We start from the raw sequence: 112846 nt of genomic DNA, 5'->3' as shown, positions 1-112846 counted from the left end.
CGCCCGGGCAGTCGACGAACTCGGACGGATCGACATCGCGATCGCCAACGCCGGCGTCTCGGTCGCCGAAGGACTCACCGGGCTCACCGAGGCCATGTGGAACGAAGTGATCGGCACCAACCTGACCGGCGTCTTCAACACCGTCGCGGCAGTCGCCCCGGTGATGGCGACCAACGGCTACGGACGGATCGTCACCGTCAGCTCCATGATGGGCCGGTCCGCCGCCCCCGGCATGGCCGCCTACAGCGCCAGCAAGTGGGGAGTCATCGGCCTGAGCAAGAGCGCCGCACTCGAACTGGCCGGTACAGGTGTCACCGTCAACGTGATCGCTCCCGGCAACATCTCGACGCCGATGGTCCACAACGAGCCGCTCTACAAGAGGATGCGCCCCGATCTGGAGGCGCCCACGCGCGACGACGTCGCTCCAGTGTTCGCCTCGCTCCACGCCCAGCCGGTTCCGTTCATCGAACCCGAAGAGGTGACCCGCGTGGTCCTCTTCCTCGCCGACGAGCTGTCCTCGCACATCACCGGCACCGTGGTGCCGATCGACGCGGGCGCCGCCGCCCGCGTCTCCTCCTGACCACTAGGGCGTCAGCTCCCTCCCGAGCCCCCACAGGAGTTCCCATGATGAAGAGACTCGCTCTATTTGCGGCAGCCGCGTTCGTCGTCACCTCGGCGTCGACGTGCCTGCCTGCCGTCGGCGACGCGACGCCCGGCGACGCGGGCCGCCTGCTCACGCAGCGGCCGCTGACCACCGCTGCGGCGCTCCCGAGCGCCGCATTCACCCGAGTCGTCACCTACACCTCGACCGGTGCGCAAGGACAACCGATCGTCGTGTCCGGCATCGTGGCCGTCCCACGCGGGAAGGCTCCACGCGGTGGCTGGCCGACGATCAGCTGGGCGCACGGAACCACCGGGTACGCCGATGTGTGCGCACCGTCGCGAGACACCGCGACCGGACCGAGCCACGCCTATCTCGGTCCGGTGACCGGCGTCCTCGACACCTGGATCGCACGCGGATACGCCGTCGTGGCCACGGACTATGAAGGGCTCGGAACTCCCGGCGGGCACCCGTACATCAACGGAACGAGCGAGGCCAACACCGTCGCGGACATCGTCAAAGCGGCGCAATCGGTCGACCGCCGAATCGGCAGGGAGTGGATCGTTGCAGGCCACAGCCAAGGCGGACAGGCCGCGCTGTTCACCGCACAGCAAGGCGATGCACGACAGCCGTCTCTGCAGCTCAAGGGCGCGATCGCCCTCGCACCGGGCGGCGTCGGCCTCAGCCAGACCGTCGACTTCGTTCGGTCCGCGCAGCCGGGCGCGGAAGCCGCCGAATCGTTCCTACCGCTGATCGTGCTGGGCGCGAACGCCGCGCGCCCATCCGTCAATCCGTCGGCCATCTTCTCCGACGACATGGCGCCCATGGTCGATGCGGCTCGAGCGTCCTCATGCCTCACCCAACTGCGCGGCATGCCTGCGGTCGCACCCGCCAAGGTGTTTCGACCGGGTGCCGAGTTCACTGCGCTCAGCACGTATCTGAACAGCCAGGATCCGTCGCGCACGACACCGCGTGTACCGGTGCTCATCGCTCAGGGCACCGCCGACACACTCGTCGGCAAGGCGGGCACGGACGGTCTGGTGTCGACTCTGTGCGGTCGCAAGGCATCCGTCGACTATCGGATCTACAACGGCGCCGATCACCGCGCAGTCGTCACCGACTCGGTGACGGACGCGCAGACGTTCGGCGATCAGGTGATCAAGGGTTCGGCTCCGGTCGGTACCTGCTGACTGATCCGCTCGCGTCTTGAACTCCTTCGGTCGAGTGCCGGGCATGGCCGGTCGCCGCGCCGTCGGTCCGTCTCGCCGGTAGCATTGACGCCGACCGCGAACGACAGACGGAGAGGTAGTGCCGAGCAAACGGAACACGCAGGAGCCGACGCTGACCGGCGGCCACCACGAACTCGATCCGTACCTGCCGCGGACCGGCAACCTCGGGTACCGCATCTCGCGCTACGCACTGGTGCTCGACTACCGAGTGTCGAGCAATCGCCTCGCCGGAGTCGCGACGATCACCGCGACGTCGTACCAGCGCCTGACCCGTTTCACGTTCGACCTCGCGACATCGCTGCGCGTCGATCGCGTGACGGTCAACGGCGCCCGCGTCCGGTTCTCGCACCGCACCGGGAAGCTGTCGGTGACCCCGAGCGAACCGATCCCGCCGGGCGGGGCGATGACCGTCGTGGTGCGCTACAACGGAAACCCGCGACCGATTCGCAGTCAGTGGGGCACGGTGGGATGGGAAGAACTCGACGACGGGGCCCTGTGCGCGAACCAACCGAACGGCGCGTCGTCATGGTTCCCGTGCGACGACCATCCTGAGGCGAAGGCCCCGTTCCACATCGAGATCACCACCGACAGTCCTTACTACGCCCTCGCGAACGGCCGACTCGTGTCGAAGCAGCGCCGCGCCGCGATGACGACATGGGTGTACGACCAGGTGGAACCGATGTCGACGTATCTCGCGTCCATCCAGATCGGCCAGTACGAGCGGCGTGAATTGTCTGCGGGCGACGTCGCCGTCCACGCTCTTTTCCCGAAGCGCCTCTCGTCGAACTTCGACGTCAGTTTTGCGCGTCAGGTGAAGATGGTCGACGCGTTCACCGAGATGTTCGGGCCGTACCCGTTCGCCCAGTACACCGCCGTCGTGACCGACGACGAACTCGACATCCCGCTGGAGGCCCAGAGCTTCTCGACTTTCGGCGCCAACCACTGCGACGGCACCCTCGACCACGAGCGGCTCATCGCACACGAACTCGCCCATCAGTGGTTCGGCAACTCTGTCACGTGTGCGCGCTGGCAGGACATCTGGCTGCACGAGGGTTTCGCCTGCTACTCGGAGTGGCTCTGGAGTCAGCACAGCGGGGGTCGCTCGGCCGACGAGTGGGCCCGTCACTACTACGAGAAGCTGCGACAGACTCGGTTCACCACACCGCTTGCCGACCCCGGACCTGCGCAGATGTTCGACGATTGGCTGTACAAACGTGGCGCCATCACTCTGCATGCGCTCCGCCTGCGCATCGGCGACGGCGACTTCTTCGCGCTGTTGCACCGGTGGACGGACAAGTACCGCTACCGCACGGCGACAACAGAGGACTTCGTCGCACTCGCGTCGACGTTCACCGCGGCTCCACTCGGTGACATCTGGCGCGACTGGCTGTACACGGTCGAACTGCCGCCGTTCCCGACGCTCCGGCCGCACGCCTGACGTCGGTGAACGTTGGCGACGTTTTCCGTCGTAGTACCGGAAATCGTCTCCGACGTTGCGGCACGAGAATGCTCAGCCGACGTCACCCGGTGAGACTAGAACCTTGACCTCGGTGTTTCGCCCGGTGCCCAGAAGATGCTCGAGTCCCTGCGACACGACGTCGTCGAGTGCGATCCGACCGGTGATGAGCGGCCGCGGATCGAGGACTCCCGAGGTGACCGCATCGATGACCTCGGCGAAATCGTCAGCGGTGTACGCCATAGAGCCGATCAGCTTCTTCTCCGAGACCATGTACTCCTGCAGATTGACCTGAACCGTGTCGTGGAACATGGCCACGACCACCGAGGTTCCACCTGGCCGCAACGCCCGCAGAGCGGTGTCGTAGGTGGGCTGCCCCACCCCAGACGCGTCGAACGACACGTCTACGCCTCCGTCGGCGTTGAGCCGAGCGACGACGTCGTCGACCGTCGGATCGTGCACCACCGCACCCATGTCGGCAGCGAGGCGTCCACGGGCCGCGCTCGGTTCGCTGACGTGGATCGTCGAGACGCCGCGGGCTTTGAGGCACGCCACCAGCCCCAGCCCGACGGGGCCCGCACCGATCACCAGCGCACTCGAACCTTCGGCCGCAGCGGACTTCTTCACCGCGTGCCACGCCACCGCCGTCGACTCGATCATCGCGGCGACCTCCGCGCCGAGTTCTTCCGGAACTGGATACGCCGCATCACGCCCGGCGACGACGTACTCGCTGAATCCACCTCCGCCACCGGAGACGCCGATGAACCCGCCATTCTCACAGAGATTCACCTCGCCCCTCGAACACGCCGCGCACGTCCCGTCGAACACATTCGGACGGATCGCGACCAACGTGCCGGCCGGAAGGTCGTCGACTCCGTCACCGACGGCGACGACGCGTCCAGCGAACTCGTGGCCCAACGCGTGCGGCCCCTGAGTGCAGAGCAGCGGATGGACGAAGTCGCTCGGGATCGGCGAGTACTCGAACAGCGACAGGTCACTTCCGCAGATGCCTGCACATTCGACGCGGATCTTGACCTGACCGGGGCCCGGCTCCGGTTCGGGGACATCGACGACACGCGCGTCGTGCGCTCCGTACAGCAACAATGACTTCATGGCGGGAACCTCCTCGTCGAACGACCGTTGAGGGGATTCTGGCCGGTGGGCGATCGGCGCGGCGCCCGCTGTCCCACTGAGCAGTCACCGCGCGGGGAAGTCAGCGGAAAGTGGGGAGCAGACCGTCGAGGGCGGCCTGAGCGAGAGAGGGCGCAGCGACGTCTTTCGCCGAGAGTTCGTACTCGAGCGGGGTGCCGTCGCGGCCGACCGTCGGCCACTCGATACCCAGATCGGGATCGAGTGGGTTCACCCCGTGTTCGGCGGTCGGGTTGTAGCCGGTGGAACACAGATAGGTGACCGTGGAGCCGTCGGCCAGCGAGCAGAAACCGTGACCGAGCCCTTCTGACAGGTACACGGCCTTGCGGTCGACGTCGTCGAGCAGCACGGCGTCCCACCGTCCGAAGGTGGGCGAGCCGACGCGGATGTCGACGATCACGTCGAGGATGGCGCCGACGCTGCACGTCACGTACTTCGCCTGCCCCGGCGGGACGTCGGCGAAGTGAATGCCGCGCAGCACTCCCGCCGCCGAAACCGACGTGTTGACCTGGGCGAGTTCAAAACGGTGGCCGATCAGGTCGGAAAGGACGTCAGCTTTGAACGCCTCGAGGAACACCCCGCGGTCGTCACCGTGCAGGACCGGCGTGAACTCCCACGCACCCGCGATCGACAGTTCGCGAACTTTCACGTCTACAGCTCCCGTCCACGGTCGAGCAGGTCGTACAGGTACGCGCCGTACCCCGATTTCACGAGTGCCTCGGCGCGGGCGCGCAGGTGAGCGTCGTCGATGTAGCCGAGTCGCCACGCGATCTCCTCGGGAACGGCGATCTTCAGACCCTGTCGTTCCTCGACGGTGCGGACGAAATTCCCGGCGTCGAGCAGGGAGTCGAAGGTGCCGGTGTCGAGCCAGGCCGTCCCACGCGGCAGGACCGTCACGTTCAGCTTGCCGCGCCGCAGGTACTCGGCGTTGACGTCGGTGATCTCGTACTCGCCGCGCGCCGACGGCTCGAGACCGCGTGCGATGTCGACGACGTCGTTGTCGTAGAAGTACAGGCCGGGCACCGCGTACCGCGACTTCGGTTCGGTCGGCTTCTCCTCCAGGGAGATCGCCGTTCCGTCGGCGTCGAACTCGACGACCCCGTACGCCGTCGGATCGGCGACGCGGTAGGCGAAGATCGCTCCGCCGTCGACGTCCCCGAACCCCTGCAGGCGGCTGCCCAGTCCGGGGCCGTAGAAGATGTTGTCACCGAGGACCAGTGCCGCCGTGTCGTCGCCGATGTGATCGGCACCGAGGACGAACGCCTGCGCGAGGCCTTTCGGCTCGGGCTGCACCGTGTACGTGATGCGCACGCCGAACTGCGATCCGTCGCCGAGCAGGTACTGGAATGACGCACTGTCGTGCGGAGTGGTCACGACGAGGATGTCGCGCACCCCGGCGAGCATCAGGGTCGACAGCGGGTAGTAGATCATCGGCTTGTCGTAGACCGGCACGAGCTGCTTGCTGACGCCCTGCGTGATCGGGTGCAGACGCGACCCGGTGCCACCGGCGAGGATGATTCCGCGCATGGTCCAACCCTATCGGTACAGTTGAAGCACTATTCGAAGCCACACTTTACGGAGATCCTTCATGCGTGTTCTGGTGACCGGCGGGGCCGGGTTCATCGGAGCGAACTTCGTCCTCCGCACCCTCGCGACCCAGCCAGACGTCGAAGTGACAGTCCTCGACAAGTTCACCTATGCCGCGAATCCATCGACCCTCGCACCTGTCGCCGACCGCGTCCGGGTGGTGCGCGGCGACATCGCCGACGCGGCCGTGGTCGATCCGCTGATCGCCGAGACGGACCTCGTCGTCAACTTCGCGGCCGAGTCGCACAACGACAACTCGCTCGCCGACCCGTCGTCGTTCGTCCAGACCAACCTGGTCGGGACGTACACGCTCTTGGAATCGGTTCGACGCCACGGTGTCCGACTGCACCATGTCAGCACCGACGAGGTGTACGGCGACCTCGACCTCGGCGATCCCGCTCGCTTCACCGAAGAGACCGCATACAACCCGTCCAGCCCGTACAGCTCCACCAAAGCGGGCAGCGATCTGCTGGTCCGCGCCTGGGTCCGATCGTTCGGCATCACCGCGACCATCTCCAACTGCTCCAACAACTACGGCCCGTACCAGCACGTGGAGAAGTTCATCCCTCGGCAGATCACCAACGTGCTGACCGGCGTGCGGCCCAAGCTGTACGGCGACGGCCGCAACGTCCGCGACTGGATCCACGTGGACGACCACAACGACGCCGTCTGGACCGTCATCGACCGCGGCGTCTCCGGTGAGACGTACCTGATCGGCGCCGACGGCGAAGTCGACAACCGGACCGTCGTCGAAGCGATCCTCGAAGCGCTCGGGCAGCCCCGCGACGCATTCGACTTCGTCACCGACCGCGCAGGCCACGACCGCCGATACGCCATCGACTCCACTCGGCTGCGCACCGAACTCGGATGGACACCCGCCTACACCGACTTCTCGGCGGGCCTCGCCGCGACCGTCGACTGGTACCGGACACACAGCGACTGGTGGGCGGGCGTCAAGGACGGCGTGGAACGCTCGTACGCAGAGACCCAACAGACCATCGACCCCGAAGGAGCACGATGAGAGTCCTCGTCACCGGAGGCGCAGGTTACATCGGCTCCCACACCGTCCTGCAGCTTCTCGCCGCAGGCCACGACGTGGTGATCGCCGACGACTTCAGCAATGCCAAGCCCAGCATCATCTCGCGGCTGGTGTCCCTGTCCGGGAAACCCGTCACCGTGTACACGGTCGATCTGACCGACGAGGAGGCCACCGACGGTCTGTTCGCGTCCGAGGACATCGACGCCGTGATCCACTTCGCCGGCTTCAAGGCCGTGGGAGAGTCGGTCGCCAAGCCGATCTCCTACTACCGCAACAACATCGACACCGCGCTGTCGGTGCTGCAGGCGATGGACCGTCACGGTGTCCGGACGTTCGTATTCTCCTCGTCGGCCACCGTGTACGGCGAGAATCCGATCTGTGAGCGCACCGAGGACATGCCGACGTCGGCCACCAATCCGTACGGGTGGACCAAGGTGATGATCGAGCAGATTCTGCGCGACGTGGCAGTCGCGGACGACTCTTGGCGCATCGCACTGCTCCGCTACTTCAACCCGGTGGGTGCACACCCGAGCGGCGAGATCGGTGAAGATCCCAACGGTCTGCCCAACAACCTGATGCCGTTCGTCTCGCAGGTCGCCGTCGGACGGCGCGAGAAGCTGTCAGTGTTCGGCGACGACTACGACACTCCCGACGGCACCGGGGTGCGCGACTACATCCACGTCGAAGACCTCGCGTCCGGCCATCTCGCGGCTCTCGACACGATCGCGGCCGGCGACGATCCGCTCTCGGTGTGGAACCTCGGCAGCGGGTCGGCCGTTTCCGTGCTCGACGTGGTCAACGCGTTCTCTCGCGCCAGCGGACGGGACATCCCCTACGAGATCGTTCCGCGCCGACCGGGCGATCTCCCCGCCTACTGGGCCGATCCTTCCAAGGCCAACGACGAGCTCGGCTGGAAAGCGATCCGCACGATCGACGACATGTGCGCCGACACCTGGCGGTGGCAGTCGAAGAACCCCAACGGCTTCCCCGACGCCTGACGCCTCCACTGCTCCTTGAGCGCCTTTCGACTCACAAGCTCGCTCAAGGAGCAGTAGGACCGAAGCTCGCTCACGGAGCAGCGGGGCGGGCCGAAGGTCAGGCCTCCACCGACTCCAACTCGACCGCGGTCTCACGTGGGCGGACGGTGTGCGGGCCTGCGATCGAGGTGCGGTTGCCGATCACCACGACGACCACTGCGAGAAGCGCCATGGCGACCCCGAAGCCGAACATCTCCGGATAGTCGATCGACGGGAACGTCGACGCGACGGCAGCCATCGCAGCCGGTGACGCGAAGCCCAGATAGGTCAGGCTGTAGAACACCGCAGTCAGTCCGGCGAGCTCACTCGGCCGGGCGATTCGCTGGACTTCGAGAAGACCGGCGATCAGCGCCATCCCGTAGCCGCATCCGAGAACCGCCGCCGCGATCAGCGCGAGAGGGATCGACAGCGTCGTGTAGGCCGCGGCGGCGAGTGCCAGACCGACGACCACGAAGCTCAACGCGATCACCATGATCCGCGGTGATCCGGGCTTGTCGAAGCGCTTGCCGAGGGTCTGGATGCCGAAGCCTGCGGCGAGGCCGACGACGCAGCAGAGCCCGGCGAACGCTATGGACCAGCTCGACGTCTTCTCCGTCATGAACGCCGGGATCACTGCGTACGCGACCGCACACGCACCGAACACCCACGGCGCGACGGGAGCGACCATCACCCAGAACCGGGGGTGCTTCGCCGACCGGATCGACAGATCCTCCCGCAGCGTCCGTCCGGAGTCCTGGGCGGCGCGTGATTCAGGAGCACGCAGCAGAGCCGCGAACGCGACCACGGCGAGTGCGATGTTGACCGCGTACGACAGCTGGTTCGGCCACGGCGCCCACTGCGCCAGGATCGCCGCCAGACCTGCGCCGATGCCGAATCCCGAAGTCAGCGACAGTGCGGCGCGCCGTGCGCCCGCGGCGGCTGTCGCACCGTCACGGTCGGACAGTTCTTTGATCCAGCTGCCGCCGACGGCCATCGCGAGGCCGAGCGCGATCCCGCTGAGCACCCGACCGACGGCGAGGAGAGCAACCGAGTGCGCTCCGAATGCCAGCAGCAGCGATCCGGCCGCTGCGATCACCGGGGACGGGAGCATCAGCGGGCGGCGTCCGAGCCGGTCCGACAACGGTCCGCCGATCAGCAGCGCGGGGACGATGCCGAGCACGTAGGTGAACAGGAGCAGGTCGACCGCGACAGCCGACATGTCCGACGTCGTGCGATACATGACGAGGAGCGGAGTGAACTCGTTGCCTCCCCAGGCCGCGGCGAAGACGGCGAGCGAGACCGCGGGCCAGCCGGTGATGCGTGATCGGCTCATCGGAGTCCTCCTGGAAGGTCGTGGACGGTCGACAGGTGCGTGATGAGGAGTTCGGTGAACGCTTCCGGGTCGGTGATCGCTTCCGCCAGACGAGCGTGGTCGTCGAGGATGGTGTCAGCGACGGCGGCCCCTGCCTGCAGTCGGCTCGCCGTCATGCGGCGGTGTCGCTCTCTGAGAGAGACGTAGACCTCGCTGAGGATCGCGTTCCCGCCGGCGGCGACGATCAGCTGGTGGAACTCCGCGTCGAGACGAGCGAACTCCGCCGTGTCCGACCTGCTCACGTCCGCGTGCTGCGCGAGATTGTCGCGCAGGCGTTCGCTGAGCTGGGCCAGTTCAGCAGGCCGACCGGCAACCGACCGTGCGGCGTGGGATTCGATCGCGACGCGCGCGTCGAGCACATCGCGCGCCTCCCGATCACCGATCGGCACGATGAGCGCCCCGCGTTTCGGATACAGGCGCATCCAGCCTTCAGCTGATAGACGGAGGAACGCCTCTCGAACCGGAGTACGACTGACGGCGCACCGCTCGGCGATCTCGCCCTCACTGATGAGCTCGCCTCCGGCCAGACCTCCGGTGAGGATCAGCTCCTTCACGTCGGCGTACACCCGATCCGCTGCTGAATACGTCATAGATACAAGATAGATCCTTGCGTCGTGTGTTGAAAGTTCTTAGACGGCTGGTGGTGCTCCGGTGTGCAGCGGGGCGCCGCCGACCATTGAGGAACTTCCAACACGCGACACCAGCTCACGCGGACTCCCGCCACGTGGCACCTGACCGGGCACAGCGACGTCATCGGTGACAGAATCATCGGAACCATCACCGATGTAGACCACATCACTCGTCGAGTTGCGTCCGGTCGAGGCCGGACGTCTAGGAGAAGTTCGTGACCAACACCGCACCCGGGCAGCCCACACCGATCACCGACGACGAGATCTTCCGCGCACACGAGGGCGGGAAGCTGTCCGTCGAACTCAGTGCGCCCATCGACACTCAGCGCGCACTCTCGATCGCCTACACGCCGGGCGTCGCTCAGGTCTCGCGCGCTATCGCGAAGGACGCGGCTCTGGTCGAGGAGTACACGTGGACCAAGCGACTGGTCGCAGTCGTCTCCGACGGGACGGCAGTCCTCGGGCTCGGCGACATCGGCCCACGCGCCTCGCTCCCGGTGATGGAGGGCAAGTCGGCCCTGTTCCGCACCTTTGCGGGACTCAATTCGATCCCGATCGTCCTGGACACCACCGATCCCGACGAGATCGTCGAGACGCTGATCCGTCTCCGCCCCAGCTTCGGCGCCGTGAATCTCGAAGACATCTCGGCACCGCGCTGCTTCGAGATCGAACGTCGGGTCATCGAGGCACTCGACTGCCCGGTGATGCACGACGACCAGCACGGCACCGCGATCGTCGTTCTCGCCGCACTGAAGGGCGCCCTCACGCACCTCGACAAGGACATCACCACCCTGAAGGTCGTGATCTCGGGGGCAGGCGCAGCCGGTGTGGCATGCGCGAACATCCTGCGCGCCGCGGGCGTCCCCGACATCGTGGTGCTCGACTCGAAGGGTGTCGTCGGCACCCACCGCACCGACCTCAACGAGTTCAAGACCGACCTCGCGGCGTGGAGCAATCCGCGCGCCCTCACCGGCGGCGCCGCTGAGGCGCTGAACGGCGCCGACATGTTCCTCGGAGTCTCGGCCGGACTCATCGGCGAGGCCTTCATCGCGACGATGAACGACGATGCGATCGTCTTCGCGCTGTCGAACCCCGATCCGGAGATCCACCCGGATGTCGCAGCAAAGCACGCCGCCGTCGTCGCCACCGGCCGCAGCGACTTCCCGAACCAGATCAACAACGTCCTCGCCTTCCCCGGCGTGTTCGCGGGCGCCCTCGACGCTGACGCACGACGCATCACCGAGGGCATGAAGCTGGCCGCCGCGGATGCGATCTTCGGCGTCGTCGGCGACGATCTCGCCGCCGACCACATCGTCCCGAGCCCGCTCGACCCGCGAGTGGCCCCCGCCGTCGCCAAGGCCGTCGCCGACGCAGCTCGCGCCGAGGGCGTCACCAAGTAATCTCCTCGCGCTCCACAGTCCCGGCCGGGCACAATGGCGGTCATGGGACTGTGGAGCGGCACCGACCTCGATCTGCCCGGATATCTGCGGCGCATCGGTTTTGACGGCGAGCCGTCGCCGACCTTGGAGACCCTCGAACGCCTTCACCGGCTTCACACGACGTCGATCCCGTTCGAGAACCTCGAGATCATCCTCGGACGCGGAATCCCCCTCGATCTGGAGTCGGTTCAACAGAAGCTCGTCCAGTCCGAACGTGGAGGCTACTGCTTCGAGCATGTCGGCCTGTTCGCCGCCGCGTTGGAACGGCTCGGATTCACTTTCACTCCGATCATCGGCCGAGTCTCGCTCGGTGCCGACTGGACGAGTCGTCCCGCCACCCACGCGCTGGTCGTCGTGGAGATCAGCGGCACCCGCTACCTGTGCGACGTCGGTTTCGGTCGAGGCCCCCTCGGCCCCATCGAACTGCGGGACGGGGTACAGACCGATCAAGACGGCTGGCGCTTCCGGCTGTCCTCCGATCCGATCGGCGATCTGTTCGGCACCGACCGGTGGACACTGTGGCAGCACGACGAGAAGTGGATCGACCGCCACGTCTTCACGCTGGCGCCGCAGACGCCGATCGACTACCGCGTCGGCAACCATTTCGTGTCGACGTCACCGCGATCACCGTTTGTGGCACGGCCGTTCATTCAGCAATTCACCGCCGCCGAGCACCACACTCTCGACGGCGACACGCTGACCACCGTCCGGCCCGACGGCCCTTCCGCGTCGTTCAGCGTTCCAGCGCCCGAGGTTCGCGATGTCCTCGCCGAAACCTTCGGCATCACGCTGACCTCCGACGACGCGGCGGCGCTCGTCGAGATCGAGGCGGCACGCCGGTCGTCGAGCGACGAGTGACGACCCCGTTTTGCTCCTGAGCCCATCGACTCGGTAGCATCGTCTCCGCTGCCTGTCACAGGCGGCACGCCGCCTTAGCTCAGTCGGTAGAGCGAGTCACTCGTAATGACTAGGTCAGGAGTTCGATTCTCCTAGGCGGCTCTCTACGACGCAGGCCAGACACCGCTTCTGGCCTGCGTCGCTTGCATTTAGGCGTCTCGGACGCACGCCACCGCCGCACGTCGTTCGGCTTCGCCGGCAGGAAGCACGACTGCGAGAACTAGCCTCCCCAGACCCAAGTAAGCGCCGACCCCTCATTGAAGGGCCGGAGCTTACTCATTGTCGTACTCGAACAGAGGCAGCCGCGACTCTGCGGTGTGACGGCCGAGCCACTGTCTACGGCGTCATCAGCCCACCGGGCATCTCGTCATCGTCGCGGCGGATCACCGTCGGCACTGTGGACGGCGTCGAGAGCTACGGCGTTGTGCTGGCGTCCACCGTGGGGCCGCCGTGGAGCTCGACATCGATCATGGTGGCGAGCGTACTGCGACTCCACACTCACCGCCTGAATGCCGGAAATGGACCGCAATGAACCAAACGGACCGTGGTCCGTGTCCGGACCGGACAAATGGAAACATAGCCTGAACTGGCCGTTTGCCGAGCATTTCCGGCCGTAGTTTGCCAGCGGGTTGCCTGAGGCGTGGAATCACCTGCGGGAGCACAACGCTTCCACCGCGCACCGGATCTGTAGTGAGTATCGCCGGTTCGGGAGCGGTTGTTACACAGGCTGATTGGCCTGTTCCGACTTTGGGGGTCACCTATGTTGCGTCGTATCGCGACACCACTCGTCCTTGCCGTCATCGCCGTGTTCGCGTTGGCCTCAAGTTTGCTCGCCGGACCTGCTGATGCCCGGACCCATCACACGCGTGAAGGCGTCGACATCACCCTCACCGCATCCAAGCTCCGGGCGAAGAAAATCCCCGCGCTGGACTCCTCACCGTTCTCCGGCGAAGCACTGCTCTCCTCGGACGTGCACGCGGCCGTCCGCAACATCGACGGCAAGACTGTTCGGGCGACAGTGGAGGTCGGCTACCAGATCGGCTACCCCGTCTCCGTCGCGCCCAACGGCGTGAAGGTCACCGCCCACACCCCCGAACTGAAGTTGACCGGTGGACTGAACGCCAAACTCGCCCCGAATGTCACCATCTCCGGCGGCGGCGGCGGAGGCTCCATCGGCGAGATCGGCGCCGAGCTGGGTGCTGAGGCGACCGTGATCCCGTCCGCGGATCTCGAGTTCGAAGTCGGCGCAGGCAAGATCACCACCGTCACCCTCGCTGAGATCGCCCTAACTCAGCCGACTGCCGACATCGTCCTGTCCGGCATCGAACTCAACACCACCAACGCCCTCGGACCCATCAGCGTCCGCCCCTACGCCAAAATCAGCGTCACCACCGACACCGGCGTCTACGTCTACTACGACCACGGCCCCACCAGCCGCATCTGACCCGGAACGACACCATGACAACGAACCATTCCCGCGGCCGCGAGCGGCACGACCGGGGAACGCTCCTGGCGGGCCTGATCACGCTCACTGCACTCGCAGCAGCAGTCCTGCTCGCGATCTCACTCGCACCGGCCTCCGCCGAAACCCCGGCCGAGCGCTGCAAACGCGAGACCACCGCCTACAACAACGCGTGGAAGAACTCCTGGGCCGCATCACACCCAGGCGAGAAACCCAGCGACGCTCCTAGACCACCCGTGCCCTACAAGTGCGGCAGCAACAACGACGGACCACCGCCGACCGTACAGCCGACGACAACTACACCGGAAGCGCCCACAGGAACAACCGCACCAGAATCGACAGTACCCAGCGACAGTTCGGGCCCAGATCTCAACAATCCGACCGACCGCCGTGACATCCAACACCCCGGAGTGGGACAGCCGACCATCGGTTCGGGCAGCGATACCTCTAGGACGCAGCCACAGACAACATCAGTTCCAGTCTCTCCGAAACGAAAGCAGCCATCAACGACCGTCGGTCAGCAGTCGCAAACAAAACGCGACCCCTCAGCGTCAGCAGATCCTTTGTCCAACGTCAACTTCAGAAACGGCCCCAAGTCCCCCGGGGACGGGCTTCGCCACAACGCGGATGACCCTCACGGGAAATGGTACGGCGGCTGCGAAGAAGGCTATCACCGGAACAATGGCGGCTTGGGGAACTGCTACCCCGACTACGACTACAACGTGATCGATGTGCAGGCCATGGGCAGACAACGCGGTGCCGCTTTGGTTTCATGCAGCTACGGCGTCAACCCGTGCACGATCGGCAAGTCAGTAACATTGACTTCGACAAAGAGCTGGGAAGTCGGCGGCGAGCTTGGCGGAGAAGTCGGCAATGATGTGGGCGCCAAGGCAAGCGCCCAAATATCGGCCAAGTATGGGCAGTCTATGTCCCAGGAAGTCCAGTACTCCAGCTCAATGGGGCTCGATACCAGCAAACTGAAACCTGGGCAACGAATGGTCGGGTACTCCATGTACAATAAGTACCTCGTTACCGTGCAGAAGTATCACACAGAGAGCAAGACGGTGGAATCGACAAAGCAGTATATCGTCTTAATCCCTATCGATGGCCTCGATGCCGATGTGGAAGGCGTGTAGCCATGAGGAGAACCGTTCTGCTCTCTTTGTCTGCGGTCGCCCTGATTGCGGTTGCACTTATCACCACGTTGTACTTCACACGAACCGCGGAGCCTAACCCACCTGCGGCCGAACCCCTTCCCTCGCGCGTTCAGGGCGAAACCGTCACAGGACTCGACCTCGTAGGTTTGCCTCCCTCCACCGCAGAGGCTCGCCTGGGGTATCCAAAAAATGATCCTTTTGGCTCACCCCCGAGAATCATTGGCCAAGACCCTTCGGTCAACTTGAATGCGCCGACTATTGTCACTGCAGTCTGCATGAACCCGAAAAGCGAATCTGAGAGATCGTCTGGCACTGTTGTCTTCGAGGTTGCGAACCCCCAACAGATTAGCGAGAACGACCTCGCTCTACTAAAGAAGTTCACTTATGAGTCACGTCGGCAGCACATTAAGGACGCGACTGGCTGTGAAAGTGACGTGATCGGCGTGTTTGTGCCAGGCGAGAGATAATCAATACTCTGGCACAAGTTGAGGCAGTCGAATAGACGATCAACCGCCCCAACACCCATACGCAGGAAAGGCGCCCCACCCTCCGAAGAGGTTGGGGCGCTTTTCAGTTCACGACAGCGGCGAGACGCTACTGATCCTCCGAGTGATGCTTCGCCGCGATCGCATCCTGACGATCCAGACGGACTGCGAGCTCGTCGAGCCGAGCCGCGAGCGCCTGATCACCCGCACGCCGCGCGACGCGATCCTCACGGACCTCTGCACCGATCATCTCGACGAGCGCTTTTGACCTCGCCGACGGCGTCGGACACGTCGTCGAGGTCCCACCGCATCGGCCGCTGATGCGAGTTGACCGTCGACTCCCAGATCTCCCGGATCGTCTTCGCCTGCTCCTCGACCTGCTTCGCCGTCTCTTCGTGCCGGACACTGCCCTTTCGGGCGATCACGATCGCGGTGATGCCGGTGACTGCCGCCGCGATCAACGCTGCGCCGTTGTCGATGAGTCGAGCAACGAGATCAAAGACGCTGTCAGCCTGGGCCTGCTCCGCAGCCCACACCGACCACGCGCCGGTCACTCGCGGTCCTTGCTGAGGGTCGGGGTGTGCCACGCGGCCACTGTCGAACCACCCGACCGCAGATCAGACGGTATAGTCACCGCCGATCACATCCACCGATGTCCGCACGCGAACAGCCGACTGCCTGACGAGCGGTCCTCGCCCGCGACGACATCGCCTGAGAAAGCCGGAACCATGAGGCCACTTCACGCGATCACCGCCGTCGGTGCAGCCCTTGTGCTTGCACTCTCCGCTTGCGGCACCGAGCAAGAGGCCGCGCCGGCCTTGAGCACCACGGCGCAAGCAGACGCCTCCGGCACCGAGAACGCATTGCGAGCGCGGCTCGACGACGTCTATCGCATCGTCATCCAGGGCGGGCAGTGGGCCAAGGGATACGACTACCTGTCCCCTCGCTGCCAGACGAAGCACAACCGCACCGACGTCGAAGCAGCACTCAAGGCCGAATACGGCCCCGAGTCCGGCCGCGACTTCTCGGGCGAGCCCACGTATGTCATCACCGTGGACGGCAACTCCGCGTCAGTCGTGACACGGGCATCGGATGGCAAGGGCTCGAACGCACCTAAGACCTGGACCTTCGTAGACGGACAGTGGTCGAACGACAGCTGCTGACACCGGACCGCACTCGACGACAGTCGGCCGCTCGGACGATTTCTGGCGAGTACGGACCACAACCAGGACAAGTAGCGGACCGTCGAAGGCATGAGTGTGCGTGAGACGGTCCTCCGAAATCCGAAGCGTTCGGCAGTGATCGGCGTCGGCGGCTTGATAGCACTGCTCGGATCGTGCGGGATCGGCGCAGCGGTGAGCAGCCCCGCGCCGATGGCCAGCCCACCGACGACGATCACACAGACCGAGGTTCTCACGGAGACGACGACTGTCACCGCGACTCCGACAACGTCCGAGCAGCCAGTGAAGCGGACGACCACACGGAAGCCGCGAAAGCCGAGGACGACAACGGAGGAGTCGCCCCGCGTGCGCGCGGCAGTCCCTCGTCGGACCCGAACACCACGACCGGCCCCGACAACCGAGTCGGACGCTTCGTACGCCAACTGCGGTGAAGCTCGAGCAGCGGGCGCGGCGCCGCTTCTCCAAGGCCAACCCGGATATCGCAGCAAACTCGACCGCGACGGCGACGGAGTCGCGTGCGAGTAGCCCCAAGACTCGAAGGTTGACACTTTTCCTCGTATGTCTCATTATCAACACATGTTGATGGATTCGTCGCAGGGCTATTCACTCCGCTCCGATGACACGTGGCGGGACCCGTTCACGATGTACTCACGCCTGCGGGCAGACGACCCCGTCCACAATGTGGTTCCCGCCGATCGGCCGTCCGACGACTTCTGGGTGTTGACCCGCCACGCTGATGTGATGGCGGCAGCAAAGGACTGGCAGACGTTCTCGTCCGCGCAGGGACTGACCGTGACGTACGGCGAACTACAGAAGATCGGGCTCGCCGACAACCCTCCGATGGTGATGCAGGACCCGCCGGTGCACACCGACTTCCGCAAGCTGGTGTCGCGCGGGTTCACTCCGCGCCAGGTCGTGACGCTTGAACCGCTCGTGCGCGACTTCGTGGTCGAGCGAATCGAACGCCTCCGCGCCGAAGGCTCCGGCGACATCGCCGCGGAACTGTTCAAACCGCTGCCGAGCATGGTCGTCGCCCACTACCTCGGTGTGCCGGAAGAAGACCGCGCGCGATTCGATGCGTGGACCGACGCGATCGTCGCCGCCAACCCCGGTGCCGATCTCGGTGCAGCGATGACCTCGGCCGCCGACGCCGTCCTCGAACTCACGTCGTACTTCGCCGAACTCATCGAACACCGCCGCAAGCACCCAGGGGACGACACCGTCTCCCACCTCGTCGACGCGGGAATCGCCACCGACTCGGCGGGCCTGCTGTCGGTGCTCGCGTTCGCATTCACGATGGTCGCAGGCGGCAACGACACGACCACCGGCATGCTCGGCGGTTCGGCAGCCCTGCTCACCGAGCATCGAGACCAACGTCAGATCCTGATCGACGAACCCAACCTCATCGGAACAGCGGTGACCGAACTGTTGCGCCTCACCTCACCGGTACAGGGACTCGCGCGGACCACGACACGCGACGTCGACTACCCCACAGCGACGATCCCCGCGGGCCGAAAGGTCCTGCTCTGCTACGCCTCCGCCAATCGCGACGAGCGTCTCCACGGTCCGGACGCCGACCAACTCGACGTCCGGCGAGATCCGCCCGGCCTGCTCACCTTCAGCCACGGCTCGCATCATTGCCTCGGCGCGGCGGCCGCTCGCATGCAGGCCACCGTCGCTCTCACTGAGCTCTTGCATCGCTGCCCAGACTTCGAGGTGGATGTGGACGGGATCGTCTGGGCGCCGGGCAACTACGTGCGTCGTCCGTTGTCAGTACCCTTCACCGCATGACCTCCGAGTGGACCGGCGCACGACGCTCCGCCGCGCGTGACCGCATCCTGCAGGTGGCTGCCGAACAGTTCGCCGAGCACGGGGGCGACGTGTCGATGTCGGACATCGCAGCAGCGGCCGGCTGTTCGCGCGCGACGCTGTATCGGCATTTCGACAGCCGGACCGCCCTGCAGCTGGCGTACATCGCACAGGTCGCGGGGGAGATCTCCTCAACGATCGAGACCCGCTTGGCAGGCATCGACGACCGAAATGAACGAATCACCGAGGCAGTCTTGATCGCTCTCGCCGAGGTCCGCTCCGATCCCGCGCTGACCGCCTGGTTCACTTCTGCGGGCGCCGGGCTGACCAGTGAGCTCGCGCTGTCGTCGGACTCCGTCGGGGCGATCACGACGGCGTTCACGCAGGATCCGATCGCTGCGGCGTGGATCGTCCGCGTGATCGTCTCACTGCTGATCGTCCCCTCCTCGGAAGACGAGGAGAGGACGATGATTCAGCGTTTTGTGACACCGACGCTCCGCACGGATTCAGCAGCGTCACCCGGCGTCGCCAATAGCTAGCGCTGTCAGCCGAACAGCGCCCCGAGATCCGGGAGCGCACCGTCGACGCTGCCGAACACATCTGACGATCCGTTGCTTCCCGGAGTCTCGGGTGTCGTTCCGCCTCCCGTTCCCGACTGCCCTTCACCCACTCCGAACGCGACTGCGTCGATGTCTTCGAACGTTGTGTCCGATTCGGCCGACGCCAGTACACACGATGCCGCGACCGTGTACGCCGCGGCGGCAGGCGACGGTACGACGAGACTTGCGGTGGCGGTGTGCCCCGCGTCGACCAATGTCGGTGAGCCGTAGGTGATCGCGGGTGCGAGCCCGATCGCTGTCACGTCAGCCTGGATATCCGCCATCTCGGCAGCATCCGCGCCGATCGCACGCATGGAGATCGTCGCGACCTGCTTGGCCTTGTCGAGTTCGGAGATCGCCAGGACGTCGGCTTTACAGACGATCTTCCGCGGCTTCGAATTCGTGAACGTCACCTTCACTGTCGTCTCGTCCAACGACGCCGTGGTCGCATGCGCCCCACCCGACTGCCACGCGTTCGCTTCACCCGTCCCGATCACGAGTGAGGCGGTGAGTGCCGAACCGCATACGAGTGCTGCGGCGAGGCTGGTGCGTGTTGTCATGATTTCTCCTCTACGAGAGTCACCGCTCCTCGGGGCGGAACAGCGACGATCACGACAAGGTGACCACCCCGCAGCACCCTTCGCCAGCGGTCTCGTTGGAATTGAACTGGGTGGTTGACCCCATTTCCGGTGTCTTTGTCCACATAACTGATGAACGACCGGCTGTCAGACAGACCCCGCCGCGGCAAGGCCCACGGCACACGCACCGACCGACCCGCCGAGAGTCAGCACTGCGTACACGAGCCCCCGCCGACCGCCGGTGCGGACGGTCTCCAGGACCGAAGTCGAGAACGTCGTGTACCCGCCGAGGAACCCTGTGCCGATCACCGTCTGCCAGTCGTGATCGGCGCCGTGGAACATCACCATGCCCGCGATCAATCCCATGGCGAGCGAACCCGTCACGTTGATGGCGAAGGTGGGGCCGGGGAAGGCTCCCGGCCACCGACGGCGACAGGCGTCGTCGACGAGGAACCTCAGCACGGCGCCGACCGCACCGGCGAAAAAGGTGAGTATCGGGATCATGCGTGATCACCGGCTATGCGCACGCTGCGGCGTGCCGCCCACACGCCTGCCGCGGCGGCCAGCACACCGACGATCACGCTGACGAGGGCGTAGACGACCGCGATCGCAGGATGCCCGTCCTTGCCCAGCAGGCTGATCTCCAGCGAGAACGCGCTGTAGGTGGTGAATGCTCCGCAGAATCCGGTGCCCGCGGTCAGCCTGATCCGGCGATGCCGCCCGACGTCCGGGCCGCGTCGCACCAGCCCCTCGAGCAGCGCACCGAGCACAAACGCACCGACGATGTTGACCAGGAACGTCCCCACCGGCCACTGCCCCGAGTGTGCGGGCCACTGCTCCTCGGCAGCCCACCGCGCTGCAGTTCCGACCACGCCGCCCGCGAAAACCGACAAGATGTCGCCGACACCTGGTCGGCTGCGCTGCCCGGTCACTCAGCCAGACTACGGGCGATCCGACCTATAGTTGACAGGACATCGACCACACCGGCCCGAGGAGCCCGCCATGTCTGAGTTCATCGACAAGATCAAGCACAAGGTGGAAGAGATCTCCGCAGCGGTCGACAACGAGCTCACCGTCCTCGAGGGCGCGGGCGGCGACGACATCCTGGCCGACCACGACGACAAGCCTACAGAGAACGCCTAGGAGAAGCCCTAGCGGCGGGTGGCGAGTTGGTCGCCGAGTTTGACGACCATCGCGCCGACCGCGAACTTCGGCTTCACGTTCATCTCCAGCACTTCGCGGCATTCCAGCACTGCTTCGATGCAGCGTAGAAGCTTGTCGGGCGTGGCGTAGTCGGCCATGGGCGCCACCACGTCGTGCTCCTTGTCGGGGTGCATCAGCGTGACGCGCGCCCCCAGGGAGACGGCGAGCGCATCGCGGAACAGTGCCGCCAGGTCGACGAGCGCCCGGTCCAGAACGTCACGCATCATGCGGGTCCGTCGCGACTTCTGCTGCTTCTCCAACTCCTTGACCGCGCCCGCGGTCCCTCGAGGCGGCCGCGCCGTGCCTTTGCCGGTTCCGCCGGCCCCCAGCGCCGTCATGAGTTCTTCTGTTTCGGCCGCGTCGATCTCGTCGCTGATCGCTGCCGCCGCTTCAGCCGCTGTCTTCACCAACTTGTCGGCCGCAGAGTACGCCGTCGAATCCCGAGTAGCCGCGCGGGCAAGGCTCAACGCCTGATCGCGCTGCGCACGTGCGATCGGATCGGTCGCGAGTCGCTTCGCCCGGCCGACGTGTCCGCCGGACACCGACGCCGCCCACCGCGCGGGTTCGGCGTCGATGCCGTCCCGTTCCATCAGAACACGTGCGATCTCACTGCTCGTCGGCGCGGTCAGCGCGACGTGCCTGCACCTGGATCGAAGGGTGATCGCGATGTCGTCCGGGGACACCGACGGCGCGCACAGCAGGAAGATCGTGCGGTCCGGCGGCTCTTCCACCGCCTTGAGCAGCGCGTTGGCACCCTGTTCGGTGAGACGATCAGCGTCTTCGACAACCACGATCTGCCACCGGCCGGTGGTCGGGCGTCGCGCGGCCATCGAGACGATCTCACGGATCTGCTTGACCGAGATCGTCAGACCGTCGGGAACGATGTGGCGGACGTCGCCGTGCGATCCAGACATGACCGTCGTGCACGCCCGGCACTCACCGCAGCCCACCACGTCCGACTGGCACTGCAGGGCGGCGGCGAACGCGGTCGCAGCGATCGACCTGCCACTGCCTGCGGGTCCGGTGAACAGCCAGGAGTGGGTCATCGACTCGCGGACGCCCACCGGGAGTTCGTCGACCGGGTCGCCCTCGAACATCGAGACTGCTCCGTCTGCGGCCTCCTCCAGACGTGCCGCGACCAGGCGCGCAGACGTTGCCGCGGCTCGGAGTTCAGCGGCGAGGGTGTCCTGCCCGATCAATCGATCAAAGACATTTGTCACACCGGCAAGCCTAATCCCCAGTTCAGACGACCGATGACCCGCAACCCGTTTAACAATTGCAAGCACCCCGGTACCGTGGACTCGTGGTAGCAAGACGGTTCGGCCTCGCCAAGCCGGCGCAGACCCTGCGCTGGCTGGCACACACGCCCTGGCCTGTCCTTGCCCTCGATCTCCTTCGAGCCAATCTCGTCGGCGCACTCTTCACGTTCGCTTTCCTGCGATTCGGCATGCCACCCGCGGACGCCTTCTCCATCGGCGACGCCGACGCCTACAACCAGATTGCGTTCGCGATCTACCTCGTCGTCGCCGTCCTCGTCGGCATGTACGCCACGGTGGCGCTCAGCATGCCGGTCCTGATATGGCATCGTCGCAGGTCACGGCTCGACGACGCGGCGGCTCGCAAACGAGCTCTCCAGTTGCCGAGCCTCCTGACCCTGACCACACTCGGCCTGTGGACGGTCGGCGGCATCTTCCTCTCGATCATCAACTGGCGCACCACCTCGGCCAAGGACGCGATTCTGGTCGCGTTGGCGAGCCTTGTCGGAGCCCTGGTGACCGGCGTTCTGTCGTTCATGCAGTCTGAGCGCGTCCTGCGTCCCATCACGGTGACCGCGATGGCTAACGATCCTGACTCCACCAACGCGCCCGGCATCACCGCCCGCATCTCGGTGTTCTGGGCGGTGACCGTCGGCGTTCCGATGCTGGTGATCGGCGCCCTCATCGTCCTGCAGCACTACCACTTCATCGACACCGATCCGAGCGGTCTGCTGCGGCCGATCCTGTGGCTGGCCGGCGCGTCGATCGTGTTCGGTCTCCTTGCGATCTCCCGCCTCGTCGGGTCGATCACCGACCCCATCAAACAGCTCCGGGTGGCGTTGGCGCAGGTCCGCGCCGGCAACCTGAACGTGGCAGTCAAGGTGTACGACGGCAACGACCTCGGCGCACTGCAGTCGGGTTTCAACGAGATGGTGTCCGACCTTCGGGAGCGCCAGGAACTGCGGAACCTGTTCGGCCGCTACGTCGGCGAGGACGTCGCCCGCCGCGCCATCGAGACGGGAACTGAGCTCGGCGGCGAGGAGCGCTACGTCGGCGTGCTGTTCGTGGACATCGTCGGCTCGACGCGCCTGGCGGTGAACCGCCCGCCGCGCGAGGTGGTGATGCTCCTCAACGAGTTCTTCCAGATCGTCGTCGAGGTGGTCGGCCGTCACGGCGGGTTCGTCAACAAGTTCCAGGGCGACGCTGCTCTCGCGATCTTCGGTGCGCCTTTGGATCAGGACGACTTCGCGGGGGCCGCTCTCGCCGCCGCCCGTGACCTGCGTGTCCAGCTCGACAAGCGTCTCGGCGACGTCGACATGGGCATCGGCGTCTCCGCGGGCAAGGCAGTCGCCGGCCACATCGGCGCCGAGGAGCGTCTCGAGTACACGGTGATCGGCGACCCGGTGAACGAAGCCGCCCGCCTCACCGAACTGGCCAAGGATGAGCAGACACGCGTCCTCGGATCGGCGCGAGCCGTCTTTCTCGCCGGCGACGACGAGGCCGCCCACTGGGCCATCGGCGAAGGCGTCGAACTCCGCGGTCGAGGCATCGAGACCCTCCTGGCCCGCCCCGACATCGACGTCACGACGCCCACTGTTCCTGAAGCCTGAGTCCGGTTCACAGCAAGAGATGCTGAGGACACCCGGATCGGCCCCCGAACGCTGCTTCCAGCGACATCCGCTCCCCGAAGAAGCAATCCGCTCCCGTCGGCTACATCCGCTCCCTTCCCGGAGGGAGCGGATGTAGCCGAGAGGAGCGGATGTCGACGAAGGGAGCGGATGGAGGCCACCCGCTGTCGTCCCCAGCGTCTTTGACGAAAGGCCGCGGTGGGAAGCTAAGCCTCCGGAGCCGCCTTCTTGGCAGCTGTCTTCTTAGCCGCCGTCGTCTTCTTGGACGCGGTGGTCTTCTTCGCCGCGGTCGTCTTCTTCGCCGCGGTCGTCTTCTTAGCCGCCGTGGTCTTCTTGGCGGCAGTCTTCTTCGCCGTCGTCTTCTTGGCGGTCTTCTTGGCAGCCTTCTTCGCCGGCCCGCGGGCGCGGCGGTCGGCGAGCAACTCCATCGCCCGTTCCGGGGTGATGGTGGCGACTTCGTCGCCCTTTCGGAGGCTGGCGTTCGTCTCGCCGTCGGTCACGTACGGGCCGAAGCGGCCGTCCTTGATGACCATGGGTGCGCCGCTGACGTCGTCGTTCTTGCCGAGTTCACGCAGCGGCGGAGCTGCTGCGGCCCGGCCGCGGCGCTTGGGTTCGGCGTAGATCTTGATCGCCTCGTCAAGCGTCACGTCGAAGAGCTGGGCTTCGCTGGTCAGCGACCGGGAGTCGGTGCCCTTCTTCAGGTACGGGCCGTAGCGGCCGTTCTGCGCGGTGATCTCCTCGTTCGTCGCGGGGTCGACGCCGACCACACGCGGCAGGGACAGCAGTTTGAGTGCGTCCTCGAGCGTGACGGATGCGATGTCCATCGTCTTGAACAGCGAACCGGTGCGCGGCTTGGGCGCAGCCTTCTTGGCGGCTTTCTTCGCCGTCTTCTTGGCGACCTTCTTAGCTGTCGAGGTGACGGTCGCGACACTGCCGGACGGAACCTCGTCGAGGGCGACGACGGCGTCGCCGGTCGGGAGGTCACCTCCGTCACGCGGGGTGGGCCCTGCCGGGATCGTCGGGACGGGTGCGCCGTCGTCAGGCTCCTCGTCGTCGGGGAGGATCTCGGTGACGTACGGGCCGAAGCGGCCCTCCTTGGCGACGATGCGGTGCCCGGTCACCGGGTCGACGCCCAGTTCCCGTCCGTCCTGAGGCGTCTCGAAGAGCTTCTCGGCGACGGCGAGGGTCAGCTCGTCGGGCGTCATGTCGGCGGGCAGGTTCGCGCGCTGCAGATCGGGTTCGGCATCCGGACCTGCGACGTTGCGTTCCAAGTACGGTCCGTACCGGCCGACGCGGACGAACACCGGACGGCCTTCGGAATCGTCGAACAGCTTGATCGAGTTCACTTCGCGAGCGTCGATGCCCTCGAGGTTCACACCGACGAGCTTCTTGAGGCCACCGAGGCGGGCGATCGCGCCCGCGGCGTCCTCGTCCTTCGACGCGCCCTCTTCGTCACCGAAGTAGAACTCGGTGAGCCAGCGGGTGCGGTCTTCCTGGCCGGATGCGATCTGGTCGAGGTCGTCTTCCAGTGAGGCAGTGAAGTCGTAGTCGACGAGACTGTTGAAGTAGCTCTCGAGCAGTCCGACGACGGCGAACGCCACCCACGACGGGACGAGGGCGTTGCCCTTCTTCACCACGTAGCCGCGGTCCTGGATGGTTCCGATGATCGACGCGTACGTCGACGGACGGCCGATGCCGAGCTCTTCGAGGACCTTGACCAGCGACGCTTCGGTGTAGCGGGCGGGCGGGTTGGTCGAGTGTCCGTCGGCGACGAGCGAGGTCGCAGTGAGCGACTGACCTTCAACGAGGTTCGGGAGTCGGCTCTCGGCGTCGTCCGCCTGGCCGCCCGCGAGCTCGTCGACGGTCTCGACGTACGCCGACAGGAAGCCGGGGAACGTGATGGTGCGGCCGGACGATGCGAACGTGACTTGCTCGCCGGTCGACGCTCGTCCACCGATCTTGAGGCTCATCGTGGTGCCCTTGGCGTCTGCCATCTGCGATGCGACGGTACGCTGCCAGATCAGCTCATAGAGGCGGAACTCGTCGGTGTCGAGCGCCGAAGCCACCTGTCCGGGGGTGCGGAAGGTCTCGCCCGCCGGGCGGATCGCCTCGTGCGCCTCCTGCGCGTTCTTCACCTTGCGGTTGTACTGACGCGGGGTGGCGTGCACGAACTTGTCGCCGTACAGGTCGCGGGCCTGCGCGCGGGCGGCGGTGATGGCCGACTCCGACAGCGTGGTCGAGTCGGTACGCATGTACGTGATGTAGCCGTTCTCATACAGCCGCTGCGCGATGCGCATGGTGCGGTCGGACGTGAAGCGGAGTTTCCGGCCGGCCTCCTGCTGGAGGGTCGACGTCATGAACGGCGCGTACGGCCGACGGGTGTACGGCTTCTCCTCCACCGACGTGACCGCGAGCGCGGCGCCGTCGAGGGCGGCGGACAGCGCGTTGGCGCGGGCGCCGTCGAGCACCGTGACGCCGGAGGCCTTCTTCAGCTTGCCGTCGGACCCGAAGTCGCGGCCGGTGGCCACACGGTCGTCGTTGATGTTGACCAGTCGCGAACTGAAGGTGCGCGGCGCGGCGTTCTCGCCTGCGTCCATCGTGGCGGCGATGTCCCAGTAGTCGGCCGACACGAACGCCATGCGCTCGCGTTCGCGCTCGACGATGATGCGCGTCGCGACCGACTGCACGCGGCCTGCCGACAGCTTCGGCATGACCTTCTTCCACAGGACCGGCGACACCTCATAGCCGTACAGGCGGTCGAGGATGCGGCGGGTCTCCTGCGCGTCGACCATCGGCATGTCGAGTTCGCGCGGGTTCTCGGCGGCGGCGAGGATCGCCGACTCGGTGATCTCGTGGAACACCATCCGCTTGACGGGGATCTTCGGCTTCAGGGTCTCGAGGAGGTGCCATGCGATGGCCTCCCCCTCGCGGTCACCGTCCGTCGCGAGGTAGAGCTCGTCGACGTCGCGCATCAGCGCACGCAGCTCCGACACTGTCGACTTCTTGTCGGCGGAGACGACGTACAGCGGCTCGAAGCGGTCGTCGACGTTGACGCCGAGCCTGGCCCACGGCTGCCCCTTGTACTTCGCGGGCACATCAGCCGCGCCACGAGGCAGATCGCGGATGTGTCCACGCGAGGACTCGACGACGTAGTTCGATCCGAGGTATCCCTGGATCTTGCGTGCCTTGGTCGGGGACTCCACGATCACGAGTCGCCGGACGGCGGAGGACGCACTGCCTTTGGTGGCCACACCGTGCCCTTCGTTCTGAAGAAAAGTTTCGCTGTTCGAATGCCGTTGTACCTTATATACGGGGTGTTCTGCACTCCACCCCGCCTAACGGGTCGAAGGTCACGATTGTTCCCGAGGGCGCGCGGGAGCAGTACAGCAGTCCGAAGCCTCACCTCGCTGTGGAGGCCGGACAGCCGCGTGCCCATCAACTCGACGCATACGTCGTAAATCCCATCGAACTCAACGACTCCGAGATTCTCGACATCCCAGAAGACGTTGTCCACCTGCTGATCACGAACTACAAACGCTGGTACCCGATCGGAAGTCCGGCTTTAGGGACAACGCGGATCGCCCACGAAGTCTTTTTGCACCTCAACGAGGTCGCCGCATTCGAATTTGCGATAGCCGAGGCCGACACCCCGGACGATCGTGCCAAACTCGAGCGGATCGCCGCCCGCTTCGCTTCCTCCGGGCTCGCGTAATCCGGAACTCACATTCAGCCCTCCGGCCACACCCCGCCCGGAGCTTCGAGGGGAACCCCGCCGACGGTCTCAGCGAGGCGAGAGAGTCGCTTGTGTCCCGACACCCGCAGGGCGGGGTTGTTTCCGCGGACGCCGACGAGGGTCGGGGCTATGCCGACGCGCATGAGCGACGTCGCGAGCGGAGCGTGTGTGTCGGGGGCGCTGGGGTCGAGCCCGAGGACGTAGTGGACGCCGTCGAAGCGTCCCGCCGAGAGCACCCAGAGGCGTAATGCGCGTGGACTGGGCGTCCACCCTTCCGGAACCGCTTTCACCGCGCCAGAGGACCAGCGGCGGTGCAGTGCGGTGATCCGGGGGTTGGCCTCGGTGCGGGCGATCGGCGATCCCTCTTCCGATGTGAGGGTTTCGGCGTCGAGTCCGGTCGCCATGATGTCGGCGGCGATCTCGTCTGCCCGCCACTGCTCGTGGACGACGACGGATACACGCGCGCCGAGCGACGTGTGGACCGACTGTCCTTGTGCCGCAAGGAGACCCGCAAGATCGTCGATCACAGGATCTTCCGTGTCTGCGGAGAACAACGACATCTGGCTCACACCGTTGATCTTATAGTGCAGAACGCACAACTCCCGGCCCCGCCGAAGCGGAACCGGGAGTTGTGTCTAAGTGTCTGGTGTCGCCCCGAGGGGCGGGTCAAATCAGACTGCGCGAACGCCGGTGGCCTGCGGGCCCTTGGTGCCCTGGCCGACCTCGAACTCCACGCGCTGGTTCTCTTCGAGGGTTTTGAAGCCGTTGCCCTGGATCTCCGAGTAATGAACGAACACGTCGTCATTGCCCTCGTCAGGCGCGATGAAGCCGAAGCCCTTCTCCGCGTTGAACCACTTCACAGTGCCCTGTGCCATTTACTGCATTCCTAACTTTTGCTTCCCGTCACGGAACGTCCCGACGGGGGCCTGTTCCGACCGCCATACCTCAACTAGCCCCGCCTATTGGCGATGGAACCGACTGCAAGTACCACGCTCGCAACTACCTTCGCCATCGAAGCGAAGTGTGCGACCAGGACTAGCTAATCACGTTTCGGGGCGGCGCGATACTTTTAGCGCACGACGATCGAGAAGAACCTGGAGCGAGGACGATGCAACACGCGACGTACGGCAGCGAACTGCTCGGTCGCACCCTCGCCGGAACACCGTCCGACGAAACGTCGCCCCTCACTCACATGGCCGTGATCCCCACGCGGACAGCACAATTCGACGAGTGGCCGGAATGGGTCCATCCGCAGGTCCGGGAGGCGTTCGTCGAGCGCGGCGTCCGGACGCCGTGGCGTCACCAGATCGCCGCGGCGAATCATGCGCGCGAGGGACGCCACGTGTGCGTCTGCACCGGCACCGCGTCGGGCAAGTCACTCGCCTACCAGTTGCCGATCCTCACCACGTTCGCCGAGGATCCCAACGCGACTGCGCTCTACCTGTCCCCCACAAAGGCGCTCGGCAGCGATCAGCTGCGGGCGACGGCCCAATTGATCACCGGACGGCCGGCCTTCGCACACCTGCAGCCGTGCGCGTACGACGGCGACACCGACTCCGAGCTGCGCCAGTGGGCGCGACAGCATTCACGGTGGATCTTCACCAACCCCGACATGCTGCACGTCGGCATCTGTTCGTCGCACCCCAAGTGGCGGCAGTTCTTCAGCAAGCTCAAGTACATCGTCGTAGACGAATGCCACCACTATCGCGGTGTGTTCGGGTCGCACACCGCGCTGGTCCTGCAACGCACACTGCGCATCGCTCGACGCTACGGTGCGAACCCCGTCGTGATCGGAGCGTCGGCGACGGTGTCGAATCCCGCGCAGGCGCTGTCGCGGCTCATCGGCGAGGAAGTCGTCGCCGTCACGGACGACACCTCGCCGCACGGCGAGCGCACCGTCGCCATGTGGGAGCCGGGATTCCTCGAGGGCTCCGGCGGAGAGGATCCGACGACCGGCGAGAACGGCGCACCTATCCGGCGCGCCGCGGGCGCTGAGGCGGCGCGTCTGCTCGCCGATTTCGTCATCGAAGGCGCCCGCACCCTGTGCTTCGTACGGTCTCGCCGTGGGGTCGAGGTGACGGCGGTCAAGGCCAAGCAGTTGCTTGCGGAGTCGGCGCCCGAACTCGTCGATCGCGTAGCCGCGTATCGCGCCGGCTACCTCGCCGACGATCGCCGCAAGCTGGAACGCGCGCTGTCCGACGGGGAACTGCTCGGCGTCGCCACCACCAACGCTCTTGAACTCGGGGTCGACATCAGCGGGCTCGACGCCGTCGTCGTCGCAGGATACCCGGGGACAGTCGCATCGTTCTGGCAGCAGGCCGGGCGCGCCGGACGACGTGGCGAAGGGTCGCTTGTAGTGATGATCGCGCGCGACGATCCGCTCGACACGTACCTCGTCCACCATCCCGAAGCTCTACTGGAGCGGCCCGTCGAGGCGACGGTCACGGACCCGACCAACCCGTACGTCCTCGGCCCACACCTGCTGTGCGCCGCAACCGAGTTCCCGATCAGCCCTGACGAAGCCGAGGCGTGGCACGCTGTCGACGTGATCGACGAACTCGTCGCCGGCGGGCAGCTCAAGCGACGGAAAGCCGGGTGGTACCCCGCGCCCGGCCTGGATCCCCACGGCGACATCGACATCCGCGGCGGCATCGGCGGCCAAGTGCTGATCGTCGACGCGACAACCTCCCGCCTCCTCGGGACCGTCGACTCCTCGCGTGCGAAGACGTCCGTCTTCCCCGGTGCCGTCTATCTGCATCAGGGCGAGAGCTTTGTGGTCGACGAACTCGACCTCGACGACGGCCTCGCTCTGGCTCACCCTGAGGAACCGGACTGGACCACGTCTCCGCGCGAGGTGAGCGACGTGGTGATCGACCGGGTCGTCGAGCAGCGCTCGTTCGGACCGTTGACCGTCGCCTTCGTCGAGGTGACCGTGACGAGCCAGGTGGTCGGCTTCCTCCGGAAGGCACTGTCGGGCGAGATCCTCGACCAGGTGGCGCTCGACCTACCGGAGGAGAGCCTTCCGACGAGAGCCGTCATGTACACCCTCGAGCCGGACACCATGGTCGACGCCGGGATCGCACCCGACAAGTTCCCCGGCGCGCTTCACGCCGCCGAACACGCGGCCATCGGCATGCTCGGGCTGGTCGCGACGTGCGACCGCTGGGACATCGGCGGACTGTCGACCGACGTGCATCCGCAGACCGCACTGCCCACGGTGTTCGTATACGACGGCTTCCCCGGAGGCGCAGGATTCGCCGAGCGCGGCTATCACGCGTTCGCAGATTGGATCTCCGCGACCGATGTCGCAGTCTCCTCCTGCACATGCGACTTCGGCTGCCCGTCGTGTGTGCAATCGCCAAAGTGCGGCAACGGAAACGAACCGCTCGACAAAGAACACGCCATCAAGCTCCTCCGCCTTCTCGGGCGGTTGTACGGGAGTTGACGGTCAACCGCGCGTATCCAACGTTCGGGTGTGAACGGCGTCGATCATCACCTTGTCGCTCGTCGCGATCGTCAGACCACGCCGGGCGGCCTGGGCAACGATCATCCGGTCGAACGGATCTCGATGATCCCAGTCCAGCTTGCCCGCGAGGATGGCATCGCTCGCGTCGACCGGCAGATCAACAGAGGACATCGCCGCGAGCGTCTCCGGCCATGTCGCAAGCAGGGGGCCGGCATCCAGTTTTCCCAACCTGGCCTTCGTCGCCACTTCCCAGGCAGACGCAGACGACACGTAGACCTCCGTCGCCGGATCACTGATCACGGCCAGCGCCGCGCTGTTCAGCCTGCTCGGCTCGGTCAATAACCACAGCAGCGCGTTCGTGTCGAGCAGGATCGATGTCACGCGTCGCCCTCCCACGCACCGAGTTCACTGTCGGGCAGCGGAGCATCGAAATCGTCGGGCACGACCATCCCCGGGAACTGCCCGAACTGCCGCGTTGTAGGAGTGACAGGCGACAAAACAGCGACCGGCCTGCCGTGGTTCGTGATCGTCACAGGAACACCCGTCCGCTCGACTTCGGCGAGCACAGCGTTCAGTCGCGCCTTCGCATCGGTGCTGCTCATCACGTTCATTCTCCAATCGTACCCATGAAATGACTATTGCCAATAGTCAATTTTCGCCCAGGCTTCACTCCTCCACCGGCCCCGCACGGGCCGCAGCGACCGCGTCCCGAACCCCGAGCCCACCGAGCCGAACCGAGACCGCAACTCGAAGGACGACGTCCTGTCCGTCCACCGTGCACGACGTGATCCGCGGGCGGCCGTCCGCCGAGGCGAGCAGCTCCGTCGCGGCGGCGCACCCGTCGTCGCCGAGAACGTGAGCAGACGCTGCGGCGAGTGCTCCGAGGTCGGCCGCACTCTGCGCCCGATGGCGCGCCACCACGGCCGCTCCGACGAACAGCACCCCGACAAGCACACTTGCGAGAGCCGCGATTACCGCTGCACCGGTGATCGTGGAGAAGCCCTCGTCATTCCGCCGACGCATCGGCAGCACCCGCAGGCTCAACGGCTGCGACAGCCCGCGCCGACACCGTCAGCATCGGGACCAGTGGAACATCAGCCGACACCGTGACGGTGACCGTCTCCCCCGACGTCACCACCGCGACGGACGCACCTCGGGGAGCGACTCGGCGCCCGACTGATTCAGCCGCCGCATCGCCTGCCGCGGTGAGCCTGGCGACTTCACGCGCGGCGTCCGTGCACCGGATCTGCGTCGCCACCCCCGCGACCGCACCGATCCCCACAAGCAGGAACACGGCTATCGCCGCCAACGCGAAGGCCGCCTCGACAGTCACCATTCCGCGCTCGTCGACGAACAGACGACTCAGCACGTCAACCGACCGATGTGCTGAGCGCTTTCGAGATGATCCCGGTCAGCGCGGTGACGACGTTGTCGCCGGTCACGACCGTGTACAGGATCGCCCCGAACGCCGCGGCCGCGATCGTTCCGATTGCGTATTCGGCGGTCGACATCCCCTCCTCATCGGCGATCAACCGGCCCCCGAGCAGCTTCGCCTCGGTGATCCACCCAGTACCTCGATGTGTTCCCATGTCTCCCCCTGCGATCGTCAGACTCGCTGGTCGAGCCCTTCATAGGTGAAGACGCGCAGAGCGTGGATCCGGTTCCATCGATTTCCACAGCAGTTAGGCGTGAGACCATCAGGTGCGTGGCTGACGCATTCGACGCCTTGATCAAGATCGGGACTGAAGCCGACGTCTCGGGGTGGGACTTCTCCTGGCTCGCAGGCCGCGCTACCGAGGAACGTCCCGAATGGCGGTACGCCGTCCAACTCGCCGAACGGCTCGGCAGGGCATCGGCCTCGCTCGATATCCAGACTGGAGGAGGCGAGGTCCTCGCCGAGGCCGCTGTCTTTCCACCGACGGCGGTAGCGACCGAGTCGTGGCCGCCGAACATCGACAAAGCCACCCGACTGCTGCATCCGCGCGGGGTGGCCGTCGTCGCCGACGCCGACGAGCCACCACTGCCCTTCGCGAGCGAAGCCTTCGACCTTGTCACCAGCCGCCACCCCGCTACCGTGTGGTGGGACGAGATCGCCCGTGTCCTTCGACCGGGCGGCACATACTTCGCCCAGCATGTGGGGCCGGCGAGCGCCTTCGAACTCATCGAGTTCTTCCTCGGTCCCCAACCTCAAGCGCGGCGCGGACGTCACCCCGACGACGAAGCGGACGCGGCGAGAGGAGCCGGACTGGAAGTCGTCGATCTGCGCACCACCAGCCTCCGCATCGAGATCAACGACGTCGCGGCCGTCGTGTATCTGCTGCGCAAGGTGGTCTGGTGGGTTCCGGGGTTCACCGTCGAGAAGTACCGCGACCGCCTACTCGACATGCACCAGCAGATCGAGCGCAGCGGTCCATTCATCGCCCATTCGACGCGCAATCTCATCGAGGCACGGCGGCCGTAGCCCGACGACACCACCGACGGGCCTACCGACGGATCCTGAACAGGCAACGCACGGTGTCGGTTCGGTTCCACCCGCTGTCCACAGGCCCTCAGACCGAGCCCAGCATCCCCGACGCCAGGCCGATCACCACCGGCACGATGCCGAGGCACACGAACGCCGGCAAGAAGCACACCCCGAGTGGCCCGCTGACCTTCACACCGGCCCTCTCTGCCGCCTCCAATGCCCGATCCGCCTCAACCCGCCGCATCTGGCCGGCGAGGTCGGCGACGCCGTCGGCCAATGACGCCCCCGCCCGCGACGCACGCCTCGCCAACGACGCGAGGTCGGCGAACGACGGGTCGTCCGTTCCCCGCTCGAATGTCCACGCCGCCTCAGGATCCGCTCCCAACGCGAGCAGTTCCGCGGCCCGCAGCATCGGTACTGCGACGGCGACGGGAGCACCGTCAGCCGCGATCTCGGCTGCGGACGACACCGGCAGTCCGCTCCGAAGGCAGACCGCGAACATGTCGTAGGCGGCCGCCGTGTCGAACGGATCGGGTCGCAACCGTCCACGACCCAGCCACCGGGCTTCGCGGACCGATCGTGGCCGCTCGACGACTCTCGCCAAGGTCCAGTCCGCGCCCGGCCAGATCCACAGAGCGGCGCAGATGCACACCGCGATCGGCAGAATCACCGCACCACCTTCTCGGTGATGGCGACTGTCCACCAGACGCCCGCGACGGCCAAGCCAGTACCGATGACCAGCAGGATTCCACCGACGCCCGGACGCAGGAGAACAGCCAACGGCTCAGCGCCCATCGCCTGCCCCAGCGCAACTCCGAGCAGCGGCAGCATCGCCAACACGGTCGCCGTAGCCCGCGGCCCGGCCAGCCCCGCTCGCGTGCGTGACGCATGTTCGGCGCGAACTGCGAGATCGGCGCGCAGCGACTGCATCAGGTCGATCATCGGCAGACCCCTGCCGGCCGACGCAGCCCACGCCGCAGCGAGACGGTCCAACCCCGCGGCGCCGTCGACCGGATCACCACCGAGTTCGGCTCGGGCGGCCATCCTCGCCAGCTCGCTCCCGACGTCGGACGGCCCATCTCTCGAGAGCTCGTCCGACGCCGATCGACAAGCGTGCACGATCGGCGCCCCAACGGACATCTCCGCGATCATCACCGACAACGCTCGGCGTACCTGCGAATCACGAACGTCCTGTGCGGCACGGCGGACCGACCGGCGGCGCACGCCGATCACCGTGGCGGCGACCAATGCCGTCGCGACCGCCGGGGCCGCACCGACGGCCAGCCCGATGAGCAGCGGCGATACCCCCACCGCCCACATCGGATCGACCGCACGGACATCGATTGAGAGGCCCCGCTGCCCCGGCAGTCGCCGCAAGACAGCGGGTCGAGGCCACAACAGCACCACTGCGCCTGCCGCCGCAAGCAGCGGCCCGAGACTCATCGGACACGCCGCCGATCGAGTATCGCGTCCAACTTGTCGCGAGCATCGGTGAAACCGGAGTCCCGCGACCACACGGTTGCAATGGAAGCGAGACCATCGTCTCCGCGATCGAGGACGCCGATCTCCGCGATCCCGCGCCGACCGCACGCGTCACGCCCCAGTCCCAGCACCACTTGGATCGCCGCAGCCAATTGACTGTGCAGCGCGATCCGGTCCATCCCGCCGAGAGCCGCGAGCGCTTCCATCCGAGCCGGGACCTCTGACGTCGAGTTCGCGTGCAGCGTGCCTCCGCACCCGTCGTGGCCGGTGTTCAAGGCGACGAGCAGGTCGATCACCTCCGCCCCTCGGACCTCGCCGACGATGATTCGATCAGGTCGCATCCGGAGCGCTTGGCGTACCAGCGTCCGCACCGGCACATCTCCCACCCCTTCGACATTCGCTGTACGCGCCACGAGTCGGACGACGTGCGGATGTTGTGGTTCGAGCTCCGACGCGTCTTCCACGGTGATGATCCGTTCGTCTGGACCGCACTCGCCGAGCAGTGCGTTCAACAGCGTCGTCTTGCCGGTACCCGTGCCGCCGACGATCAGGAACGCGAGGCGGCCGACCACGATGCGCCTGAGCACGTCAACAATCTTCGGGTCGATCGCGCCGGCCGCGGCAAGTGCGTCGAAAGTCTGCGTCGCGCTGCGCAGCACCCGCAGCGAGATGCAGGTCCCGTCGATGGCGAGGGGCGGGATCACCGCGTGCAGGCGGACAGCGATCCCCCGACGACCGACACCGGACAGCTGCCCGTCCACCCACGGCTGCGCGTCGTCGAGCCGACGACCCGCACCGAGCGCGAGTCTGCCCGCGAGGCGACGGACCGAGGCCTCGTCGTCGAAGCGAACGTCGGTGAGCTCAAGCCCGTCACCACGATCCGCCCAGACCGCGGACGGACCCACAACCAGCACGTCGGTCACGGCAGGCTCCGCGAGCAGTCCCTCGAGACGACCGGCGCCGACCATCTCAGTCTGCAGGTAACGCAGTACGTCGAGCAGATCGGTGTCGCCGAGCAAGCCACCCGATTCGGCGCGGATGGCGTCGGCGATCACCGACGGATCGAGGTCTGACGTCTGCCCGGCGAGCCGTTCCCTCACCCGATCGAGCAGATCGGCACGTGCGGCCGTCATCGCCGGGCACCGACCGTCAGGCGATCGCACACGTCGCGCGCCGCCGTTGTCAGCGGTCCTCGGCGACGCAACCGCAGCCCCGACGCTTCACACCGCGCTGAGAGGGACCGTTCCGGCCGGTAGCCGCCGAGAAGCGGAATCCCCACCGCATCGGCGACGTCGCGTGCACGCAGTCCTCCCGGCGACGGCCCCCGAACAACGAGCACTGCGTCACGATCGCCGACCATCCGGGCAGCCGTCCGACGTGTCGCCGCCACCGCATGCACCGACGCCGTCGTCACGACCACGATGAAGTCTGCCGTGTCGATCAGCCCCGACGCCGACAGGCCCGGTTCGCGTCCGACGTCGGCGACAACCACGTCACCTGCTGTTCGGCCTGCATCGACGACGGCGAGAACCGTGTCCGGCCGCAGCGGTGACACGTCGTCGCGGGCAGGCCCGATCACGCTCACGCGGCCCACACGAGGGAGTGCCGCCCGCAGTGCGGGTCCGCTGATCGCACCGGTCTCGCCGGTCACGTCCGCCCATCGGAGCCCCGACTTCTCCTCGACCCCGAGAAGAAGGTCGGCGCCTGCGCCCGCCTGATCGGCGTCGATGAGCAGCACGTCGTCGGTCGCACCTGCCGTCAAGGCGACCGCGGCCGCCAGTGTGGAGGCTCCGGCTCCGCCGTGCCCGCCGACCACCGCGACGGCACCCGCCGGCCTGCGAACCGGGCGGCGAAACTCCGACAACGCGCTCACCAGGGCCGGCTCCTCGTCTGGCAGCACAAATCCGCCCTGCGCACCCAGCGCCATCCCCAGCTGCCAGCCTCGCTGATCGTCTCCGGCGCCGACCACCACGAGCCCGGGTCGCCGCGGTGGACGCAGCGTGGTCAGCGCCTCCAGCGACTCGGCGTCCGCGGCGACGGCCGTCGCCCTGAGCCAGTCGTGTCGGCACGACGACGGTTCGCCGATCACCACCGCGTACCCGGTCGCGGCAGCGCACCGGGCCACATCCGGATGGAGGACGGGATCGGTCAGAACCAGCAGCACATCACTCATGGCCGACATCGTCGACCCGATGTCAGAAAAGCGGAAGTGCGTTATCCACAGGCTTGCGCCATGTCGGCGGGCGATGCTCGGTGCGTCATTTCGACACCTCTCCTCGGCTGGCGCCTCGGTGAGGGCTCAATGAGCAGTTAGGAATCACTTAGGCGAACTGCGCACGACGTGCTTCTGGACTTTGCCGGTCGCGGTCTTGGGCAGGGCGTCGACGATCTCGATGGTCTTGGGCGTCTTGAATCCCGCAAGACGTTCCTTGGCCCATTCGATGAGCTCGTCCGCGTCGACGACGGCGTCGGGCACGGTGACGATCACCGCGGTCACGGCTTCGCCCCACCGTTCGTGCGGACGTCCGACGACGGCCGCCTCAGCGACGGCGGGATGCCCGAGCAGCACTCGCTCCACCTCGACGGAGCTGACATTCTCTCCACCGGATTTGATGATGTCCTTGGATCTGTCGGTGAACCAGACGACGGCCTCGTCGTCGAGGTGTCCGATGTCGCCGCCGTGGAACCATCCGTGCGCGAACGCCTCGGTGTTCGCGTCGGCGTTGTTCCAGTACCCCTCCATGAGCTGTGGACTGCGATAGACGATCTCGCCGGTCGCATCGGCGGCCAGCAGCCCGCCGTCCGCGCCCATGATCGCGACGTCCGTCGACACTGTCGCCGGGCCCCACGACTCGTCCTTGACGCCCTGATGTCCGTTCCACTGAAGTTCCGACGCCGGGGTGGTCTCGGTCTGGCCCGAGCCGAGGATGATCGCGGCGTCCGGGAACCGGGCACGCACGCCGGCCAGCACCTGCTGCGCCATCGGAGCCATCGCGTACAGACCCGTGATCAGCGACGACGTGTTCTCGTCCGTCAGCGCGGGCTGCGCGACAAGCGCCGCCCACATCATCGGAAGGAGAGTCACATGGGTCACGCGGTGGTCGACGAAGGTCTGCGCGAGCGCTGCCGGGTCGAACCCGCGCAGCAGTACCGCGGTGCCGCCGACGAGCAGCGTCGGGAGCATCAGCGCGTCGAGCGCTGTCACGTGGAACAGCGGCAGCACGATCGGTTGCACGGGGTGCGCCACGTCGGGCCGCAGTCCCAGCCCGAGCGCCGACGACAACGCCCCGATGTGCACCGCGACGTGACTGGTCAACACACCTTTCGGCCGCGAAGTGGTGCCCGACGTGTACAGGCAGTGGACGATGTCGCGGTCGTCGACAACGGTCTCGACGACAGACGTGTCGTCGGAGACCACGGCGTCCCACGGGACGGTCGGAACACCCGCGATCTCCGAGGGCGCCTCACCGACCACGACAACCTCGGTCACCTCGGCGGGGCCGTCGGCGAAGGCACCGGCCAAGACGGGTACGAAGGCGGCTTCGCTGATTACCGCACGGACTCCGCTGTCCGCGAGTTGATACGCCACGTCGGACGGCGAGATGGCCAGGTTCAACGGCATCGCGGTGACGCCGATCTTGGCGAGCGCGAACAACGCCACCGGAAACTGCCAGCGATTCTGCAACTGAAGTGCCACGGCGTCGCCCCGGACCAGGCCCCGCTCGATGAGCCCACGCGCCAACGCGTTCGACCTGGCCTCCAACTCTCGGTAGCTCACCGTCACGTCGCCGTCGACGACCGCGGGGCGATCGCCGAACTGGCGGGCGGCGCGGGTGGGAAGGTCGCCGATGCACACGCGGTGCGTCAGATTGATTGTCAGTTCGTCGACGCCCGACAGGTCGGGGCGCATGCCCGCCACGTCAGGACTGTCCGGTGAACGGCGGCACGAACACGCACGGCACCTTCACCGGATGCTCCGGATCGAGGGCGTTCAACGCGAAGTAGGCCGCCCGTCGCGAACCTGCGATCGCGAGGTGATCGCTGAAGTCCTTCGAGCAGGTGTCCTGAACGACGATGTTCGTGACGTCTTCGCCCTTGCGACCGACCACGTAGCCCGCGGTGAACGGAACCACCAGCTCGTCGAACTTGGTCATGATGTTGGTGTACGAGACGCCCTTGACGTACGGGCTTCCGCCCTTCCAGATCTTCTTGTTGAACGGAGAGCCGGGCAGCATCGCTCCACAGCCGATGCACATCGGCATCGGTACTGCGCCGATCGCTTCCCCGAGCTTGTTCATCACCGGATTGAGCGATCCGGTGCCGCGCCACAGCGGCGCCAGCGAGACGTACTTGGTGACCTTCGACGCGCCGCCGTAGTACTTCAGGTAGTACGTCGGCATGTACGTGCCCTGCGAGTGCCCGATGAGGTCGACGGTCTTCGCACCGGTCGCCTTCAGCACTCGGTTGACGAACTTCGCCAGCTGCGCGGCGCTTACCTGCTGAAAGTCCATTCCTCCGACCGCGGTGAACGGCCACGGCCAGCCCTTGAGCGCACCGTAGGTGAGCGCGAAGACGCAGTAGCCGCGATTCTTCAGCATCGGGACGTACGCGCCCCAGTTGGTGGTCTTGGCGCCGCCGGTGCCGTGCACCAGGACGACGGGCCGAGGGTGTGCAGCGGTCGGCTTGCAGGAGAAGTCGTTCGATCCCGGCAACGATGATCCGGGGTGCTGCAGCTCCTGCGGGATGCCGCCGAAGAAGTTGAAATTCTCCGGCAGCTTCTTCGCCTCGGCGGCACCCGGGGCGACCAGCGCGGTCACACACAACAGTGCGGCGCACACGGCGACCGCCAGACGTCCTGCAAATCTCATTCTTGAGACCTTCCCCCTGGCCGCACACAAGCGACCTAGCGATTGCTTGGTTAGAGCGAAGGTACACGTGTCCCGCGACAAGGGGAAGAGGATGAACGTGCGGCGAAAAGGCCGTAGAAAGAAGACGACCCCGACCAGGGGGGAGGAGGTCGGGGTCATCAGCGTTTCAGCCCCGGGGGGTCGGGCTGAAAGCCTCCGGCATTGCCGGACACTCTTGAATTTACACGCGCCCGCGCGAAGATTGCAACACCAACTATCTTTCATTTCTGTTCCGTGGATCACACCGCGCCCGTCACCTCTCCCCCGTACTATGCGACCGTGACCACGGCACAGCCGAACCGGATAGCCGCGTTCTTCGACCTCGACAAGACAGTGATCGCACGGTCGAGCGCCCTCGCCTTCACCCGCCCGTTCTACGACGGTGGGCTCCTGACCCGACGGGCGATGCTCCGATCCGCGGTCGCCCAACTCCAGTTCCTGCTCGCGAATGCCGACGAGAGTCACGTCGACAAGCTGCGCAAGCACGTCACCGACATGTGCACCGGCTGGGACGCCGCGCAGGTCAAGGCCATCGTCGCCGAGACCCTCGACGACGTGGTGCGCCCAGTCGTCTTCCCCGAAGCGCTCGAACTGATCGCCCAGCACAAAGCCGCCGGACACGACATCGTGCTGATCTCCGCATCGGGCATCGAGATGGTGGAGCCGATCGGCGAACTGCTCGGCGTCGACATCGTTCGCGCCAGCCGCATGCGGATCGTCGACGGGCACTATTCCGGCGACCTCGACTTCTATTGCTACGGCGACGAGAAGGCCGTCGCCGTCGCGGAACTCGCCGCAGACAAGGGCTACGACCTCACGAAGTCGTACTCGTACTCGGATTCGATCACCGACCTCCCCATGCTTGAGGCCGTTGGACACCCCGCAGTGGTCAATCCCGACAAACCATTGCGGCAACACGCCGAAGCGAACGACTGGGAGATCCTCGACTTCGACATCCCGTCCGCGGCCGCACATCGGCCGAGCCCCTCGACTGTCGGACGAACCGCTCTGTGCGCCACGGGAATCGGCGCCATCGCCGCCGCCGCGGTGCTCTACCAGCGACATCACTCGCGTCATTCGGCCGATCGAGCCGCCTGAAAGTTCTTTTGCGAAACGCTTGCAGTGATCCGCATCACAGCGTAGAAAAGGGGTACGGAATCGCAGACGGCAAAGCTCAGGCCAGCAGAGAAGGCCTGATCCCCCGGAAACGATTCCCAGCACGGACGGCTAGCACCCACGCGGAGCACGCCGCATTGGCACAAGCGTTGTGCGCCTGCGACACCGTCGGCATCATTCGTGACCATCCCGCCAGAGAAGTACTCAGCCTGGGAACCACGTCGAGATTCCAGCGGCCACCCGCCGAGGCGACCCCACAACCCACCCAGCACGCTTGGTAACTTGCGTCCGTGCTTGCGGGCGACACCCCTTGATCCGGATCTTCACCGGAAGGGATGTCGCCCGCATTTATGTGGTTTCGACTGCGCTCAACCAGCGACGGGTTTCGACTGCGCTCAACCGACGACGAAACCGGCGAGTCCTCCCCGTTCAGCCGGCAGCGGCGTCGGCGATCGACTTGGCTTCGGCCGCGCCGGCCTCCATCGCCTCACAGCACAGGACGATCCAGGCGCCGATCGCGCCGGCATCGCCGGTCCCGAAGAGCGCAGACAACTCCCGGTAGTCGCCGGTCCGCCGGAGCCACGTCACCTCGGGGACACCGAGCAGGTGCGGATCCAGGCCGGTCGCCGCCGACACGAGCCGCGATGCACCACGCGCGACAACACCATTGCCCTCGGTGAACGGCGCGAGCGACAGCAGTTCACCGTGCACGACCGCAGCGAGTACGGGTGCGGGGACCGTGGACTGCCCGGTGATCAGTTGGCCGAGGAAGTCCAGACGCTGCGCGATGTGCGGTTCCGTCCGCGGTCGCCCAAGCAGTGCTGCGTCGTCGACGAGGCCCGCAGCGGCAAGTGTGTGGAGGCGCGCCAACGCCTGGGCCGGCGCTCGACGGAACACGGCACCGAGTTGGTCGATGCCGTCGGCGTCCAACGCCTGCGCGACGCGGATCGCGCCGTCGGTGATCGGGTCGTCGAACTGCGCATCTCGCTGCAGTTCCACACTTCCGCCTTCGATCGCCGCCGACGATCGGCCTGCCCGCCACGACGCCTCGCGCGACGTCTTGTCCCAGCCGCGGAGGTTGTACCGGTGACGGTGGACGGCGCTCAGCGCGTCGCGCGCCGACTCTGCGGCATCGCGGACGTCGGGCAGCTCGAGGAGCGGGGCCAGGGGATCAGCACTCACCCCGGCCACGATAGTCGCGGGTCCACCTGTCGCGTCACAGCGACCGTTCATCGCGTGGACCGGGCCGTGAGACGTACCGCTACTCGCATGCAACGTCAGGTGACTACCCTCACAGTGTGAGCTGATCCGGCGTGTGCGAATCGCCGACATTCGAGATTGGAAAGGCAACGACGATGACTGAAGCCAGCAAGGTGTACCCGCCCTCAGACGACTTCGCCGCGAACGCCAACGCGACCGCCGAGATGTACACCAGGGCGGATGCGGACCCCGATGAGTTCTGGGCGGAACAGGCGCGTCGGCTCGACTGGGCGAAGCCGTTCGAGCAGGTCCTGGACTGGTCGAACGCACCGTTCGCGAAGTGGTTCGTCGGAGGCGAGCTGAACGTCTCGGTGAACTGCGTCGACCGCCACGTCGCCGCGGGCAAGGGTGATCGCGTCGCCATCCACTGGATCGGCGAGCCGATCGACGACACCCGCGACATGACGTACAGCCAGCTCAAGGACGAGGTCTCGCGCGCAGCGAACTACCTGTCGTCGATCGGCCTGCAGGCGGGCGACCGCGTCGCGATCTACATGCCGATGGTCCCCGAGGCGATCATCTCGATGCTCGCGTGCGCGCGCCTCGGCCTCACCCACTCCGTGGTGTTCGCAGGCTTCTCGGCCGCGGCACTCCGCTCGCGTGTCGACGACGCCGAGGCGAAGGTCGTCATCACCACCGACGGACAGTTCCGCCGCGGTCAGCCTGCGCCGCTGAAGGAAGCCGTCGACGAGGCCCTCGGCACCGGAGCCGACGCCGCGCCGTCCATCGAGAAGGTCATCGTCGTCCGTCGCACCAACCACGATCCGGATCTCAACTGGGTGGAGGGTCGCGACGTCTGGTGGGAGGACACCGTCGGCGAGGCGTCGCCGAACCACGAGCCGGAGTCGTTCGACGCCGAACATCCCCTGTTCCTGCTCTACACCTCGGGCACCACCGGCAAGCCGAAGGGCATCGTCCACTCCTCGGGCGGCTACCTGACGCAGGCGTCGTACACCTTCCACAACGTGTTCGACCACAAAGAGGGCCGGGACGTCTTCTGGTGCGGCGCCGACATCGGCTGGGTGACCGGCCACAGCTACCTCGTGTACGGCCCGCTCTCCAACGGCGCCACCGAGGTGATCTACGAGGGCACCCCGAACTCGCCTAACGAGCACCGTCACTTCCAGATCATCGAGAAGTACGGCGTCACCACCTACTACATCGCGCCGACCCTGATCCGCACGTTCATGAAGTGGGGCCGTGAAGTGCCCGACGCCCACGACCTCTCATCGCTCCGCCTGCTCGGCAGCGTCGGCGAGCCGATCAACCCGGAAGCGTGGCGCTGGTACAACGACGTGATCGGCGGCGGACGCTGCCCGATCGTCGACACCTGGTGGCAGACCGAGACCGGCGGCATCATGATCTCGCCGCTGCCCGGCGTCACCGCCACCAAGCCGGGTTCGGCGATGCGTCCCCTGCCGGGCATCAGCGCAAACATCGTCGACGACAACGCCAACCCGGTCGGCGCGGGCGAGCAGGGCTATCTGGTCCTCGATCGTCCGTGGCCGGGCATGCTGCGCGGCATCTGGGGCGACCCGGAGCGTTTCAAGGAGACCTACTGGTCGCGTTTCGAAGACCAGGGCTGGTACTTCGCGGGCGACGGCGCGCGGTACGACGAGGACGGAGCGCTCTGGGTGCTGGGCCGAGTCGACGACGTGATGAACGTGTCGGGCCATCGGATCTCGACGTCCGAGGTCGAATCCGCACTCGTCGCCCATCCCGCCGTCGCAGAGGCCGCCGTGATCGGCGCGGCCGATGAGACGACCGGTCAGGGCATCGTCGCGTTCGTCATCCTGATGGGCGGCATCGAAAACACCGGCGACGCGCTGATCGCCGAGATGCGTCAGCAGGTGGCCGTCGACATCTCGCCGATCGCGAAGCCTCGCGAGATCAACATCGTCCCCGAGCTCCCGAAGACCCGTTCGGGCAAGATCATGCGTCGGCTTCTCAAGGACGTCGCGGAAGGACGCGAACTCGGCGACACCTCGACGCTCGTCGACCCGTCGGTGTTCGAGGCGATTCGCGCCAAGAGGGCCTGACACATCTGAACGAGGCATCCCACGACAAACGAGGCACGCATGCGTGCCTCGTTTGTCGTTGAGCGCCTCGTGTGGCCGCGGTCAGCCCGCGACGGCGTGGATGACCGGGGCGCGCACGATCACGTCGGGGCATTCCGGATCGAACCAGCGGTCGATGCGCGCCCAGTGGACCGGGTGCAGCATGTACTGACCGACGACGGCGTCGACATCGGTGAACCACTGCTCCCACACGTGAGTCCAGTCCGGACCGTCCTCCACACGGCTCAATCGCCACGCGAGGATCGACGAGATGTGAGTCGGCATGTCGAGCGTCTCCCGCTCGAAACGCGCGACGACGTCCGGTGCGGTGCCAGGCTCCACCCGCAGAAGCAGCGCACGGTAGACGCCCGCCGTCGGATCGGCCACCCGCGATCCTGCAGACCCGCCGTCGAAGTCGGCGCCGTCGACCCGCAACACGGCGCCGTCCTCGGCGATCACCGTGTCGGTCGCGGCGCGGACTGCCGAGTCGGCAGTGCATCGAAGAAGCACGTCACCCGCCCGCAACGACGACCGGTGCGTCGGCTGGACCACTGCCGCGGGATCTGAGCCGACAACACCGCGCAGTCGCCGAACGACGTCGGCCGCGTCGTCCGGACGATGGAGGTGGATCAGGCGGAGCATCTCAGACATCGCACAGCTCCGCCACGTCGTAGACCGACGACTCCATCGTCCGTGTCCGGTGGACGACGAGGTCGGCCACCGAGTCCCACCACCGAGCGGGCGCGTCGTCGTGGCGGGCAGCGAGCGCGCTCGACCACCAACCGGCCGCTCCGTCGACTGCCCATGTCACGGTGAGGATGTTCGAATCGTCGGCGAGGAACAACGGAGGCGACAGCGTCATCCGGTCGAGCCTCAACCCACGATCGCGGGCCCCCGGCATGTACGTGCTCTGGTACTCGTCGACGAACTCGCGAGCGCGACCGGCGGCGATCTCGACTCGGTCGACTATGTAGACGTCAATGGTGCTCACTCGACGCACCGTAAGCGCGAGCGGACCCTCGAATCGGTCGCCGTTCTCATTCACCGGGACGTCGGTGAGAAACACTGCGACGTGCCCTGGTCGGCATCGACGGGCAGGCATGGCAACATGAAGTCCGACCAACGTACAGCTTGAGGGAGAATTCGTGAGCGGCAATCAGGACACCTGGCCTCCGCAGCCCGCAGACGCCCCGCGCGTGCCGTCGATTCCGTTGTCGGACGCCAACCTCGGCGCTGACGGCGAACCGACGATCGGCAACCTCGTCAAGGATGCGACGGCCAGTGCGTCGACGCTGTTCCGCGCCGAACTCGCCCTCGCGAAGTCGGAGCTCGTCACCGAGGCCAAGAAGGCGGGTGCGGGCAGCGGCCTGATCATCGGCGCCGCGGTCCTGCTGCTGTACGCGAGCCTGTTCTTCTTCGTCTTCCTCGGCTTCCTGCTCGACGTGTGGCTCCCGACGTGGGCGGCGTTCGGCATCGTGTTCCTGCTGCTCCTGATCGTGTCGATCGCCGCGATCGGCGTGGGCTACATCCTGTTCAAGAAGCTGAAGGCTCCGGAGAAGACGATCGAGTCGCTGAACTCGATCGCCGAGGTCATCCCGGGTCGCCCGGCGTCGACCGGTGGTGTCGCGCACCCGCAGATCCCGCCGGCCCGCGACCCGATGGCTCGCTGACCACCGGCGACCAATCAGCGTGACGTCACCTCCCCCGGATCCGACGGAGGTCCGCTTCGACGGGCCGTGGCAGCATTTCGACGTGCGTGCAGGCGGTCTGCGCTTTCACGCCGTCGAGAGCGAGCAGTCGGTCGCCGACCGTCCTCTCGTCCTGCTGCTGCACGGCTTCGGCGAGTTCTGGTGGACGTGGCGGCATCAACTCCCCGCACTCACCGCTGCCGGATACCGCGCGGTGGCAGTGGATCTGCGCGGCTACGGCGACACCGACAAGCCTCCGCGCGGCTACGACGGCTGGACGCTGGCAGGCGACACGCATGCTCTCATCCGAGCCCTCGGGCACTCGTCGGCATCGCTCGTCGGGCACGCCGACGGAGGTCTGGTGTGCTGGGCGACGGCGACCCTCCATCCGCGGGCAGTCGACCGAGTGGTTGTGCTGTCCTCTCCGCACCCTCGTGCACTCAGGCAGGGCGCCCTGTTCAACTCGGAGGAGCGGACGGCGTTCCTCGCACCGTTCCTGCACAACCAGCTCCCGCGCATCGGTGAACGTCGCCTCACGCGGGGCGACGGCGCATTCGTCGAGGAGTACTTCACCGAACGCTCCGGGCGAGCGTGGCGGGAGACGCCCGACTTCGCCGAAGCGATCACGCGCAACCGACTCGCGATCCAGATCCCCGGCGTCGCCCACTGCAGTCTGGAATATCGCCGTTGGGCGTTCCGCTCGCAGTTCCGCCCTGACGGTTGGCGGTTCATGGAACTGATGAACAAGCGGCTCGATCACCCGTTCCTCGCCCTCCGCGGCCGCGAGGACGACTACATCCTCGACTCCCTCATGGCGCAGAGCCGCGAATGGTCACGCGACTTCGACTACCGCGTCATCAGCGGCGCCGGGCACTTCCTCCACCAGGAAGCACCGAGCGCGGTGAACGCCGCGATCCTGGGGCACCTCGACCGCTGAGCCCACTGAAAGAAACCTACTTCGCGGTCACGCACTTCTGTGTGCTGACGGCGGCGGTCCGGCCCTTCGCCGCGGCGAGGTCCTGCTGAACCTGGGACGCGGTGAGGGCGAAGCCGGTGTCGTCCGCGGGGTCCTGCGAGGCGCCGAAGACGAGGCCCAGCACCTTGCCGTCGTCGGTGATCATCGGGCCGCCCGAGTTTCCGGAGCGGATGAGGCCACGCATCGTGTACACCTCGCGCTGCACCGGCTTGGGACTCTGATAGATGTCCGGGCCGTTGAGGTTCACCACGTTCCGGACGCGGACCGGAGTGATCGTGTACGGGCCGTTCTCCGGGAACCCGAGAACGATCGCGTCGTCGGACGTCGACGCCTGATCCGCGGCGAAATCAAGCAACGGCGCCCGCAGGTTCGGGACGTCGAGGATCGCGACGTCTGTCCGGTAGTTGAACCAGACGACGGTCGCGTCGAGATGCCTGCCACGGGCCGTCTCGACGGACACTTCGTCGGTTCCGGCGACGACATGCGCATTGGTCATGATCCGGTTCGGTCCGACGACGAACCCACTGCCCTCCAACGACTGTCCGCAGCTCCGTGCGACGCCGGTGATCTTGATGACGCTCGGCCGCACCTGCCGGACGATCGGGAGTTCGGCGAGTTGTTGGTCCGGCTCGTCGACGTTGGAGACCTTCGTCGCGCCGAAGGGGCCGATGACTTCCTTGATCCCGGAGGAGTCGATGAGCTCGGTCAGTTCGTCCGGCACGTTCCGCATCCACTGCGGAGCGACGTCGTCGACGGCTTGCACGATGCGCGAGTCGTCGACGGCCTGAGAGATCCTCGGCTGATCGGCGCCCCGCAGCGGGAACGACAGCAGCCACGCGGCCACCAGGATCGCCACTACCTGCAGCACCGATCCGACGCCGCTGTCGATTCGACGGAGCGTCGGTGAATGGATGCTGCTGCGGGCCGCCCGGCCGAGCACCATGCCCGACAGTTCGCCCACCACGATGAGGCCGATGATCAACAGGACCCCGACCGCGAGGCGCAGCCGCCCGTCGTCGAACTGTTTGATCACGAGCGGTGCGAGGAGCACCCCGGCGACCGCGCCGATCAGGACTCCGGCGAACGCGAGAGCCGACGCCGCGGCGCCCTGGCGGTATCCGCTGAACGCGGCCAGGAGCGCGATCGCGACGATGACGAGGTCTACCCAGACGGACCCGCTCACTGCGGCGACTCCGGGACGTCAGCGGTCGCGAATCCCGACTCCTGGCGGTTACTCGTCGCGGCGATCATCTTCTCGAGCGGCCGGACGTCGTTCTTGTCCCAGGGCACTTCCCAGCCCGCGGCCTCGGCTATCGCTGCGATGATTCCGCCGGTGAATCCCCACACCAGCATGCCGTCGAGCAGAAAGGCCGGGCCGCGGTACACGTTGCCGCCCATGAACGACCTGCTCACCTGGAAGCGGTTCTCGGGCTTGAGCAGTTCGCGGAGGTTCACTCGAGTGACGCGAGCGGTCTCACCCTCGTCCACCACGCGGACCGGAGTCGGCGACGACCAGTGCGCGAGCACCGGTGTCACTTCGAAGCCGGACGGTACCGGGAACGTCGGCAACGACGCGAGAACGTCGACGCCCTGCGGTATCAGCCCCGTCTCCTCGTAGGCTTCGCGCATCGCGGTGCCGACCGGGAAATCGTCTCCGGGATCACGGCTGCCGCCGGGGAACGCGATCTGACCGCTGTGGGTGCGCAGCGTCGCCGCACGTTCGGTCAGCAGGACATCCGCGTCGGCGGGCACACCTCCGGGGTGGTCTGCGGCGGCGTCGAACGACCCGCCGAACAGCACGAGCACCGACGCCGCACGCGAACTTCGGAGCGCGGCCACCCATTTGGAGCGATCACCACCACGATTGAGAACCGACTCGTTGACTGCGCCGACATCGTCGGTGATCGCCCGCATCCACTCGGGAACCGCAGCGCGGTCGACCAGTGGACCGGGCGTGTACTCGGGTCCTCGGCGGCTCACGAAGCAGCCCCAAGGTCGACGCCCAACTGCTCGCGGACGGCCCCGGTCAGATCTTCGTAGGTCTCGAACACACGCGGCAGCACGGCCGCGACGGATCCGTCGGCACGAATGAACACCGTCGACGGGAACACGCGTGGCGCCTTCACTGCCTGCGCGATCGAGCCCTGTGGATCGGTGACGACCGGCAAGTGGACTCCGACCTCTTGAAGGAACTTGAGCACGAAGTACGGCTTGTCTCCGCCCTCGCGTGCGTGAACTGCGAGCACGTTCAGCTTGTCACCCGAGGCCGCCGACAGTCGGTCGAACAGGGGAAGCTCTCGACGGCACGGCAGGCACCACACCGCCCACATGTTGATGACCAGTGGTTTTCCGGCCGTCGCAGCACCGACGTCGATCGTCGAGCCGTCGCCCATGCACGGCACGGTCACGCCTGCCAGCGGTCCGGTCGCCGCCGCACCGGCGCCTGCGGGACACGGGTTCAGCGCCGCGTCGCGCCGGGCCGCGTCGATCTCGCTCTGTGCCACCGTCTGGTCGGTGATGCCGGACGGCGGGCTGCTCGGCGCTGCGGGCGACGCCGGTTCGTCGGTCCCCCGCGGCCACAGCGCGACGACCAGGGCGATCGTCACGATGATGAACGCGATCATCGCCCGCATGCCGGGCAGCGCAAACGTCTTCTTCAGGGTGTCCATCGTGCTCATTCGGTGATACCCGCCAATGCGAGGAGATGGTCGGTCTCCGGGCCTTTCACGAGTGCGGCCGCCTTGACCGGATCGACCTGCCCCTCGCCGAACGACGGGCAGTCCTTCGCAAGCAGGCAGACGCCGCAGGCGGGAGTCCTCGCGTGGCACACCCGGCGCCCGTGGAAGATGATGCGGTGCGACAGGTCAGTCCACTCCTTGCGCGGGATCAACTCCCCGACGACCTTCTCGACCTTCACCGGATCGGTCTCCTGAGTCCAGTCCCATCGGCGGACGAGACGGCCGAAGTGCGTGTCGACGGTGATCCCGGGGACACCGAACGCGTTGCCCAACACCACATTCGCTGTCTTCCGTCCGAATCCGGGAAGCGTGACGAGCTCTTTCAGGGTGCCGGGCACCTCACCGTCGAACCTGTCGACGAGCGCCTGCCCCAGGCCGATGATCGAGTTGGCCTTGTTTCGGTAGAAGCCCGTCGAGCGGATCATCTCCTCCAGTTCCGTCCGGTCGGCGCTCGCATACGAGAACGCGTCCGGGTACCGACGGAAGAGAGCGGGCGTCACCTGGTTGACGCGGACGTCTGTGCACTGCGCCGACAGGATCGTCGCCACGGACAGCTCCAGCGGAGTGGTGAAGTCGAGTTCGCAGTACACGTGCGGAAACGCCTCTTGCAGAGTCCTGTTCATCCGACGTGCTCGTCGGACCAGGCCCAGCGGGGTCTCCGGCTTACGTCTGCTCACAACAACCCAGGTTAGCGGCCGCACCGCCGATGCGACGATGCGGTAACAACTCGGTGACGACCGGCGTTCTGGTTTCCCAGCGCACCGCAGGTTCGTGTTGACTGGCCTGCATGCAAGGACTGGCAGCTCTTCTGTTCCCTCCGGTGCTGATGTTCTTCGCACTGGCGATGGAGCGGGTTCAGACCGGGCTCGACCGACTGTCAGTCGGACGCGCCCACGTCGAGGAGTTCCTGGAGACCGCGGACGAGACCGATGTCGGCAACCTTGCGAAGGACGGACTGCCCGCTGCACTCGACGAACTGCGGCAGCGTCGCAGCAACGATGTGGGCGGGGAACCGGTCCTGCCGGCCGATTCTGACGCACGAACGCGCGCCAGCTGACCACAAAACGCGTAGTTTTCGGACATTTCACCCTCGTGTGAATGCCTCGTACACGCGTGATCAATTCAACAACTATGATTTTGACCGTAGTGTTGAACTTCGAGCGCACGTTCGGAACAAGAGAGGTTCTTTAGGTGGAAGAGATACTCGCCAGGGCAGGTATTTTCCAGGGGGTCGAGCCCACAGCCGTTGCTGCACTCTCCAAGGAGTTGCAGCCGGTCGAGTTCCCTCGCGGCCATGTGATCTTCCACGAGGGGGAACCGGGAGATCGGCTGTACATCATCCTCAGCGGAAAGGTGAAGCTCGGACGTCGATCGCCTGACGGCCGCGAGAACCTGCTGACGATCATGGGGCCGTCCGACATGTTCGGCGAGCTGTCGATCTTCGACCCCGGTCCTCGCACGTCGTCGGCGACCACCGTCACCGAGGTCCGGGCCGTCTCCATGGACCGCGACGCGCTGCGCAAGTGGATCAAGGACCGCCCGGAGATCGCTGAGCAGCTGCTCCGCGTCCTAGCCCGTCGCCTGCGTCGTACCAACAACAACCTCGCGGACCTCATCTTCACCGACGTCCCCGGTCGTGTCGCGAAGCAGCTCCTGCAGCTCGCTCAGCGTTTCGGCACGCAGGAGGGCGGAGCCCTCCGCGTGACGCACGATCTGACGCAGGAGGAGATCGCTCAGCTGGTCGGCGCATCGCGCGAGACCGTGAACAAGGCTCTCGCCGACTTCGCACAGCGCGGCTGGCTCCGCCTCGAAGGCAAGAGCGTTCTCATCGCCGACTCCGAGCGCCTCGCACGACGCGCACGCTAGTCGACCGACTCCCCTCGCTCCTTGAGCGAGAGGGCCTCTCCTGCTCCTTGAGCGCCCTTCGTCTCGCTGCGCTCGCTCAGGACCCGCGCAGCGAGTCGAAAGGTCCGGTCCCTGACACACATGTCCGGGGCCGGGCCTTCGTCGTAGAAACCCTTTCGACTCGCAAGCTCGCTCAAGGAGCAGCGGGGGCGCGCTCTGGAGCAGGCAGCTAGAGGGTGCGGAGGTACTCCAGCTGGGTCTTCACCGACATGCGGGCGGCGGGCCACAGCTTCTTGTCGACGTCGGCGTAGACCTTCTTGACGATCTTCATCGGCTTCGCGTCGTGCGCGGAGACGTCGAGAGCGTCGAGCGCCCTGCGGATCTGGTCGAGTCGTTCCTCGCGGTGCTGTTTGTAGAACCTTGCGACCGGCCCCAGTTCGGCGTGATCGGGACCGTGGCCGGGCAACATCACGGCGTCCGACGCCTCGACGATCAGACGATTGAGCGAATTGAAGTAGTCCGCGAGGGTGCCGTCCCGCGGGTCCAGGACCGTGGTGCCGCTGCCGAGCACGGTGTCGCCGGTGACGATCGCCTTCTGGCCGTTGTGCTCCACGAGGAAGCTCGTCGAGTCCGCCGTGTGCCCCGGCGTGTGGATCACCGTGATCCGAAGACCTGCGGCCTCGATCACCTCGCGGTCTTTGAGACGCGAGGCGCCCTTCGAGAACTCGTCCGAGTACGCCCGGCTCGGCGCTCCGGACATGGTGCGGAAACGCTTCAACGCACCCACATGATCATGATGACGATGCGTGAACAGCGTCAGCTCCACCTCACCGGCGACGCCGAGCACCGTCTCGAGGTGCTTGCGGTGCTTCTTCGGGCCCGGATCGACGACGACTGCCGTCGACGATCCGGGTGCACGCAGAACCCAGGTGTTCGTGCCGTCGAGCTCCATCAGCCCGGGGTTGTGGCACAGCACGACCGACGCGAACGGTGTCACTTCACGAACCGTCTCGTAGGCGGGGTGCACCGGAGTGCTCACGTCGGTCATGGAGATCAGCGCACCTGGACGATCAGTTCCACTTCGACCGGAGCACCGAGCGGAAGTTCCGCGACACCGACGGCCGAGCGGGCGTGGACACCTGCGTCGCCGAAGATCTCACCGATCAGGTCGGACGCGCCGTTGATCACGCCGGGCTGACCGGTGAAGCCGTTCGCCGAGGCGACGAAGCCGACCAGTTTCACCACGCGGACAATGTTGTCGAGACCTGCCACCGAATCGACGGCGGCCAGAGCGTTGAGGGCACACTGACGCGCTGCGGCGTTGGCCTGGTTCGGACGAACCACTCCCTCGGCGCCTTCGGACACCTTGCCGACGACGTCGAGCTTGCCGTCGACGACGGGCAACTGACCCGACGTGTAGACCAAGTCGCCGACACGCAGTGCCGGGGTGTAGCTGCCGACCGGCGCGACCACGGCGGGCAGGGTGATGCCGAGTTCGGCGAGACGATCCGACCACTGTCCCATGACACTCAGCCCTTCGGACGCTTCAAGTAGGCGACGTGCTGTTCACCGGTGGGGCCGGGCAGGACGCTGACCAGTTCCCATCCGTCTGCTCCCCACTGATCGAGGATCTGCTTCGTCGCGTGTGTCAGCAGCGGAACGGTGACGTATTCCCAGGCGGTAGGTGCGCTCATGACGCTCACCTTATCGGTTAGCGAACGCCTCTGTTGCCGCGGTCGATAAGGTGAACCCTGTGGTCGAGAATCAGATGACGGACGCCGGAAGGGCGTGGCCGCCCGCGGCACGCGACGCCAGGCTGCATTTCGTGTCCGGCAAGGGTGGAACCGGCAAGACGACTGTCGCCGCGGCATTGGCGTTGGCATTGGCCGCCAAGGGGCAGCGCGTGCTGCTCGTGGAGTGTGAGGAACGTCAGGGCATCGCCCAACTCTTCGACAGTGCTCCCCTGCCGCCGGTCGACACTCAAGTCGCATCGCTGGAGGGCGGCGGCTCGGTGTGGGGGCTTGCACTGGAGATCGAGTACGCGCTGCTCGAGTACCTCGACATGTTCTACAACCTCGGATTCGCCGGTCGCGCGATCAAGCGGGTCGGCGCGATCGACTTCGTGACCACCGTCGCGCCCGGCCTGCGCGACGTGGTGATCACCGGAAAGATCAAGGAACGTGTGATCGCCGTCGACAAGAAAGGGCACCGCCTCTACGACTCGATCGTCGTCGACTCCCCTCCGACCGGCCGTATCGGCAACTTCCTCGACGTGACATCGGCGATGGCCGATCTCGCGAAGACCGGCCCCATTCGCAATCAGAGCGACGGCGTCGTCCGGCTGCTGCACTCGTCCGACACCGCCGTCCACCTCTGCACGCTCCTCGAAGCCATGCCGATCCAGGAGACCGTCGAGGCGATCGACGAACTCCGAGGTAAGGGCCTCCCGGTCGGGTCGGTCCTGGTGAATCGCGTGGAGCCGGCGCACCTTCCCGAAGAGATGCTCGACGAGATCGCCGAGGGCACCATCGACGCCGACCGCATCCGCGAGTCGATCACCGGCGCCGGTGTGAACCTCACCGACGCCGACCTCGCCGGACTGCTCACCGAGACAATCCAGTACGCGTCGCGCCTGCAGGCACAACACATCGCACGCTCCGAACTCGACGACGTCGACGTCCCCCAGATCGAACTGCCGACAGTGGAAGAAGGCATCGACCTCGGCGGCCTCTACGAACTCGCCGACGTCCTGAAGAAAGCGGGAGTCTGATGCCCGACCTGAAGATGGGCGCGGTCCTCGCCGACCCGACCACCCGCGTTGTGATCTGCTGCGGCTCCGGCGGAGTCGGCAAGACGACGACCGCTGCGGCGATGGCCCTGCACGCCGCCGAACAGGGCCGCACGGTCGCGGTCCTCACGATCGACCCGGCGCGGCGTCTCGCGCAGTCGTTGGGCGTGAGCGAGCTGACGAACGAACCGCAGCCGGTGCCCGTGTCGCCGGAGTCGAAGGGCACGTTGGACGCGATGATGCTCGACATGCGCCGGACCTTCGACGACATGGTGGTGGAGCACTCGACTCCCGAACGTGCCGAAGCGATCATGAACAACGCGTTCTATCAGACGGTGGCGTCGTCATTCTCCGGCACGCAGGAGTACATGGCGATGGAGAAGCTGGGCCGGCTGCTCGACGAGAACCGCTGGGACCTCATCGTCGTCGACACTCCCCCGTCGCGGAACGCCCTCGACTTCCTCGACGCGCCCCAACGGTTGAGCTCGTTCCTCTCCGGACGCCTGATGAAGATGCTCGTCGGCGGCGGGCGCGGGGTCGGCCGTGTCGTGACGGGCGCGATGAGCATGGCCATGCGCGGCATCTCGACGATAGTCGGCGGCGACATCCTGCGCGACGTCGCGATGTTCGTGCAGTCCCTCGATTCGATGTTCGGAGGCTTCTCCGAAAGAGCAGCCCGCACGTACGACCTTCTGAAACGACCCGGCACCCAGTTCGTGGTGGTGGCAGCGCCCGAGCCGGACGCGCTGCGTGAGGCGTCGTTCTTCGTGGACCGCCTGTCGAAAGACACCATGCCGCTCGCCGGTCTCATCGCCAACCGCACGCACCCGAATCTGACCTCGTTGTCGACCCCTGCGACAGCGGCCGCACTCGAGACCGTCGACGACGACCTGACCCGCGGAGTGCTCCAGGTGCATGTCGATCGCGCGGCGACCGCAAAGCGCGAGCTGCACCTGCTGCAGCGGTTCACCTCGTCACACCCCAGCGTCCCGATCGTCGGGGTGCCTGCCCTTCCGTTCGAGGTCGCCGACTCCGACGCGCTGCGGGCCGTCGCCGAGCAGATCGTGAGCCGAGGCTAATTCGTACCAATGAATATTGTTATATAACTCTCTTTGGCTCCGAGAACTGACCAATACCCCTCTCCCGTACTAGTACGCTGATGCGACCGCGCCCAGCGGCGACCGGTACGAAAGGGGATCCATGAGCAGCCTGTTCGACCCACGAGCCCTGCTCGGCTCCGCCGTGTCCATCACTCGGACCGCACTCAGTTATGCGGAGTGGACCGAAGAACAGTTCCTGGCGCTCGCCAGAGCCGGACTCGACGCGATCGACCCCGATTCGCCTGCCGCCGACGACGCACCCGCGGAGAAGACGGTCAAGGCCGAACCGCAGCGTGCCGCACTGGAACCCGCCCCTGCGCAGCAGCTCACCGAACGAATGAACGGCCTGCTCGACCAGGCCCTCAACCAGGGCACCGCCGCCAGCAGACTGGAACTGTTCACCCGCATTCTCGGTCAACTCGTCGCCGACGAAGCTCGGATCGTCGGCGCACTGTCCGACGGCACGGTGTCACCGCTGATCAACGTGATCAGTCGAACATCGTCGCGCTCACCAGTGCTGGAGAACGCCGCGTTGATCGGCCGGACGGCGAATCTCGCGCTGCCCGAGATGGTCCCCGCATACGTCACGAACCTGCTCAATCTCGGGTTGCTCGAGGTGGGGCCGGAAGATCCCGACCTGAAGGTCGACTACGAGGTCCTGGCAGCCGAGACGATGGTGCTCAAGGCCATCAGATCGTCGTCGGTGGGACCTGTCGGACCGCGCGTCGAACGGCGGACCCTGCGGCTGTCGTCACTGGGCATGGACCTGTGGACCACCGCGATGGCAGACGGCGACTGAGATGACGACACACGTCGTGGCCATTCAGACGTGGAGCGAGATCACCCACGACTTCGGTCTGAACTGGCTGATCTACCTGTCGATGCCGATCATCGCGGCGTTCGTCGGCTGGAGCACCAAGATCGTGGCGCTCGAGATGATCTTCAAGCCGATCGAGTTCCGCGGCGTCGGCCCCATCGGCTGGCAGGGCATCGTCCCACGTCGGGCCGGCAAAGTCGGCGCGACGACGATCCAACTTCTGACGTCCAATCTGCTGCGTCCCGAGGAACTGCTGGAACGCTTCGACGCTCAGGAAGCCGTCGAGGCGATCCGCGAGCCGTTGACGTCGACCATCGAGGAGATCACTCGCGACATCGCCGAACAGGTTCGGCCGGGCCTGTGGGACAGTCTGCCGTCCGCCGCGCGCCGCGCTGTTCACTCGCGGATTCAGCAGCAGGCGCCCGTCGTCGTCGAGAAGCTGTTCGACGAGATGCGGGCAGACATCTCGCGGTACCTCGACCTGCAATACCTGGCGGTCACGACTCTGGTCCGCAACAAGGAGAAGCTGAACACCCTCCTCAAGACGGTCACGTCGGATGCGATGAGCTTCGTCCGTCGCTCGGGGATCTACTTCGGGTTCGGCATCGGCCTGGTGCAGATGGTCGCGTGGGCCCTGTTCCAAAACCCGTGGATCATGCCGATCTTCGGATTCAGCGTCGGCTTCATCAGCGACTACATCGCGCTGAACATGCTCTTCCGGCCTCAGCTCCCGAAGAAGTACCTCGGCTTCATCCGCTTCCAGGGCCTGCTTCACGCACAGCGCGACAAGATCACCCGCGACTACGCGAAGATCCTCGCCGAGGATCTGTTCTCGCCGGAGAACCTCATCCAGGGAATCCTCGAGGGTCCGGGCTCGGACAAGCTGTTCGCACTCGTCGCGCGTGAGTTGGAGTCGGCGATCGATTCTCAAGTGTCGTTGGCCAAGCCGCTGGTGAGCCTCACGGTCGGCACGCAGAAGTACCGGGAGCTCAAAGACAAAGTGGTCGTCGACGTCCTCGCGCACGTTCCCGACACTCTCGCTCACGCCAACGACTACGCACTCACCACCATCGACCTGGAGAACACCATCGTCGAGAAGATGAGCGAACTGACCGAAGCCGAGTACGAGTCGATCATGCGCCCGGTCTTCAAGGACGACGAACCGCTGATGATCGCGATCGGAGCTATACTCGGCGGACTGGTCGGCGAACTCCAGGTCCAGCTGATCGAACTGTTCGCGCGTCACTGACAGGCGAACACGCGGCAGATGCACGCGAGCCCGGCGATCTGATCGCCGGGCTCGTCACATCACATCTTGTCGGGGACTGCGCCGATCCGCTGGCGGCGGCGCTGAGCGTCGAAGAACTCCGCCCACGAGGTGACCTCGGGATGCTGGCGGAGCAGAGCGCGACGCTGGCGCTCTGTCATTCCTCCCCAGACGCCGAACTCGACACGGTTGTCGAGCGCGTCCGCGCCGCACTCCATCTGGACCGGGCAGTGCCGGCAGATGGTTGCGGCTTTGCGCTGGGCGGCCCCTCGAACGAAGAGGTCGTCCGGATTACCGCCGCGACAGCGCGCCTGCGATACCCAGGTAAGGCGTGTTTCCGAATCTCCGGAGGACAACGGCGCCAAAGTCATTGCGCGATCCCACCTTTCACAAACCCATCGACACGGACCGACGCTCGACCCGCGCATAAGATCTCAAGCTGAGCGTCACCCTGCATTTGTGCGCATTGTGGGGTAGCTCACGTCCATCACCCTATTGAGACGCCCATCGCAAATCAAGTCGAGCCGCCAATGGCCCGGTAAGGCGCAGATCCCGCAGGTCGCTACCCGGGTGTACTCGACAGCACACGTATCCTGGCGACCGTGCGGAAGACAACGAACCTGGCCGGCCTCGCGGTCGCCTGCGTCATGGCGGGCGTCCTGCTTGCGGGCCTCCTGTTTCCAGTCGTCGGCGGAATCGGCGTCCTGACCAATCGAGCTGCGGCGACGATGGAGAATAGTTCCTCGGAACTGCTGAACGGCACCCTGCCGGAGGTCACCACCGTGACCGACTCGACTGGCAAGCCGATCGCGCAGCTCTTCGATCAGTACCGCTATCAGGTCGGGTACAACGACATCTCGCAGGACATGATCCGCGCGATCATCTCCATCGAGGATCGACGATTCCTCGAACACGACGGCGTCGACTGGCGCGGCACCATCCGAGCGGCGCTGAAGAACTCGGCGTCCGGCGACGTCCAGCAGGGCGCGTCCACTCTCGATCAGCAGTACATCAAGAACTATCAACTGCTCGTCCTCGCCCGCACCGAGGCCGAACGCCAAGCAGCGATCGAGACCACGCCCGCCCGTAAGCTCCGCGAAGTCCGTATGGCGTTGACACTCGAGCAGACGCTCATCGACCAGGCCAAACGCGACCGTGGGCTGGACGACGCCGCAGCCAAGCAGGACGCGAAGAAGCAGATCATCACGCGGTACCTGAACGTCGTCCCGTTCGGAAACAACGCCTACGGCATCGAGGCAGCCGCCCAGACCTATTTCGGCCACTCTGCCAAAGAACTGACGGTCGAGCAGGCCGCGATGCTCGCCGGCATGGTCCAGTCGAGCTCAGGCCTCAATCCCTACACCGATCCGAAGGCGACAACCGCCCGACGAAATCTGGTGCTGGACACCATGATCGACAACTTCCCAGAGCGCAGGGCCGAACTGACGGCGGCCAAGGAGAAGCCGCTTGGAGTGCTTCGCGAGCCACGTACGCCGACGCAGGGATGCATCGCCGCCGACAACGCCGGATTCTTCTGCGACTACGTCCTGCAGTACCTCGCGGACAACGGAATCTCTCGCCAGCAGGTGATGCGCGGCGGGTACCTGATCCGCACCACGCTCGACCCCGCGGTCCAGGCGTCGGCCCTGCGCGCGGCACAGGCACAGGCCGATCCGCACACCGAGGGCATCGCCAACGTGATGAGCATCGTCCGCCCGGGCAAGCAGTCGCACGACGTGGTCTCGATGGTGTCGAGCCGAAACTACGGCCTGGACGCGAAGAAGGATCAGACCGTCCAGCCCCAGCCGTTCTCGATGGTCGGCGACGGCGCCGGTTCGGTGTTCAAGCTGTTCACCACGGCGGCCGCGATGGAGAAGGGACTCGGAACCAGCGCAGTACTGCCCGTTCCGTCGAGCGTCTCGGTCTTCGGGATGGGCAACAGCAACGGCGCCAACGGTTGCCCCGCGAACGCCTACTGCGTCAAGAACGCCGGCGCGTACGCCCCACAGGCGTCGGTGACGCAGGCGCTCGCGACGTCGCCGAACACGACGTTCGTCCAACTCCTGCAGCAGGTCGGAGTGAAGCCCGCGGTCGACATGGCGGTCCGACTCGGTCTGCGGTCGTACAACTCTCCAGGAACGTCGGGCAACGGTGACCAGTCGCTGGCCGATTACATCAAGAAGGGCAACTTCGGTTCGTTCACCCTCGGCCCTTTCGCAGTGAACGCGCTCGAACTGTCGAATGTGGCGGCGACGCTGGCGTCCGGCGGCACCTGGTGCCCGCCGAATCCGATCGTCTCCATTCAGCAGGCCAAGCGCGACCAGTACGGCAACCGGGTGATGGACGAGAACGGCAAGCCGGCCCTGACCGCCGTTCCGTTCACCGCCCCCAAGTGCGAACAGGTCGTGGAGGCCGGGCTCGCGAACACCTTGGCCAACGCGATGAGCGAGGACGACCGCGGTATCGGCACGTCAGCACAGGCCGCACGCTCGACCGGATGGAACCTTCCGCTGTCGGGCAAGACCGGAACAACGGAGGCGCACCGCTCGGCAGCGTTCCTCGGTTTCACCAACCAGATGGCCGCAGCATCGTATGTCTACAACGACGGACCGACGCCTGCCGGAATCTGCACCGCGCCGCTGCGCCAGTGCTACGACGGCGACGTGTACGGCGGCTATGAACCGGCCCGCACGTGGATGAACGCGATCCTGCCGATCGCGCAGAAGTTCGGACCTGTCGCGATGCCGCCTGTCGACCCGCAGTTCGTTGCAGGTTCCGACCGCGGCCGGATTCCACAGGTGAGCGGCCTGCCGGTGAGCCAAGCGACCGCCCGCCTGCAGGAGGCCGGCTTCAAGGTGAACGAGCTCGAAGTCGACAGCGGACGCCCGAAGGGCACCGTCGTGTTCACCGCACCGTCCGACAGCGCGATGCCCGGCAGCACGATCGCCGTCTACGTGAGCAACGGCCGTGGGCCGTCCACGGGGCCGCGCGGACGCAACGGCGAGAAGATGATCGAGAAGACTGTCGAGGTGCCCGGCGTCGGGCCGGTCGTGATCGAGGTCCCCGACGAGTGAGCTAGGACTGACGAGGCACGCCCCGGCAGACGGCGCGCGTATCGTGGACGCATGCTCCCCGGTTCCGATTCCTCGTCCCGCGTGGCCCGTCTCGCCGCGGGTGCGGCAGGCGCCGCCGCCGCAGGCCTCGTCTATTCGACAGTGATCGAGCGCAACGCGTTCGCTCTCCGTCATGTGACTGCGCCGATCCTCGAACCGGGATCGTCGTCATTGCGGGTGTTGCACATCAGCGACATCCACATGATGCCGAATCAGCACCTCAAGCAGGCGTGGATCTCCGAGCTCGACTCGCTCGAACCCGACCTCGTCGTCAACACCGGCGACAATCTCGCACACCCGAACGCGGTGCCGGCGGTCGTCCAGTCGCTCGGCGGACTCCTGTCGCGACCCGGGCTCTTCGTGTTCGGGTCGAACGACTACTTCGGCCCCAAACCGAAGAATCCGTTCAAGTACTTCAAGAAGGATCACAAGCGCACACACGGAGAGCCGCTGCCGTGGCAGGACCTCCGTGCGGCGTTCACCGAACGGGGATGGCTCGACGCGACCCACGCAGTCCGCGAACTCGAAGTGGCAGGGGTGCGCATCGCGTCGGCGGGTGTGGACGATCCACACATCGAGCGCGACCGTTACGAGACGATCGCGGGCCGCCCGAACCCGCTCGCCCAATTGCGTCTCGGCCTCACCCACTCCCCCGAGCCGCGTGTCCTCGACGCGTTCGCCGACGACGGCTACGACCTCGTGATGGCGGGGCACACTCACGGCGGGCAGCTGTGCGTGCCGGGCTACGGAGCTTTGGTGACCAACTGCCACATCGACCGCTCGCGCGTGAAGGGCCTGTCACGTTGGGGAGCGTCGATGGCACTGCACGTCAGCGCCGGCCTGGGCACATCGCCGTACGCTCCTGCTCGATTCAGTTGCAGGCCTGAAGCCACTCTTCTCACCCTCACTGCGGTCCCGAACGGCGGCGGCGATGTCGACATCGATCTCACACTGCCGAGCCTGGAGGTCGTGACCAGCTGATTCTCGGCCGGGCGAGTTGGTAAACCTACACTATGTTAGGTTTGCGTTACCTTTAACGCCCGGAGGAAGATTCATGAAGTTCACGAGAATGCGCACTGCCGCGACCGCGGCAGCAGTGGTACTCGCAGGAAGCCTCGCACTCAGCGCGTGCTCGACCACCGCCGACGAGGCGTCCGCCTCCGGCGAGACGATCACCGTCAGCACCAATAAGGGCGACGTCGACGTCCCCGTCAACCCGACCCGCGTCGTCGCGCTCGACAACACGAGTGCCGAGACGCTCAAGGCGTTCGGCGTCACGCCCGTCGCAATTCCCAAGCAGCTGTACTCGAAGCAGCACCTCGGCGAATGGATCGACGACAACGACATCAAGGACGTCGGCGTCCACTCGGAGCCGAAGTTCGACGTCATCGCCGACGTCCAGCCCGACCTGATCATCGGCGGCTACCGCTTCTCGAAGCATGAAGCCGAACTCAAGAAGATCGCCGACGAGTCCGACGGCGCCTTCATCGACATCTCCGCAAGCGATGACGCACCGAACGGTCGCGTCGCCGCGATGATCGCCCAGACCGAGACCCTCGGCAAGATCTTCGGCAAGGAGGATCAGGCCAAGCAGATCATCGCCGACTTCAACGCCAAGCTCGACGCGGCCGAGAAGGCGACGAACGGCCAGACGGTGTTCCTGTCGATCGTCAACGGCGGCAAGATCGACAATGGCGCCAAGCGCATGAGCCCGCTCACCGAGCCCCTCAATCTCAAGGACGTCTTCGCAGGTCAGGGCGGCGACCACCATCAGAACTCGGGTCTGACTCCCGAGGCGATCGCCCAGGCCAATCCGCAGTGGGTCATCGTGATGGACCGTGATGCCGCAGTCGAGCCGGAGGACGGTTCCAAGCCGCAGCCGGCTTCTGCGGTGTTCGCCGCACAGGACGCGTTCAAGAACACCGAGTTCACGACGAAGAACCAGATCGTCTACCTCGACCCGGGTTTCTACCTGCGTGAAGGCATCCAGTGCTACGGCGAGAACTACGACACGATCGCCAAGACCATGGGCGGCCAGAAGTAGTCCTGTGGTCACCACGTCTGACACCGCCTCACCGGCGACACCCACATCGGTGTCGCCGGTGAGGCGTTTCGCCATGCCCGCGCTGATCACCGCGACCGCGGCCCTGGTCGTGGGCTCGCTGATGATCGGCGAGTACCGGATCACCGTCGGCGGCCTGGCCACCGGAGACAGCGAGATGTGGCGGATGTTCTTCATCTCGCGCGTCCCCCGGACCCTCGCGCTGATCCTCGCGGGCATCGCCATGAGCTTCTCCGGCGTCATCATGCAGCGCCTGACTCAGAACAGGTTCGTGGAGCCGACGACCGCCGGAACCGCCGAATGGGCCGGGCTCGGCGTCCTGGCCTGTCTCCTCTGGATTCCAGGCGCCCCGCCGCTGGTCCGCATGCTCGTAGCCTCGGCCACGGCACTCGTCGGAACGCTGATCTTCCTCGGCATCATCAACCGCATCCGAGCACGGCGGTCCGCCATCGTGCCTCTCGTCGGTCTCATGCTCGGCGCCGTCGTCGCCTCCGCGTCCACGCTCCTCGCAATCCAGAACAACCTGCTTCAGGCGGTTGTCGCGTGGCGGTCCGGCGGCTTCTCGCACATCGTCCGCGGCTTCTACGAACCGTTGTGGGCGGTCCTGGTGATCGCCGTCGCGTCGTACGCGCTCGCGAACTACTTCACGATCGCGGGGCTCGGCAAAGACGTCGCCACGAGCCTCGGGTTGAACTACGGTGCGACCGTCGGGCTCGGTGTCGCCATGGTGGCACTCGCCTCGGGTGTCACCAGTGTGGTGGTCGGGTTCATCCCGTTCCTCGGCCTGATCGTCCCGAACATGGTCAGCGCCGTCCGCGGCGACGACCTGCGGTCGAACCTGCCGGCGATCGCGCTGCTCTCCACAGTTCTCATCATCGGTTGTGACCTCATCGGGCGTGTTGTCGTCCGCCCCATGGAGATCCCCACCTCTGTCGTGATGGGCGTGATCGGCGCCGTCGTGTTCCTCGCCCTGATCTTCTCGAGGAGGACCAGTGTCGCTCTCTGACGCCACCGCCGCACCCGCTGTGACGACTGCGTCGAGCCGCTTCGGCTGGAAGTCACGTCTCGTCGTGGCCGGTGTTCTCGCTGTCGCCGCCGTCTGCTTGTACCTGATGTTGCGCACCGGTGCCGACGACGTCCTGCGCTGGGACTTCCGATTCGGGAACAGTTCGTTCCAGCGGCGTCTCCGAACCGTCGCTGCGATCCTGCTGGCCGCGTACTGCCAGGCGGTCGCCACCGTGCTGTTCCACACGGTGACCCACAACCGGATTCTCACGCCGTCGATCATCGGGCTCGACTCGCTGTACGTGCTCATCCAGACGGTCGGTGTCGCAGTCGTCGGCGCCAAGTTCGTCGACAACTCCGACACGGTGCCGCAGTTCCTGTTCCAGACGCTGACGATGGTGCTGTTCGCCGCCGTGCTCTACCGCTGGTTGTTCTCGGGGCGCTTCTCCAGCCTGTTCCTGCTGCTCCTCGCCGGTGTCGTGATCGGCCTCGCGTTCCGCGCGGTCTCCGAGTTCCTGCAGCGACTGCTGTCGCCGACCGACTTCGACGCGCTTTCGATCAAACTCTTCGGCCGTCTCGGATCGGTCAACGTCGACCTGCTGCCCATCGCAGCGTTGATCTGCCTGGTAGTCGGCGTGATCGTCTGGCGGCGCAGACACGTGTACGACGTCGTCCTGCTCGGGCGCGAGTCGGCGACGGGCCTCGGCGTCGACCACAAACGCGAACTGACCCTCGCGTTGGTCCTGATCGCACTGCTCGTGTCGGTGTCGACGGCACTCGTCGGCCCCCTGACGTTCTTCGGGTTCATCGTCGCGACGCTCGCGTACGAGTTCGCAGGCGACTGGCGGCACCGCGCGACGCTGCCGATGGCCTTCCTCATCGGCGTCACGATGCTCGCCGCCGGACAGTTCGTGCTCCACAACATCTTCTACGCGAGCGGTCAGCTGACCGTGCTGATCGAGTTCGTCGGCGGCATCGTGTTCCTCGCCGTCCTACTACTGAGGAAGTCATCGTGATCGAGTTCTCCGACCTCACCAAGAAGTACGCGGAAACCACGGTCCTCGGACCGGTGTCCGGCGAGTTCCCACGCGGCGGTGTGACGGCACTCGTCGGGCCGAACGGGGCAGGCAAGTCGACCCTGCTGACAATTCTCGGCAGACTCCTCGACTCGACGTCGGGTGAGGCGACGCTCGATGGGGTGCCGATCGGCAAGTACAAGACGACTGAGCTCGCACGCAGGCTCGCGATCCTCCGGCAGGAGAACTCGGTGAACGCGCGGCTCTCCGTCCGCGATCTGGTCGCCTTCGGTCGTTTTCCGCACAGCCGCGGCCGATTGACGACCGAGGACGAGACCAAGATCGCCGCCGCCATCTCGTTCCTCAATCTCGACGAACTCGCCGATCGTTTCCTCGACGAACTGTCCGGCGGACAGCGTCAGCGCGCCTACGTCGCGATGACCCTCGCCCAGGACACCGACGTGATCCTGCTCGACGAGCCGCTCAACAATCTCGACATGCGGCATCAGGTGCGGATGATGGACCAGCTCCGCCGCACCGCCGACAGCTTGGGCAAGACGATCATCGTCGTCGTCCACGACCTCAACTTCGCCGCCGCATACGCCGATCGGATCGTCGTCCTCGAGAAGGGCACGATCGTCGCCTCCGGCACGCCGGACGAGATCATGGACTCCGAGCTGCTTTCGAGCATCTTCGGCACCACGGTGCGCGTTCATCGCATCGAGGGCGTCCCCGTGGCCGTCTATGCGGGTCTACCGGTGGACGACGCCGTCTCCACCGCCTGACTGCATGCCAACGTCGGCGACGATTTCCGGCGTGGGACCGGAAATCGTCGCCAACGTTCACTGTCGAAGAAACGAGTGAGGCCCCGACCGGATTTCTCCGGCCAGGGCCTCAAACTGCTATCTCAACCTAGCGTCGGGGTGGCGGGATTCGAACCCACGACCTCTTCGTCCCGAACGAAGCGCGCTACCAAGCTGCGCCACACCCCGTGTGCAGCCTGATACAGCCTACAACGAGCATGCATGAACTATTAAATCGCCTGGCCAGGAGAGGTTTCCGGGATCGACGGGACCCTATTCGTCGACCCACTGGAGGATGTCCCCCGGCTGACATTCGAGCACACGGCAGATCGCGTCGAGGGTGGAGAACCGGATCGCCTTGGCACGCCCGTTCTTGAGCACGGCGACGTTGGCCGGCGTGAGCCCTACCGCGTCGGCGAACTCGGCGACGCCCATCTTCCGTCGCGCGAGTTCCACGTCGATGCGGACGACGATCGGCACGTCAGATCACCTCGTCCATGTCCGAGCGCAGCGTGGTGGCCTGTCGCAGCAGCGACCGCATCACGAGCATGAGCAGTGCCAGGACAAGGCCCCCGAGAGTGACCATCGTCAGCAGGAACGGCAGCCCGGGGTCGTCCAGGGCGCCGAACAGCGCCAGCGCGACCAGCAGGCCCGCGGGGAGCAGCGCCGCTCCGACGATCGCCCAGATGATGGCGTCCACCCAGCGAAACGACGACTCGTCGAAGATGCGGTCGCGGCGGATCCGGCCGAGCAGGACCCAGATCGCGACGAGCACCACCTGCAGGCAGAGGAATTCGTAGGCGACGAGAGCAGTGGCGGTCCACCGCTCGCCCACGGTCATCTCCCCGATGCTCTGCATGTACCGGAACTTCCCGGGAAAGGAGAGGGTCTGCAGCACGGTGACCCCGACGAACAGGAGCGCCAGGGCCGCCTTCGACGGCCAGTAGACGAGGGTTGTGAGTCTTTCCATGCATCGATTATCGATCGATGTCTATCGATAGTCAATCGATTTCTGTCCTCGCGAGGTCACCAGGTGAACCTGAGTGCACCGGGTCAGGTGCCGTCACTGGTAGGAGATGAACCAGGGCTCGGGCCGCACACGGAGAGTCTGTCGCGGCGAGAACATCGGCTTGTCCTCCTTATAGAAGTTCTTCCACCCCAACCAGACGTTTGGCGGCAGACCGTCGACGATCCGCTCGTAGGTGGCGCGCTTGACCGTCGGAGTGCCGTGACCGTCTGCATGGATGACTGTCGCGAGTTCGGGATGCGATGTGTCGAGCAGGCTCCGATCGCCGAGCATGTCCGCATCGAACTGGTGAAGGACGAACACCTTCTGTGGCAGGTTCTCCGTCCGTACGAGGTCGGCGAGCCAGTCGGCGGTCTTGTTGACCTCAGCGGGGTCGACGGACCCGATCTGAGTCAGGTGGACCTGTTTGGGCTTGAGACGCCACTCGGGGTCGAGAGCCAGTCCCACGTGCGGTTCCTTCAACAGGTCGCGGTACATCTTGGCCTGCGTCAGAAAATCCATGCGACCCGGCTGGAGGTCGAGGGTCACGTAGACGCCGGCTCTGCCTGCCGCGTCGATCCACGGCCGGATCGCCTCGGGGTCGATGATGTTCGTGTACTTGCCCTGGTATCCGGGATCGGCTGAAGCGACGGTCACGATGATCTCGAATGCGGGCACTATCGTCTCGACCGACAACCGCTGATACGGCTCGGCGACACGACGTATCCGCCGGATCGATGCGTCGATCCCTTGAGCACCCAGCGGCCCGAGATCCGCACCGCCGGGCGAGCCGTACAGCGCCACCATCCGACGGCCGGGGAAGACGATCTGTCCGCCGCCCGGCAACTCGGGGACGGTCCGCGCCGCGGCGATCCGGTCGCCTGCGGTCTTCTCGTTCCCGAACGCTCCGATCGCCAGGACCGGACGGTCCGGGTCTTCCTTCAACGCGGCTACGGCTTCTCCCGACGACCGTGGATCCGCGATCGGCACACCCACGGCGGTGACGCCGGCCGCTTCGGCGGTGGCGAGCGCGTCGACGCCGCCCGCTACCAGGACGAGGCGGTCGGCGGTCGCCGTCGCGGAGGGGATCGCCCCGGTGGCCGACTCCGAGTCTGCGGCAGGAACGCCGAGGTCCGGCAAGCCGGGACCGATTCCTATCACCTGATCGACGTCGAGCCTGGACAACTCGGCGGCCACCGGTGCGGGTCCGGCATCGTCGATCTGAAGCACCGGGATCTTGTTCGCCGACGCCACATCGATCGCTTTGCGTCGCTCGGAGTCGCCGGCATTCGCGGACAGCACGACCGCCGTGGACGCCGAGTCGAACAGCGTCCGACTCACGAGCACGGATGAAGGAACGGAAGGGTCGTCGACGACGGTCACCGCCGGAGTGTCGGGTGCCGACGTGATGCCGGGCGACGTCGGGTCGACCGTGACAGAGGATGCGACCAGGGCCGCGACGGCGAGGAGAACTCCGCCCGCGATGAGCGGGCGTGATCGGAGTGCTCCCCGCTGCGAGGTCATTCCTCGTCCGACGCGTCCACGTCGACGAAGGTGACGCGCGGCGTGGTCGCTGCGGCGTAGAGAGCCAGTGCGGCGAAGGCCAATGCACTGAGCACGAAGATGACCGTAACTGCGAGGACCACACCCCACATGATCATCGGGACCGTGCCGTCGAGCGAGTCGAGGGCCAGTGCCCCGAATCCGGCCAGCACTGCACCGAGCAGAGCCCACGCGGCACTGCGAACCTTGGGGCCGACCTCGGCCGTGTAGAACAGGCGCTTGTAGACGGCCGTCTCGAACTCGTCGACAGCGGCGAGACGGACCGGGTCGCCCGCCGCGAGATCACGCAGCGTCTGGGCGAGTTCGGCGTCGCGCTTGAGAATCGTCGACTCACGCTGTCGATAGACGACGAATGCGATGGTGGCGAGCGTCGTCGCCAAGAGTCCGATACCTGTTGCGCATGCCCACGTGTTCACACTCGATCACGCTACCGGTCCGCGGGCGCGACGCGCGTCACACCCGCGGACGTGCGTCACACACGAGACGTGACAGTGCTCACGATGTTGCCGCGAGTGGCCTTCGAGTACGGGCAGAAGCCGTGTGCGGCGAGAGCGAGTTCGTTGGCCTGGGCGGTGTCGAGGCCCGGCAGGTACACGTCGATGTCGCCGGTCAATCCGAAACCGTCGTCGGCGTCGTCCTTGCCGATGCCGACGGTCACACGGACCTCGGTTCCCTCGGGCACGGCGACGCCCGCGTTCTTCGAGACCAGGCGAAGAGCGCCCATGAAACAGGCGGCCCATCCGGCCGAGAACAGCTCCTCGGGGTTGCTGCCGTCGCCGTTGCCGCCCATCTCGACCGGCGGAGCGAGAGTCAGGTCGATGCGACCGGAGTCGGACACCACCTCGCCGTCACGACCACCGCCGCGGGAAGTCGACGAAACTCGGTACACGGGCGTCACAGTCATCTGTCTCTCCTAGCTTTCGGTGTCGTCGCACGCCGATGTGCGCGGGACCGAATCCCAACCTACCCGCCGCGTGCGACGCGCATGGGCCGCACGCGCATCGACGGTGGAAGCCATTGTCCGACGCTGCTCCGGAGCGTCATCAGAATCGACAGGATCAAGAAGCCGAACTGCACCCACGCCATCGCCCAGACCCACCGCGGCGAGCCCGGGTAGTTGAAGAGCAGGTCAGCACACACGGGCACGAACAACAGCAGGACGACGAGCGTCGACATGTAGACGTTCCGCAGGTTCCGGCTGTGCTTGGTGGCGATAGCCACGAGCATGGGCCACGTGAGCGCCATCAGCACCGGGATACCGATGAGGAATGCGGGCGGCCAGAACGCCGCCATCGACTTCGCCTTCTCCGCGGGATCGACGTCGGGCACCTTCTCCAGGCCCGGACGCAGTCGGTCGGCGAGCAGATCCGTGATGTCCGAGACATGCGCGAACCCGTAGATCACCCACACCAGGCACGCGGCGCCGGCGATCAGCCAGGCGACCCGCGCGTCACGCGTGAGAGCGAGCGGCGGGACGCCGGGGTCAGTCGGCCTGGCCGGGTACCGATCACGATGCTCGCTGTCCTTCGACTTGCGAGCGATCTCCGCCATGTCCTCGGCGTCGAGTTCGGCCTGCGTCGGAATACGATCCGGGTCAGGCTCCTTCGAGGGATGATCGGCGTCGCCGTTGGGCACTGTCATGCGTCGATCGTTCCACAGTGACTATCCGCCGACCTTCAGCATCCGCGTGACGGTGCCCTGCCACAGGATTCCTCCGGGCCCGATCATGCCGGTCAACTGCATCGGCTCGTCGAGCGGCGCGTCGCCCACCTTGCGCGTGACGATCCGCTTGCCGGTCGCGAAGCTGATGCCGACGTAGTCGACTGGACCAAGTTGTTGCGGACCACCGCGGTACGGACCGTATGCCAGACCGTGGATGAGTCCGTCGGCGCGCGACAGTCGGGGCAACGTCGCCATGCGGTCGGTGCGGGTCTCCCACACTCGCTTGCAGGTTCCGTCGACGACGTCGATCCGGGTCATGCCGCCGCGGAACGGCGCGGCCCCCGGCCGGCTCGGTCCGGTGACCGCCATCGGCGGATACGCGAATCCGTACGTGCTCGGGACGACGACGCTGTTGCCCCACGCCATCGGCGAGTTCTCGGTCCCCTGCGGACTGGACGTGAACGCGCGGAGCGAGCAGACGGGTGCGCCGGTGTCGCTGTCCAGAATCCAGAGCTTCGGGATCGCGGCGTTGTCGACGATGGCGACCCAGCCGTCGCCGTTCAGGCCGAAGTAGGTGGGTGTGGTGCCCGAACCCCACGTCAACTGGCCCGGCCTGCGTGCTTGACCGCGCTCGTAGGCGCGACGCCACACTGTCGTCGGGACGCCGTCGGCGCCGGCTCGCATCTCGTAGAGCGCGTGGGTGGTGAGGATCGACGCTCCGGTCCGACGAATGCTCAGACCGTTGCCCAGATCCTCGCCCTTCGGCAGGTGGGTGGATCCGACCCGTCCGTCCGGCGCGATGGTGCCGACCACACCGTGGGTGGTGGCGAACCACGTTCGGCCCTGGAAGTCGGGGGCGAGTCCGGTCACGCCGTCGCCGCGCAGGTGCCGTTTGATGTCGACGCGCTTGTCGACGGTGAGCTTCCATCCGCGCGAGGTCCGATGATGACCGACGTGCAGAACGGCTCCGCTGCCGTCCGCCACGACCACTCGGTTCTTCTCGTCGAGGTAGCCGTAGACACCGCCGAGCAGTCCGCCCTTCGTGAGCGGCAGCTTTGCGAGCACCGCCGCGGTCTTCGGGTCGAAGAGTGTGACGACTGGTGTCGCCACCTGGGGCGGGCTGCCTGCGATGTACGCAGTACAGAGGGAGACCGGGTACCCGTCGGTGCCGACGAAGGTCGCCGCACACACTCCGCCCGGGGTGCTCGACGCCAACAGTCGTCCGTTGCGTCCCGGACCGCGGAGTGCTGTGCTGTCGGTCGACGCCGCATCCCCGTGCATCAACGACGTCCAGTCGGTGGCGACCCCGGGCGGACGCCCTCCGTCTGGCTCGGCCGTTGCGGTGGCGCCGACTGCGCCGAGACACAGGGCGGCTGCTGAGACGAGCGCCGCGATACGCGTGAAACCCTTCATTCGATCAGTTGATCATGTCCTGAGTGCCCGAGTCACGACTTCTCCTCAACGTGAGGAGAAGTCGGCACAGTCGTCACCATGCCTTTCCCCTGCGCCTCGAGCCGCCTTCCCCCTGCTCGCTCAAGGAGCAGGGGGCAAGGCTCGCTCAAGGCGCAGCGGGACGCAGGCTCAAGGAGCAGGGGACGCGGTCTACTCAAGGAGCGGAGGCGAACCGTCAGTCGTTGAACGACGACAGGAGGAAGCTCGTCGCGGGGAGGAGCTTGAACACCATCGGCAGTGCGTGGTTGACGACGAGTCCCGGGAAGATCGGCGGGGTGTAGTCACGCTCGAGGTGCACGTCGGCGCCCTGAGCCTTCCAGTCGCGGTACAGCTGCACCACCTGGCCGGTCGGGATCACGTCGTCGTTGATGCCGGTCGAGATCAGGACCGGCGCATTCGGCTTGAGGCGGCCGATGCGCTGGTCGTCGAGCATCGCTTTGACCTCGGGGTAGCGGTTGATGACCGACGCCAGCGACTCGCCGCGGCGGGTCCAGCCGGTGGTCCGCTGGAATCCGAAGGAGAGGCCGGTGTCGCCGATGCACTGCGTCGCGACATCGTGCAGGACTCGCTTGCCCTGGGCGTTCGTCTCCTTCTTCAAGACGGGTGCGAGGGCCGGATAGCGGGCCTCGAGGCCGTTGATCGCGTAACCGATCGCTCCGGCGATGAAGGTGCCATCGATCTTGGTGATCACCTTGGACAGGTCGGCAGGCGGAGCGCCGGCGTAGGTGCCCTTGACGTTGAGACCCGATCCGTACGTCGACGCGAGCTCTGCCGCAGACGCAGCCGCGCCGCCGCCCTGCGAGTAGCCGGTGAAGCCGACCGGCGCGTCCTTCGGAGCGTTCGCGACCTTGAGGCCTGCGCGAGCGGCGTCGAGCATGGCGCGTCCGGACTCGAGGCGGTTCACGTAGGTGTGGATGCCCGGGGTGCCGAGGCCGACGTAGTCGGTGATGACCACACGGACACCGTTGAGCAGCATCAAGTTCATCTCGAGCGCGGTGTAGTTGACGGCGATGCTCGGCTTGGTCGGGTCGATCGCGAGAGGGAAGCTCATCAGCTTCGATCCCGCGCACTGATCGCCCTGGCCGACGGTGCCGGGTCCGATGACGACGGTCGGGCGAACGCCCTTGCCCTGCCAACGAGCGGTCGGCTCGACGACGGTACCGGTGACTGCGGTCGGCTCACCGTTCTGCAGGGTCGACGTGTACATGATCCGTGTCGCCGTGCCCGGCCACTGATTCTTGACTCCCGGGATCTGCAGGAGCAGCGAGCTCGGCTGCGTCCTGATCACCGACCCCGGCGTCGTGTCGAACGTGGACGGCGGAACATAGAAGTTCCGTGCCGCGTCGGCTGTTTGAGGTGCAACCGACACGAGGCCGGTGGCCGCCACGACAGTTGCTGCAACAGCGGTGAATGAACGGACCCATCGGCCGCCGAAGCGGCCCGTCTTCAATGAGACGTTTCCCCGAGAATTTCTCATGAGGAGCAATCTAGTGCACAACTGGTCGAAACATGTAACGGGGAGTACCAGCCATGCGATACGAGAGCCCCGCCACGTTCTGAGAACAGCGATGCCCGCGTCACCATGCGGTGACGCGGGCATCGACGAGTCTTAGATCAGACCAACAGTTCTGCGATCTGCACCGTGTTGAGTGCGGCGCCCTTGCGCAGGTTGTCGCCCGAGACGAAGAGTGCCAGTCCCTTGCCGTCCGGGGCGCCCGGATCCTGGCGGATGCGGCCGACCAACGACACGTCGCCACCTGCCGCGTCGAGCGGGGTGGGCACGTCAGCGAGCTGCACGCCTGCGGCGTCGACCAAGATGGCGCGCGCCTCGTCGGGGGTGATCGCCTCGTCGAACTCTGCGTTGATCGACAACGAGTGGCCGGTGAAGACCGGCACACGCACGCAGGTGCCGCTGACGAGCAGGTCGGGCAGACCGAGGATCTTGCGCGACTCGTTGCGGAGCTTCTGGTCCTCGTCGGTCTCGCCCGAACCGTCGTCGACGATCGAGCCGGCGAGCGCGATCACGTTGAATGCGATCGGCGCGACGTACTTGTCCGGCTCGCCGAGGTCGACGGCCTTGCCGTCGTGGACGAGCTTCTCCGCGTCGTCGATACCCTTGCGGACTTGGCCTGCGAGTTCGGCGACGCCTGCGAGTCCGCTTCCGGACACTGCCTGGTAGCTGGAGATCACCAGGCGACGCAGACCCTTCGCGTCGTGCAGCGGCTTGAGGACCGGCATCGCGGCCATCGTGGTGCAGTTCGGGTTCGCGATGATGCCCTTGGGCGGGTTCTGCGCGAGTTCGCCGTTGACCTCGGAGACGACCAGCGGGACGTCCTCGTCCTTGCGCCACGCCGACGAGTTGTCGATGACGGTGACTCCGGCGGCCGCGAAACGCGGCGCCTGAACACGCGACATGGTGGCGCCTGCCGAGAACAGCGCGACGTCGAGCCCGCTGGGGTCGGCGGTCGCGGCGTCTTCGACGACGATCTCGCCGTCGCCCCACGGCAGTGTGGTGCCTGCCGAGCGCTCGGACGCGAAGAACCGGATCTCGTCGATGGGGAAGTTGCGCTCCGCGAGGATCTCGCGCATCACGGCGCCGACCTGACCGGTCGCGCCGACGACTCCTACTTTCAGTCCCATGTCAGCGACCCGTTCCCGCGTAGACGACGGCTTCTTCGTCGGTGCCGAGTTCGAACGCTTCGTGCAGCACTCGGACGGCGTTGTCGAGGTCGTCGTCGCGGACGAGGACCGAGATGCGGATCTCCGAGGTGGAGATCAGTTCGATGTTGATGCCGGCGTCGCTCAGCGACTCGCAGAACGTGGCGGTGACGCCGGGGTGGCTCTTCATGCCGGCGCCGACGAGCGAGACCTTCCCGATGTGGTCGTCGAGGTTCACCTCGGCGAAGCCGAGCTCGTCACGGAGCTTGCCCAGCTCTTCGACGGCGAGAGCGCCGAGTTCCTTCGGCAGCGTGAAGGTGATGTCGGTCTTGCCGGTGTCGATCTTCGACACGCCCTGCAGGACCATGTCGATGTTGATCTCGGCGTCGGCGACGGCGCGGAACACCTTGGCGGCGTACCCGGGCTTGTCTTCGATGCCGACCACGGTGACCTGAGCTTCGCTGCGATCGTGCGCAACACCGGTGAGAATGGCTTCTTCCACAGGAATGTCCTCCATCGAGCCGGACACGATGGTGCCCGTGTTGGTCGAGTACGACGAGCGCACATGTACCGGAACGTTGTAGCGGCGCGCGTATTCCACGCACCGGAGCATCAGAACCTTCGCGCCGCAGGCTGCCATCTCGAGCATCTCCTCGAAGGAGATCTTGTCGAGGCGGCGCGCGTTCGGCACGATGCGCGGGTCCGACGTGTAGATGCCGTCGACGTCGGTGTAGATCTCGCAGACGTCCGCTTCGAGGGCCGCGGCGAGCGCGACGGCGGTGGTGTCCGAACCGCCACGGCCGAGGGTGGTGACGTCCTTGGTGTCCTGCGAGACGCCCTGGAAGCCGGCGACGAGCACGATGGTGCCCTCGTCGAGCGCGCTCCGGACGCGACCGGGCGTCACGTCGATGATCTTGGCCTTGCCGTGGCTGGACGTCGTGATGACGCCGGCCTGCGAACCGGTGAACGAGCGTGCCTCTTCACCGAGCGCTTCGATGGCCATCGCCAGAAGCGCGTTCGAGATGCGCTCGCCGGACGTCAGCAGCATGTCCATCTCGCGCTGCGGCGGGTTCGGGTTCACCTGCTCCGCCAGGTCGAGCAGCTCGTCGGTTGTGTCCCCCATCGCCGAAGCGACCACGACCACGTCGTTGCCCGCGCGCTTGGTCTCCACGATCCGCTCTGCGACGCGGCGAATGCGCTCGGCATCCGACACGGACGAGCCACCGTACTTCTGGACGACCAGTGCCACGTGTGCACCTTCCTCAGGTTTTCTCTCGAGCTGAACTCGGATCTGTTCAATCGGTCAGTGGTCCACCCTACCGGCCTGGTGTGACCCCCGCGCAGGCTACGCACGCCTGTGTGACGTCCGCTACCTGTCCGTAGGATCAACCGCGATGACTTCCGCCCTCCGCTCTCGACTCTCGACGTTCCACTGGACTCCGGCATGGACAGCCGTCACCGTCTACCTGGCGATCCGGGTGATCAGCGTATTGGTGTTGGCCTGGTTCGGCGACATCCGAGAGATGGGCCTGCGGGGTCTGCTGACCAAGTGGGACGGCACGTGGATGCTCGACATCGCGGAGTTCGGGTACGACGGCGTCCCCGTGACCGGTACGGACGCCAACGGAATACACACGGCGACAACTGCTTACGCCTTCTTCCCCGGTTATCCAGGCCTGGTCGGGCTGATCTCGCAGGTCCCTTTCGTGTCGCCGTTCGCGGCCGGCCTGATCGTCAACGTGGTGATCGGCGTTGTGGCTGCGGTGGGCATCAACCGCCTCGGCACCGTGTGCGCTCGCCGCATGCGACCGCAGGCGTCCGAAGCCGTGGCCCGTCGCGCCGGGTTGATGCTGGTGATCCTGTTCGCGGCCGCCCCGATGGGGATCGTCCTGTCGATGACGTACACCGAGGCGCTGTTCTGCGCCCTCACCGCGTGGGCGCTCGTCGGAGTCCTCGAGGAGAGGTGGCTGCTCGCCGGATTCAGCGCCCTGGCCGTCGGACTCGTTCGTCCGACGGGCATCGCCGTCGTGTTCGTGGTGATGCTCGCAGCCGTGCTCGCTCGCCGCGACGGCACCCGCGCCTGGATCGCAGGCGTTCTCGCACCGCTGGGGTACATCGGCTACCTGTGCGTGGTGTGGGCCAAGACGGGCTCCCCCACCGGCTGGTTCACCATTCAGACTTCCGGCTGGGACACCCGCTTCGACGGCGGTCGTGCCACCGGGAACTTCCTCTACGACAACCTGACCGGCGCGGCCGACTTCGTCTCTATCGCGACCTGCCTGCTGATCATCGCGTCGTTGATACTCCTGGCGTGGTCGTTCGTCGACCGTCTCCCGTGGCCGGTGCTCGTCTACGCCGTGCTCGTGATGTCGTCGGTCCTGCTGTCGAGCGGGTTGATGCAGTCGCGCGCTCGGCTGTTGCTCCCCGCATTCGTGATCCTCTTGCCGGTGGCTGTCCGACTTGCCGGTGCATCGCGGACCGCCTTCGTCTCGTCCGCGATCGGCGCGACTCTCGCGTCCGCCTGGTTCGGCGCCTACATGCTCACAGTCTTCGAGTACGCGATCTGATCGCGGTCCGTTCAGCGGCGAGCGCCAGTGCGGCGCGATCGGTCTTGCCGGTCGCCGTGCGTGGGAGGTCATCGACGAAATGCACGTCGCGCGGCGCTTTGAACCTGGCCAGGCCGTCTCGCACGTACGTCTTCACCTGTGCTTCGTCCACCGACCCGTCCGCGACGACGAAGGCCGACAGCCGCTGCCCGAACTCCTCGTCCGAGACTCCGATCACGGCGGCCTCGGTTATCCGGGGATGCGTGTACAGGTAGTCCTCGATCTCGCCGGGGAACACGTTCTCGCCGCCCGACACGATCATGTCGTCGTCGCGCCCGTCGATGAAGAGACGCCCGTCTGCACTCCAGTGCCCGACGTCGCCTGTGCTCATCAGACCGTCGATGATCGACTTCCCGCCGCCACCGGAGTACCCGGTGAATGAGATCGTGTTGCCGACGTGGACCGTGCCGGTGACACCGGGTTCTGTGACGATTCGCCCCTCGCTGTACAGGTGGACGGTGATTCCCAGGGGCGGCCGCCCGACTGTTCCCGGTTCCGCCACCCAGTCGTCCGGCGTCGCGATCGTCGCGGTGCCGGTCTCGGTGCACCCGTAGAAGTTGTGGATCACCGGTCCGAGGCGTCGGATGCACTCGTCACCGAGCGACGTGGGAAGTGCGGCTCCGGCAGAGAACACCACACGCAGGCTCGACGTGTCGACGTCGTCGAGAGCGTCACCGAGGTCGAGTATGCGCCGCAGCATCGTCGGAACGACGACCACCGCATAGGCTCGGTGCCGTTCGATCTGCGCGACTGCTCTTGCCGCGTCGAAGCGACCATGCAGAACCACGGTGCACCCGAGCGCCATGGACAAGATGAGCTGCGAGAGCGCCGTGCCATGGAACAGAGGCGCGCACAGCAGTGTCACGCCGCCACGTCGGAGTGGAACCTTGTCGAGGAACTGCGCCGCGGCGAGCGGGGACTCGACCCGCCGAGGAACACCTTTCGGCGTACCCGTGGTCCCACCGGTCAAGATCACGAACCCACCCTGAGCGGACGGCGGTGCGAGCGCCTCGCCGCTCCTCGACTCGACGGACGCCTCGAGCGAGAGCCGCCGCACCGTGCCGAGGCTGTCGGCGACGGTTTCGGCGAACTCGTCGTCGAACACGATCGCGTCGACTCCCTCCCTCAACGCGACATCGGTGAACTGCGCTCGGCCGAACCCGGTGTTCATCAAAACCACGCGAGCGCCGACCTTGGCGCCGACGATCAGCGCTTCGATCAGACCGCGGTGGTCCCGGCACATCACTGCGACGACTGATCCGACACCGATACCCGACGCGGACCATTCGCGCGCGAGGGCATCGGTGCGGAGGTCGAGTTCTCGGTAGGTGATCGATCCAGTCGCATCGATGACGGCGACGTTGTCCGGATCTCGCCGCGACGAGAGCCGAACCGGGCCCGCCACGGGTCCGTACGTGCGCGTCGACGAGGCGGCGAACACGATCTCCGTCGGACGGCGCAGATCGATCAGTCCGGCCCGCTGCAGAACCAGAACCTGACGTGCGGCGACACGTCCACCCCCGAGTGCACGGCGGAGTCGGTTCACCGTCCGACCGGCTTTCCGAGGAGGTCCAGGATCGTGGGAGCGACGAGCGGAAGCAACGTCGACCACAGTTCCGAAGCGGCGAGAATGGTCCCCGCGTCCTTCGTATGGCAACCGGAGTTCAACGGTTCGCCGTTGAAACGATCCTTCAGGAACTTGATCATGAGCGGTGCATAGAAGACGTCCAGAGTTATGTGTTCGGAGAAGTGATCCCGCAGGTACTGGACGTTCGCCGACGGATCGAGGCAGTACGTCTTGACCAGCTTGTCCACCGACGGACGAGGGATCAGCCAGTCGTTGGTCGACTGGATCATGAACATGGGCGCCTTCGGAGTCGCCTTGCCCATCTTGATCTTGTTCATCACCGACACGGCTCGCGGGTCGCTGAGCGCGTTGGGGATCATGAACATGCCTTCGAAATTCGCGAACGGAAGCACCATCGCAGTGGGAACCTGGCAGAGGTTCTCCTTGGCCGCGACGAACGCTCGCCCTTCCGGCTTGAGGTATCGCCTGAACAGTTGGGCGAGTTCGGGATACTCGCGTGCCGCGCCGATGGCGCCCGCCGGGATGATTCCGCCTCCGAGGGTGCCCCGAGACATCTTGAGGGCCGCACCGACGTCGGCAGGGATGCCGCCTTCGGCGACGCCGACGATGTTCAGCTCGGGAGCGTAGGAACCGTGGAGTTCAGCCGCGTGGCCGGTCGCGAGCGCACCGCCCGAATATCCGGCCAGCCCGACTTTCGTGTTCGGGTTCAGGCCCATCGGTTTGAAGTTCTCCGCCGCACGAATCGCGTCGAGCGAGATCATTCCTTCGAGCGGCCCTGCACCGAACGCCTGTTTCGGCCCTTGCGTGTCCGGGATGACAACAGCCCAACCGAGTTCGGCTGCCGCAATCGGGACGTACATCAGGCTCGACGTCTCCGACGACCCCGCGAGCGGCCCCAGCGAGGCCAGCTGCATGAGGTACGACGGCCTGCAGTACTGGCCGAGCGAGTCTTCGGCTTGCTGGAATGACAGCAGCGGTCGAGGACGTTGTGCGCGCCCACGCGGCTTCATCACCGTCGCGACCGACGGGATCGCCCGCCCCTTCGTGTCCGTCGACCGGAACGACACCTGCCAGGCGTCGATGTTGATGGGCAGGACCGCGGTGTACGCCAAGTGCACCCGACGTGCGGCGATCAGCTCCCCCGGCTTCTTGGAGTCGACGACCTTCTGCGGCGGCTTGTAGAACGGGTCGAATTCAGGGAGCGTCGGCGGGATCGGGAACGGCAAGGCCGGCTTCACCGGCACCTGTGTCGGAGCCGCCGATGCATGCCCCGCGAAGAGCATCGTGACAGCCGCGCACAGCGCGACCGCGGCGGTGACCGGACCGCGGAACCGGGATCGAGTGTGATTCATGTCATCAGTTCATCGCGGCTGAAGCAGGCTGAACAATGAGCATTTCTTAGAAATCTCGCCCAACCCTATTGTGCAGTTTGTTCACACGGACTGGCGTGGATCGCCCTAGTGTTCTGGTATGTCCCCATCGATGACTCCCGCCGTGCGCGAAGCAGCCGTCGCCCGGCTCCATAAGCGCGCACGGGCTGTGATCAGCGGCTTCTCCACCGACCTGCCGCGCTACGAACGTGCTCCCACGTCGATGGTCGAACGCGAAGTCGTCGCCGGCGTGCATCTCAACGTGGACCTGTTCGTCCGAACCCTCGTGACCGGAGTGCAACCGACAGAGGCGGAGATGGCTCCGATCGTCGCGATCGCCGTGCAGCGCCACGCTGACGGTGTAGCGGCCGGTGAGATCGTCGCAACCTATCAGGCGGGCGCGGATCTCATATGGACCGCGATCATCGCCGACGCCGACCCTCAGGAGACGGCGGTCCTCCTCGAGTCAGCGTCGTCCCTGATGAGGTACCTCATGGCTGTGACCTCACGAATCGCCGACGCCTGCGGAGACCGGCACGGGTCGGCGAACGATCGAGAGCTCACGCGGCAGGCCGTTGCGCAGGCCCTCATCGATGGGCGCGAGCCTGCGGAGACCGATCTTCGGCAAGTGCCCCTCACCGACCGCTACCGAGTGGCGTTCGTGCGTGCGCGGCCGACGGAGACCACTGATCTGAGGGCGATCGCCTACCACCTGCGCGACGACTCCTCCGGCGAGGTTCTCGTCGCCGGACACGCGGAGGGCCTCGTCGCGCTTTTCCCCGCACACGACGACGCGGGGCCAGTCGTTGTGTGCGATGCGCTGCGGCGATCCGGCACTCCCCCGGGCGTCGGTGCACGTCCGAACCGGTTCGTCGGCGGAGTGAGCGATCCGATGCCCCGGCGGTCGATTCCGACCGCTCTACGCCAGGCCCGGCTGCTGGCGGATCTGACGACGCTGTTCGGCGACGGCGACGGACCTGCGCATGTGGGCGACGTGCTGTTCCCGTACCTGGTCGCCACCCAGACTGCTCTGCACGCACGGTTGCTCGATGTGGTCGACGCCTTGAGCGCCGCCCCGGTCCTCGCCGAGACCGTCGCGGTGTATCTCGATTGCGCAGGCAATCAGCTCGCCGCCGCACGCATGCTGAACGTCCACCGAAACACTGTCGGCTATCGCCTGATGAAAGCCGCCGAACTGAGCGGCCACGACCCGACATCACCGCACGGGGGCCGTGTGCACGCGTCAGCGCGGATCGTCGCCGCGCTACGTGACGCTGGTCGGCTGCCCGACGGGGCCCGTACCGACGATTGAACCTCGCGAGCCAGACAACCGCATCCGGCCTGATCCGACCATCGGTACACTCGGGACACACGCCGAACCGAGGAGACTCCGATGAGCACTGCGCCGATCCGCAGTGCGTCGGCAGTGTTCCGCCCTCTTCGCTCCGGTTCGCTGGTCGATCAGATCACCGACCGGATTCTCGACGCCGCGGAGTCCGGGCTTCTGCAGCCGGGCCAGCGTCTCCCGAATGAAGCGGAGTTCGCGGCTGCACTCGGAGTCTCCGCGCTGACGATCCGCGAGGCCCTGTCCCGTCTGCGTTCCGAAAAAGTCGTCGTGACCACCCGTGGACGCACCGGCGGAAGTTTCATCTCACCGGCGCTGGCACCGTCGACCGCCCGTGCAGAAGACCGCCTCCGCGACCTGACACGGCTCGAGATCGCCGAGATGGCCGCCCATTTCGAGGCGCTCGCCGTCGGGTGTGCACGGGCCGCAGCTCGCCGTGCGGGCGCCGCCGACGTCGTGGCGCTTCGCGCCATCACGGTCATCGATCCCGAAGTTTCCGACTTGTCGGTCGCCTGGCGGCAGGTCGAGACGGAGTTCATCGTCGAAGTCGCGACGATCGCGCGCATCGCACGCCTCTCCCGTGCTCTGATGTCCGTGCAGTCGGAGTACGGAGTCCTCACGCTTCTGCCCAATGAGGACTCCGACTACCGGCACCAGGTGGCCGGGTTGAGAAACGATCTGACTGATCGCCTTGAGGCACGTGACGAGTCCAGCGCAGCGTCGACGATGCGCGGGCTCATCGCCGCGAACACCACGTGGCTCCTCACGAGGCGCGCTGAACTGATGTGAAGGGAGGGGTCGGAATGAGCCGATCGGCGGACCGACCGAGAGAAGTCGTGGCCATCGCCGCGACCATGGACTCGTTCGCCGAACGCGTCCAGGAATGGTCTGTGCAGTTGGGCCGAAAGTTCGCCGCACATCGTGGCGCGCTGTCGGCCACCGCCGTCGACCGCATCGTCAAACCCGATGTGGAAGTGATGCTCGCCGATCCGGACGCCAACGTCGCGGGAGGCGGCTTCGTGGCCGCGTCGGGGTTGCTTCCGTCAGGTGGCAGCTTCATGGCGTGGTGGCAAGGCGAGTCCGTGGATCGTGTCGACGCCCTGGCCAATCTCTCGATGACCGCGGCCAACCGCTACCTGGACGCCGACTGGTACCAGGGCCCGGTCACCACCGGACGGCTCACGGTGACCGGACCGTACATCGACATGCTGTGCACCGACGAGTTCGCGCTCACCTACACGTGCCCCGTCACGTGGCCCGGAGCTCCGACGACCACGTCCGTCGCGGGCATCGACGTGACAGTCGCCGACTTGGAGAAGATCCTCTATCGCGAACTCGCCGCCCTGGGTCCCGACGCCGCGCTGGTCAATGCCGAAGGACGCGCGATCGTCACCGCGTCGCCGGCCGAGCTTCCGGGCGACTTCGTCACCACCGACCGCACGACGTGGCCGCTGAACCACGGACTGGCGGTCGTCGTCTGAGTCTTTCCGCAGACATGGATCACTCGCGCCCGGGAGCGGTGGTCACCGGGCGCGAGTGAATTTTTGGGGCGGCATCAGCGAGCGGTCGCCTGCTGACCGGAGAGCCGCTGGGCCAACCAGATCGGGATCACCGAGACGACGATCAGGACCACTGCGACCACGTTGACGATCGGCGCCTGGATCGGGCGGAACAGGTTCTGCAGGATCCACACGGGCAGCGTCTGTTCGCCGGAACCGAGCGTGAACGTGGTGACGATGATCTCGTCGAAGCTCAGCGCGAATGACAGCAGGCCGCCTGCCAGAAGCGCGGAGCGCAACTGCGGCAGGGTCACGTTCCAGAACGTCTGGAAGACACCCGCACCGAGGTCGGCCGAGGCCTCCTCCAACCGCGAACTCATCTGCTGAAGTCGCGCCTGCGCGTTGTTCAACACGGTGACCATGCAGAATGTCGCATGCGCGATGATCACCGTCCACATCGACAGAGGCACGCCGAGGACTGTCGTGAACAGGTTGTTCAACGCGATGCCGGTGACGATGCCTGGGAGCGCGATCGGCAGGATCGCCAGCAGGTTCACCGAGCTCTTGCCGAAGAACGAGTACCGCTGCAGTGCCATGGCGAGCAGAGTGCCGAGCACGAGCGCGATCGCCGTCGAGGCCAACGCGACCTTCACCGACACCCACACGGCGTCGAGCACAGCCTGATTCTGCGCGGCACGCTTCCACCATTCGAGAGTGAAGCCGGTGGGCGGCCAACCGAACGCCTTGTCGGCGTTGAACGAGTTGATCAGGACGAGCCCGAGCGGAACGTAGATGAACGCGAGGACGAGAGAGGTGAGGACACCGAGCACCCAGCGGGCAGACGTGGACAGTCTCATATCGATCAGCTCCTGCTAGACGTTCTTCAGTGCGCCGGTGCGTCGGACCAGCAGCAGATAGGCGAAGACGATGACGATCGGCACCAGCGACACCGCGGCCGCGAGTGGGAGGTTGTTGGCGCCGCCGACGTTGGCGTACACGACATTGCCCAGCATCTGCGTGGTGCCGCCGACGATCTGGACGGTGATGTAGTCGCCGAGCGACAGGGAGAAGGTGAAGATGGTGCCCGCGATGATCGCCGGTTTGAGCAGCGGCAGGATCACCCAGCGGATTGTCGATCCCGGCTTGGCGCCGAGGTCACCCGACGCCTCCAGGAGGGAGCTGGGAATCCGTTCGAAGCCTGCGTGGATCGGCAGGATCATGTACGGGAGCCACACGTACGACAGCGTGATGACCACGGCCGTCAGGCTGTAGCCGGGACTGTCGATCCCGAGCGGCTTCGCGAGCCACGAGAACAGCCCGCCGTCGGCGAGGATGTTTCGCCAGGCGTAGACCTTCACGAGGTAGCTGGCCCAGAGCGGCATCAGAACGGCGGCGACCAGCAGCTTCTGCCAGCGCTGCGGCGCGACCTTCGCGATGAAGAACGCGATCGGAAGAGCGAGGATCACATCGATGACGGTCACTGCGAGGGCGACGAACACCGTGCGCAGCGCGACCTTCTGATAGATCGACTCGGTGAGGACCGCTTTGATGTTGTCGAACGTCCACTCTTGCGAGATCGCGCCGGTGAACGTGTCGACCGTCCACAGCGATGTCACCAGCAGCAGGATCAGTGCGAGCACGTAGATCAGCGCGAGCCACCCGGTCGGCAGGATCAGGAGCCCGGCCAGACGCAGTCGAGGCATGCGGTTCAGCAGCGCCGACAGCGGACGTGGCCGCACCGGTGCGTCCGTGTGGGAAGTCGTAGTCATCGAGAAGTCCTCAGTTGATGATCAGTGGTGACGATGAAGAGCCGTGGAGGCGGTGACCGCGCCGGCGAGACGCTTCGACTCACTGCGCGGTCACCGGTCGGGTCAGCCCTTGATTTCGAGCCAGGCCTTCGTCCACTCGGAGTAGTCGATGCACTTCACATCGGTGCGTCCGTCGAGGCACGCGGCGACAGGCGTGGTCCAGTACCAGATCTTCGACGCGTAGTCGGCGTCGCCGGAATGGTAGGTGTCGCAGTGCTTCTTGTCGGTCGTCAGCTCACACGCCTTCGGGTTGGCGGGCGATTCGCCGAAGTACTCGGCGACCTGCGCGTTGGCCTTAGGAGAGACGATGTAGTCGAGCCACTTGTACGCGCAGTTCTTCCGCTCCGACTTCGAGCTGACCATCCAGGTGTCCGACCAACCGGTCGCTCCTTCGGACGGCAGCACTGTCTCGACCGGCGTGTTGTTGCCCTTGGCGATGTTCGCGCCGACCTGCCAGGTGGTGCCGACCACGCTGGAGCCGTTGCCGAACGCCTGAACCGACTTGGTGATGTCGCTCCAGTATTCGCCGACGTTGGGTCGCTGCTCCTTGAGGAGGGCGACGGCTGCGTCGAACTGGGTCTGATCAAGCGCGTACGGGTTCTTGATGCCGAGTTCGGGCTTGTGCGCCATCAAGTACATCGCGGCGTCGGCGATGTAGATCGGCGAGTCGTATGCGGTCACCTTGCCCTTGTGCTTCGGTGCGTCCTCGAACACCGCCTTCCACGACGTGGGCGCCGGTTGAACGATGTCGGTGCGGTACATCAGCAGGTTGGCGCCCCAACCGTGCGGCACGCCGTAGTTCACACCGTCGACCGTGTTCCACGGCTTGTTCTTGAGGAACGGGAACACGTCCTTGTAGTTCGTCAGGAGGTCCGTGTTGATCGGATCCACGTCGCCGCCTTCGATGAGGCGCAGCGACGCGTCTCCGGAGGCAGAGACCACGTCGTACTGTCCCGACCGCATCAGCGTGAGCGCCTCGTCGGACGTTCCGAAGGGCTTGAACTCGACCATGCAGCCGGTCTGCTCTTCGAACGGCTTGACCCAGTTGGCGTTCGGATCGTTGCTGCCGTCTTCGACGTAGCCGGGCCACGCGAGGATCGAGACCTTGCCCTCACCGTCGCCGAGTGCCGTCATCTTGTCGGTCGACCGGCCGGAGCCGCCGTCGGCTCCACACGCGGCGACCGTCATGGCGAGCGCGGCGGCGGCACTCGCCACCGCGAGCGCCCTCTTACTGAACTTCATGATGTTCCTTTCGATTGGAGAAACTCGGTGCGGTCGCGACTACGCCGCGTTGTCGGGGAGCCAGACGACATCGGTGTCGGACCACGACACCGTCACCGCCTGACCCGGTTGGATGCCGTCTCCGCCGCCCGGATGCAGCGCCACGATCTCCGTGCCGTCGTCGAGCCGAACGGTGACGTGGGTGGTGGCGCCGAGGTAAGCCACCGACATCACCTCGCCGGAGCCGGAGCTTCGGCCGGCCCCGGCCTGCTCACCGAAGACGATCTGCTCCGGACGCAGCGTGAACTCGATGTCCCGGCCGTACCGTTGGGTGGCGGCCTTCGCGGTGAACAGGTTCGACGTCCCGACGAAGTCGGCGACGAACCGACTGTTCGGGCGCGTGTACAGCCCCCGCGGAGTGTCGACCTGCTGCAGGGCGCCGTCGTTGAACACTCCAACGCGGTCGCTCATCGTGAGCGCCTCTTCCTGGTCGTGGGTCACGAAGATGAAGGTGATCCCGACGGAACGCTGTAGTTCCTTGAGTTCCACCTGCATTTCGCGTCGCAGCTTGAGGTCGAGAGCGCCGAGCGGCTCGTCGAGCAGCAGCACTCGAGGTTCGACGACGAGCGCTCGGGCTATCGCGACACGCTGCCGCTGACCGCCCGACAGCTGCTCGGGCTTCCGGCCGGCGAGTTTGCCCAACTGCACGCGGTCGAGCGCCGCCCGTGCGCGTTCGCGTCGTTCCGCGCGGCCGACCTTTCGCACCCGCAGGCCGTAGGCGACGTTGTCCAGCACGCTCATGTGGGGGAAGAGCGCGTAGTCCTGGAACACCGTGTTGACGTTCCGCTCGAACGGGGCCTTGTCGGTCACGTCCTCGCCGTGGAGCTCGATGGTCCCCGACGTCGGCAGTTCGAACCCGCCGATGAGTCGCAGCACCGTCGTCTTGCCGGAGCCCGACGGTCCGAGCATCGAAAAGAACTCCCCGTCACGGATGTCGAGGTCGAGGGCGTCGACGGCGGTCATGTCGCCGAACTTCTTGCAGACCTGACGTAGGCGGACCGCCACCTTCGCCTCCGGCTTCTCGTCGTTCATCGCCACTCCCTCACATTGCTTGTGGGTCACATCGCGGAGCTGATGTGATCTGAATCATGCGAGAAAACATATAACACTAGAGGCTTTATTGAAAGACTTTTCTGTGAGCAAGTTGAGAGATGGTTTTCCCTGGCCGGGGACGTACCCTTGGACCTGGCGTTCTTCCACTACCCCGGAACCTCGACGCCTACCCGTCTCCCGCAACCCGGAAGAGAACTCGCATGTCTGCGCCCGCCGCCGGTCAGGCCGCCACCCGTCGAACGTGGTTCGGCCTCATCGTTCTGCAGCTCCCAGTGCTGCTCGTCTCGATGGACTTCTCAGTCCTCTATCTCGCCATGCCGACGATCATCGACTCGGTGGGACCGTCTGCGACACAACAACTCTGGATCCTCGACATCTACGGATTCATGATCGCCGGCCTGCTGATCACGATGGGCAACATCGGCGACCGCATCGGCCGACGACGCATCCTTCTGGCCGGCGCCGCAGTGTTCGGCATCGCCTCGGTGATGGCCGCGTTCGCTCCAAGCGCCGGATTCCTCATCGCGGCGCGTGCCCTCATGGGCATCGGCGGGGCCACCCTCATGCCGGCCAGCCTCTCGCTGATCGCCAACATGTTCCCGCTCGCCCGGCAACGCGCACGTGCGATCGGCGTGTGGACCGCGGCGTTCGCGGGCGGTGCCGCGATCGGCCCCGTGATCGGCGGCGTCCTCCTGCACCACTACTGGTGGGGAGTGGTGTTCCTGATCAACGTGCCGGTGCTCGCAGTCCTGTTCTTGGCGGCGCCGTCGCTGCTGCCGGAGTTCCGCGCCGATCACACCGAGCCTTTCGACTTCGTCGGCGTCGTGCTGTCCCTGCTCGGCATCCTGCCGGCCGTCTACGCGGTCAAGGCGCTCGCCGCCGAGGGCGTCTCCGCACCGACGATCGGCGCGGGAGTGTTCGGCATCGTGATGCTGGTCGCCTTCCTCGTGCACGAGAATCGGACACCGTCGCCGCTGCTCACACTCAGTCTGTTCAAGAATGCGACGATCAGCGCGTCCCTCGCCATCGCACTCGTCGGCATGATGACGCAGGGCGGTCTGGCATATCTCACCAACCTGTACCTGCAGTCGGTCCTCGGCTTCGACGTGCTCGAGGCTGCGCTGGCCGGCATCCCCATGGCCATCACCGTCGCCTTCTTCTCGGTGTACGCGGACCGGCTGACCAGGAAGGTCGGGGTCCGCGTCGCACTCGCCGGGTCGGTCCTGATCGCAGCGGTCGCCACCATCGGACTTGTCGCACTCACCGAGACGAGCGCACTGTGGATCTTCCTGGTCCTCACGGCACTCGCCGGCGTCGGATTCGGCATCCAGTTCTCGCTGGTCACCGACGTGGTCGTGGGGTCGGCTCCACCAGAGAAGTCGGGAGCGGCATCAGGCCTGTCCGAGACCAGCTTCGAGCTCGGTACTGCGCTCGGCCTGGCCCTGCTCGGTTCGCTCGCGACGGCCGTGTTCCTCTCGAAGGACGACGGCCACGGGTTCGCCGACTCCCTCGGCGAGACGCTTCACATCCACGGAACGACCGGCCCCGCGGCCGATGCGGCCCGCGCCGCTTTCGTCGACGGACTGCACGCGGCTGCGATCGCCGGTGGCGTCCTGCTCGCCGCACTCTCGGTGGTCGTCATGGTGGTCATGCGCGGATCCATCCGCATTCAACACGGCGTCCACTGACCGAAACTAGCGACCGACTTGCGAGTGCTATCCTGGCGACATGCAGCGTGCACTCCTTCTCGGTTGCCGCGGCGGGGTCTGATCCGACCGGCCCTCCGTCGCGGGGCCTCTTCACGCGCCGGTCAACCCCATCCTTATTTCAGTAGGAGATTGACCGAAAATGGCACCAGCTGACGCTTTCACTTCCGGACCGAGCCGCATCGTCGAGCCGTCCGGCCCCATCCCCGACGGCCAGCCGAGCTGGAATCCGCAGCGCAACTCCGCGATGCCGGTCCACCGCTACCGCAGCTTCGCCGACGAGGTAGAGCAGATCTCGCTGCCCGACCGCACCTGGCCCGACAAGGTGATCGACCGCGCCCCGATGTGGTGCGCCGTCGACCTGCGCGACGGCAACCAGGCGCTGATCGACCCGATGAGCCCGGCACGCAAGCGCCGCATGTTCGATCTCCTGGTCCGCATGGGCTACAAGGAGATCGAGGTCGGTTTCCCGTCGGCCAGTCAGACCGACTTCGACTTCGTTCGCGAGATCATCGAAGACGGAGCGATCCCCGACGACGTCACCATCCAGGTGCTGACCCAGGCGCGCGGCGAACTGATCACCCGCACGTACGAAGCATGTGCCGGTGCGCAGAACGTGATCGTTCACTTCTACAACTCCACCTCGGTGCTGCAGCGTCGTGTGGTGTTCCGCGCCGACAAGGAGGCGATCACCAAGATCGCCACCGACGCCGCCACGCTCTGCCTGGAGGAGGAGAAGAAGTACCCGGACACCAACTGGCGTTACGAGTACTCCCCGGAGAGCTACACCGGCACCGAACTGCGTTACGCCAAGGAGGTGTGCGACGCCGTCTCTGCCGTCATCAAGCCCACCCCGGCCAAGCCACTGATCATCAACCTGCCCGCCACCGTCGAGATGGCGACCCCGAACGTGTACGCCGACTCCATCGAGTGGATGAGCCGCAACCTCGAACGTCGCGAATCGATCATCCTGAGCTTGCATCCCCACAACGATCGCGGTGAAGGCGTCGCCGCCGCCGAGCTCGGATACGCGGCAGGTGCGGACCGCATCGAGGGCTGCCTGTTCGGCAACGGTGAGCGCACCGGCAACGTCTGCCTGGTCACCCTGGGCATGAACATGTTCAGCCGCGGAGTCGATCCGCAGATCAACTTCGCAGACATCGACGAGATCCGTCGCACCGTCGAGTACTGCAACCAGCTGAACGTCCCCGAGCGTCACCCCTACGGCGGCGACCTGGTCTACACCGCGTTCTCCGGCAGCCACCAGGACGCCATCAACAAGGGCCTCGATCAGATGAAGATCGACGCCGACGCCCAGGACAAGGACGTCGACGACATCCTGTGGCAGGTTCCCTACCTGCCGATCGACCCCAAGGACGTCGGCCGCAACTACGAGGCGGTCATCCGCGTCAACAGCCAGTCCGGCAAGGGCGGCGTCGCCTACATCATGAAGGCCGACCACGGCATGGACATGCCGCGTCGCCTGCAGATCGAGTTCAGCCGTGAGATCCAGAAGATCACCGACGGCGAAGGCGGCGAGGTGAACGCCAAGGCCATGTGGGACGTGTTCTCGCAGGAGTACCTGGAACCGATCACTCCGCTCGAGCGCATCCGGCAGCGCGTCGATGCCGCCGAGGAAGACGGCGGCGAAGACCAGATCTCGGCGATCGTCAAGGTCGACGGCGTGGAGAAGGAGATCGTCGGCGCAGGCAACGGTCCACTCGCCGCGTTCGTCCACGCTCTGAGCACCGTCGGCTACGACGTGCGCGTCCTCGACTACTCCGAGCACGCACTGACTGCAGGCGACGACGCCAACGCCGTCTGCTATGTGGAAGCCGAAGTCGACGGCGAGATCGTGTGGGGCGTCGGCATCGCGCCGTCGATCACCACCGCTAGCCTGCGCGCAGTCGTTTCGGCTGTGAACCGCGCACACCGCGCCGCAGCTCCCGCAGAGGAAGCTGCCGAGGGCGCCCGCACCTGGGCTCCGTAGCCGCTCCTGCTCCTTGGGCAGCTCGCGACCGTCTCCTTAAGCAGCCTCGCGACCGTCTCCTTGAGCAAGCGCGCCACCACTGCTCCTTGAGCGAGCTTGCGAGTCGAAAGGTCCCAACGAACCGAACGGGCCTTTCGACTCGCTGCGCTCGCTCAAGGAGCAGTTTGGTAGCGCGCTCGCTCAAGGAGCAGTTTGTAGCGCGCTCGCTCAAGGCGCGCCCGAGCAAAGGCAGAAACGCACGCACCCCCGCTCATCGAGCGGGGGTGCGTGCGTTGGCGATCAGAAGATCGAGCGGATCACGTCGGCCGCACTCATGCTGAGGCTGCCGAAGTCGAGCGAACCGTTGCCGCCGTCGGTGCCGCCGTCACCGTCGACCTTCACGATCTTCGGTCCCGAGATGGAGCCCGAGTATCCGTCGGTGCCGCTGTACGTCGCCGTGACGGTGTGATTCCCGCCGGTGGCGAACGTGTGCTGCAGCGTCGCCTCCCCGTTCACGACCGTCACCGGACTGCCGACATCGGTGCCGTCGACCTGGAAGCGAACGGTTCCGCCGTTCACACCCGACGGCGTCAGGGCTGCCTTGAGCTCCACTGCGACGCCCTTCTGAGCAGTCGACGGCGCCGACACCGTGAGGGTCGTGGACTCGTCGCCCGGATCCGGTGCAGAGACGACGATCGTCTTGGCCGCCGACGTGGAGCCGTTGAACCCGGCTGCACCGGAGTACACCGCGGTCACCTGGCGGCTGCCCGCAGTGGCGAAGGTGTGCTGGATCGACGCAGTGCCGCCGGTCACCGAGGCGGGCGAGCCGACGTTCGTGCCGTCGACCTTGAACTGCACGGTGCCACCGTTCGGAGTCGGAGACACCGACGCCGACAGCGTGACCGCGTCGCCGGTGATCGCGGCTCCCGGCGAGGTGACAGTCGTGGTCGTGTCTTCGTCGGTCGGCGTCGGATCGCTGACCGTGACCGACTCGGCCGCCGAGGTGGAGCCGTTGAAGCCTGTCGACCCGGAGAACACCGCGGTCACCTGACGGCTGCCGGTGGTGGCGAAGGTGTGCTGGATCGACGCAGTGCCGCCGGTCACCGAGGCGGGTGAGCCGACGTTCGTGCCGTCGACCTTGAACTGCACTGTGCCGCCACCCGGGTTGGGTGCGACCGTCGCCGACAGCGTCACCGCGTCACCCTTCGTCGCCGTCGACGGAGCCGACACCGTCGTGGTGGTGTCCTCGTCGACCGGCGTCGGATCGCTGACCGTGACCGTCTTGGCCGTCGACGTGGATCCACCGAAACCGGTCGATCCCGAGAAGACCGCAGTGACCTGGTGAGCACCGGCCGATGCGAAAGTGTGTTGAATCGACGCGCTGCCCGCAGTGACAGGCTTCGGCGCGCCGACGGCATCGCCGTCGACCTTGAACTGCACCGTGCCGCCGAGCGGAGTCGGAGACACCGACGCCGACAACGTCACCGCATCGCCTGCGGTCGCTGTGCCCGGAGCCGTCACAGTTGTGGTCGTGTCGATGTCGATCGGCGTCGGATCAGAGACTGTCACCGTCTTCGCCGACGACGTCGAGCCGTTGAAACCAGTTGCACCCGAGAACACCGCCGTGACCTGACGGCTTCCGGTGGTGTTGAAGGTGTGTTGGATCGAGGCCGTTCCACCCGACACCGACATCGCAGAGCCGACATTGCTGCCGTCGACCTTGAACTGGACAGTTCCGCCGCCGGGGTTGGGCGCGACGGTCGCCGAGAGCGTCACCGCGTCGCCCTTGGTCGCAGTGTTCGGAGCTGACACCGTGGTCGTCGTGTCCTCGTCGACCGGAGCGGCCGATTCGATGTTGATGGTCGCGAGCGGGCCACCGCCTGCGTTCAGTGGCGAACCCGCCGCGTCACGAGGACTGCACCTGGTAGGAGCCCACTGCGTGCCGAACAGGCTCGCCTTCGCGAGCTGTGTGCTCCAGTTCTGATCGGTGTTGTTGTTCCCGGCTGCGCCCGCGATCCGAACCGTGGGTGTGATCGTGCCACTCGCACCCGCCTTCATGGTGACGTCGACAGCCGGCAGCCGGTACCACGTGTCACCGTTGGCGTTGTTCGATCCGTCGAGATTCTTCTTCGACTTGGGAACACGGATTCCTCCTTCGGAATTCGTGCTGTTCGACGCGCCGTTCGCGATCACCTGGTTGTTCCCCGACAGGCGCAGGATGCTCCCCGCGGGGTCGACAGCTCCGCTGTCATTGACCCTGAGCACGTTCGGCGCGACATTGTCGAGGCCGATCCCGGTACCCGCGACGATCTCGGCACTCACGAACGTGGCGTTGTCGGGGATCGCGAAGTCTGCCTTCAACCGCGAGATGTTCGTCGTCGTCGCGCCCGAATCAGAGTTCGGATACGACCCCGCGATCGGCTGCACCCGGTAGGTGAACTCCTCACCCGGCGACACCGTCTCGGGAGCTGTGATCGTCACACCTGCAGGGACCACCTTGGTGACCGTGAGGATCGAGCTCGCCGTGCAGAAGTTGGTGAAGTTCGTGGTGCTAGTGCCCGCCGACGCGGGCGCCGCGCCCAACGTGCCGGCGAGCAACGCCGCGCCGCCCACAAGGGCGACGGCACGACTGGTTGTCAGTCTCATGGAGGTCCTTCGTTCAGTTCACAGAGAAATCGATTCCTCCATGTATGACACCGATCACTATTCGAGCCCACTTGATCTGTCGGCACGGCACAGAAGCGTGACTCCGCAATCGATTCGTGTCCACGAATCGACGTCGAACATCGTTTTCGGGACAGCTCGTACGGCACAGTTGAGACGTGATGATCTCCAAGCCGATCGCCGACGGCATTCGCGAGGGCAGGATCACCTGCCAGTTCCGCAGGTGGGACGAGCCGCGCGTGAAAGTCGGATCCACGCAGGTCACGTCGGCGGGGTTGGTCCGCTTCACCCGAGTCGTGCGGGTGAACGACGTCGAGCGCATCTCAGACCGGTCGGCGCGCGCCGCAGGCATGAAGGACGCCGCCGCCCTACGGAAGGCACTGGCCCCGAAGCCGAACCGCAAACCCTCGCCTCGTGGATCAAAGGGCGGCGACACGATCTACCGGGTGACGCTCGAGTGGGCAGGCGAGGACCCACGCCTCGCACTTCGCGAGGAGATACCGTCCGATGCCGAACTCGCCGACATCACCGCCCGCCTCGCTCGGCTCGACAAACGGGAGACCGGTCCGTGGACCCGGGAGATCCTCGAATGGATCCGTGACAATCCGCGCGTGGTGTCGAAGGAACTCGCTGCGCTCCGTCGGGTCGAGTTGCTTCCGATGAAGGTCGACATCCGCAAGCTCAAGGCTCTCGGGCTCACCATCAGTCACGACGTCGGATACGAACTCTCACCGCGAGGTGCCGCGTATCTGGCACACCTCGACTCCGCTCGATGAGCCGAGAAAGCCCCGCTCGATGAGCAGGAAGGATCAGCGTTCGGCGAGGTAGAGGGCCCTCGCTTCGCGGGCATTGCGGCCCCGCAACTCGTGCAGCACGGCGGGCGGGATCTCGATGAACTCGTAGTCCGCGTCGAGGCCGCCCATGGCGACGGCGATCCACCTCGCGTCGTCCACCTGCATGGTGACCTCCGCGCCGTCAGCGTGGTCGGCGACCTCGGCGTGACGACCGATCCGCGACCGGACCAGATCGGCGTCGGTGTGCACGAGCAGCCTCACGACATGCTGATCGCGTCCCGCCCGCAAGCTGTTCCGGACGTATGCCGCCGCGTCCCCGCCGGGGACCGTCCGAGGACCGAAACGACGCTTCTCCGGTTTGGCGTCGGCGAGCCTGTCCAGCCGGAAGGTGCGCCAGTCGAGGCGGTCGAGGTCGTACGCGAGCAGGTACCAACGTCGTCCCACCGGAACCAGACGAAGCGGCTCCACACGACGGCGCCCGGGCACCCGCCCGTCCCGAGCCGCGGGCGCGTAGTCGAAAGTGAGTTCCGTCGAGTCACGGCACGCGAGCGCCACCGTCGTCAGGGCCTCCGCATCGAGCACCGGAACTTCCGCTTCACCCGGCAATGTCACGCTCATCGCGCGGACGGCATCGGCTCGCCGTCGAAGTTTTGGCGGCAGCACCTGCATGACCTTCGCCAACGCACGGACCGACGCCTCCGCCAATCCAGCGGCAGGGCCCGACGCCGCACTCCGCAGCGCCGCAACGATCGCGACGGCCTCCCCCTCGTCCACCACCAACGGCGGCAGCGAGCCGCCCGGCGCGAGCTGATAGCCGCCACCTGCGCCGCGTACAGACTCGACCGGGTAACCGAGTTCGCGGAGTCGTTCGACATCGCGACGCACGGTCCGCTCGGTGGTGTCGAGTCGATCAGCGAGTTCGGCTGCCGCCCACAGCCGATGTGCCTGCAGGAGCGCAAGCAGCTTGAGTGTTCGCGTCGTCGTGTCGGCCATACAGTGATCCTCACCCCGGTAGCGGACAGAAAATGACCGGAATAGTCCCCGATCTTACCGGACAGATGCTGTCCACATTGCTTCGTAACGTCATCGGTGACCGAAAGACCACTCACCGGCAGGAGCACCTCGTGAGCACCACCCTAGACACCCCGGCGCCCGGCGCGCCGACCCTCGATTCCGGCCCGAGCATCGGTGGACGAGCGCGCACGATCGCCCTCATCTGCCTGCTCGCGGCGTCGTTCATGGAGCTCATGGACGCGACGATCGTGAACGTCGCACTCCACACTCTGCAAGAAGACCTCGGGGCCTCCCCTGCCGCTCTGCAGTGGATCGTCGCAGGTTATCCGCTCGCCTACGCGATCGGACTGATTCTCGGCGCACGCCTCGGTGACCGGTACGGCAGGCGTCGACTGTTCATTCTCGGACTCGTCGCTTTCGGTGCGGCGTCCCTCGCCTGTGGTCTCGCCGCGGATCCGACCCAGCTCGTCACGTTCCGCCTCATCCAGGGCGCCGCAGCCGCATTGATGGTTCCGCAGGTCCTGACCAACATCCAGGTCCTCTACCCGCCGGCCGAACGCGGCCGCGCCATGGGACTGTTCACTTCGGTCATCGGTGTCGCCGCAGTCACCGGACCGGTGCTGGGCGCAGTGATCACCAACGGCGACTGGTTCGACCTCTCATGGCGTCCCGCATTCCTGATCAACGTCCCGATCGCCGTCATCGCAGTGATCGCCGCTCGAATCTTCATCCCGGAGACTCACGCCGACCGTCCGGCGCCGATCACCCTCGGCTCTGTCGCACTGCTCGGAGGCTCGCTCGCCGCGATCATGGCTCCGATCACCCTCGGTCCTGAGAACGACTGGCCCGCATGGGGATTCGTCCTGATCGCGCTCGGTGTGGTGGGACTGGCCCTGTTCGGCGCTCGTCAGGTCGCCGCTGAACGTGCAGGCTCCGTGCCCATGGTCCCGCCGTCGGTGTTCGGCACGGTCTCGTTCCGCTCCGGGCTCGCCGCATTCGCAGCGCTGTCGATCCCGACGGGCGGCTACTTCCTGGTGCAATCCCTGCACGTCCAGTTGTCTCAGGGCTGGTCCGTGTTGCACACCGGCCTCATGTGGATCCCGTTCTCGTTGGCCGTCCCGATCGCGGCAGGCCTGTCGGCCACAGTGCTCGCGGCCAAGTTCGGCAAGCACGTCCTCCAGGCCGGCGCGGCCGTACTGATCACCGGCATGACTTCGATGATCGTCGCCAACGGGTCCGCCCACCCGGGAATCTGGTTCGCGGTCGCTCTGACAGTCGCAGGTCTCGGTTTCGGACTGATCGTCGGCGCGGCCGGGCTGCTCGTTCTCAACGATGTCCCGGTCGAGCAGGCGGGCGCGGCCTCCGGTGTGTTCAACACGGTCCAGGCGCTGACGGTGGCGATGGGCGCCGCGGTGATCGGCACCGTGTACAGCACGGTGTCGGAGTCGTCCGGATTCGACGCCGCCTACCGCGTCGCGATGTGGATCATGATCGGCCTCGTCGCCTTCGGCGCCGTGATCGCGCAAGCCATGCCGAAGGTGAAGGTCACCATCTGAGCGTTGCGAAGATCGCCCGTCTCACAAGCCTACGAGGGCAATGTGCCCTCGTAGGCCGATGAGACGGGCGATTCTTGCAGTAGAGGTCAGGAAACCGAGTCCATCGCCGCTGCGGCAGCGGCAGCCATCGCGGCGACCACGTCGCGTGCGGTCGGGCTGATCAACCCCATGTTCGCGAACCCGTGGATCATTCCGCCTGCACGGTTCACCGTCACGTCGACGCCCGCCTTCTCAAGAGCCGCGGCGTAATCAAGTCCTTCGTCTCGCAGCGGATCGAAGCCCGCGACCACAACGTACGCCGGCGGGAGTCCTGCCAGTTCGCCCTTCAGCGGCGACGCTCGCGGGTCGTCCACGTCGTCTCGTGACGGAAGGTACGTGTCGATGAAGAACTCCATGTCCGCCTCGGTGAGGAACAGGCCTTCGGAGAACTCCTTGATGGACCCACGCTTGGTCGACACGTCGGTCACGGGATAGATGAGAAGTTGGAGGCACGGCTGCACCGCGTCGTCGCGCACCTGCTGCGCGACGACCGCGCTCAGATTGCCGCCTGCCGAATCGCCCGCGACGACGATGCTGCGAGGGTCGAGCCCCCACGTCGGCGCCTGCTCAACGGCATATCGGAAGGCCGCGACCGAGTCGTCCACAGCTGCCGGGAACTGGTGCTCGGGTGCGAGACGGTAGTCGACGGACAGGACGTCGGCACCAGACGCGACCGCCAACGCCCGGACCAGTGAGTCGTGGCTGGCTCGACTTCCCACGACGAACCCTCCGCCATGCAGGAACACGATCAGGCCGCGGGCACCGGACTCGCTGACTCGGTATCGCGTCGCGGGGATCGGACCGTCCGCGGACGGAATGATCAGATCCTCTTCGATCGCGAACGGCGGGAACGTCTGCGCCATCGATGCAGACGTCTGGTCGAGAATCGTCCGCGACTGCGCGACGTCGCCGTTCAGCAGTGCCGCACCCGGAAGGTGCCGCGAGGCCGCCGCGATGACCGCCATCTCGGGAGCGAGGCTCTCGCCGTCGGAGTTGGTTCGGGTGGCCCGAGTGAGCGCGGCGAGCACACCACGCGGTAGCAGGCCGAGCGCCTTCATCGCCGGGCGCTGGGCGCGTGCTTGCAGGGACAGGCTGACTGACGTTGCGCGGCTCACAATTGCCGAACTTATCACCAACCGTTGTCACTATGCGTCGTCGGTCACTCCGGCGAGACGATCCATGTCCTCCAGCGACCGTCCTTTCGTCTCCGGTACGAACTTGGCCACGAAGAGGAATGACAAGAAGGCGAACGCCGCGTACATGAAGTAGCCGAAGGTCAGACTGAAGTCCTTGATCGCTGGGAAGGTCATGGTGATCACCCAATTCGCGGCCCATTGTCCAGCCGCTGCGACCGACAGCGCCGCAGCGCGGAACCTGTTCGGGAACATCTCACCGAGCAGAACCCACACCATCGGCCCCCAGCTCATGCCGAAGAAGACGACGAAGCCGTTCGCGGCGATGAGCGCGACGACACCCCACGCGCCCGGCAGAGTCTGCACCGCCTCGCCGTCCTTCATCACCACCTGACCGTTCTCGGTCTTGTCGGTGAGCTGACCGAAGCACACCGCCACAGCGGCGAGCGTCACCGTCATTCCGACCGAGCCGACGAGAAGCAGTGGCCGACGCCCCACCCGATCGACGAGGGCGATCGCGACGAGTGTCGTCGCGATGTTGATGACCGAGGTGATCGTGGACGTGAGGAACGCCTGACTCTCGTCGAAGCCCGCGGCCTCCCACAGCACGTTCGAGTAGTAGAACACCACGTTGATCCCGACCGCCTGCTGAAAGACCGACAGCAGGAGACCGATCCAGACCACCGGGTAGATCCCACCCGCCGGGCGTTTGAGGTCGCGCCAAGACGGCTTCTTCTCGCTGTTCATGCTCGCCCGGATGCGGTCGATGGTGAGTTCGAGATCGCGTGCACCGAGAAGCCGTTCGAGCACGGCACGTGCTTCGGGAAGTCGTTGCTGCGAGATCAAGTAGCGCGGTGATTCCGGAATGGTGCCCGACAGCACTCCGTAGAGGATCGCGGGCACAGCCATCATCAGGAACATCCACCGCCAGGCGTCCATGCCGAGCCACAGCACTTCGTTCGCACCGCCGGCGATGTTGCGCAGCGCGAGGTTGACCAAGAACGACAGGAAGATGCCGAGTACGATCGCGAGTTGCTGCAGGGAGCCGAGCCTGCCCCGGATACCCGCAGGCGACGTCTCCGCGATGTAGGCGGGCGCGATCACCGACGCGACGCCGACCGCGAATCCCCCGACGACGCGGAACACGATGAAGAGCACCAGCCCGCCCGTTCCCCAGCTGGACGGCGCAAAGGCACAGCCGACAGCACTGAGGACGAACAGCACTGCGGCAATCTTCATCACCATCAGACGACCGATCCGGTCGGCGATCCGACCCGCGGTCAAGGCGCCTGCTGCTGCTCCGAGAAGCGCAGAGGCGACGGCGAAACCGAGTGCACCGGAGTTGATCGCGAAGTCTTCTTCAAGCGCCTTAGTCGCCCCGTTGATGACGGATGTCTCATAGCCGAACAGCAGTCCACCCAAGGCGGCGACGGAGGCGATGCGAACCACTCCGTGTCCGGTCCCCTGGTCGTCAGATGTCGCGCCTGCGTCAGAGGTGGGGCCGGAGACGTTCATGTGCACCCTTCGAGAGACGGACGAGTAGTCCGATCGTATGACGATTGAGGAGTCTCGTGGTGCCTATCCCTCGCCAACGCTCGGCGCATCCGCATCGTCGATCCCATCGACTGGCGGCGCCGAGCGTCCGAGCACGCCGTGAAGCCCACCAGAAACGATCAGCGCCAGGGTCAGAAACATCGCAACGGGAAGCCCTGGCATGAAGAACACCAGGCCAGGAAGACATAACTGTGCCTCGGCGCATACCGCTGGATCGGTCAGCATGCGTGCCAGCACAAACGAGAGTCCGGCAACCATCAGCCATGCGACTACAAAGGTCCACGTGGCCCCGCCACTGGCCCCTCGTCGACGCAGCACAGCCGCATTGCACGCCAGGCCGAGAGCCACGACCCCCGCGCCGAAGGTGATCGTCGCCGACAGCCGGGCGTCCTCCTCCATGCTCGAAGGCCCTGCAGTGTTCCAGTAGATCGCGATGGTCAGCCACGGCGCCGACAACGCCACGACAAAATGGCAGAGTCGCCATACCGCGTTCGACGTCATCCTCACGAAACTCCTCCCGCCACGATCCTGTCACGACGCTCACAGCGAGCGCAGACTGTCGAGACCGGCGGGTGTGGGAAACTCGACGGTATGCCGGATGCCCCTCGCCTCCCGATTCGCACCCGTACCGCCCTCGCGGCCGCGGCGTCAGCCCGCTGGGCGTCGCGCACCGCAGGTCGCGGCAAGGGATCGATGATCGGTGGTCTGATCGCCGAGAAGATCGACCCGAAGATCATGGCTCGCCTCGCTGCAGGCAAGAAGACGGCGTTGATCACCGGGACCAACGGCAAGTCGACCACCACGCGTATGACTGCTGCCGCGCTCGCCACCATCGGTGACGTCGCGACGCAGGAGGACGGCGCGAACATGGACGCGGGCATCATCGCGACGTTGACGCTGCACCGGCCCGCACTGCTCGCAGCCCTCGAGGTGGACGAGCTGCACGTGCCGAACGTCGCCGACAGCACCTCTCCCGCGGTGATCACGATGCTGAACCTGTCGCGCGATCAGCTCGACCGGGTCGGCGAAATCAACGTGATCGAACGCCGCCTGCGCGGCGCTGTTGATGCGCACCCGGAGTCGACGGTTGTCGCGAACTGCGACGACGTCCTCGTGACGTCGGCCGCATACGACGGCAAGAACGTCGTGTGGGTGGCCGCCGGCGCGGCGTGGGTCGGCGACTCCGTCGGCTGCCCACGGTCGGGCGAACCGATCATCCGACGCGACGGCGACTGGTACTCGAGCGGCGCGCCGTCGTTCCGCAGGCCGACGCCCGACTGGTGGTTCGACGACGACAACGTCTACGGTCCCGACGGTTTCACCGCTCCCCTCACACTGAACGTGCCCGGCCGCGCGAACCGCGGCAACGCGACACAGGCGATCGCGACGGCCGTCGCCATGGGCGCTGATCCCGCTGCCGCCACGAAGGCGGTCGGGACGGTCGGCGAGATCGCGGGCCGGTACGGAGTTCAGCGTCTCGGCGATCACCGCGTCCGCACGCTGCTCGCCAAGAACCCCGCCGGCTGGCAGGAGGCACTGTCGATGATTGACCCAGACGCCGACAGTCTGGTGATCGCGGTGAACGGCCAGGTCCCCGACGGTGAGGACCTCTCGTGGCTCTGGGACGTGCGTTTCGAAGAGTTCGAGAACACGAAGGTCATCGCGGCAGGTGAACGGGCAGCGGATCTGTCGGTGCGCTTGTTGTACGCCGGTGCCGAGCACACCGTCGTCGACGATCCGTTGGCCGCGATCCGGTCCTGCCCGCCGGGCCGAGTCGAGGTCCTTGCCAATTACACGGCGTTCCGCGACCTCGCGATCGCGATGAACAGGGCCGGCGCTGCTACGACGGTCGAGGAGAAGTGATGAGCGAGTCGACTCTGCGGATCGGTCTGGTCCTGCCCGACGTGATGGGCACCTACGGCGACGGCGGCAACGCGCTGATCTTTCGCCAACGTGCGCGCATGCGCGGGTTGGACGCCGAGATCGTGGAGCTCACGCTGGACGACGACGTCCCCGACTCGCTCGACGTCTACACGCTCGGTGGCGCCGAGGACGCCGCGCAGCGCATCGCCACCCGGCACCTCGCCGAGCATCCCGGCCTGCAGCGCGCAGCGGAGAAGGGCACGCCCGTCCTCGCGATCTGCGCAGCCATTCAGGTACTCGGCCACTGGTACGAGACGTCGGCGGGCGAGCGCGTGTCGGGCATCAGCATGCTCGATCTGACGACGTCACCTCAGGAAGTCAGGGCGATCGGCGAACTCATCACCGATCCACTGCTCGACGGTCTCACGCAACCGCTGTCGGGGTTCGAGAACCATCGCGGCGGGACGACGCTCGGGCAGGCAGCGAAGCCCCTCGGCCGGGTCAAGCACGGCGTCGGCAACGGCGGCGGCGAACCCGTCGAAGGCGTTGTGCAGGGCAGCGTTCTCGCCACCTACATGCACGGCCCACTCCTCGCGCGGAACCCGGAACTCGCGGACTACCTGCTGGCGAAGGCCACCGGAACCGAGCTCGCTCCTCTCGACCTCCCCCAGGTCGACCGACTCCGCCGGGAACGTCTCGCAGCAGGACGCTGACCTTCGCCACGTCCGCGACGAGTCACGTCGTCGGGAGGAACCCGGGGTCGATGGCGGCGCTGTAGTCGGGGAGGTCGGTGCCCTTGTCGATTTTGCCCTGGGCCTTGCCCCATTCACCGAGTTCACGCATCTTCACCGGCAGGTCGCCGAGTTGGAGGGTGAAGTCGAACTCGGGAAGCACGGTCGCCAGCAGCTTCTCATCAAGATTCGTGGCGGTGGCGACGGCGTCGAGAGCCGCCGGATCGCGGGCGACCAGCTTGCGCCCGGCGTCGCTGATCGCTTGGAAGAACTTGGTGAGTGCGTCGCGTTTCCCGTTGATCGCCTGTGTAGTCGCGAGGTAGAGACTGCGCTGTCGGTAGTCGCCGCCGTCGAGTACCACGGCCTCTGAACCGAGCGCCTGGATCGACTGCGCCTGGTACGGCTGGAAGATCGAGACCGCGTCGACGTCGCCGCGGGTGATCGCGGTGACGACCGCCGACGGCGCCACCTGCACGAGTTCGGCGTCGATCCTCGCCCGGTCGAGTACGTTCGACGCGAAGTACCCGGCACTCGTGCCGATCGGAGTGCCGATCCGCTTGCCTGCAAGATCGGCGACGGTGGCGATTCCGGACTGCTTGCGGGCGACGATCCGAGACCCTGCCCAGCGCGCGCCGTCGCCGACCACCTTGATGTCATTCGACTTCGCGAGCGCGGCAGCGGTCGGCACGTCGGCCGCGGTCGTCACGTCCACCTGTCCTGCGACGGCCGCCTGCAACGCCTCCACTCCAGACGAGAAGTTGACGACCTTCACCGTCAGGCCCTGCGCGGTGAACAGTCCGGTGTCGGCGGCGACGGGGACCTGCGCCCACGAGGGGTCGACGACGAATCCGACGGTGAGGGTGGCGGGGTCGTCGTCGACGGACGAGCAGGCGGCGAGCATTCCCGTCGCGCTCAATGCGACGACGGCCGCGGCGAGGACTCGGTGGGGGAGACGAATGGTCATGGGAGTTCTTTCTCTTGTGGGGTTCAGACGTGGTCGGCGACGCCGAGCAGGTGATGAAGGGTGCGTCTGGTGTCGAGGTAGCCGGGCAGATCGGCGAGGACGTCAGCCGGGCGGGGTCTGGGCACCGGGTTGTCGATGCGTTCGATGATCCGGCCGCGGTGCAGGACGACGATGGTGTCGGCGAGGCGCACTGCCTCGTCGACGTCGTGGGTGACGAACACGACGGTTCGGCCCGACCGCGCCCACAGGTCGAGGATCAGATCCTGCATGCGGAGCCGAGTCAGCGCGTCGAGCGCGGCGAACGGTTCGTCCATCAGCAAGACGTCGGGGTCGCCGGCGAGCATCCGGGCGATGCCCGCGCGCTGGCGCATTCCGCCGGACAGTTCAGACGGACGCTGCCGACCGACGTCGGGAGCGAGCCCGACGACGTCGAGGAGTTCCGCGATGCGCCGACCGCGTTCGGAACGCTGCACGTCGCCGGCGATGAGCGCGAACTCGATGTTGTCGGCCACGCTCATCCACGGAAACAACACGTCTCGCTGAAACGCCATGCCACGTCGCGGGTCGGGGCCCGCAACTTGTTGTCCGTTGTCGAGCACAGAACCTGCGGTCGGAGACTGCAGGCCCGCGACCGCATGAAGCAACGTCGACTTGCCGCTTCCGGATGCGCCGACGAGCGCGGTGAACGAGCCGTCGGGGACGGTCAGATCGACCTCGTGCAACGCGGCACGGGTCGTGCCGGGAAAGCGAACAGTCAAGTCGCGGGTGGTGATGGTCATGTCAACGCTCCTGAGTGGACCAATGGGTGAGCGGCGCGGTCGCCGCGGCGATCGCGACGTCGCACAGGGCGCCGATCACGCCGAGGATCAGCAGGCACACGATGAGGCGGTCGGCCTGCGAGAACAGTTGAGCCTGCGAGATTCGGTAACCGATGCCCGACGTGGTGCCGGTCATCTCCGCGACGACGATCAGCACGAACGCCATCGCCGCGCCGACGCGAAGTCCGGCGACGATGTCTGGTGCGGCTTCGGGGAGGATCACCCGGCGGAGCGTGTGCAGTCGTGATGCGCCGAGGCACCGCGCGGCGAGGAGGTACTCGCGTGGAGTGGAGGCGATCCCGGCGTGGGCGTTGATCCACACCGGAACGAACACGCCGACGCTGATCACCAGGATCTTGCTGCTCTCCCCCAGCCCGAACCACAGGATGACAAGGGGAATCAGCCCGATCGTCGGGATCGGCGACAGCACTCGCAGGACGGGCTGCAGCAGGTTTCGGCCGAGCGTCGTCGTGGCGGTGACGACGGCGACCAGGAGCCCGCTCGTCCCGCCGACCAGGAAGCCGGCGGCAGCTCGCTGCAGGCTCGACGACAGATCGTCGAACAGCAGCCCCTCCTTCCACAGGTCTCGACCGGCTGCGACGATCTCGGGAACGCTCGGGAACAGCGCACGCGGGAAGACGTCGGCTGCCGAGACGACGGACCACACGACGACGACGCCCGCGAGTCCGGCGACGACCCACGCCGCCGAGGCGAGCGCGCGTCGCACTCCGGACGGCACCGTGCGACGCACGGTCTCGCGACGCGCAATCGCTGTGAGTGCGGTCATCGGACGGTCGTCCCGTCCACCGGTCGCAACGCCGGGCGAGTGTCGACGGGCGTCCACTCGAAGGGAACAGCCTGCGAGCGATACACGAGTCTGGTCCGGCTGAGACGATCGACGCCGCTCACTCGAGGCGTGTCCACCTCCGGCTCTCCCGCCACGCCGTGGCCGATGAACGGGCTGTGGTACTCCCAAACGATCGCGCCGGCGGGCGTCACTTGGAAGAGTCGACCGCGCATGCCTTCGGTGATGAGGGTGTTGCCATTGGGGAGTCGTTGCGCATTGCTGACGAACGAACTGAAGAACTCCCAGGTCGGCCGTCCGGAGTCTTCCGCCGTGTACTGCCAGATGATCTCCCTGGTCGTCGGATCCACTTCGAGGACACGGGATCCCGCATAGATACCCAGGGATGCAGCCGGATAGCCCGCACCTCCCTGGTTGTCGAAGATCAGGATGTTGCCTGCACCCGGCAGGCCGTCGGCGATGAGATGCGGGTTGTGCTGCCCGGAGATCTGGTCGAGCGGACGCGGGAGGGCATGCGTGTTGATCCGCTGATGCTGCGCTCCGGAAACCGCGTCGAAGTAGGGCCCGAGACGCCAGACGACGTCGCCGGTCCGCTTGTCGATCAGCGCGACGACGTTCGCCTTTCGGAAGCTGACCAGCACGTTGTCGGGGTGGAACGGGCCGTCCGGATCGGCGTCGTGCCACTTGTTCGGACCGAGTGTCTTCGCACTGTTCATCTCCAGGTAGCCCCACGGATCGTCGGGGTCGCGGTCGACGGTTGCGGCGATCGCCGCGCGCCCGGCGTCGGAGAATCCGAACTGATCAAGATGGTCACCTGCGAGCCACTGCCACACGACGGCACCCGTCGGATCGACTTCATAGAGTCCCTGGTCGCCGACGGTCTTGTGCCCCAGACCCGGAACCACTCGTGGCACGGTGACGAGAACGAGCCAGTTCCCGCTCGGCAGTTGCTCCCAGTCGTGGTTCTGCCTGGCAGCCCCACTCGGAGCCTGAGGGCCCCATTCCCAACGCACATCGCCATCCCAGTCGAGCCGCCCCACACTTCCGTTGGCGTAGATGCCGCCACGTGCGTCGCCGCTCGAACTGAGCTGCACGCCGACATCTCCGACACGCCCGCCGTTGATCGTCGGATCGAGGATGCGCGGCGGCACTCCGGCGTATGGCCATTCGTGGACGACGTCTCCGTTGAGATCGATGAGTCGCGTGATCGTGTCGGCTCCGGTGAACAGCACGTAGCTGTCGTGGACCAGTGCAGGCTCGAGGTGTGTGACCCCGGTGAGTGTCGCGATCGCCATGATGCGGCTGTCCCTTCGTTGTTGTTCTAATCGATTAGATTAGGTTTGACCTGGAGCGATACACGTGGTCAGAATCAGAGTGATTTCAAAGCGCACCCGAGCGTCCGGAGCGGGCATCATTGCGCGAGGCAGACGAGGAGCTCAAGTGACGACACCACCGGAGAAGGCGCTGAAGCGGCCAACCCTCGCAGACGTCGCGAGAGTCGCGGGAACGTCGACGGCCGTTGTCAGTTACGTGATCAACGACGGCCCGCGACCGGTGTCGGCGCCGCTGCGGGCGAAAGTGACGGCTGCACTCGAGAGCCTCGACTACCGACCGGATCGCCGCGCGCAGGCTTTGCGACGGCCTCGCCGATGGCAGCAGGTCGGGCTGCTCGTCCCCGACCTGGCGATGCCGTTGTTCGCCGCGTACGCACAGCGCTTCGAGTCGGCGGGACGCGCCCGTGGAAACCTCACACTCATCGGCAGCACCGGCTTCGACGCCGACCGCGAGCTGGAGTTCGCGCGATCGTTCACCCAGGTCGGTGTCGACGGCTTGATCGTCGTCGGTTCGGTCGCCGTGGAAGCGACCGCAGACCTCTGTCGCCGCAGTCACGTGCCCGTCGTGTGGACGCACAGCATGCGCGGCTCGGCGGACAGACCAGTCGTCTCGGCTGACCACCGGCTCGCGGGCCGACTCGTCGGCGAGCACCTCACCCGAATCCATCAGCTCTCGACCGCGGCTTTCATCGGAGGCGTCGACGACGCCGTCGCCGGGCGCGGGGACCGCGAGACGGTCGCGCAGCGGCTCGACGGTCTGATCATGAGCGGGCTATCGGTGACCGTGGCTCCGACAGACCTGACTGCGCCCTCGGCCTACCGCGCTGTTCGGGACCTGCTTGTGTCCGAGACCAGGCCCGACGCCATCGTCCCCGGAACGCTCGGTCAGACCGACGCCACGATCCGTGCGATCACCGACGCAGGCCTGGCCATCCCGCACGACATCGCGCTCGCATCGTTCGACGGCCCCGATTCCGCGTACCGAGAACCGGTGCCGACCACAGCGGTCCTTCCTGTCGACGCGGTGGTCGACCGTGCACTCGACGCCCTCGAGTTCAAAGACGTCGACGAATGTGTGTCCGGGGTGACGCTGCGGATCGGCCAGACGTGCGGCTGTCCGGCGGATCGATCAGAGCTCGGCTGAGCCGAGCACCCGGCACCGGTCCCGCGTCTCGTCGACGGCGAACCAGCCGTCCTCGAACTGCTGCCACGCCGCGAGGTGCGCCCGGCTGGCTTCGCCGTCCCGTGCGACGGTCCGCTCGAGACGCTCTGCCGCGGACGGGCCGTCGATCCAGTAGGCGGCGGTGAGTCGATCGAACACGGTGCGCCGCGCCGACGTGACTCCCTCGATGATCAGGATCGGTTTCCAGCGGAGCCACACCGACGGGCCGACCTGCGGTGCCCCGTCCACCCAGATCCGCGGGTGATAGACGTAGTCGTGGCGTCGCTCGAAGGCGCGGATGACGTCGCGTTCCATCTCCGGCCACCACGCTGCAGGCTGATCCCACGTCGCGAAGTCGTCGGTGCTGACCAGCACACTCGACCGTCCACGGTCGGCGAGCGCACGCACCAGTTCGGCGCCGAACGTGCTCTTGCCTGAACCGGAACGACCGTCGATCGCGATCATGCCCTCGGTGAGACCGTCGCGGACCGCGACCTCGTCGGCGAGACGCGCCCAATCCATCAGACCAGCACGCGACGTCCGGACAACGCGCGGCCGAGCGTCAGTTCGTCGGCGAACTCAAGGTCGCCGCCCATCGGCAGGCCGGACGCGAGACGCGTCACCGACAGTCCGGGAAAGTCCTTCAGCATGCGCAGCAAATACGTCGCCGTCGCCTCGCCTTCGGTGTTCGGGTCGGTGGCGACGATGATCTCGCTGACGACCGAGCCGTCCGACTGCTCCGCGAGCCGTTTGAGCAGTTCACGAATGCGGAGCTGATCCGGGCCGACGCCCGACAACGGATCGAGCGCCCCGCCCAGCACGTGATAGCGACCGTCGAACTCTCGAGTCCGCTCGATCGCGTAGATGTCCTTCGGCTCCTCGACGACGCAGATCTTGGTCGCGTCGCGTCGCGCGTCCGCGCAGATCCGGCAGAGGCGGTCGGCGGCGATGTTGCCGCATTCGGCGCAGAAGGTCACGTCGTCGCGGACTTTGCCGAGGGCGGCGGTGAGTCGATCGATCTCGGCGTTCTCACCCGCCAACAGATGAAATGCGATGCGCTGCGCGCCCTTCGGACCCAGTCCGGGCAGTTTCGCCAACTGGTCGATCAGATCCTGAATGGGTCCTTCGTACATGAGGTCCGCTCAGCCCAGTCCGGGCAGGCCGCCCGCCAGCGGGCCCATCTTCTCTGCGGTGACGGCGTCACGATTGTGCGCCAGATCGGCGAGTGCGCCGACGAGCAGGTCCTGCAGGGTCTCGATGTCGTCCGGATCGATGACGTCGCGCTTGATCTCGACGCCGGTCACCTCGCCAGTTCCGGTTCCGGTCACCGTGACGAGGCCGTTTCCCGCCTGGCCTGTCACGGTGGTGTTCGCGATCTCGTCCTGCGCCGCCACGAGCTTGGCCTGCATCTCCTGCGCCTGCGCGAGAAGTCCGGCCATCGGGTTGTCTCCGCCGCCGCCACCGAAGAGGGCGCTGGGATCGAATGCGTCAGTCACGGAGTCCAGGATAGTCGCTGCGGTCAGCGGAGCAGTCGCTCCACATGCTCGGCGAGTTGGTCGACGCTCACGTCACCGTCGGTGACGACGTCGAACGAGATCACCTCGTCGCCGAACAGCCGTGCCGCCCTGGGGATCAGAGCGAACTCGAACCGGTCCCCGACGCGGCGCCACTGGGCGACCGCGTCGTAGACGGGCGCACTCGCGCCCGTGGTCAGGCAGTACTCCGCAGACCTCGGCCCGCCCGGCAGATCACGTTGAAGTTGCACGCACGCATCCGACTCCTCGTCGAGGAACACGACGGCCTCACATCCGAGGTCCGGATGTCGCTCGTAACTCCCGATGATCGCCATCAGCCGATGCTACCGACGTGCGATTCCAGTGACAGGCCACTCTCGAAGTGCCTCGACGCCCCGGTGAAAGGGTCGTCGAATGTCACGGAGTATGCGAGGAGCCGAAGCGGCCTGGTGAAGTCGTCGACTGCGGCGTCGACCCGCTCCCGATCGACGACCGGGTAGAGCGGGTCGTCGACGATGGGCACCCCGAGTCCGGCCATGTGGAGGCGGAGTTGATGAGTCCGTCCGGTCGACGGTCGAAGGCGGTAGAGACCGAACCCCGACTCTCGAGTCTCGACCAGATTGATGTCGCTGACCGCGTTGATCTCGCCCGGCACGACACGAGCACGAAGGTCACCGGCGTTCTTCTCGATGCGGTTCTCGATGCGGACGCCGTCGACGAGCGCAGCATCGGCGTTCGCGAGCGCCCGATACTCCTTCGTCACCCGTCTCGATGCGAAGAGATCCTGGTACGCGGCCCGCACGTCCGGCCTGCGGGTGAAGAGCAGAACCCCCGCAGTCAACCGGTCGAGCCGATGAACGGGCGCGACATCGTCGCCGAACTCGCGACGAAGCCGGACGAGCGCGGTCTGTGTGACATGCGAGCCGCGCGGCATCGTCGCGAGGTAGTGCGGCTTGTCCACGACGATCAGCCGATCGTCGACATGCAGGACCGGCATGTCGAACGGGACCTCGTGCTCATCCGGCAGATCGCGGTAGAGGTAGACGGGAACCGGCCTGCTGACGATCTGCGTCAGATCCACAGGCGCCCCGTCGACATCGACGATCTCCCCCGCGGCGGCGCGTCTTTCCAGGTCGTCGCGAGTCCAATAACTCAACGAGGGCGTCAGCAGCAACGTCTCGGCGACGCTGCGAGGGACGTCGTAGGTACGCAGAACCACCCGGGTGGCGTCGACGCCGTCCCGGGCGGCCAGCGGTTTCGTCCGGCGACGTCCCCTGCGACTCACTTCTCGAGGCGAGTCTTCAGATTGCCCAGCAGCTCGTTCTGGATGCGGTTCAGACCCTTGGGCGCGAACGTGCGCTCGAAGAAGCCGCCGATCCCTCCGGCGCCCTTCCACGACGTGGTGGTCTCGACCTGCGAGCCCACACCCGCCGCAGTCACGCGGTAGGTGGTCACCATCGTCGAGTTGCGGTCGGTCTCGGTGATGGTGTCGCCCGTGACGGTCACGTCGGCGAGGACGTCGCGCGAACGCTTCTCGGTGGCCTGCAGAATCCAGTGCACAACGGTGCCTGCACCGACGCCGCCCTCGACGACGGTGTAGTCGCGGTAGTTGGATGGGAGGAGCTCGGCGCGAACCGATGCGTAGTCGGCGAGTGCCGCGGACACGGCGTCCACGGGTGCGGCGATCTGAACTGTTGCGGTGGCGGTGACCTGACCCACTTGAGGTGACTCCTTCATGAAAAACGCTGTTCTCGCGGCTTCAGTGCCGCGTGAACCTGTACCCCACCACGGTACTGGCGATATCCGCTGTTGCCGGAATCGTGACCAGCGCTACGGTGGCTAGGTGGCCGCCATACGTTCGGAGTACAACGTCGCCGCGTTCGATCGTGGCGTGAACCGTCTCGTGGAGAGTTACCGTGCGATCCCGCCGGGCTCGACAGTCCGGCTCGCCAAGAAGACGTCGAATCTGTTCCGCAAGCGCGCCGACGTATCCGCTCCCGGGTTGGACGTCTCAGGCCTGGACTCGGTGATCTCGATCGACCCGGCCACGAGGACCGCACAGGTAGCCGGGATGTGCACCTACGAAGACCTCGTCGATGCGACCCTCGCACACGGACTCGCGCCGACGGTCGTCCCGCAGCTCAAGACGATCACCCTCGGAGGCGCTGTCACCGGTATGGGCATCGAGTCCAGCGCATTCCGCGCAGGTCTCCCCCATGAGGCGGTTCAGGAGATCGAGATCCTCACCGGCACAGGTGAACTCGTCGTCGCACGACCCGACAACGAGTACCGCGATCTGTTCTTCGGATTCCCCAACTCGTACGGCACACTCGGATACTCGGTTCGACTCGCGATCACGCTGGAGGAGGTCGAACCGTTCGTCGAACTGCGCCACGTCCGGTTCACAGACCTCGACACCATGGAAGCGACGATGACCGCCGTCGCCGACGACCACGTCTACGACGGCGAACGGGTCGACTACCTGGACGGTGTCGTCTTCTCCGCCGACGAGTGCTACCTCGTGCTCGGCCGTCAGACCGACGAACCCGGCCCGGTCAGCGACTACACCGACCGCGACATCTACTACAGATCGATTCAGCACGACGACGTCGACACCCCGAAACGGGACCGTCTGACGATCCGCGACTACCTGTGGCGCTGGGACACCGACTGGTTCTGGTGCTCGCGCGCGTTCGGCGCCCAGAACCCGCGCATCCGCCGATTCTGGCCCAAGAAGTATCTCCGCAGCAGCTTCTACTGGAAGCTCATCGGCTACGACCACCGGTGGAACATCGCCGACAGACTCAACGCCCGCAAGGGACTGCCCGCCAACGAGCGGGTGGTCCAAGACATCGAGGTGCCCATCGATCGGACCGCCGACTTCATGCGCTGGTTCCTGGGAGAGGTGCCGATCGAACCGATCTGGCTGTGCCCGCTCAAACTGGCCGAACCGTCGCCCGGAGCCGCCGAGCAGCCGTGGCCCCTGTATCCCCTGCAGCGCGGTCGCACCTACGTGAACGTCGGCTTCTGGTCGGCGGTCCCAGTGACCCCCGGGCATCCGGGACACACGAACAGGCTGATCGAAGAACAGGTCAGCGAGTTGGGCGGCCACAAGTCGCTGTACTCGGAGTCGTTCTATCCGAAGGATGAGTTCTCCCGCCTCTACGGAGGCGAGGCGTACTCGGCATTGAAGAATCGGTACGACCCGGACGGCAGACTCCTCGGCCTCTACGAGAAAGCGGTGAAGCAGCAGTGAAACTGGCGCACATCTTCGAAAAGCTCGTCGGGCACGAACTCGGCATCCGGGTGACCGCGTACGACGGCAGCAGCGCCGGTCCGGCCGATGCAGACTACGGCCTGCACTTGAAGAACCCACGCGGCACGACGTACCTGGTCACCGCCCCGGGTGATCTCGGTCTGGCGCGGGCCTACGTCTCGGGCGATCTGGACTTGGTCGGCAGCCATCCCGGCGACCCGTACGCGACGCTGCAGGCTCTCGCGGGCGACCTCAAGTTCACCAAGCCGGGGCCCCTCGAACTCGCGCAGATGGCGCGCGACATCGGTGTTGAGCATTTCAAGCCGATCGCGCCGCCGCCGCAGGAGTCGCTGCCGAAATGGCGACGGTTCGCCGAAGGACTCCGCCACAGCAAGGAGCGAGACGCCGAGGCGATCAGTTACCACTACGACGTCTCCAACCGATTCTACGAACTCGTCCTCGGTGAGTCGATGACGTACACGTGCGCCGTGTATCCGACCGAGGACGCGACCCTCGAGCAGGCGCAGGAGAACAAGTACCGGCTGATCTTCGACAAGCTGCGGCTGCAGCCCGGTGACCGCCTGCTCGACATCGGGTGCGGCTGGGGCGGCATGGTCCGGTACGCGGCCCACCGTGGCGTCCACACGCTCGGCGTCACGCTGTCACAGGAACAGGCTCAGTGGGCGCAGGCCGCGATCGTCGCCGAAGGTCTGTCGGAGTTCGCCGAGGTACGGCACAGCGACTACCGGGACGTCCCTGAGTCGGGGTTCGACGCCGTCTCGTCGATCGGCCTCACCGAGCACATCGGCGTCGCGAACTACCCGAAGTACTTCACCTTCATGCGCGACAAGGTCCGGCCCGGAGGGATGATCCTCAACCACTGCATCACCCGTCCCGACAACCGTCACAAGAGCAAGGCGGGCCCGTTCATCGAGCGGTACGTGTTCCCCGACGGCGAACTCACCGGTGCCGGCACGATCATCTCCAAGATGCAGGATGTGCCGAACCTCGAAGTGATCCACGAGGAGAACTTCCGCATCCACTACGCGATGACGTTGCGCGACTGGAACGCCAACCTGGTGAAGAACTGGGACGAGGCCGTCGCCGAAGTCGGTGAGGGCACCGCACGGCAGTGGGGCCTCTACATGGCCGGGTGCCGGATCGGTTTCGAACGCGACATCGTCCAACTCCACCACGCCCTGGCCACCCGTCTGGACCAGGACGGCGCACAGACACTCCCCCTCCGGCCGTGGTGGGACGCCTGACGGGCTACTCGACGGGTCGTGCTCCGAGCTCCGACTTCAGCAGTTCGAGCGCGACCTGATCGGGGTCGAGTCGGGCGTCCGGGCTCGCGTTGTGAGCCTCGGCGACCATCTCGTCACGCTCGTCGTCGGTGAGGTCCTCGTCCGCGGTGAGCGGCTCGGGTTCCGGCTCCGGTTCGGGTTCGGGCTCGGGCGCCTGCTCCTCCTGCGGACGGCTGGGTCGAGTGAACGTCTGACGCTTCTGCGGTTCCTGCGGGGCGACTGTCTTGACCGCGGCGGGGGCGGAGTCGGGGGTCGCCTGAACAACGCTCACGCTGTTGCCCGGCCCGAACACCTCTCTGA

Annotated in this window: 115 protein-coding genes and 2 tRNA genes (2 of these 117 cut by a window edge); 49 read left to right on the top strand and 68 right to left on the bottom strand. The window is 66.2% G+C overall.

Translation table 11 applies throughout. The features are described from left to right. The 3 genes from WFK36_RS19810 to WFK36_RS19800 form a co-directional block, all read left to right on the top strand. Positions 1-580: the 3' portion of a mycofactocin-coupled SDR family oxidoreductase gene (locus tag WFK36_RS19810; RefSeq protein WP_336793723.1), read on the top strand. Its footprint begins 257 nt before the window's first position; 580 of the gene's 837 nt are visible here — the last part of the coding sequence; its start codon lies beyond the left edge, outside the window; it ends in the stop codon at positions 578-580. A 44-nt stretch (positions 581-624) separates the two neighbouring features. Then, on the top strand, positions 625-1791 hold the full coding sequence (locus tag WFK36_RS19805; RefSeq protein WP_336793722.1) for an alpha/beta hydrolase family protein: 1167 nt from the start codon (positions 625-627) through the stop codon (positions 1789-1791). Positions 1792-1909: 118 nt separating this feature from the next. Further along, positions 1910-3268: a M1 family metallopeptidase gene (locus WFK36_RS19800; protein ID WP_336793721.1), complete on the top strand. Its 1359-nt coding sequence runs from the start codon at positions 1910-1912 to the stop codon at positions 3266-3268. A 72-nt stretch (positions 3269-3340) separates the two neighbouring features. On the opposite strand, the gene WFK36_RS19795 is transcribed toward WFK36_RS19800, so the two are convergent. The 3 genes from WFK36_RS19795 to rfbA form a co-directional block, all read right to left on the bottom strand. Further along, positions 3341-4399 (bottom strand): 2,3-butanediol dehydrogenase, encoded by a 1059-nt coding sequence (locus WFK36_RS19795; protein WP_336793719.1) that lies wholly within the window; start codon positions 4397-4399, stop codon positions 3341-3343. 100 nt (positions 4400-4499) lie between these two features. After that, entirely contained in the window at positions 4500-5084 is a 585-nt protein-coding gene (locus tag WFK36_RS19790) for a dTDP-4-dehydrorhamnose 3,5-epimerase family protein (protein WP_336793718.1), read from the bottom strand. A gap of 2 nt (positions 5085-5086) precedes the next feature. Further along, positions 5087-5962 (bottom strand): glucose-1-phosphate thymidylyltransferase RfbA, encoded by an 876-nt coding sequence (rfbA, locus tag WFK36_RS19785; RefSeq protein ID WP_336793717.1) that lies wholly within the window; start codon positions 5960-5962, stop codon positions 5087-5089. A gap of 61 nt (positions 5963-6023) precedes the next feature. On the opposite strand from rfbA, the gene rfbB reads away from it, so the two are divergent. Both rfbB and galE read left to right on the top strand, forming a co-directional pair. Continuing rightward, on the top strand, positions 6024-7043 hold the full coding sequence (gene rfbB / locus WFK36_RS19780; protein WP_336793716.1) for a dTDP-glucose 4,6-dehydratase: 1020 nt from the start codon (positions 6024-6026) through the stop codon (positions 7041-7043). Beyond that, positions 7040-8059 carry a UDP-glucose 4-epimerase GalE gene (gene galE / locus WFK36_RS19775; protein ID WP_008381845.1) on the top strand — a complete coding sequence of 340 codons (1020 nt, stop codon included), beginning with the start codon at positions 7040-7042 and terminating at the stop codon, positions 8057-8059. Before rfbB ends, galE begins: the two co-directional genes overlap by 4 nt. 97 nt (positions 8060-8156) lie before the next feature. Here the strand turns inward: galE and WFK36_RS19770 are convergent, their stop codons facing one another. Both WFK36_RS19770 and WFK36_RS19765 read right to left on the bottom strand, forming a co-directional pair. Further along, positions 8157-9410, bottom strand: a complete 1254-nt coding sequence (locus tag WFK36_RS19770) for an MFS transporter (RefSeq protein ID WP_336793715.1) — start codon at positions 9408-9410, stop codon at positions 8157-8159. After that, complete coding sequence (locus WFK36_RS19765) at positions 9407-10039, bottom strand: GntR family transcriptional regulator (protein ID WP_336793714.1); 633 nt, start codon at positions 10037-10039, stop codon at positions 9407-9409. The genes WFK36_RS19770 and WFK36_RS19765 overlap by 4 nt, the downstream gene beginning before the upstream one ends. 254 nt (positions 10040-10293) lie before the next feature. Between WFK36_RS19765 and WFK36_RS19760 the strand changes: the two genes are divergently transcribed. The 6 genes from WFK36_RS19760 to WFK36_RS19735 all read left to right on the top strand — a co-directional run bounded on the left by WFK36_RS19760 (position 10294) and on the right by WFK36_RS19735 (position 15786). Beyond that, entirely contained in the window at positions 10294-11478 is a 1185-nt protein-coding gene (locus WFK36_RS19760) for an NAD(P)-dependent malic enzyme (RefSeq protein ID WP_336793713.1), read from the top strand. A gap of 42 nt (positions 11479-11520) precedes the next feature. After that, positions 11521-12375: an arylamine N-acetyltransferase family protein gene (locus WFK36_RS19755; RefSeq protein ID WP_419717516.1), complete on the top strand. Its 855-nt coding sequence runs from the start codon at positions 11521-11523 to the stop codon at positions 12373-12375. Positions 12376-12443: 68 nt separating this feature from the next. Then, positions 12444-12516, top strand: a tRNA-Thr gene (locus WFK36_RS19750). Between the two features lie 658 nt (positions 12517-13174). Further along, complete coding sequence (locus WFK36_RS19745; protein ID WP_336793711.1) at positions 13175-13858, top strand: MspA family porin; 684 nt, start codon at positions 13175-13177, stop codon at positions 13856-13858. Between the two features lie 14 nt (positions 13859-13872). Further along, the gene (locus tag WFK36_RS19740) at positions 13873-15012 is read left to right on the top strand and encodes a hypothetical protein (RefSeq protein WP_336793710.1); all 1140 of its coding nucleotides are present in this window, start codon (positions 13873-13875) and stop codon (positions 15010-15012) included. 633 nt (positions 15013-15645) lie between these two features. Continuing rightward, positions 15646-15786, top strand: coding sequence for a hypothetical protein (locus WFK36_RS19735; RefSeq protein ID WP_336793708.1), 141 nt, complete (start codon positions 15646-15648; stop codon positions 15784-15786). Here the strand turns inward: WFK36_RS19735 and WFK36_RS19730 are convergent. Continuing rightward, entirely contained in the window at positions 15746-16105 is a 360-nt protein-coding gene (locus WFK36_RS19730) for a hypothetical protein (protein WP_336793707.1), read from the bottom strand. The two genes, WFK36_RS19735 and WFK36_RS19730, sit on opposite strands and share 41 nt — an antisense overlap. Before the next feature lie 141 nt (positions 16106-16246). On the opposite strand from WFK36_RS19730, the gene WFK36_RS19725 reads away from it, so the two are divergent. The 4 genes from WFK36_RS19725 (at position 16247) to WFK36_RS19710 (ending at position 19047) form a co-directional block, all read left to right on the top strand. After that, on the top strand, positions 16247-16681 hold the full coding sequence (locus WFK36_RS19725; protein WP_336793706.1) for a hypothetical protein: 435 nt from the start codon (positions 16247-16249) through the stop codon (positions 16679-16681). Between the two features lie 90 nt (positions 16682-16771). Further along, positions 16772-17224, top strand: coding sequence for an excalibur calcium-binding domain-containing protein (locus tag WFK36_RS19720; RefSeq protein WP_336793704.1), 453 nt, complete (start codon positions 16772-16774; stop codon positions 17222-17224). 51 nt (positions 17225-17275) lie between these two features. After that, positions 17276-18490: a cytochrome P450 gene (locus tag WFK36_RS19715; RefSeq protein WP_336793702.1), complete on the top strand. Its 1215-nt coding sequence runs from the start codon at positions 17276-17278 to the stop codon at positions 18488-18490. Continuing rightward, positions 18487-19047, top strand: a complete 561-nt coding sequence (locus WFK36_RS19710) for a TetR/AcrR family transcriptional regulator (RefSeq protein WP_336793701.1) — start codon at positions 18487-18489, stop codon at positions 19045-19047. Before WFK36_RS19715 ends, WFK36_RS19710 begins: the two co-directional genes overlap by 4 nt. A 5-nt stretch (positions 19048-19052) precedes the next feature. Here the strand turns inward: WFK36_RS19710 and WFK36_RS19705 are convergent, their stop codons facing one another. The 3 genes from WFK36_RS19705 to WFK36_RS19695 all read right to left on the bottom strand — a co-directional run bounded on the left by WFK36_RS19705 (position 19053) and on the right by WFK36_RS19695 (position 20617). Beyond that, entirely contained in the window at positions 19053-19667 is a 615-nt protein-coding gene (locus tag WFK36_RS19705; protein WP_336793700.1) for a hypothetical protein, read from the bottom strand. A 165-nt stretch (positions 19668-19832) separates the two neighbouring features. Continuing rightward, positions 19833-20189 carry a fluoride efflux transporter FluC gene (locus tag WFK36_RS19700; protein WP_336793699.1) on the bottom strand — a complete coding sequence of 119 codons (357 nt, stop codon included), beginning with the start codon at positions 20187-20189 and terminating at the stop codon, positions 19833-19835. Further along, on the bottom strand, positions 20186-20617 hold the full coding sequence (locus WFK36_RS19695) for a fluoride efflux transporter FluC (RefSeq protein ID WP_336793698.1): 432 nt from the start codon (positions 20615-20617) through the stop codon (positions 20186-20188). The genes WFK36_RS19700 and WFK36_RS19695 overlap by 4 nt, the downstream gene beginning before the upstream one ends. Positions 20618-20687: 70 nt before the next feature. Between WFK36_RS19695 and WFK36_RS19690 the strand changes: the two genes are divergently transcribed. After that, entirely contained in the window at positions 20688-20828 is a 141-nt protein-coding gene (locus tag WFK36_RS19690; RefSeq protein ID WP_169332786.1) for a hypothetical protein, read from the top strand. 8 nt (positions 20829-20836) lie between these two features. Here WFK36_RS19690 and WFK36_RS19685 read toward each other — a convergent pair whose 3' ends face one another. Further along, positions 20837-22108: a DNA polymerase III subunit delta' gene (locus WFK36_RS19685; protein WP_336793697.1), complete on the bottom strand. Its 1272-nt coding sequence runs from the start codon at positions 22106-22108 to the stop codon at positions 20837-20839. An 83-nt stretch (positions 22109-22191) separates the two neighbouring features. Between WFK36_RS19685 and WFK36_RS19680 the strand changes: the two genes are divergently transcribed. Then, entirely contained in the window at positions 22192-23754 is a 1563-nt protein-coding gene (locus WFK36_RS19680) for an adenylate/guanylate cyclase domain-containing protein (RefSeq protein ID WP_336793696.1), read from the top strand. 224 nt (positions 23755-23978) lie between these two features. Here WFK36_RS19680 and topA read toward each other — a convergent pair whose 3' ends face one another. Beyond that, a complete protein-coding gene (topA, locus tag WFK36_RS19675) occupies positions 23979-27023 on the bottom strand; it encodes a type I DNA topoisomerase (RefSeq protein WP_336793695.1) in 3045 nt (1014 codons plus the stop codon). Between the two features lie 158 nt (positions 27024-27181). Between topA and WFK36_RS19670 the strand changes: the two genes are divergently transcribed. Then, positions 27182-27484: a hypothetical protein gene (locus tag WFK36_RS19670; RefSeq protein WP_336793693.1), complete on the top strand. Its 303-nt coding sequence runs from the start codon at positions 27182-27184 to the stop codon at positions 27482-27484. Between the two features lie 14 nt (positions 27485-27498). Here the strand turns inward: WFK36_RS19670 and WFK36_RS19665 are convergent, their stop codons facing one another. After that, positions 27499-28074, bottom strand: a complete 576-nt coding sequence (locus WFK36_RS19665; protein WP_336793692.1) for a hypothetical protein — start codon at positions 28072-28074, stop codon at positions 27499-27501. Positions 28075-28176: 102 nt separating this feature from the next. Next, positions 28177-28380, bottom strand: a complete 204-nt coding sequence (locus WFK36_RS19660; RefSeq protein ID WP_008380101.1) for a cold-shock protein — start codon at positions 28378-28380, stop codon at positions 28177-28179. 233 nt (positions 28381-28613) lie between these two features. On the opposite strand from WFK36_RS19660, the gene WFK36_RS19655 reads away from it, so the two are divergent. Then, positions 28614-30950: a DEAD/DEAH box helicase gene (locus tag WFK36_RS19655; protein WP_336793690.1), complete on the top strand. Its 2337-nt coding sequence runs from the start codon at positions 28614-28616 to the stop codon at positions 30948-30950. Between the two features lie 3 nt (positions 30951-30953). Here WFK36_RS19655 and WFK36_RS19650 read toward each other — a convergent pair whose 3' ends face one another. The 5 genes from WFK36_RS19650 to WFK36_RS19630 are packed head-to-tail and all read right to left on the bottom strand — an operon-like array spanning position 30954 to position 32560. Then, positions 30954-31352: a type II toxin-antitoxin system VapC family toxin gene (locus tag WFK36_RS19650; RefSeq protein WP_336793689.1), complete on the bottom strand. Its 399-nt coding sequence runs from the start codon at positions 31350-31352 to the stop codon at positions 30954-30956. Continuing rightward, positions 31349-31582 carry a type II toxin-antitoxin system Phd/YefM family antitoxin gene (locus WFK36_RS19645; RefSeq protein ID WP_336793688.1) on the bottom strand — a complete coding sequence of 78 codons (234 nt, stop codon included), beginning with the start codon at positions 31580-31582 and terminating at the stop codon, positions 31349-31351. Before WFK36_RS19645 ends, WFK36_RS19650 begins: the two co-directional genes overlap by 4 nt. 55 nt (positions 31583-31637) lie before the next feature. Further along, entirely contained in the window at positions 31638-31994 is a 357-nt protein-coding gene (locus WFK36_RS19640) for an Rv3654c family TadE-like protein (RefSeq protein ID WP_336793687.1), read from the bottom strand. Next, complete coding sequence (locus WFK36_RS19635; RefSeq protein ID WP_419717515.1) at positions 31978-32340, bottom strand: TadE family type IV pilus minor pilin; 363 nt, start codon at positions 32338-32340, stop codon at positions 31978-31980. The genes WFK36_RS19640 and WFK36_RS19635 overlap by 17 nt, the downstream gene beginning before the upstream one ends. A 1-nt stretch (position 32341) precedes the next feature. Continuing rightward, the gene (locus WFK36_RS19630; protein ID WP_336793685.1) at positions 32342-32560 is read right to left on the bottom strand and encodes a DUF4244 domain-containing protein; all 219 of its coding nucleotides are present in this window, start codon (positions 32558-32560) and stop codon (positions 32342-32344) included. 116 nt (positions 32561-32676) lie between these two features. On the opposite strand from WFK36_RS19630, the gene WFK36_RS19625 reads away from it, so the two are divergent. Next, positions 32677-33432 (top strand): class I SAM-dependent methyltransferase, encoded by a 756-nt coding sequence (locus WFK36_RS19625; protein ID WP_336793683.1) that lies wholly within the window; start codon positions 32677-32679, stop codon positions 33430-33432. An 88-nt stretch (positions 33433-33520) separates the two neighbouring features. Here WFK36_RS19625 and WFK36_RS19620 read toward each other — a convergent pair whose 3' ends face one another. The 6 genes from WFK36_RS19620 to WFK36_RS19595 form a co-directional block, all read right to left on the bottom strand. Next, positions 33521-34105, bottom strand: a complete 585-nt coding sequence (locus WFK36_RS19620; RefSeq protein ID WP_336793681.1) for a type II secretion system F family protein — start codon at positions 34103-34105, stop codon at positions 33521-33523. Continuing rightward, on the bottom strand, positions 34102-34878 hold the full coding sequence (locus WFK36_RS19615; protein WP_336793680.1) for a type II secretion system F family protein: 777 nt from the start codon (positions 34876-34878) through the stop codon (positions 34102-34104). The genes WFK36_RS19620 and WFK36_RS19615 overlap by 4 nt, the downstream gene beginning before the upstream one ends. Then, positions 34875-36050, bottom strand: a complete 1176-nt coding sequence (locus tag WFK36_RS19610) for a TadA family conjugal transfer-associated ATPase (protein ID WP_336793679.1) — start codon at positions 36048-36050, stop codon at positions 34875-34877. The genes WFK36_RS19615 and WFK36_RS19610 overlap by 4 nt, the downstream gene beginning before the upstream one ends. After that, entirely contained in the window at positions 36047-37090 is a 1044-nt protein-coding gene (gene ssd / locus WFK36_RS19605) for a septum site-determining protein Ssd (protein ID WP_336793678.1), read from the bottom strand. Before ssd ends, WFK36_RS19610 begins: the two co-directional genes overlap by 4 nt. Positions 37091-37234: 144 nt before the next feature. Continuing rightward, positions 37235-38827: a class I adenylate-forming enzyme family protein gene (locus WFK36_RS19600; RefSeq protein WP_336793792.1), complete on the bottom strand. Its 1593-nt coding sequence runs from the start codon at positions 38825-38827 to the stop codon at positions 37235-37237. A gap of 10 nt (positions 38828-38837) precedes the next feature. Continuing rightward, positions 38838-39785 carry an esterase/lipase family protein gene (locus WFK36_RS19595; protein ID WP_336793677.1) on the bottom strand — a complete coding sequence of 316 codons (948 nt, stop codon included), beginning with the start codon at positions 39783-39785 and terminating at the stop codon, positions 38838-38840. Positions 39786-40103: 318 nt separating this feature from the next. Between WFK36_RS19595 and WFK36_RS19590 the strand changes: the two genes are divergently transcribed. Further along, complete coding sequence (locus WFK36_RS19590) at positions 40104-40922, top strand: HAD family hydrolase (RefSeq protein WP_336793675.1); 819 nt, start codon at positions 40104-40106, stop codon at positions 40920-40922. Between the two features lie 447 nt (positions 40923-41369). On the opposite strand, the gene WFK36_RS19585 is transcribed toward WFK36_RS19590, so the two are convergent. Next, positions 41370-42122 carry a Fic family protein gene (locus WFK36_RS19585; protein WP_336793674.1) on the bottom strand — a complete coding sequence of 251 codons (753 nt, stop codon included), beginning with the start codon at positions 42120-42122 and terminating at the stop codon, positions 41370-41372. A 173-nt stretch (positions 42123-42295) separates the two neighbouring features. On the opposite strand from WFK36_RS19585, the gene acs reads away from it, so the two are divergent. Beyond that, positions 42296-44239, top strand: a complete 1944-nt coding sequence (gene acs / locus WFK36_RS19580) for an acetate--CoA ligase (protein WP_336793672.1) — start codon at positions 42296-42298, stop codon at positions 44237-44239. An 81-nt stretch (positions 44240-44320) separates the two neighbouring features. On the opposite strand, the gene WFK36_RS19575 is transcribed toward acs, so the two are convergent. Next, positions 44321-44908, bottom strand: coding sequence for a Dabb family protein (locus WFK36_RS19575; protein ID WP_336793671.1), 588 nt, complete (start codon positions 44906-44908; stop codon positions 44321-44323). Then, on the bottom strand, positions 44901-45248 hold the full coding sequence (locus WFK36_RS19570) for a hypothetical protein (protein ID WP_336793670.1): 348 nt from the start codon (positions 45246-45248) through the stop codon (positions 44901-44903). The genes WFK36_RS19575 and WFK36_RS19570 overlap by 8 nt, the downstream gene beginning before the upstream one ends. Before the next feature lie 154 nt (positions 45249-45402). On the opposite strand from WFK36_RS19570, the gene WFK36_RS19565 reads away from it, so the two are divergent. Together WFK36_RS19565 and WFK36_RS19560 are read left to right on the top strand one after the other, a co-directional pair. Beyond that, positions 45403-45927: a phage holin family protein gene (locus WFK36_RS19565; protein ID WP_008380195.1), complete on the top strand. Its 525-nt coding sequence runs from the start codon at positions 45403-45405 to the stop codon at positions 45925-45927. A 19-nt stretch (positions 45928-45946) separates the two neighbouring features. After that, positions 45947-46882 (top strand): alpha/beta fold hydrolase, encoded by a 936-nt coding sequence (locus tag WFK36_RS19560; RefSeq protein ID WP_008380197.1) that lies wholly within the window; start codon positions 45947-45949, stop codon positions 46880-46882. 16 nt (positions 46883-46898) lie between these two features. On the opposite strand, the gene WFK36_RS19555 is transcribed toward WFK36_RS19560, so the two are convergent. The 4 genes from WFK36_RS19555 to nth form a co-directional block, all read right to left on the bottom strand. Then, positions 46899-48104, bottom strand: a complete 1206-nt coding sequence (locus tag WFK36_RS19555; protein WP_336793669.1) for a MarP family serine protease — start codon at positions 48102-48104, stop codon at positions 46899-46901. Next, complete coding sequence (locus tag WFK36_RS19550) at positions 48101-48835, bottom strand: NUDIX hydrolase (protein WP_336793790.1); 735 nt, start codon at positions 48833-48835, stop codon at positions 48101-48103. The genes WFK36_RS19555 and WFK36_RS19550 overlap by 4 nt, the downstream gene beginning before the upstream one ends. A gap of 62 nt (positions 48836-48897) precedes the next feature. Next, positions 48898-49599, bottom strand: coding sequence for a TlpA disulfide reductase family protein (locus WFK36_RS19545; RefSeq protein WP_336793668.1), 702 nt, complete (start codon positions 49597-49599; stop codon positions 48898-48900). Beyond that, a complete protein-coding gene (nth, locus tag WFK36_RS19540) occupies positions 49596-50282 on the bottom strand; it encodes an endonuclease III (RefSeq protein WP_336793789.1) in 687 nt (228 codons plus the stop codon). The genes WFK36_RS19545 and nth overlap by 4 nt, the downstream gene beginning before the upstream one ends. Before the next feature lie 164 nt (positions 50283-50446). On the opposite strand from nth, the gene WFK36_RS19535 reads away from it, so the two are divergent. Beyond that, entirely contained in the window at positions 50447-50716 is a 270-nt protein-coding gene (locus WFK36_RS19535; protein ID WP_008380204.1) for a hypothetical protein, read from the top strand. Positions 50717-50850: 134 nt separating this feature from the next. Then, positions 50851-51525: a Crp/Fnr family transcriptional regulator gene (locus tag WFK36_RS19530; RefSeq protein WP_008380206.1), complete on the top strand. Its 675-nt coding sequence runs from the start codon at positions 50851-50853 to the stop codon at positions 51523-51525. 208 nt (positions 51526-51733) lie between these two features. Here the strand turns inward: WFK36_RS19530 and WFK36_RS19525 are convergent, their stop codons facing one another. The 3 genes from WFK36_RS19525 to WFK36_RS19515 are packed head-to-tail and all read right to left on the bottom strand — an operon-like array spanning position 51734 to position 53198. Next, on the bottom strand, positions 51734-52552 hold the full coding sequence (locus WFK36_RS19525) for an MBL fold metallo-hydrolase (RefSeq protein ID WP_336793666.1): 819 nt from the start codon (positions 52550-52552) through the stop codon (positions 51734-51736). A gap of 5 nt (positions 52553-52557) precedes the next feature. After that, a complete protein-coding gene (locus tag WFK36_RS19520; RefSeq protein WP_336793665.1) occupies positions 52558-53028 on the bottom strand; it encodes a RidA family protein in 471 nt (156 codons plus the stop codon). A gap of 5 nt (positions 53029-53033) precedes the next feature. Next, the gene (locus WFK36_RS19515; protein ID WP_008377309.1) at positions 53034-53198 is read right to left on the bottom strand and encodes a Sp36 family protein; all 165 of its coding nucleotides are present in this window, start codon (positions 53196-53198) and stop codon (positions 53034-53036) included. A gap of 74 nt (positions 53199-53272) precedes the next feature. Between WFK36_RS19515 and bagA the strand changes: the two genes are divergently transcribed. The 4 genes from bagA (at position 53273) to WFK36_RS19495 (ending at position 57458) form a co-directional block, all read left to right on the top strand. Beyond that, positions 53273-54274 carry an ATPase BagA gene (gene bagA, locus WFK36_RS19510; RefSeq protein WP_336793788.1) on the top strand — a complete coding sequence of 334 codons (1002 nt, stop codon included), beginning with the start codon at positions 53273-53275 and terminating at the stop codon, positions 54272-54274. Then, positions 54274-55371, top strand: a complete 1098-nt coding sequence (gene bagB, locus WFK36_RS19505) for an ArsA family ATPase (protein ID WP_008377306.1) — start codon at positions 54274-54276, stop codon at positions 55369-55371. Before bagA ends, bagB begins: the two co-directional genes overlap by 1 nt. 121 nt (positions 55372-55492) lie before the next feature. Then, positions 55493-56191, top strand: coding sequence for an Abi-alpha family protein (locus tag WFK36_RS19500; RefSeq protein ID WP_336793662.1), 699 nt, complete (start codon positions 55493-55495; stop codon positions 56189-56191). Between the two features lies 1 nt (position 56192). After that, a complete protein-coding gene (locus WFK36_RS19495) occupies positions 56193-57458 on the top strand; it encodes a DUF445 domain-containing protein (protein WP_008377304.1) in 1266 nt (421 codons plus the stop codon). A 59-nt stretch (positions 57459-57517) separates the two neighbouring features. Here the strand turns inward: WFK36_RS19495 and WFK36_RS19490 are convergent, their stop codons facing one another. Continuing rightward, entirely contained in the window at positions 57518-57847 is a 330-nt protein-coding gene (locus WFK36_RS19490) for a WhiB family transcriptional regulator (RefSeq protein ID WP_008377303.1), read from the bottom strand. Positions 57848-58123: 276 nt separating this feature from the next. On the opposite strand from WFK36_RS19490, the gene WFK36_RS19485 reads away from it, so the two are divergent. The 6 genes from WFK36_RS19485 to WFK36_RS19460 all read left to right on the top strand — a co-directional run bounded on the left by WFK36_RS19485 (position 58124) and on the right by WFK36_RS19460 (position 65457). Continuing rightward, on the top strand, positions 58124-60550 hold the full coding sequence (locus WFK36_RS19485; RefSeq protein WP_336793786.1) for a penicillin-binding protein: 2427 nt from the start codon (positions 58124-58126) through the stop codon (positions 60548-60550). 51 nt (positions 60551-60601) lie between these two features. Then, positions 60602-61570: a metallophosphoesterase gene (locus WFK36_RS19480; RefSeq protein WP_336793661.1), complete on the top strand. Its 969-nt coding sequence runs from the start codon at positions 60602-60604 to the stop codon at positions 61568-61570. Between the two features lie 73 nt (positions 61571-61643). After that, positions 61644-62633 carry a siderophore ABC transporter substrate-binding protein gene (locus WFK36_RS19475; RefSeq protein WP_336793660.1) on the top strand — a complete coding sequence of 330 codons (990 nt, stop codon included), beginning with the start codon at positions 61644-61646 and terminating at the stop codon, positions 62631-62633. Positions 62634-62637: 4 nt separating this feature from the next. Further along, positions 62638-63657, top strand: a complete 1020-nt coding sequence (locus tag WFK36_RS19470; RefSeq protein ID WP_336793659.1) for an ABC transporter permease — start codon at positions 62638-62640, stop codon at positions 63655-63657. Beyond that, positions 63644-64672 (top strand): iron chelate uptake ABC transporter family permease subunit, encoded by a 1029-nt coding sequence (locus WFK36_RS19465; protein ID WP_336793657.1) that lies wholly within the window; start codon positions 63644-63646, stop codon positions 64670-64672. The genes WFK36_RS19470 and WFK36_RS19465 overlap by 14 nt, the downstream gene beginning before the upstream one ends. Then, positions 64669-65457: an iron ABC transporter ATP-binding protein gene (locus tag WFK36_RS19460; protein ID WP_336793654.1), complete on the top strand. Its 789-nt coding sequence runs from the start codon at positions 64669-64671 to the stop codon at positions 65455-65457. Before WFK36_RS19465 ends, WFK36_RS19460 begins: the two co-directional genes overlap by 4 nt. Positions 65458-65590: 133 nt before the next feature. On the opposite strand, the gene WFK36_RS19455 is transcribed toward WFK36_RS19460, so the two are convergent. From WFK36_RS19455 to WFK36_RS19405, 11 genes are all read right to left on the bottom strand, one after another. Beyond that, positions 65591-65664 (bottom strand) — tRNA-Pro (locus WFK36_RS19455). An 84-nt stretch (positions 65665-65748) separates the two neighbouring features. Then, a complete protein-coding gene (locus tag WFK36_RS19450) occupies positions 65749-65955 on the bottom strand; it encodes a helix-turn-helix domain-containing protein (protein WP_336793653.1) in 207 nt (68 codons plus the stop codon). A 1-nt stretch (position 65956) separates the two neighbouring features. Beyond that, positions 65957-66445, bottom strand: a complete 489-nt coding sequence (locus WFK36_RS19445) for a DUF2975 domain-containing protein (RefSeq protein WP_336793652.1) — start codon at positions 66443-66445, stop codon at positions 65957-65959. Between the two features lie 93 nt (positions 66446-66538). Further along, positions 66539-68005, bottom strand: a complete 1467-nt coding sequence (locus WFK36_RS19440) for a hypothetical protein (protein WP_336793651.1) — start codon at positions 68003-68005, stop codon at positions 66539-66541. After that, complete coding sequence (locus WFK36_RS19435; RefSeq protein WP_040519600.1) at positions 68002-68460, bottom strand: hypothetical protein; 459 nt, start codon at positions 68458-68460, stop codon at positions 68002-68004. Before WFK36_RS19435 ends, WFK36_RS19440 begins: the two co-directional genes overlap by 4 nt. Positions 68461-68516: 56 nt before the next feature. Further along, positions 68517-68948: an organic hydroperoxide resistance protein gene (locus WFK36_RS19430; RefSeq protein ID WP_008377282.1), complete on the bottom strand. Its 432-nt coding sequence runs from the start codon at positions 68946-68948 to the stop codon at positions 68517-68519. Between the two features lie 59 nt (positions 68949-69007). Then, on the bottom strand, positions 69008-69685 hold the full coding sequence (locus WFK36_RS19425) for a hypothetical protein (RefSeq protein ID WP_336793649.1): 678 nt from the start codon (positions 69683-69685) through the stop codon (positions 69008-69010). Positions 69686-69706: 21 nt separating this feature from the next. Further along, on the bottom strand, positions 69707-71119 hold the full coding sequence (locus WFK36_RS19420; protein ID WP_336793647.1) for a hypothetical protein: 1413 nt from the start codon (positions 71117-71119) through the stop codon (positions 69707-69709). Positions 71120-71333: 214 nt separating this feature from the next. Further along, on the bottom strand, positions 71334-72635 hold the full coding sequence (locus WFK36_RS19415; protein WP_336793646.1) for a lipase family protein: 1302 nt from the start codon (positions 72633-72635) through the stop codon (positions 71334-71336). Positions 72636-72772: 137 nt separating this feature from the next. After that, positions 72773-73798, bottom strand: a complete 1026-nt coding sequence (locus WFK36_RS19410) for an aspartate-semialdehyde dehydrogenase (RefSeq protein WP_336793645.1) — start codon at positions 73796-73798, stop codon at positions 72773-72775. Position 73799: 1 nt separating this feature from the next. Further along, the gene (locus tag WFK36_RS19405; protein ID WP_008377274.1) at positions 73800-75065 is read right to left on the bottom strand and encodes an aspartate kinase; all 1266 of its coding nucleotides are present in this window, start codon (positions 75063-75065) and stop codon (positions 73800-73802) included. Between the two features lie 145 nt (positions 75066-75210). Between WFK36_RS19405 and WFK36_RS19400 the strand changes: the two genes are divergently transcribed. Continuing rightward, positions 75211-76383: a hypothetical protein gene (locus WFK36_RS19400; protein ID WP_336793644.1), complete on the top strand. Its 1173-nt coding sequence runs from the start codon at positions 75211-75213 to the stop codon at positions 76381-76383. Here WFK36_RS19400 and WFK36_RS19395 read toward each other — a convergent pair. Next, the gene (locus WFK36_RS19395) at positions 76358-77968 is read right to left on the bottom strand and encodes an AMP-binding protein (protein ID WP_336793642.1); all 1611 of its coding nucleotides are present in this window, start codon (positions 77966-77968) and stop codon (positions 76358-76360) included. The genes WFK36_RS19400 and WFK36_RS19395 overlap by 26 nt on opposite strands. Then, a complete protein-coding gene (locus tag WFK36_RS19390) occupies positions 77965-79362 on the bottom strand; it encodes a lipase family protein (RefSeq protein ID WP_336793641.1) in 1398 nt (465 codons plus the stop codon). Before WFK36_RS19390 ends, WFK36_RS19395 begins: the two co-directional genes overlap by 4 nt. A gap of 118 nt (positions 79363-79480) precedes the next feature. Between WFK36_RS19390 and WFK36_RS19385 the strand changes: the two genes are divergently transcribed. The 3 genes from WFK36_RS19385 to WFK36_RS19375 all read left to right on the top strand — a co-directional run bounded on the left by WFK36_RS19385 (position 79481) and on the right by WFK36_RS19375 (position 82206). Continuing rightward, a complete protein-coding gene (locus WFK36_RS19385) occupies positions 79481-80692 on the top strand; it encodes a PucR family transcriptional regulator (protein ID WP_336793639.1) in 1212 nt (403 codons plus the stop codon). 81 nt (positions 80693-80773) lie between these two features. Then, the gene (locus WFK36_RS19380; RefSeq protein WP_336793637.1) at positions 80774-81514 is read left to right on the top strand and encodes a FadR/GntR family transcriptional regulator; all 741 of its coding nucleotides are present in this window, start codon (positions 80774-80776) and stop codon (positions 81512-81514) included. Positions 81515-81528: 14 nt separating this feature from the next. Further along, complete coding sequence (locus tag WFK36_RS19375; RefSeq protein ID WP_336793636.1) at positions 81529-82206, top strand: PDC sensor domain-containing protein; 678 nt, start codon at positions 81529-81531, stop codon at positions 82204-82206. Positions 82207-82280: 74 nt separating this feature from the next. Here the strand turns inward: WFK36_RS19375 and WFK36_RS19370 are convergent, their stop codons facing one another. The 4 genes from WFK36_RS19370 to WFK36_RS19355 all read right to left on the bottom strand — a co-directional run bounded on the left by WFK36_RS19370 (position 82281) and on the right by WFK36_RS19355 (position 86345). Beyond that, positions 82281-83081 (bottom strand): ABC transporter permease, encoded by an 801-nt coding sequence (locus WFK36_RS19370; protein ID WP_336793634.1) that lies wholly within the window; start codon positions 83079-83081, stop codon positions 82281-82283. 15 nt (positions 83082-83096) lie between these two features. Beyond that, positions 83097-83993 (bottom strand): ABC transporter permease, encoded by an 897-nt coding sequence (locus WFK36_RS19365; protein ID WP_336793633.1) that lies wholly within the window; start codon positions 83991-83993, stop codon positions 83097-83099. Positions 83994-84095: 102 nt separating this feature from the next. Next, on the bottom strand, positions 84096-85274 hold the full coding sequence (locus WFK36_RS19360; RefSeq protein WP_008377265.1) for an ABC transporter substrate-binding protein: 1179 nt from the start codon (positions 85272-85274) through the stop codon (positions 84096-84098). Between the two features lie 39 nt (positions 85275-85313). Next, positions 85314-86345, bottom strand: coding sequence for an ABC transporter ATP-binding protein (locus WFK36_RS19355; RefSeq protein ID WP_336793632.1), 1032 nt, complete (start codon positions 86343-86345; stop codon positions 85314-85316). Between the two features lie 221 nt (positions 86346-86566). Between WFK36_RS19355 and WFK36_RS19350 the strand changes: the two genes are divergently transcribed. Both WFK36_RS19350 and leuA read left to right on the top strand, forming a co-directional pair. Further along, the gene (locus tag WFK36_RS19350; protein WP_336793630.1) at positions 86567-88054 is read left to right on the top strand and encodes an MFS transporter; all 1488 of its coding nucleotides are present in this window, start codon (positions 86567-86569) and stop codon (positions 88052-88054) included. Between the two features lie 160 nt (positions 88055-88214). Further along, entirely contained in the window at positions 88215-90062 is a 1848-nt protein-coding gene (gene leuA / locus WFK36_RS19345) for a 2-isopropylmalate synthase (RefSeq protein ID WP_336793628.1), read from the top strand. A gap of 279 nt (positions 90063-90341) precedes the next feature. Here the strand turns inward: leuA and WFK36_RS19340 are convergent, their stop codons facing one another. Then, positions 90342-92687 carry a beta strand repeat-containing protein gene (locus WFK36_RS19340; protein WP_336793627.1) on the bottom strand — a complete coding sequence of 782 codons (2346 nt, stop codon included), beginning with the start codon at positions 92685-92687 and terminating at the stop codon, positions 90342-90344. 179 nt (positions 92688-92866) lie between these two features. On the opposite strand from WFK36_RS19340, the gene WFK36_RS19335 reads away from it, so the two are divergent. After that, positions 92867-93481, top strand: coding sequence for an ASCH domain-containing protein (locus tag WFK36_RS19335; protein WP_008377257.1), 615 nt, complete (start codon positions 92867-92869; stop codon positions 93479-93481). A gap of 33 nt (positions 93482-93514) precedes the next feature. Here the strand turns inward: WFK36_RS19335 and WFK36_RS19330 are convergent, their stop codons facing one another. Continuing rightward, positions 93515-94492, bottom strand: coding sequence for a helix-turn-helix transcriptional regulator (locus WFK36_RS19330; RefSeq protein ID WP_336793625.1), 978 nt, complete (start codon positions 94490-94492; stop codon positions 93515-93517). A 32-nt stretch (positions 94493-94524) separates the two neighbouring features. On the opposite strand from WFK36_RS19330, the gene WFK36_RS19325 reads away from it, so the two are divergent. Next, entirely contained in the window at positions 94525-96069 is a 1545-nt protein-coding gene (locus WFK36_RS19325; protein ID WP_336793623.1) for an MFS transporter, read from the top strand. 86 nt (positions 96070-96155) lie between these two features. Here the strand turns inward: WFK36_RS19325 and WFK36_RS19320 are convergent, their stop codons facing one another. The 3 genes from WFK36_RS19320 to WFK36_RS19310 all read right to left on the bottom strand — a co-directional run bounded on the left by WFK36_RS19320 (position 96156) and on the right by WFK36_RS19310 (position 99296). Next, the gene (locus WFK36_RS19320; RefSeq protein ID WP_336793621.1) at positions 96156-97223 is read right to left on the bottom strand and encodes an alpha/beta hydrolase; all 1068 of its coding nucleotides are present in this window, start codon (positions 97221-97223) and stop codon (positions 96156-96158) included. Positions 97224-97253: 30 nt separating this feature from the next. After that, positions 97254-98756 (bottom strand): sugar porter family MFS transporter, encoded by a 1503-nt coding sequence (locus tag WFK36_RS19315; RefSeq protein ID WP_336793620.1) that lies wholly within the window; start codon positions 98754-98756, stop codon positions 97254-97256. Positions 98757-98819: 63 nt separating this feature from the next. Continuing rightward, complete coding sequence (locus tag WFK36_RS19310; protein ID WP_336793619.1) at positions 98820-99296, bottom strand: hypothetical protein; 477 nt, start codon at positions 99294-99296, stop codon at positions 98820-98822. 90 nt (positions 99297-99386) lie between these two features. Here WFK36_RS19310 and WFK36_RS19305 point away from each other — a divergent pair, with 90 nt between their 5' ends. Further along, positions 99387-100658: a MurT ligase domain-containing protein gene (locus WFK36_RS19305; protein WP_336793618.1), complete on the top strand. Its 1272-nt coding sequence runs from the start codon at positions 99387-99389 to the stop codon at positions 100656-100658. Beyond that, positions 100658-101371, top strand: a complete 714-nt coding sequence (locus WFK36_RS19300) for a type 1 glutamine amidotransferase (protein ID WP_336793617.1) — start codon at positions 100658-100660, stop codon at positions 101369-101371. Before WFK36_RS19305 ends, WFK36_RS19300 begins: the two co-directional genes overlap by 1 nt. Positions 101372-101393: 22 nt before the next feature. On the opposite strand, the gene WFK36_RS19295 is transcribed toward WFK36_RS19300, so the two are convergent. The 4 genes from WFK36_RS19295 to WFK36_RS19280 are packed head-to-tail and all read right to left on the bottom strand — an operon-like array spanning position 101394 to position 105271. Then, complete coding sequence (locus tag WFK36_RS19295; RefSeq protein WP_336793615.1) at positions 101394-102353, bottom strand: ABC transporter substrate-binding protein; 960 nt, start codon at positions 102351-102353, stop codon at positions 101394-101396. Positions 102354-102376: 23 nt separating this feature from the next. Further along, positions 102377-103132: an ABC transporter ATP-binding protein gene (locus tag WFK36_RS19290; protein ID WP_336793612.1), complete on the bottom strand. Its 756-nt coding sequence runs from the start codon at positions 103130-103132 to the stop codon at positions 102377-102379. 1 nt (position 103133) lies between these two features. Next, complete coding sequence (locus WFK36_RS19285; RefSeq protein ID WP_336793610.1) at positions 103134-103958, bottom strand: ABC transporter permease; 825 nt, start codon at positions 103956-103958, stop codon at positions 103134-103136. Further along, the gene (locus WFK36_RS19280; protein ID WP_336793608.1) at positions 103955-105271 is read right to left on the bottom strand and encodes an aryl-sulfate sulfotransferase; all 1317 of its coding nucleotides are present in this window, start codon (positions 105269-105271) and stop codon (positions 103955-103957) included. Before WFK36_RS19280 ends, WFK36_RS19285 begins: the two co-directional genes overlap by 4 nt. 145 nt (positions 105272-105416) lie before the next feature. Here WFK36_RS19280 and WFK36_RS19275 point away from each other — a divergent pair, with 145 nt between their 5' ends. Beyond that, entirely contained in the window at positions 105417-106454 is a 1038-nt protein-coding gene (locus WFK36_RS19275; RefSeq protein ID WP_336793607.1) for a LacI family DNA-binding transcriptional regulator, read from the top strand. On the opposite strand, the gene WFK36_RS19270 is transcribed toward WFK36_RS19275, so the two are convergent. From WFK36_RS19270 to WFK36_RS19245, 6 genes are all read right to left on the bottom strand, one after another. After that, a complete protein-coding gene (locus tag WFK36_RS19270) occupies positions 106440-106994 on the bottom strand; it encodes a uridine kinase family protein (RefSeq protein ID WP_336793605.1) in 555 nt (184 codons plus the stop codon). The genes WFK36_RS19275 and WFK36_RS19270 overlap by 15 nt on opposite strands. Then, the gene (recR, locus tag WFK36_RS19265; RefSeq protein ID WP_008377235.1) at positions 106994-107605 is read right to left on the bottom strand and encodes a recombination mediator RecR; all 612 of its coding nucleotides are present in this window, start codon (positions 107603-107605) and stop codon (positions 106994-106996) included. The genes WFK36_RS19270 and recR overlap by 1 nt, the downstream gene beginning before the upstream one ends. A gap of 9 nt (positions 107606-107614) precedes the next feature. Next, positions 107615-107968, bottom strand: coding sequence for a YbaB/EbfC family nucleoid-associated protein (locus WFK36_RS19260; protein ID WP_336793603.1), 354 nt, complete (start codon positions 107966-107968; stop codon positions 107615-107617). A gap of 23 nt (positions 107969-107991) precedes the next feature. Continuing rightward, positions 107992-108321 carry a hypothetical protein gene (locus WFK36_RS19255; RefSeq protein ID WP_336793602.1) on the bottom strand — a complete coding sequence of 110 codons (330 nt, stop codon included), beginning with the start codon at positions 108319-108321 and terminating at the stop codon, positions 107992-107994. Continuing rightward, positions 108321-109205, bottom strand: coding sequence for a pseudouridine synthase (locus WFK36_RS19250; protein ID WP_336793784.1), 885 nt, complete (start codon positions 109203-109205; stop codon positions 108321-108323). The genes WFK36_RS19255 and WFK36_RS19250 overlap by 1 nt, the downstream gene beginning before the upstream one ends. Before the next feature lie 62 nt (positions 109206-109267). Continuing rightward, a complete protein-coding gene (locus WFK36_RS19245) occupies positions 109268-109705 on the bottom strand; it encodes an SRPBCC family protein (RefSeq protein WP_336793783.1) in 438 nt (145 codons plus the stop codon). A 124-nt stretch (positions 109706-109829) separates the two neighbouring features. On the opposite strand from WFK36_RS19245, the gene WFK36_RS19240 reads away from it, so the two are divergent. Both WFK36_RS19240 and WFK36_RS19235 read left to right on the top strand, forming a co-directional pair. Next, the gene (locus tag WFK36_RS19240; protein ID WP_336793601.1) at positions 109830-111242 is read left to right on the top strand and encodes an FAD-binding oxidoreductase; all 1413 of its coding nucleotides are present in this window, start codon (positions 109830-109832) and stop codon (positions 111240-111242) included. Further along, positions 111239-112507 carry a class I SAM-dependent methyltransferase gene (locus tag WFK36_RS19235; RefSeq protein WP_336793600.1) on the top strand — a complete coding sequence of 423 codons (1269 nt, stop codon included), beginning with the start codon at positions 111239-111241 and terminating at the stop codon, positions 112505-112507. The genes WFK36_RS19240 and WFK36_RS19235 overlap by 4 nt, the downstream gene beginning before the upstream one ends. A gap of 4 nt (positions 112508-112511) precedes the next feature. On the opposite strand, the gene WFK36_RS19230 is transcribed toward WFK36_RS19235, so the two are convergent. Next, positions 112512-112846 carry the 3' portion of a DNA polymerase III subunit gamma and tau gene (locus WFK36_RS19230; RefSeq protein WP_336793599.1) on the bottom strand. The gene runs 1945 nt beyond the window's last position, so 335 of the gene's 2280 nt are visible here — the last part of the coding sequence; its start codon lies off the right edge, out of view; the stop codon is at positions 112512-112514.

The sequence above is a fragment of the Gordonia malaquae genome (assembly GCF_037148075.1).
Taxonomy (GTDB): domain Bacteria; phylum Actinomycetota; class Actinomycetes; order Mycobacteriales; family Mycobacteriaceae; genus Gordonia; species Gordonia malaquae.
Note: the sequence above shows the minus strand (reverse complement) of the source record. Positions and strands in the feature narration are given on the sequence as shown.

What these genes read in the sequence shown, in the direction of transcription:
- WFK36_RS19735 (WP_336793708.1), top strand. Translation starts at nt 15,646, where the DNA reads ATGCTTCGCCGCGATCGCATCCTGACGATCCAGACGGACTGCGAGCTC.
- WFK36_RS19350 (WP_336793630.1), top strand. Translation starts at nt 86,567, where the DNA reads ATGTCTGCGCCCGCCGCCGGTCAGGCCGCCACCCGTCGAACGTGGTTC.
- WFK36_RS19660 (WP_008380101.1), bottom strand. Translation starts at nt 28,380, where the DNA reads ATGGCACAGGGCACTGTGAAGTGGTTCAACGCGGAGAAGGGCTTCGGC.
- WFK36_RS19440 (WP_336793651.1), bottom strand. Translation starts at nt 68,005, where the DNA reads ATGACCTCGCAGCGGGGAGCACTCCGATCACGCCCGCTCATCGCGGGC.
- WFK36_RS19575 (WP_336793671.1), bottom strand. Translation starts at nt 44,908, where the DNA reads ATGTCTGAGATGCTCCGCCTGATCCACCTCCATCGTCCGGACGACGCG.
- WFK36_RS19300 (WP_336793617.1), top strand. Translation starts at nt 100,658, where the DNA reads ATGAGCGAGTCGACTCTGCGGATCGGTCTGGTCCTGCCCGACGTGATG.
- WFK36_RS19445 (WP_336793652.1), bottom strand. Translation starts at nt 66,445, where the DNA reads ATGGAAAGACTCACAACCCTCGTCTACTGGCCGTCGAAGGCGGCCCTG.
- WFK36_RS19355 (WP_336793632.1), bottom strand. Translation starts at nt 86,345, where the DNA reads ATGAACGACGAGAAGCCGGAGGCGAAGGTGGCGGTCCGCCTACGTCAG.
- WFK36_RS19340 (WP_336793627.1), bottom strand. Translation starts at nt 92,687, where the DNA reads ATGAGACTGACAACCAGTCGTGCCGTCGCCCTTGTGGGCGGCGCGGCG.
- WFK36_RS19640 (WP_336793687.1), bottom strand. Translation starts at nt 31,994, where the DNA reads ATGCGTCGGCGGAATGACGAGGGCTTCTCCACGATCACCGGTGCAGCG.
- WFK36_RS19480 (WP_336793661.1), top strand. Translation starts at nt 60,602, where the DNA reads ATGCTCCCCGGTTCCGATTCCTCGTCCCGCGTGGCCCGTCTCGCCGCG.
- WFK36_RS19795 (WP_336793719.1), bottom strand. Translation starts at nt 4,399, where the DNA reads ATGAAGTCATTGTTGCTGTACGGAGCGCACGACGCGCGTGTCGTCGAT.
- WFK36_RS19475 (WP_336793660.1), top strand. Translation starts at nt 61,644, where the DNA reads ATGAAGTTCACGAGAATGCGCACTGCCGCGACCGCGGCAGCAGTGGTA.
- WFK36_RS19410 (WP_336793645.1), bottom strand. Translation starts at nt 73,798, where the DNA reads ATGGGACTGAAAGTAGGAGTCGTCGGCGCGACCGGTCAGGTCGGCGCC.
- nth (WP_336793789.1), bottom strand. Translation starts at nt 50,282, where the DNA reads ATGAACAGGACTCTGCAAGAGGCGTTTCCGCACGTGTACTGCGAACTC.
- WFK36_RS19330 (WP_336793625.1), bottom strand. Translation starts at nt 94,492, where the DNA reads ATGGCCGACACGACGACGCGAACACTCAAGCTGCTTGCGCTCCTGCAG.
- rfbA (WP_336793717.1), bottom strand. Translation starts at nt 5,962, where the DNA reads ATGCGCGGAATCATCCTCGCCGGTGGCACCGGGTCGCGTCTGCACCCG.
- bagA (WP_336793788.1), top strand. Translation starts at nt 53,273, where the DNA reads ATGACGGACGCCGGAAGGGCGTGGCCGCCCGCGGCACGCGACGCCAGG.
- WFK36_RS19515 (WP_008377309.1), bottom strand. Translation starts at nt 53,198, where the DNA reads ATGAGCGCACCTACCGCCTGGGAATACGTCACCGTTCCGCTGCTGACA.
- WFK36_RS19270 (WP_336793605.1), bottom strand. Translation starts at nt 106,994, where the DNA reads ATGGATTGGGCGCGTCTCGCCGACGAGGTCGCGGTCCGCGACGGTCTC.
- WFK36_RS19710 (WP_336793701.1), top strand. Translation starts at nt 18,487, where the DNA reads ATGACCTCCGAGTGGACCGGCGCACGACGCTCCGCCGCGCGTGACCGC.
- WFK36_RS19725 (WP_336793706.1), top strand. Translation starts at nt 16,247, where the DNA reads ATGAGGCCACTTCACGCGATCACCGCCGTCGGTGCAGCCCTTGTGCTT.
- WFK36_RS19720 (WP_336793704.1), top strand. Translation starts at nt 16,772, where the DNA reads ATGAGTGTGCGTGAGACGGTCCTCCGAAATCCGAAGCGTTCGGCAGTG.
- WFK36_RS19550 (WP_336793790.1), bottom strand. Translation starts at nt 48,835, where the DNA reads ATGCGGGCGATCACCGACGATGTCGGCGCAGTCAACGAGTCGGTTCTC.
- WFK36_RS19765 (WP_336793714.1), bottom strand. Translation starts at nt 10,039, where the DNA reads ATGACGTATTCAGCAGCGGATCGGGTGTACGCCGACGTGAAGGAGCTG.
- WFK36_RS19290 (WP_336793612.1), bottom strand. Translation starts at nt 103,132, where the DNA reads ATGACCATCACCACCCGCGACTTGACTGTTCGCTTTCCCGGCACGACC.
- WFK36_RS19315 (WP_336793620.1), bottom strand. Translation starts at nt 98,756, where the DNA reads ATGAACGTCTCCGGCCCCACCTCTGACGCAGGCGCGACATCTGACGAC.
- WFK36_RS19740 (WP_336793710.1), top strand. Translation starts at nt 13,873, where the DNA reads ATGACAACGAACCATTCCCGCGGCCGCGAGCGGCACGACCGGGGAACG.
- WFK36_RS19705 (WP_336793700.1), bottom strand. Translation starts at nt 19,667, where the DNA reads ATGACAACACGCACCAGCCTCGCCGCAGCACTCGTATGCGGTTCGGCA.
- WFK36_RS19745 (WP_336793711.1), top strand. Translation starts at nt 13,175, where the DNA reads ATGTTGCGTCGTATCGCGACACCACTCGTCCTTGCCGTCATCGCCGTG.
- acs (WP_336793672.1), top strand. Translation starts at nt 42,296, where the DNA reads ATGACTGAAGCCAGCAAGGTGTACCCGCCCTCAGACGACTTCGCCGCG.
- WFK36_RS19360 (WP_008377265.1), bottom strand. Translation starts at nt 85,274, where the DNA reads ATGAAGTTCAGTAAGAGGGCGCTCGCGGTGGCGAGTGCCGCCGCCGCG.
- WFK36_RS19280 (WP_336793608.1), bottom strand. Translation starts at nt 105,271, where the DNA reads ATGGCGATCGCGACACTCACCGGGGTCACACACCTCGAGCCTGCACTG.
- WFK36_RS19700 (WP_336793699.1), bottom strand. Translation starts at nt 20,189, where the DNA reads ATGATCCCGATACTCACCTTTTTCGCCGGTGCGGTCGGCGCCGTGCTG.
- WFK36_RS19285 (WP_336793610.1), bottom strand. Translation starts at nt 103,958, where the DNA reads ATGACCGCACTCACAGCGATTGCGCGTCGCGAGACCGTGCGTCGCACG.
- WFK36_RS19365 (WP_336793633.1), bottom strand. Translation starts at nt 83,993, where the DNA reads ATGACTACGACTTCCCACACGGACGCACCGGTGCGGCCACGTCCGCTG.
- WFK36_RS19370 (WP_336793634.1), bottom strand. Translation starts at nt 83,081, where the DNA reads ATGAGACTGTCCACGTCTGCCCGCTGGGTGCTCGGTGTCCTCACCTCT.
- WFK36_RS19400 (WP_336793644.1), top strand. Translation starts at nt 75,211, where the DNA reads ATGACTTCCGCCCTCCGCTCTCGACTCTCGACGTTCCACTGGACTCCG.
- WFK36_RS19595 (WP_336793677.1), bottom strand. Translation starts at nt 39,785, where the DNA reads ATGAGATTTGCAGGACGTCTGGCGGTCGCCGTGTGCGCCGCACTGTTG.
- galE (WP_008381845.1), top strand. Translation starts at nt 7,040, where the DNA reads ATGAGAGTCCTCGTCACCGGAGGCGCAGGTTACATCGGCTCCCACACC.
- WFK36_RS19495 (WP_008377304.1), top strand. Translation starts at nt 56,193, where the DNA reads ATGACGACACACGTCGTGGCCATTCAGACGTGGAGCGAGATCACCCAC.
- WFK36_RS19335 (WP_008377257.1), top strand. Translation starts at nt 92,867, where the DNA reads ATGATCTCCAAGCCGATCGCCGACGGCATTCGCGAGGGCAGGATCACC.
- WFK36_RS19295 (WP_336793615.1), bottom strand. Translation starts at nt 102,353, where the DNA reads ATGACCATTCGTCTCCCCCACCGAGTCCTCGCCGCGGCCGTCGTCGCA.
- WFK36_RS19325 (WP_336793623.1), top strand. Translation starts at nt 94,525, where the DNA reads ATGACCGGAATAGTCCCCGATCTTACCGGACAGATGCTGTCCACATTG.
- WFK36_RS19545 (WP_336793668.1), bottom strand. Translation starts at nt 49,599, where the DNA reads ATGAGCACGATGGACACCCTGAAGAAGACGTTTGCGCTGCCCGGCATG.
- WFK36_RS19305 (WP_336793618.1), top strand. Translation starts at nt 99,387, where the DNA reads ATGCCGGATGCCCCTCGCCTCCCGATTCGCACCCGTACCGCCCTCGCG.
- WFK36_RS19430 (WP_008377282.1), bottom strand. Translation starts at nt 68,948, where the DNA reads ATGACTGTGACGCCCGTGTACCGAGTTTCGTCGACTTCCCGCGGCGGT.
- WFK36_RS19535 (WP_008380204.1), top strand. Translation starts at nt 50,447, where the DNA reads ATGCAAGGACTGGCAGCTCTTCTGTTCCCTCCGGTGCTGATGTTCTTC.
- WFK36_RS19715 (WP_336793702.1), top strand. Translation starts at nt 17,276, where the DNA reads ATGTTGATGGATTCGTCGCAGGGCTATTCACTCCGCTCCGATGACACG.
- WFK36_RS19615 (WP_336793680.1), bottom strand. Translation starts at nt 34,878, where the DNA reads ATGAGTCTCGGGCCGCTGCTTGCGGCGGCAGGCGCAGTGGTGCTGTTG.
- WFK36_RS19420 (WP_336793647.1), bottom strand. Translation starts at nt 71,119, where the DNA reads ATGAAGGGTTTCACGCGTATCGCGGCGCTCGTCTCAGCAGCCGCCCTG.
- ssd (WP_336793678.1), bottom strand. Translation starts at nt 37,090, where the DNA reads ATGAGTGATGTGCTGCTGGTTCTGACCGATCCCGTCCTCCATCCGGAT.
- leuA (WP_336793628.1), top strand. Translation starts at nt 88,215, where the DNA reads ATGGCACCAGCTGACGCTTTCACTTCCGGACCGAGCCGCATCGTCGAG.
- WFK36_RS19690 (WP_169332786.1), top strand. Translation starts at nt 20,688, where the DNA reads ATGTCTGAGTTCATCGACAAGATCAAGCACAAGGTGGAAGAGATCTCC.
- WFK36_RS19600 (WP_336793792.1), bottom strand. Translation starts at nt 38,827, where the DNA reads ATGCGCCCCGACCTGTCGGGCGTCGACGAACTGACAATCAATCTGACG.
- WFK36_RS19610 (WP_336793679.1), bottom strand. Translation starts at nt 36,050, where the DNA reads ATGACGGCCGCACGTGCCGATCTGCTCGATCGGGTGAGGGAACGGCTC.
- WFK36_RS19310 (WP_336793619.1), bottom strand. Translation starts at nt 99,296, where the DNA reads ATGACGTCGAACGCGGTATGGCGACTCTGCCATTTTGTCGTGGCGTTG.
- WFK36_RS19485 (WP_336793786.1), top strand. Translation starts at nt 58,124, where the DNA reads ATGGCGGGCGTCCTGCTTGCGGGCCTCCTGTTTCCAGTCGTCGGCGGA.
- WFK36_RS19645 (WP_336793688.1), bottom strand. Translation starts at nt 31,582, where the DNA reads ATGAACGTGATGAGCAGCACCGATGCGAAGGCGCGACTGAACGCTGTG.
- WFK36_RS19755 (WP_419717516.1), top strand. Translation starts at nt 11,521, where the DNA reads ATGGGACTGTGGAGCGGCACCGACCTCGATCTGCCCGGATATCTGCGG.
- rfbB (WP_336793716.1), top strand. Translation starts at nt 6,024, where the DNA reads ATGCGTGTTCTGGTGACCGGCGGGGCCGGGTTCATCGGAGCGAACTTC.
- WFK36_RS19805 (WP_336793722.1), top strand. Translation starts at nt 625, where the DNA reads ATGATGAAGAGACTCGCTCTATTTGCGGCAGCCGCGTTCGTCGTCACC.
- recR (WP_008377235.1), bottom strand. Translation starts at nt 107,605, where the DNA reads ATGTACGAAGGACCCATTCAGGATCTGATCGACCAGTTGGCGAAACTG.
- WFK36_RS19500 (WP_336793662.1), top strand. Translation starts at nt 55,493, where the DNA reads ATGAGCAGCCTGTTCGACCCACGAGCCCTGCTCGGCTCCGCCGTGTCC.
- WFK36_RS19520 (WP_336793665.1), bottom strand. Translation starts at nt 53,028, where the DNA reads ATGGGACAGTGGTCGGATCGTCTCGCCGAACTCGGCATCACCCTGCCC.
- WFK36_RS19255 (WP_336793602.1), bottom strand. Translation starts at nt 108,321, where the DNA reads ATGGCGATCATCGGGAGTTACGAGCGACATCCGGACCTCGGATGTGAG.
- WFK36_RS19415 (WP_336793646.1), bottom strand. Translation starts at nt 72,635, where the DNA reads ATGAGAAATTCTCGGGGAAACGTCTCATTGAAGACGGGCCGCTTCGGC.
- WFK36_RS19655 (WP_336793690.1), top strand. Translation starts at nt 28,614, where the DNA reads ATGCAACACGCGACGTACGGCAGCGAACTGCTCGGTCGCACCCTCGCC.
- WFK36_RS19385 (WP_336793639.1), top strand. Translation starts at nt 79,481, where the DNA reads ATGTCCCCATCGATGACTCCCGCCGTGCGCGAAGCAGCCGTCGCCCGG.
- WFK36_RS19380 (WP_336793637.1), top strand. Translation starts at nt 80,774, where the DNA reads ATGAGCACTGCGCCGATCCGCAGTGCGTCGGCAGTGTTCCGCCCTCTT.
- WFK36_RS19375 (WP_336793636.1), top strand. Translation starts at nt 81,529, where the DNA reads ATGAGCCGATCGGCGGACCGACCGAGAGAAGTCGTGGCCATCGCCGCG.
- WFK36_RS19390 (WP_336793641.1), bottom strand. Translation starts at nt 79,362, where the DNA reads ATGAATCACACTCGATCCCGGTTCCGCGGTCCGGTCACCGCCGCGGTC.
- WFK36_RS19525 (WP_336793666.1), bottom strand. Translation starts at nt 52,552, where the DNA reads ATGACCGACGTGAGCACTCCGGTGCACCCCGCCTACGAGACGGTTCGT.
- bagB (WP_008377306.1), top strand. Translation starts at nt 54,274, where the DNA reads ATGCCCGACCTGAAGATGGGCGCGGTCCTCGCCGACCCGACCACCCGC.
- WFK36_RS19770 (WP_336793715.1), bottom strand. Translation starts at nt 9,410, where the DNA reads ATGAGCCGATCACGCATCACCGGCTGGCCCGCGGTCTCGCTCGCCGTC.
- WFK36_RS19630 (WP_336793685.1), bottom strand. Translation starts at nt 32,560, where the DNA reads ATGGGAACACATCGAGGTACTGGGTGGATCACCGAGGCGAAGCTGCTC.
- WFK36_RS19490 (WP_008377303.1), bottom strand. Translation starts at nt 57,847, where the DNA reads ATGACTTTGGCGCCGTTGTCCTCCGGAGATTCGGAAACACGCCTTACC.
- WFK36_RS19425 (WP_336793649.1), bottom strand. Translation starts at nt 69,685, where the DNA reads ATGACAGTGCCCAACGGCGACGCCGATCATCCCTCGAAGGAGCCTGAC.